The sequence below is a fragment of the Streptomyces sp. NPDC034085 genome (assembly GCF_055575555.1).
Genome location: NZ_JBVISL010000016.1, coordinates 1 through 113,754, shown reverse-complemented (window position 1 = coordinate 113,754; position 113,754 = coordinate 1). Strand labels below are relative to the sequence as shown.

Annotated in this window: 88 protein-coding genes, 1 tRNA gene and 1 riboswitch; of the genes, 31 read left to right on the top strand and 58 right to left on the bottom strand. The window is 73.3% G+C overall.

What is annotated here, in order from left to right; translation table 11 throughout:
• Positions 1–101, bottom strand: a 101-nt coding sequence (locus ACZ501_RS33675; protein ID WP_468800388.1) for an adenosylhomocysteinase, incomplete at its 3' end; no start/stop codon positions are given.
• Positions 102–443: 342 nt separating this feature from the next.
• Between ACZ501_RS33675 and ACZ501_RS33670 the strand changes: the two genes are divergently transcribed.
• Positions 444–2,435, top strand: coding sequence for a fructose-specific PTS transporter subunit EIIC (locus ACZ501_RS33670; RefSeq protein ID WP_468800378.1), 1,992 nt, complete (start codon positions 444–446; stop codon positions 2,433–2,435).
• Between the two features lie 176 nt (positions 2,436–2,611).
• A complete protein-coding gene (lepB, locus tag ACZ501_RS33665; protein WP_468800376.1) occupies positions 2,612–3,352 on the top strand; it encodes a signal peptidase I in 741 nt (246 codons plus the stop codon).
• A gap of 77 nt (positions 3,353–3,429) precedes the next feature.
• Here the strand turns inward: lepB and ACZ501_RS33660 are convergent, their stop codons facing one another.
• The 6 genes from ACZ501_RS33660 to ACZ501_RS33635 form a co-directional block, all read right to left on the bottom strand.
• Positions 3,430–4,374, bottom strand: a complete 945-nt coding sequence (locus tag ACZ501_RS33660; protein ID WP_468800374.1) for a cation diffusion facilitator family transporter — start codon at positions 4,372–4,374, stop codon at positions 3,430–3,432.
• A 74-nt stretch (positions 4,375–4,448) separates the two neighbouring features.
• Positions 4,449–5,606 (bottom strand): mannose-6-phosphate isomerase, class I, encoded by a 1,158-nt coding sequence (gene manA / locus ACZ501_RS33655; RefSeq protein ID WP_468800372.1) that lies wholly within the window; start codon positions 5,604–5,606, stop codon positions 4,449–4,451.
• Positions 5,607–5,655: 49 nt separating this feature from the next.
• Positions 5,656–6,789, bottom strand: coding sequence for an SIS domain-containing protein (locus tag ACZ501_RS33650; protein ID WP_361598191.1), 1,134 nt, complete (start codon positions 6,787–6,789; stop codon positions 5,656–5,658).
• Positions 6,790–6,847: 58 nt separating this feature from the next.
• The gene (locus ACZ501_RS33645; protein ID WP_351829954.1) at positions 6,848–7,033 is read right to left on the bottom strand and encodes a Trm112 family protein; all 186 of its coding nucleotides are present in this window, start codon (positions 7,031–7,033) and stop codon (positions 6,848–6,850) included.
• A 270-nt stretch (positions 7,034–7,303) separates the two neighbouring features.
• Complete coding sequence (locus ACZ501_RS33640; protein ID WP_468800370.1) at positions 7,304–8,674, bottom strand: phosphomannomutase/phosphoglucomutase; 1,371 nt, start codon at positions 8,672–8,674, stop codon at positions 7,304–7,306.
• Positions 8,675–8,752: 78 nt separating this feature from the next.
• Entirely contained in the window at positions 8,753–9,127 is a 375-nt protein-coding gene (locus ACZ501_RS33635; RefSeq protein ID WP_361598197.1) for a DUF3499 domain-containing protein, read from the bottom strand.
• Between the two features lie 222 nt (positions 9,128–9,349).
• On the opposite strand from ACZ501_RS33635, the gene ACZ501_RS33630 reads away from it, so the two are divergent.
• The gene (locus ACZ501_RS33630) at positions 9,350–9,826 is read left to right on the top strand and encodes a metallopeptidase family protein (RefSeq protein ID WP_468800368.1); all 477 of its coding nucleotides are present in this window, start codon (positions 9,350–9,352) and stop codon (positions 9,824–9,826) included.
• Positions 9,827–9,855: 29 nt separating this feature from the next.
• Here the strand turns inward: ACZ501_RS33630 and ACZ501_RS33625 are convergent, their stop codons facing one another.
• The 3 genes from ACZ501_RS33625 to ACZ501_RS33615 all read right to left on the bottom strand — a co-directional run bounded on the left by ACZ501_RS33625 (position 9,856) and on the right by ACZ501_RS33615 (position 15,445).
• The gene (locus ACZ501_RS33625) at positions 9,856–11,334 is read right to left on the bottom strand and encodes a DUF5719 family protein (protein ID WP_468800366.1); all 1,479 of its coding nucleotides are present in this window, start codon (positions 11,332–11,334) and stop codon (positions 9,856–9,858) included.
• Positions 11,331–14,900 carry a glycosyltransferase family 2 protein gene (locus ACZ501_RS33620; RefSeq protein ID WP_468800364.1) on the bottom strand — a complete coding sequence of 1,190 codons (3,570 nt, stop codon included), beginning with the start codon at positions 14,898–14,900 and terminating at the stop codon, positions 11,331–11,333. The genes ACZ501_RS33625 and ACZ501_RS33620 overlap by 4 nt, the downstream gene beginning before the upstream one ends.
• Before the next feature lie 281 nt (positions 14,901–15,181).
• Positions 15,182–15,445: a WhiB family transcriptional regulator gene (locus ACZ501_RS33615; RefSeq protein WP_003983763.1), complete on the bottom strand. Its 264-nt coding sequence runs from the start codon at positions 15,443–15,445 to the stop codon at positions 15,182–15,184.
• 640 nt (positions 15,446–16,085) lie between these two features.
• Between ACZ501_RS33615 and ACZ501_RS33610 the strand changes: the two genes are divergently transcribed.
• Genes ACZ501_RS33610 through ACZ501_RS33600 form a run of 3 tightly spaced genes read left to right on the top strand, consistent with a single transcriptional unit; the run spans position 16,086 to position 18,920 of the window.
• Entirely contained in the window at positions 16,086–16,655 is a 570-nt protein-coding gene (locus tag ACZ501_RS33610) for a cysteine dioxygenase (protein ID WP_468800362.1), read from the top strand.
• 13 nt (positions 16,656–16,668) lie between these two features.
• Positions 16,669–17,628, top strand: coding sequence for a 2-phospho-L-lactate transferase (gene cofD / locus ACZ501_RS33605; protein WP_468800360.1), 960 nt, complete (start codon positions 16,669–16,671; stop codon positions 17,626–17,628).
• Positions 17,625–18,920 carry a coenzyme F420-0:L-glutamate ligase gene (locus ACZ501_RS33600; RefSeq protein WP_468800358.1) on the top strand — a complete coding sequence of 432 codons (1,296 nt, stop codon included), beginning with the start codon at positions 17,625–17,627 and terminating at the stop codon, positions 18,918–18,920. Before cofD ends, ACZ501_RS33600 begins: the two co-directional genes overlap by 4 nt.
• Before the next feature lie 11 nt (positions 18,921–18,931).
• Here the strand turns inward: ACZ501_RS33600 and ACZ501_RS33595 are convergent, their stop codons facing one another.
• From ACZ501_RS33595 to ACZ501_RS33585, 3 genes are all read right to left on the bottom strand, one after another.
• A complete protein-coding gene (locus tag ACZ501_RS33595; RefSeq protein ID WP_468800356.1) occupies positions 18,932–19,930 on the bottom strand; it encodes a DNA-3-methyladenine glycosylase family protein in 999 nt (332 codons plus the stop codon).
• 451 nt (positions 19,931–20,381) lie between these two features.
• On the bottom strand, positions 20,382–21,005 hold the full coding sequence (locus ACZ501_RS33590; protein WP_468800354.1) for a hypothetical protein: 624 nt from the start codon (positions 21,003–21,005) through the stop codon (positions 20,382–20,384).
• A 526-nt stretch (positions 21,006–21,531) separates the two neighbouring features.
• Positions 21,532–23,004, bottom strand: coding sequence for a peptidoglycan recognition protein family protein (locus ACZ501_RS33585; RefSeq protein WP_468800352.1), 1,473 nt, complete (start codon positions 23,002–23,004; stop codon positions 21,532–21,534).
• Positions 23,005–23,144: 140 nt separating this feature from the next.
• On the opposite strand from ACZ501_RS33585, the gene ACZ501_RS33580 reads away from it, so the two are divergent.
• The 4 genes from ACZ501_RS33580 (at position 23,145) to ACZ501_RS33565 (ending at position 29,159) form a co-directional block, all read left to right on the top strand.
• On the top strand, positions 23,145–23,888 hold the full coding sequence (locus ACZ501_RS33580) for a TIGR03089 family protein (protein WP_361598227.1): 744 nt from the start codon (positions 23,145–23,147) through the stop codon (positions 23,886–23,888).
• 179 nt (positions 23,889–24,067) lie between these two features.
• The gene (locus ACZ501_RS33575) at positions 24,068–25,330 is read left to right on the top strand and encodes an LCP family protein (RefSeq protein WP_361598230.1); all 1,263 of its coding nucleotides are present in this window, start codon (positions 24,068–24,070) and stop codon (positions 25,328–25,330) included.
• Between the two features lie 222 nt (positions 25,331–25,552).
• The gene (locus tag ACZ501_RS33570; RefSeq protein WP_468800350.1) at positions 25,553–27,289 is read left to right on the top strand and encodes an LCP family protein; all 1,737 of its coding nucleotides are present in this window, start codon (positions 25,553–25,555) and stop codon (positions 27,287–27,289) included.
• Positions 27,290–27,596: 307 nt separating this feature from the next.
• Positions 27,597–29,159 (top strand): LCP family protein, encoded by a 1,563-nt coding sequence (locus tag ACZ501_RS33565; RefSeq protein ID WP_468800386.1) that lies wholly within the window; start codon positions 27,597–27,599, stop codon positions 29,157–29,159.
• 85 nt (positions 29,160–29,244) lie between these two features.
• On the opposite strand, the gene ACZ501_RS33560 is transcribed toward ACZ501_RS33565, so the two are convergent.
• The gene (locus ACZ501_RS33560; RefSeq protein ID WP_468800348.1) at positions 29,245–30,288 is read right to left on the bottom strand and encodes a glycosyltransferase family 2 protein; all 1,044 of its coding nucleotides are present in this window, start codon (positions 30,286–30,288) and stop codon (positions 29,245–29,247) included.
• A 195-nt stretch (positions 30,289–30,483) separates the two neighbouring features.
• Here ACZ501_RS33560 and ACZ501_RS33555 point away from each other — a divergent pair, with 195 nt between their 5' ends.
• Positions 30,484–32,028, top strand: coding sequence for an LCP family protein (locus ACZ501_RS33555; protein WP_468800346.1), 1,545 nt, complete (start codon positions 30,484–30,486; stop codon positions 32,026–32,028).
• A gap of 2 nt (positions 32,029–32,030) precedes the next feature.
• On the opposite strand, the gene ACZ501_RS33550 is transcribed toward ACZ501_RS33555, so the two are convergent.
• The 3 genes from ACZ501_RS33550 to ACZ501_RS33540 form a co-directional block, all read right to left on the bottom strand.
• Entirely contained in the window at positions 32,031–33,545 is a 1,515-nt protein-coding gene (locus tag ACZ501_RS33550) for a glycosyltransferase family 39 protein (protein ID WP_468800344.1), read from the bottom strand.
• Positions 33,542–34,753 (bottom strand): acyltransferase family protein, encoded by a 1,212-nt coding sequence (locus ACZ501_RS33545; protein WP_361598245.1) that lies wholly within the window; start codon positions 34,751–34,753, stop codon positions 33,542–33,544. Before ACZ501_RS33545 ends, ACZ501_RS33550 begins: the two co-directional genes overlap by 4 nt.
• Before the next feature lie 112 nt (positions 34,754–34,865).
• Entirely contained in the window at positions 34,866–35,414 is a 549-nt protein-coding gene (locus ACZ501_RS33540) for an acyl-CoA thioesterase (RefSeq protein WP_361598248.1), read from the bottom strand.
• Between the two features lie 106 nt (positions 35,415–35,520).
• Between ACZ501_RS33540 and ACZ501_RS33535 the strand changes: the two genes are divergently transcribed.
• Both ACZ501_RS33535 and ACZ501_RS33530 read left to right on the top strand, forming a co-directional pair.
• Positions 35,521–36,912, top strand: coding sequence for an LCP family protein (locus ACZ501_RS33535; protein WP_468800342.1), 1,392 nt, complete (start codon positions 35,521–35,523; stop codon positions 36,910–36,912).
• Between the two features lie 177 nt (positions 36,913–37,089).
• A complete protein-coding gene (locus ACZ501_RS33530) occupies positions 37,090–38,253 on the top strand; it encodes an acyltransferase family protein (RefSeq protein ID WP_468800340.1) in 1,164 nt (387 codons plus the stop codon).
• Positions 38,254–38,301: 48 nt separating this feature from the next.
• Here the strand turns inward: ACZ501_RS33530 and ACZ501_RS33525 are convergent, their stop codons facing one another.
• The 3 genes from ACZ501_RS33525 to ACZ501_RS33515 form a co-directional block, all read right to left on the bottom strand.
• Complete coding sequence (locus tag ACZ501_RS33525; protein ID WP_361598304.1) at positions 38,302–39,018, bottom strand: polyprenol monophosphomannose synthase; 717 nt, start codon at positions 39,016–39,018, stop codon at positions 38,302–38,304.
• Positions 39,019–39,131: 113 nt separating this feature from the next.
• Positions 39,132–40,214 (bottom strand): mannose-1-phosphate guanylyltransferase, encoded by a 1,083-nt coding sequence (gene manB, locus ACZ501_RS33520; RefSeq protein WP_362459159.1) that lies wholly within the window; start codon positions 40,212–40,214, stop codon positions 39,132–39,134.
• A 460-nt stretch (positions 40,215–40,674) separates the two neighbouring features.
• On the bottom strand, positions 40,675–41,832 hold the full coding sequence (locus tag ACZ501_RS33515) for an acyl-CoA dehydrogenase family protein (protein WP_361598260.1): 1,158 nt from the start codon (positions 41,830–41,832) through the stop codon (positions 40,675–40,677).
• A gap of 242 nt (positions 41,833–42,074) precedes the next feature.
• Between ACZ501_RS33515 and ACZ501_RS33510 the strand changes: the two genes are divergently transcribed.
• Both ACZ501_RS33510 and ACZ501_RS33505 read left to right on the top strand, forming a co-directional pair.
• Positions 42,075–43,418, top strand: a complete 1,344-nt coding sequence (locus tag ACZ501_RS33510; RefSeq protein ID WP_361598263.1) for a UDP-glucose dehydrogenase family protein — start codon at positions 42,075–42,077, stop codon at positions 43,416–43,418.
• Between the two features lie 105 nt (positions 43,419–43,523).
• Entirely contained in the window at positions 43,524–44,819 is a 1,296-nt protein-coding gene (locus ACZ501_RS33505; protein ID WP_468800338.1) for a glycosyltransferase 87 family protein, read from the top strand.
• A gap of 27 nt (positions 44,820–44,846) precedes the next feature.
• Here ACZ501_RS33505 and ACZ501_RS33500 read toward each other — a convergent pair whose 3' ends face one another.
• The 4 genes from ACZ501_RS33500 to ACZ501_RS33485 all read right to left on the bottom strand — a co-directional run bounded on the left by ACZ501_RS33500 (position 44,847) and on the right by ACZ501_RS33485 (position 48,938).
• Complete coding sequence (locus tag ACZ501_RS33500) at positions 44,847–45,923, bottom strand: membrane dipeptidase (RefSeq protein ID WP_468800336.1); 1,077 nt, start codon at positions 45,921–45,923, stop codon at positions 44,847–44,849.
• A gap of 176 nt (positions 45,924–46,099) precedes the next feature.
• The gene (locus tag ACZ501_RS33495) at positions 46,100–47,278 is read right to left on the bottom strand and encodes a dipeptidase (RefSeq protein ID WP_361598272.1); all 1,179 of its coding nucleotides are present in this window, start codon (positions 47,276–47,278) and stop codon (positions 46,100–46,102) included.
• Complete coding sequence (gene purE / locus ACZ501_RS33490; protein WP_361598275.1) at positions 47,275–47,802, bottom strand: 5-(carboxyamino)imidazole ribonucleotide mutase; 528 nt, start codon at positions 47,800–47,802, stop codon at positions 47,275–47,277. The genes ACZ501_RS33495 and purE overlap by 4 nt, the downstream gene beginning before the upstream one ends.
• Positions 47,799–48,938 (bottom strand): 5-(carboxyamino)imidazole ribonucleotide synthase, encoded by a 1,140-nt coding sequence (locus tag ACZ501_RS33485; protein WP_361598278.1) that lies wholly within the window; start codon positions 48,936–48,938, stop codon positions 47,799–47,801. Before ACZ501_RS33485 ends, purE begins: the two co-directional genes overlap by 4 nt.
• Before the next feature lie 212 nt (positions 48,939–49,150).
• On the opposite strand from ACZ501_RS33485, the gene ACZ501_RS33480 reads away from it, so the two are divergent.
• Positions 49,151–49,678, top strand: a complete 528-nt coding sequence (locus tag ACZ501_RS33480) for a GtrA family protein (RefSeq protein ID WP_361598281.1) — start codon at positions 49,151–49,153, stop codon at positions 49,676–49,678.
• 28 nt (positions 49,679–49,706) lie between these two features.
• On the opposite strand, the gene ACZ501_RS33475 is transcribed toward ACZ501_RS33480, so the two are convergent.
• A complete protein-coding gene (locus ACZ501_RS33475) occupies positions 49,707–50,972 on the bottom strand; it encodes an ATP-binding protein (protein ID WP_362459171.1) in 1,266 nt (421 codons plus the stop codon).
• Between the two features lie 30 nt (positions 50,973–51,002).
• A complete protein-coding gene (locus ACZ501_RS33470) occupies positions 51,003–51,680 on the bottom strand; it encodes a response regulator transcription factor (protein ID WP_361598287.1) in 678 nt (225 codons plus the stop codon).
• Positions 51,681–52,151: 471 nt separating this feature from the next.
• On the opposite strand from ACZ501_RS33470, the gene ACZ501_RS33465 reads away from it, so the two are divergent.
• On the top strand, positions 52,152–53,672 hold the full coding sequence (locus ACZ501_RS33465) for a peptide MFS transporter (protein WP_468800334.1): 1,521 nt from the start codon (positions 52,152–52,154) through the stop codon (positions 53,670–53,672).
• 76 nt (positions 53,673–53,748) lie between these two features.
• Here the strand turns inward: ACZ501_RS33465 and ACZ501_RS33460 are convergent, their stop codons facing one another.
• The 8 genes from ACZ501_RS33460 to hutU form a co-directional block, all read right to left on the bottom strand.
• On the bottom strand, positions 53,749–55,116 hold the full coding sequence (locus ACZ501_RS33460; protein WP_468800332.1) for a hypothetical protein: 1,368 nt from the start codon (positions 55,114–55,116) through the stop codon (positions 53,749–53,751).
• On the bottom strand, positions 55,113–56,252 hold the full coding sequence (locus ACZ501_RS33455) for a neocarzinostatin apoprotein domain-containing protein (protein ID WP_468800330.1): 1,140 nt from the start codon (positions 56,250–56,252) through the stop codon (positions 55,113–55,115). Before ACZ501_RS33455 ends, ACZ501_RS33460 begins: the two co-directional genes overlap by 4 nt.
• On the bottom strand, positions 56,249–57,256 hold the full coding sequence (locus ACZ501_RS33450) for a COG1470 family protein (RefSeq protein WP_468800328.1): 1,008 nt from the start codon (positions 57,254–57,256) through the stop codon (positions 56,249–56,251). The genes ACZ501_RS33455 and ACZ501_RS33450 overlap by 4 nt, the downstream gene beginning before the upstream one ends.
• Before the next feature lie 15 nt (positions 57,257–57,271).
• Complete coding sequence (locus ACZ501_RS33445) at positions 57,272–57,976, bottom strand: LPXTG cell wall anchor domain-containing protein (protein WP_361611533.1); 705 nt, start codon at positions 57,974–57,976, stop codon at positions 57,272–57,274.
• A gap of 127 nt (positions 57,977–58,103) precedes the next feature.
• Positions 58,104–59,282 (bottom strand): imidazolonepropionase, encoded by a 1,179-nt coding sequence (gene hutI / locus ACZ501_RS33440; protein WP_468800326.1) that lies wholly within the window; start codon positions 59,280–59,282, stop codon positions 58,104–58,106.
• Positions 59,283–59,442: 160 nt separating this feature from the next.
• The gene (locus tag ACZ501_RS33435; RefSeq protein WP_468800324.1) at positions 59,443–60,783 is read right to left on the bottom strand and encodes a formimidoylglutamate deiminase; all 1,341 of its coding nucleotides are present in this window, start codon (positions 60,781–60,783) and stop codon (positions 59,443–59,445) included.
• The gene (locus ACZ501_RS33430; protein ID WP_468800322.1) at positions 60,774–61,964 is read right to left on the bottom strand and encodes an allantoate amidohydrolase; all 1,191 of its coding nucleotides are present in this window, start codon (positions 61,962–61,964) and stop codon (positions 60,774–60,776) included. The genes ACZ501_RS33435 and ACZ501_RS33430 overlap by 10 nt, the downstream gene beginning before the upstream one ends.
• A gap of 203 nt (positions 61,965–62,167) precedes the next feature.
• Entirely contained in the window at positions 62,168–63,829 is a 1,662-nt protein-coding gene (gene hutU, locus ACZ501_RS33425; protein WP_361608957.1) for a urocanate hydratase, read from the bottom strand.
• A gap of 105 nt (positions 63,830–63,934) precedes the next feature.
• Here hutU and ACZ501_RS33420 point away from each other — a divergent pair, with 105 nt between their 5' ends.
• A complete protein-coding gene (locus ACZ501_RS33420) occupies positions 63,935–65,278 on the top strand; it encodes a type III PLP-dependent enzyme domain-containing protein (protein ID WP_468800319.1) in 1,344 nt (447 codons plus the stop codon).
• An 886-nt stretch (positions 65,279–66,164) separates the two neighbouring features.
• On the opposite strand, the gene ACZ501_RS33415 is transcribed toward ACZ501_RS33420, so the two are convergent.
• Positions 66,165–67,007, bottom strand: a complete 843-nt coding sequence (locus tag ACZ501_RS33415) for a MurR/RpiR family transcriptional regulator (RefSeq protein WP_361608961.1) — start codon at positions 67,005–67,007, stop codon at positions 66,165–66,167.
• Between the two features lie 147 nt (positions 67,008–67,154).
• Here ACZ501_RS33415 and ACZ501_RS33410 point away from each other — a divergent pair, with 147 nt between their 5' ends.
• Complete coding sequence (locus tag ACZ501_RS33410) at positions 67,155–67,517, top strand: hypothetical protein (protein ID WP_361608963.1); 363 nt, start codon at positions 67,155–67,157, stop codon at positions 67,515–67,517.
• A gap of 274 nt (positions 67,518–67,791) precedes the next feature.
• Here ACZ501_RS33410 and ACZ501_RS33405 read toward each other — a convergent pair whose 3' ends face one another.
• Positions 67,792–69,174: a cystathionine beta-synthase gene (locus ACZ501_RS33405; RefSeq protein ID WP_361608967.1), complete on the bottom strand. Its 1,383-nt coding sequence runs from the start codon at positions 69,172–69,174 to the stop codon at positions 67,792–67,794.
• Between the two features lie 125 nt (positions 69,175–69,299).
• On the opposite strand from ACZ501_RS33405, the gene ACZ501_RS33400 reads away from it, so the two are divergent.
• The 3 genes from ACZ501_RS33400 (at position 69,300) to ACZ501_RS33390 (ending at position 73,032) form a co-directional block, all read left to right on the top strand.
• The gene (locus tag ACZ501_RS33400) at positions 69,300–70,310 is read left to right on the top strand and encodes an SGNH/GDSL hydrolase family protein (RefSeq protein ID WP_361608965.1); all 1,011 of its coding nucleotides are present in this window, start codon (positions 69,300–69,302) and stop codon (positions 70,308–70,310) included.
• A gap of 381 nt (positions 70,311–70,691) precedes the next feature.
• The gene (locus tag ACZ501_RS33395; protein WP_361601219.1) at positions 70,692–71,912 is read left to right on the top strand and encodes an acetyl-CoA C-acetyltransferase; all 1,221 of its coding nucleotides are present in this window, start codon (positions 70,692–70,694) and stop codon (positions 71,910–71,912) included.
• 307 nt (positions 71,913–72,219) lie between these two features.
• A complete protein-coding gene (locus ACZ501_RS33390) occupies positions 72,220–73,032 on the top strand; it encodes a hypothetical protein (RefSeq protein WP_468800384.1) in 813 nt (270 codons plus the stop codon).
• On the opposite strand, the gene ACZ501_RS33385 is transcribed toward ACZ501_RS33390, so the two are convergent.
• On the bottom strand, positions 73,016–73,372 hold the full coding sequence (locus ACZ501_RS33385) for a hypothetical protein (protein ID WP_361601225.1): 357 nt from the start codon (positions 73,370–73,372) through the stop codon (positions 73,016–73,018). The genes ACZ501_RS33390 and ACZ501_RS33385 overlap by 17 nt on opposite strands.
• 102 nt (positions 73,373–73,474) lie before the next feature.
• Here ACZ501_RS33385 and ACZ501_RS33380 point away from each other — a divergent pair, with 102 nt between their 5' ends.
• Positions 73,475–73,705, top strand: coding sequence for a DUF4287 domain-containing protein (locus ACZ501_RS33380; RefSeq protein ID WP_361601228.1), 231 nt, complete (start codon positions 73,475–73,477; stop codon positions 73,703–73,705).
• Positions 73,706–73,800: 95 nt separating this feature from the next.
• Here ACZ501_RS33380 and ACZ501_RS33375 read toward each other — a convergent pair whose 3' ends face one another.
• Both ACZ501_RS33375 and ACZ501_RS33370 read right to left on the bottom strand, forming a co-directional pair.
• Positions 73,801–74,655 (bottom strand): Bax inhibitor-1/YccA family protein, encoded by an 855-nt coding sequence (locus ACZ501_RS33375; RefSeq protein ID WP_468800317.1) that lies wholly within the window; start codon positions 74,653–74,655, stop codon positions 73,801–73,803.
• A gap of 136 nt (positions 74,656–74,791) precedes the next feature.
• Positions 74,792–74,873 (bottom strand) — tRNA-Leu (locus ACZ501_RS33370).
• A 430-nt stretch (positions 74,874–75,303) separates the two neighbouring features.
• Here ACZ501_RS33370 and ACZ501_RS33365 point away from each other — a divergent pair.
• Together ACZ501_RS33365 and ACZ501_RS33360 are read left to right on the top strand one after the other, a co-directional pair.
• Entirely contained in the window at positions 75,304–76,071 is a 768-nt protein-coding gene (locus ACZ501_RS33365) for an ABC transporter ATP-binding protein (protein ID WP_468800382.1), read from the top strand.
• A 92-nt stretch (positions 76,072–76,163) separates the two neighbouring features.
• Positions 76,164–78,713 carry an ABC transporter permease gene (locus ACZ501_RS33360; RefSeq protein ID WP_468800315.1) on the top strand — a complete coding sequence of 850 codons (2,550 nt, stop codon included), beginning with the start codon at positions 76,164–76,166 and terminating at the stop codon, positions 78,711–78,713.
• A 77-nt stretch (positions 78,714–78,790) separates the two neighbouring features.
• Here ACZ501_RS33360 and ACZ501_RS33355 read toward each other — a convergent pair whose 3' ends face one another.
• From ACZ501_RS33355 to ACZ501_RS33315, 9 genes are all read right to left on the bottom strand, one after another.
• Positions 78,791–80,155, bottom strand: a complete 1,365-nt coding sequence (locus tag ACZ501_RS33355; RefSeq protein ID WP_361601237.1) for a cyclopropane-fatty-acyl-phospholipid synthase family protein — start codon at positions 80,153–80,155, stop codon at positions 78,791–78,793.
• A gap of 228 nt (positions 80,156–80,383) precedes the next feature.
• Positions 80,384–81,769: an NAD(P)/FAD-dependent oxidoreductase gene (locus tag ACZ501_RS33350; RefSeq protein WP_362459208.1), complete on the bottom strand. Its 1,386-nt coding sequence runs from the start codon at positions 81,767–81,769 to the stop codon at positions 80,384–80,386.
• A 553-nt stretch (positions 81,770–82,322) separates the two neighbouring features.
• Positions 82,323–83,264 carry a Ppx/GppA phosphatase family protein gene (locus tag ACZ501_RS33345; RefSeq protein WP_361601243.1) on the bottom strand — a complete coding sequence of 314 codons (942 nt, stop codon included), beginning with the start codon at positions 83,262–83,264 and terminating at the stop codon, positions 82,323–82,325.
• Positions 83,261–83,803, bottom strand: a complete 543-nt coding sequence (locus ACZ501_RS33340) for a DUF501 domain-containing protein (protein WP_361601246.1) — start codon at positions 83,801–83,803, stop codon at positions 83,261–83,263. The genes ACZ501_RS33345 and ACZ501_RS33340 overlap by 4 nt, the downstream gene beginning before the upstream one ends.
• A 43-nt stretch (positions 83,804–83,846) precedes the next feature.
• Complete coding sequence (locus ACZ501_RS33335) at positions 83,847–84,335, bottom strand: FtsB family cell division protein (protein ID WP_361601248.1); 489 nt, start codon at positions 84,333–84,335, stop codon at positions 83,847–83,849.
• A gap of 109 nt (positions 84,336–84,444) precedes the next feature.
• A complete protein-coding gene (gene eno, locus ACZ501_RS33330) occupies positions 84,445–85,731 on the bottom strand; it encodes a phosphopyruvate hydratase (RefSeq protein WP_361601251.1) in 1,287 nt (428 codons plus the stop codon).
• Between the two features lie 285 nt (positions 85,732–86,016).
• A complete protein-coding gene (locus ACZ501_RS33325) occupies positions 86,017–86,751 on the bottom strand; it encodes a transglycosylase family protein (protein ID WP_361601254.1) in 735 nt (244 codons plus the stop codon).
• A 2-nt stretch (positions 86,752–86,753) separates the two neighbouring features.
• Positions 86,754–86,926: riboswitch (cyclic di-AMP (ydaO/yuaA leader) on the bottom strand.
• A gap of 274 nt (positions 86,927–87,200) precedes the next feature.
• Positions 87,201–88,274 carry a transglycosylase family protein gene (locus ACZ501_RS33320; protein WP_361601257.1) on the bottom strand — a complete coding sequence of 358 codons (1,074 nt, stop codon included), beginning with the start codon at positions 88,272–88,274 and terminating at the stop codon, positions 87,201–87,203.
• A gap of 114 nt (positions 88,275–88,388) precedes the next feature.
• A complete protein-coding gene (locus ACZ501_RS33315) occupies positions 88,389–89,738 on the bottom strand; it encodes a cytochrome P450 family protein (RefSeq protein ID WP_468800313.1) in 1,350 nt (449 codons plus the stop codon).
• A 47-nt stretch (positions 89,739–89,785) separates the two neighbouring features.
• Between ACZ501_RS33315 and ACZ501_RS33310 the strand changes: the two genes are divergently transcribed.
• On the top strand, positions 89,786–90,988 hold the full coding sequence (locus tag ACZ501_RS33310; protein WP_468800311.1) for a globin domain-containing protein: 1,203 nt from the start codon (positions 89,786–89,788) through the stop codon (positions 90,986–90,988).
• A 46-nt stretch (positions 90,989–91,034) separates the two neighbouring features.
• Here ACZ501_RS33310 and ACZ501_RS33305 read toward each other — a convergent pair whose 3' ends face one another.
• Both ACZ501_RS33305 and ACZ501_RS33300 read right to left on the bottom strand, forming a co-directional pair.
• On the bottom strand, positions 91,035–92,072 hold the full coding sequence (locus ACZ501_RS33305) for a nucleoside triphosphate pyrophosphohydrolase (RefSeq protein ID WP_468800309.1): 1,038 nt from the start codon (positions 92,070–92,072) through the stop codon (positions 91,035–91,037).
• 118 nt (positions 92,073–92,190) lie between these two features.
• Positions 92,191–92,817 (bottom strand): SurA N-terminal domain-containing protein, encoded by a 627-nt coding sequence (locus tag ACZ501_RS33300; RefSeq protein ID WP_361601269.1) that lies wholly within the window; start codon positions 92,815–92,817, stop codon positions 92,191–92,193.
• A 177-nt stretch (positions 92,818–92,994) separates the two neighbouring features.
• Between ACZ501_RS33300 and ACZ501_RS33295 the strand changes: the two genes are divergently transcribed.
• The gene (locus tag ACZ501_RS33295; protein ID WP_468800307.1) at positions 92,995–95,415 is read left to right on the top strand and encodes a YfhO family protein; all 2,421 of its coding nucleotides are present in this window, start codon (positions 92,995–92,997) and stop codon (positions 95,413–95,415) included.
• Here the strand turns inward: ACZ501_RS33295 and ACZ501_RS33290 are convergent.
• The 4 genes from ACZ501_RS33290 to ACZ501_RS33275 form a co-directional block, all read right to left on the bottom strand.
• The gene (locus tag ACZ501_RS33290; RefSeq protein WP_361601275.1) at positions 95,388–95,888 is read right to left on the bottom strand and encodes an SUKH-3 domain-containing protein; all 501 of its coding nucleotides are present in this window, start codon (positions 95,886–95,888) and stop codon (positions 95,388–95,390) included. The two genes, ACZ501_RS33295 and ACZ501_RS33290, sit on opposite strands and share 28 nt — an antisense overlap.
• Complete coding sequence (locus ACZ501_RS33285) at positions 95,885–97,393, bottom strand: serine/threonine-protein kinase (RefSeq protein ID WP_361601278.1); 1,509 nt, start codon at positions 97,391–97,393, stop codon at positions 95,885–95,887. The genes ACZ501_RS33290 and ACZ501_RS33285 overlap by 4 nt, the downstream gene beginning before the upstream one ends.
• The gene (locus tag ACZ501_RS33280) at positions 97,390–98,055 is read right to left on the bottom strand and encodes a hypothetical protein (RefSeq protein ID WP_468800305.1); all 666 of its coding nucleotides are present in this window, start codon (positions 98,053–98,055) and stop codon (positions 97,390–97,392) included. Before ACZ501_RS33280 ends, ACZ501_RS33285 begins: the two co-directional genes overlap by 4 nt.
• 106 nt (positions 98,056–98,161) lie before the next feature.
• On the bottom strand, positions 98,162–100,303 hold the full coding sequence (locus ACZ501_RS33275; RefSeq protein WP_468800303.1) for an N-6 DNA methylase: 2,142 nt from the start codon (positions 100,301–100,303) through the stop codon (positions 98,162–98,164).
• A 160-nt stretch (positions 100,304–100,463) separates the two neighbouring features.
• Between ACZ501_RS33275 and ACZ501_RS33270 the strand changes: the two genes are divergently transcribed.
• Positions 100,464–101,192 carry a hypothetical protein gene (locus tag ACZ501_RS33270; protein WP_361601287.1) on the top strand — a complete coding sequence of 243 codons (729 nt, stop codon included), beginning with the start codon at positions 100,464–100,466 and terminating at the stop codon, positions 101,190–101,192.
• Between the two features lie 128 nt (positions 101,193–101,320).
• Here ACZ501_RS33270 and mfd read toward each other — a convergent pair whose 3' ends face one another.
• Positions 101,321–104,854 (bottom strand): transcription-repair coupling factor, encoded by a 3,534-nt coding sequence (gene mfd / locus ACZ501_RS33265; RefSeq protein WP_468800301.1) that lies wholly within the window; start codon positions 104,852–104,854, stop codon positions 101,321–101,323.
• 201 nt (positions 104,855–105,055) lie between these two features.
• Here mfd and ACZ501_RS33260 point away from each other — a divergent pair, with 201 nt between their 5' ends.
• Positions 105,056–106,450: a DUF2079 domain-containing protein gene (locus tag ACZ501_RS33260; RefSeq protein ID WP_468800299.1), complete on the top strand. Its 1,395-nt coding sequence runs from the start codon at positions 105,056–105,058 to the stop codon at positions 106,448–106,450.
• A gap of 111 nt (positions 106,451–106,561) precedes the next feature.
• Here the strand turns inward: ACZ501_RS33260 and ACZ501_RS33255 are convergent, their stop codons facing one another.
• Both ACZ501_RS33255 and ACZ501_RS33250 read right to left on the bottom strand, forming a co-directional pair.
• Positions 106,562–109,135, bottom strand: coding sequence for an ABC transporter permease (locus tag ACZ501_RS33255; RefSeq protein ID WP_468800297.1), 2,574 nt, complete (start codon positions 109,133–109,135; stop codon positions 106,562–106,564).
• Positions 109,132–109,908, bottom strand: a complete 777-nt coding sequence (locus tag ACZ501_RS33250) for an ABC transporter ATP-binding protein (protein ID WP_468800295.1) — start codon at positions 109,906–109,908, stop codon at positions 109,132–109,134. Before ACZ501_RS33250 ends, ACZ501_RS33255 begins: the two co-directional genes overlap by 4 nt.
• 361 nt (positions 109,909–110,269) lie before the next feature.
• Here ACZ501_RS33250 and ACZ501_RS33245 point away from each other — a divergent pair, with 361 nt between their 5' ends.
• Together ACZ501_RS33245 and ACZ501_RS33240 are read left to right on the top strand one after the other, a co-directional pair.
• Entirely contained in the window at positions 110,270–111,910 is a 1,641-nt protein-coding gene (locus ACZ501_RS33245) for an MDR family MFS transporter (protein WP_468800380.1), read from the top strand.
• 70 nt (positions 111,911–111,980) lie between these two features.
• Entirely contained in the window at positions 111,981–112,802 is an 822-nt protein-coding gene (locus ACZ501_RS33240; protein WP_468800293.1) for a hypothetical protein, read from the top strand.
• 51 nt (positions 112,803–112,853) lie between these two features.
• Here ACZ501_RS33240 and ACZ501_RS33235 read toward each other — a convergent pair whose 3' ends face one another.
• Positions 112,854–113,378 carry a hypothetical protein gene (locus ACZ501_RS33235; protein ID WP_468800291.1) on the bottom strand — a complete coding sequence of 175 codons (525 nt, stop codon included), beginning with the start codon at positions 113,376–113,378 and terminating at the stop codon, positions 112,854–112,856.
• Positions 113,379–113,754: the final 376 nt, after the last annotated feature.

The following is a 113,754-nucleotide window of genomic DNA, read 5'->3' as shown; positions in this document are numbered from 1 at the left end:
TCCTTGCGGATCGACATCAGACCCGGCATCTCGTGCTCGGCCAGAGTGATCTCCTTGCGGCCGAAGGCGGCAAGGGAAAGGTCGGCGACCTTGAAGTCCATGGGTGCTGCTCCTCATGGGTCGAGAGGTGGGTACGGCTGAGCCGTGCACGGGCATGCCGGTGCACTGAGCACAGTCCGCCGCGGGGCCCTCTCTCCCCTCGGCCGGTCACGAGGACCGCCCGACCGCCATCAGCAGCGACGCCTGACACTGATGACGAATCTACACCGATCGGCGCGGCGGACCCCAGTGGGGACGGGAAGAAGTCGGCTTCGTCGTGACGGCCGCCCGGCGGAGCGTTCGGGGCCTTTCGGACTTCTGATCCGCCCTCGCGTGGTGGACGATGCCGGTGGACCGGATCGTATCCGCGGTCTCGCGGACCCTGCGGCGTGAAGGAGATTCAAGTGACCAGTCCAGCCGGCCCTGCCGGTGACGGCGGTGCGAGCGGGCGCGGGCGCCCGAAGCTGCTCGCCGTCACCGCGTGCCCCACGGGGATCGCGCACACCTACATGGCCGCCGAGAAGCTCCAGCAGGCCGCGGCCGAGCTCGGCGTGGACCTGAAGGTGGAGACCCAGGGCTCGATCGGGGCGGAGAACGTCCTCTCTGACAACGATGTCAGAGAGGCGGACGGGATCATCATCGCCGCCGACACGGAGGTCGACCGCGGGCGCTTCGCCGGCAAGCGGGTCCTGGCCACCTCAGTCGCCGACGGCATCCACAAGCCGAAGGAGCTGATCGAGCGCGTACGGAGCGCGCCGGTGCAGGCGGGCGCCGTGGCCTCCGGCCGTACGGGCGGGGCGGGTGGGGGCGGGCGCGAGCGCAGTGCCGCGTACAAGGCGCTGATGAACGGCGTCTCCCACATGATCCCGTTCGTGGTCGTGGGCGGGCTGCTGCTCGCCGTGTCGATCGCGCTCGGCGGCCACAGCACGCCCAAGGGCATCGAGTTCGACAAGGACTCGTTCTGGTTCCACGTCAACGCGCTGGGCGGTCTCGGCTTCAAGCTGATGCTGCCGATCTTCTCCGGCTACATCGCGTCCGCGCTGGGAGACCGTCCCGCACTGGTGCCCGGCATGATCGGCGGCTTCCTCGCCGCCGATGCCGTGAACCTCTACGGCGCGGACGCGAACGCGGGCTTCCTGGGCGCGATCGCGACCGGTTTCCTCGCCGGCTACCTGGTCGTCTGGATCAAGAAGGTCAGGGTCCCCCGGTTCGTCCAGCCGATCATGCCGATCATCGTGATCCCGATCGTGTCGACGCTCACGCTCGGGTTGTTCTACATCTACGTCATCGGGCAGCCCATCTCCTGGGTCTTCACGCACCTGACCGACTGGCTGAACGGGATGACCGGCTCCAGTGCGATCGTGCTCGGCGCCCTGATCGGTCTGATGATCGCCTTCGACATGGGCGGCCCCGTCAACAAGACGGCCTTCCTCGTGGCGGTGGGCCTCATCGGCACCAACGACGCCGTCATGGGCATGGCCGCCGCCGCGATCCCGGTCATGCCGCTCGGCCAGGGCCTCGCCACGCTCCTGCGCCGCGGGCTCTACACCGAGCAGGAGCGGGAGACGGGCGTGGCGGCCCTGTTCATGGGCTTCTTCGGGATCTCCGAGGGCGCCATCCCGTTCGCCGCGGCGCGGCCGGCGCAGGTCATCCCCGCGAACATGCTCGGCGGGGCGGTGGCCGGTGCCGTCACCGGGCTGTCCGGGGTCGAGGACTCGGTGCCGCACGGTGGTCCGGTCGTCTCGGTCTTCGGCGCCGTCGGCGGGGTGGCGATGTTCTTCGTCGCGATCGGCGTCGGCACGGTGGTGACCGCGCTGACGACCAACGCCCTGATCGGGATCAAGGCGCGCCGGGGCCGCGCCGCCGCACCGGTGGGGGCCCGGGTGCGCGCGCCCGAGCCCGCCGCGGCCGGGCCCGCCGCCGCCGCGGACGAGGAGCCGGAGGTGCTCTCCGGGTACCTGACCGCCCGGACCGTCAAGACGGAGCTGGCCTCGGGCACCAAGGAGGAGGCGATCCGGGAGATGGCCGGGCTGCTGGCCGCCGCCGGGCACGTCCGGGACGTCGAGGAGCTCGTACGGGTGGCTCTCGCCCGGGAGGCGCAGGGCACGACGGGGCTCGGCGAGTCGATCGCGATCCCGCACGCCAAGACGGACGCGGTGACCCGGCCCACCGTCGGGTTCGCCCGGTCCGGCGGGGGCATCGAGTGGGGCGCGCTGGACGGCACGAAGGCCCGGCTGGTCTTCATGATCGCGGTGCCGGAGGCCGCCGCCGGTGACGAGCACCTGCGGATCCTGGCGCTGCTGTCGCGCAAGCTGATGGACGGCGGCTTCCGCACCCGGCTCCAGTCGGCTCCCGACGGGCCGGCCGTCCTGGAGGTGCTGCGCGAGATCCGCTAGGGGGTGTCCGCAAGTGGCGCCGGCCGCCCGCAGGGCAGGTGGGACGGTGCGGACACCCCCTGGGCCCGCGCAGTGTCCGAATCGGTATGTACGGACTTGGCACACCAGGGCCCCGGCGGCGTCTGCGGCTTCCGCGTCGACCTACGATGCAGGGCAGGTACAGCGGAAGGGACGAAATGGAACACAGGCCAGGACGCGGACGCGGCATCGCGGCGATCGTCCTGCTGGTGCTCGGAGCGGTCATCCTCGTCGGGGTGACGGTGGCGAAGGCCGTGGCCCCGCCGTCGCGCTACACGCAGGGCAAGGCGGTCGGCTGGCACATGGCGCCGACCTACACCGACGGAGAGAGCATCTACCTGGAGCCGGTCGCCAAGGGCGCGCTGCGGCGGGGCGACGTCGTCCTCGCCTCCGTTCCGTGGTCCCTGCACAAGACGCAGATGAACCGGGTCATCGCCGTGGGCGGGGACCGCATCCGCTACAAGCCGAGCAGCAAGATCACCGGCCAGTACCGCCTGGTGCTGAACGGCCTGCCGCTGGACGAGCCGTACCTGGAGCAGTGGAAGAACCCGTCGGCGGTGGGGTTCGACGTGACGGTGCCCAAGGGCTACGTCTTCCTGATGGCCGACAACCGGATGAACTCGGACGGCTCGCAGTACGCGAACAACGGACCGGTCCCGGCGAGCAAGGTCGCCTCCAAGGTCGTGACGTTCCCGATGGCGAAGCTGGCCGTGTGGGGGCAGTTGGCCGGTGTCCTGGTGCTGGCCGTGGGCGCGGCGTTCGGGTTCGCCTCCCGGCGGGCGCGCGGGCGGGCGCCGCGGGCGGCGGTCCCGGCTCCCGCGAGGTCCCCGGTGGCCCTGAAGCCGGCCGCCCCCGCCGAGGCGGCCGCGGCCGGGGAGCGCGCGGACGTGCCGTCGTGACGGCGGACGGACGCAGGGCGTACGAAGGCCCCCGCAGCCGGTGAGCTGCGGGGGCCTTCGCGTGCGTCCGGGGCCGGTCAGTGGCCTTCGGCCTTGCCGAGGCCGACGGCCTCGGGGCGGTAGATGTCCGGCTCCAGGTAGATCACGCGGGCGATCGGGACGGCGGCGCGGATGCGGGCCTCGGCGGCGTTGATGGCGTTGGCCACCTCGGAGGCGGTGTCGTCGTGCTGGACGGCGATCTTGGCGGCGACGAGGAGTTCCTCGGGGCCGAGGTGCAGGGTGCGCATGTGGATCACGCCGGTGACGGTGTCCCCGTCGACGAGCGCGGCCTTGATCTTCTCGACCTCGGCGGTGCCGGCGGCCTCACCGAGCAGCAGGGACTTGGTCTCCAGGGCGAGCACGATAGCGATGACGATCAGCAGGACGCCGATGCACAGGGTGCCGATGCCGTCCCAGACCCCGTTGCCGGTGAGCAGGGCGAGGCCGACGCCGGCGAGGGCGAGGACGAGGCCGACGAGCGCGCCGAGGTCCTCCAGCAGGACCACGGGCAGTTCGGGCGCCTTGGCGCTCTTGATGAACTGGCGCCAGCTCTGGCTGCCGCGGGTCTCGTTGGACTCCTTGATGGCGGTGCGGAAGGAGAAGCTCTCCGCGGCGATCGCGAAGACGAGGACGCCGACGGGCCAGTACCAGGCCTCGATCTCGTGCGGGTCGTGGATCTTCTCGTAGCCCTCGTAGATGGCGAACATGCCGCCGACGGTGAAGAGCACGATGGAGACGAGGAAGGCGTAGATGTAGCGTTCGCGCCCGTACCCGAAGGGGTGTTGGGGGGTCGCCTCGCGCTGGGCCTTCTTCCCGCCGAGGAGCAGCAGGCCCTGGTTTCCGGAGTCGGCCACCGAGTGGACGCTTTCCGCGAGCATCGACGAGGAGCCGCTGAAGAGGAAGGCCACGAACTTGGCTACAGCGATGGCGAGGTTCGCGGCAAGTGCCGCCACGATCGCCCTGGTACCGCCCGACGCACTCATGGGTGCTGGATTCCCTTCCTAGCCACTGACTACGGCCGCACATTGTTGCAGCTGCCCGTGCGACCGACGTTGAATCAGATGACGACGGTGGCGCGGAAGACGGTACCCGTACCGGACAGTTCGGTCTTTTCGCCTGCCGGGACGAAGACCGACTCGCCGGGGGCCAGGGCGAGTTCGCCGACCCGGGGGGTGCCGGCGGTGCACAGCAGGATCTGCGGGGCGCCGTCGGGGAGGGCGCGGGGGGCGCCGCCGGGGGCCAGGACGTGGCGGGAGAGCCGGAACTCGTCGATCGGGGTCTCGTAGACCTCCTCGCCGTCGCCCTCGGGGCGCAGGACGCCGGGGGCGCTCGGCTCGAAGACGACGACCTTGAGCAGCTCGGGGACGTCCACGTGCTTGGGCGTCAGTCCGCAGCGCAGCACGTTGTCGGAGTTGGCCATGAGCTCGACGCCGAGGCCGTCGAGGTAGGCGTGCGGGATGCCGGCGCCGAGGAACATGGCCTCGCCGGGCTGGAGCCGGACGTGGTTGAGGAGCATGGCCGCGATCACGCCCGGGTCGCCCGGGTAGTCGTGGACGAGCCCCGCGTAGGGCGCGTACGGGCCTCCGAGGCGTTCGGCGGCGGCAGCGGCCTCGGCGACCGTGTGGGCCATCTCGGCGCGGTCGGCGGTGAGGACGGCGGTGAGGACCTCGCGCAGGGCCGCTTCTTCGGGGTGGGCGTGCAGCAGGTCGACGTACGGCTTGAGGGAGTCGACGCCGAGCCCGTCGAGGAGGGCCGCGGCCTCCAGCGGCGGGCGGAATCCGCACAGGCCGTCGAAGGGGGTGAGCGCGCAGATCAGTTCGGGCTTGTGGTTGGCGTCCTTGTAGTTGCGGTGGGCCGCGTCGATCGGGACGCCGCGGCGCTCCTCGTCCTCGAAGCCGGCCCTGGCCTGGGCCAGGTCGGGGTGGACCTGGAGCGACAGGGGGGCGCCGGCGGCGAGGAGCTTGAGGAGGAACGGCAGGCGGGGGCCGAACTTGGCGACGGTGGCGGATCCGAGCTCGCCCTCGGGGTCGGCGGCGATGACGGCGGCCAGGGTGGTCTCGCCGGCTCCGCGGTCGAGGCGGGAGGGGGCTCCGGGGTGGGCGCCCATCCACATCTCGGCCTGGGGCTCACCGGTCGGCTCGACTCCGAGGAGGGCCGGGATCGCGGTGGTGGATCCCCACGCGTAGGGGCGGATCGTGTTGGTCAGGCGGTCCATCGTCGTCGTCTTCCTGGATCTGGATGTGGTGCGGGCACGGGTGTGTGCCTCAGCTTTGTCCCCGGGCTGCCAGCGCGAGGTAGGCGGTGGCGAAGTCGGTGACGGCGAGGAGTTCGGCGAGCTGTTCCAGCTCGCCGCCCTCCTCCGGTTCGAGCTCGCTGACGGCCGTGTCGTGGCTGAGGGCGAGCTCGCGCGCGGCCGGGGCGGCGGTGAGGCCGCCGGCGGGCCGGTCGCGCAGCAGGACGATGCGGGCGCGCAGGGCCTGGGGATCCTCGACGCGGTCCCGGAAGAAGTCGTCGGGGTCGGCTCCCGCGGCGAAGGAGCCGGCGAGCAGCACCCCGTGGGCGGGCAGCGCCTCGGGGAGGCTGGCGGCGAGCGCGGGGCGTCCGGCCAGCTCGGCGAGAGTGGCGGCGAAGCGGCGGCCGGCGGGGGCCGCCGTGTCGCCCTCGCTCCAGATGAGGGGCAGCGAGTCGGCCAGCTCGGCGGCGAGGGTCTTGGCGGGGTTGGAGTACGTGACGATGGCCGGACCGCAGCGCTCGGCGGTGCGGTCGAGCCGGTCGGCGGCGCGCTGGAGGGCGTCGGGGGGCGCGCTGACCAGGCCGAGCTTGTCGAGGAGGACCAGCAGCGGGGTCAGCAGCGCCCAGAGGGCGCCGGGGCCGGCCGCGGCGGACTCGTCGTAGTCCTGGTACGGGGCCTTGGCCATCGGTACGAGGACCCCGTGCGCGCCGTCCACGGCCTCGCTCAGCGGTGAGCGTTCGGGGGCCACGGCGACCACGGTGCAGCCGCGCCGGTAGGCCTGCTCGGCGAGGACCGCGAGGCCGGGCTCGGTGCCGTCGGTGGTGGCGAGGAGCAGCAGGTCCACCGGGCCCACCCAGCCGGGCAGCGCCCAGCGCAGCGCCCCGGACGCGTGCGCGACGCCGGTGGGGTGCAGGCGGGTGACCGGGGCGGCGGCTCCGGCGAGGGCGCCCAGCAGGTCGGCGACGCCGGTGGCGGCGGTGCCGGGGCCGGCGATGAGCACGGCGCGGGGGCGCCCGTCGGGGCGCAGGTCCGCGAGGCCGGCCTCGGTGGCGTGCCGGGCCGCGGTGCGGACTCTGGCCCCGGCCTCGGCGGCGCCGCGGAGCAGGCCGCGGCGGTCGGCGCGGGCGAGATCGTCCGGCGCGTCGAGGAGTGACTCGTCGAGCATGGGGGCCTCCGGCGGTGTTGACGGATCCAGGCTGGTCGAGCGGCGGAGCGGGGCCGGGTCAGGCCGGGCGGCGGGCCTCGTCCACGAGGAGCACCGGGATGCCGTCGCGAACCGGGTAGGCGAGGCCGCAGTCCTGGCCGGTGCAGATCAGCTCGGGTGCGGTCTCGTCCGCCGAGTTGTCCTGGAGGGGAGCGTGGCAGGCGGGGCAGGCGAGGATCTCCAGCAGGCCGGCTTCGAGCGGCATGGGGCGGTTCCCTTCGGGGATGCGGATCGCGGGTCGCGGATTGGGCGAGGTCAGCGTACCGCCGAGTCACCTGCGGTGCGGCTCGAAGGGGGGGCGGGCGCCGCCCGTCGGCCTGGGCCGCCCTGCCGGGCGGGGTTACCCCGGTCCGGGTGCGGGTCGGTTGCGGGGCTCTGCCCCCGGACCCCCGCGCCTCAAACGCCGGCGGGGCTGGATCTCGGGGCCCCGGGGCCCCGGGGCGGGCCCCGGAACCCCGTGCCCGCCGGCCGGGCGCTACGCGCGGACGAGGGCGAGGACCTCGTCGCGGATCTTGGCCAGGGTGGCCTCGTCGCGGGCCTCCACGTTGAGGCGCAGGAGCGGCTCGGTGTTGGAGGGGCGCAGGTTGAACCACCAGTCGGCGGCGGAGACCGTGAGGCCGTCCAGCTCGTCGAAGGTGACGCCGTCCTGGCCGGCGTACGCGGCCTTGACCTCGGCGGTGCGGGCGGCCTGGTCGGCGACGGTCGAGTTGATCTCGCCGGAGCCCACGTAGCGGTCGTACTCGGCGACCAGCTCGGACAGGGTGCCCTGCTGCCCGCCGAGGGCGGCGAGGACGTGGAGCGCGGCGAGCATGCCGGTGTCCGCGTTCCAGAAGTCCTTGAAGTAGTAGTGCGCGGAGTGCTCGCCGCCGAAGATGGCGCCGGAGGCGGCCATCTCGGCCTTGATGAAGGAGTGGCCCACGCGGGTGCGGACGGGGGTGCCGCCGTTCTCGCGGACGACCTCGGGCACCGACCACGAGGTGATCAGGTTGTGGATGATCGTGCCGCTGCCGCCGTGGCGGGCCAGCTCGCGGGCCGCGACCAGGGCGGTGATGGCGGACGGGGAGACGCCCTCGCCGCGCTCGTCGACGACGAAGCAGCGGTCGGCGTCGCCGTCGAAGGCGAGGCCGAGGTCGGCGCCCTCGGCGATGACGCGCGCCTGGAGGTCGACGATGTTCTTCGGGTCGAGCGGGTTGGCCTCGTGGTTCGGGAAGGTGCCGTCCAGCTCGAAGTACATGGGGACGAGGTCCAGCGGGAGGCCCTCGAAGACGGTCGGGACGGTGTGGCCGCCCATGCCGTTGCCCGCGTCGACGACGACCTTCAGCGGGCGGATGGCGGTCAGGTCGACCAGGCCCTTGAGGTGCTCGGCGTAGCCGGTGAGGGTGTCCTGCTCGGTGATGGTGCCCGGGACGGTGCCGGCGGGGATCTCCGGGGCGCCCTCGTCGGTCCACCTCTCGGCGAGCTCGCGGATCGTGGCCAGGCCGGTGTCCTGGCCGACCGGGGCGGCGCCGGCGCGGCAGAGCTTGATGCCGTTGTACTGGGCCGGGTTGTGCGACGCGGTGAACATGGCGCCGGGCAGGTCCAGCTTGCCGGAGGCGTAGTACAGCTGGTCGGTGGAACACAGGCCGATGAGGGTGACGTCGACGCCGCGGGCGGCCGCGCCCCGGGCGAAGGCGGCCGACAGGCCGGGCGAGGAGGGCCGCATGTCGTGACCGACCACGATCGCCGTGGCGCCGGTGACCTCGACGAACGCAGCACCGAACAGTTCTGCCAGGGGCTCGTCCCACTCGTCCGGTACGACGCCCCGTACGTCGTACGCCTTGACGATGTTCGAAAGATCTGCGGCCACTGCCTGCCCTCCTGAAGGTCCTGTGCGGTGAAGCAAACCTACCCTGTACGGAGAGCGGCTTTTCAGACGATCCGCGTGTCAGGAATCGGGCGAACGCAGGACCCGCAGGTGTCCGCGGCGGGTCTCGCCGGCCACCGGGGCCCCCGGCCCGCCCCCGCCGGCCTCGGCGGCGCGCTCGGGCGGACGGGCCGCCTCGCGGACCGCGTTGGCCAGGGCTTCGAGGTCGTCGCCGCTGGGGCGCGACGGGCCGGAACCGTCCGACAGGCGCACGACCTCCCAGCCGCGCGGGGCGGTCAGGCGCTCGGAGTGCTCGGCACACAGGTCATAGCAGTGGGGTTCGGCGTAGGTGGCGAGCGGGCCGAGAACTGCGGTCGAGTCGGCGTAGACGTACGTCAGTGTGGCGACGGCAGGGCGGCCGCACGCGGTGCGCGAACAGCGACGTACAAGGCTCACGACGTTGGACGGTACCGCACTCTTGACCGGGCCGCGACGACTCTCCCCCCGGCCGCTCCCCCGTGTCGTACTCCGCCCGTGTGGTGCGGCGGGTGACGAAGAGGGGCATCGAGTCCGTAATGCGGCCCGATCTTGGCCGGATCGTTCGGGCGGTGTCACCGCGGCGACACCGGGTCGTGACCGTATCGGGTCCTGCCACGGGTCCCGGGCTACGCTGCGGGGGTGACGGACAGTGCGCTTCCCCCCCGCCCCGCGGCTCCCGCCGCGGCCCCTTCCGAGCCGCGGCCGCGGCGGCGCGACCGGCACGGCCGGGGGATGCGCGGGCCGCTGGCCCCGCCGCAGGTGCCGCTGGCCGCGAGCCGGGCCGAGCTGTTCGGGGACCTCGTACGGGATTCCGTGGAGCGGCTGGAGCGGCGCTGGCCGCAGCTGGCCGAGGTGGAGTTCGTGATCGCGGACGTGCCGGGGCCGCCGGGTGGTCCCGACGCCGGATGGAACGACGAGGCGGTCCCGCTGGGCGGCCTGGTGGAGGCCCGGGACGGGAAGCCGGCGCGGATCGTGGTGTTCCGGCGGCCGGTGGAGATCCGGGCGAAGACGCGGGACGAGCGGGCGCTGCTGGTGCACGAGATCGTCGTGGAGCAGGTCGCGGACCTGCTCGGGCTGTCGCCGGAGACGGTGGACCCCCGGTACGGGCAGGACTGACCGGGTACCGGGGCGCCCGCCGGGCGGCTTCAGCGGAGCAGGATCGAGGGGTCCTCGACGGCCCGGGGCACCGAGACCGTGGAGCGGTCGTCGGTGAAGGCCTGGACGGTGAACATCGGGATCGCGTCGTGCGGCAGGGTCAGCGTGCGGGCCGCGTGGACGGGGCCGCCGGAGAGGGTCTCGATCGTCAGGGCGTACGGGCCCTTGCCGCCCGAGGGGGCCGGCGCCGGAACCACCGCGCGGGTGGTGCCCGCCTTGACGGTGATCTCCTGGACGGCCGGCTGACCGCCCTCGGTGCCGGCGGAGGCGGTGACGCGGACCGTGGCGTCGGCGCCCGAGGCGGTGAGGGTGAGGGCGGTGGCCTTGTCGTCGGCCCGGTTGTCGGCGACGGTGGCCCGCTCGCCGACGGGGGCGCTCGCCGGGACGAAGCCCAGTTCCTGCTTGGGGGCGGTGCCGCGGACCACGCGCAGGGCCGCGACCACGGGTACGGCCTTCCCCGGGTCGGCCGGGGCCAGCAGCAGGGAGCCGGCCTCGCCGCGGGTGACGTCGCCCAGGTCCAGGCTCGCGGTCATGCCGGCCTTGACGTGGAGGCGCTCCTTGCCGGCCGGGGTGAGGCGCCCGCCGGGGCCGGACAGCCTCACGGTGAGGTCGGCGTCGTCCTCGCCGGGCGCGAAGGCGACCAGCCGTACGGAGGTGGCATCGGCCGGGATGCCGGGCAGGACCAGGGTGTCCGCCGGGCCGGCGGAGGCGGGCAGCCAGTCGGTGCCGACGCCGTCCTCGGCGGCCTGGGCGGAGGCGCCGACCCGGCCCGAGCCCGTGGTCACGTGCGCGGTGACGTCCGTGAGCCGGCTGTCGGGGAACAGGGTGGACAGCGACACCTTGGCGGTGGACCGGGCGTCGACCCGGAACACGGCGGCGACGGCCCCCGGCTTGTCCTTGACCAGCCCGTCGGGGCCGTAGAGCTTGATGTCCACCTCGGCGACGGTGTCGTCCGGGTTGGTGAGGTGGATGTAGTCCTGGCGGCCCTTGGCGGTGCTGACGCCGGGGAACCAGAAGTCGGTGCCGGGCACCGTGCAGGAGAGCCCGAGCAGGCCGCGGGTGTGGCCGACCGCGACCTTGGTGGTCTGCTGGGCGGTCCAGCCGGGGGCCAGCGCGCCCTCGGCGGCGCCCGTCAGCCCCGGTGCCTCCGCGCCGGAGGCGGTGGCGGAGACGGGCTTGCCGGGTTCCCTGGGCTCCAGGACCGCCTTGCCCTCCCTGGTGGCGAGGCGGGCCGTGCCCGCGCCGCCGCCCTTGCTGGGGGTGAGGGAGGTGTACGTGGTCTCGGCGATGTCCGACGAGCTGGGCTCCGGACACACCAGCACGGACCGCTCCACCGGCCTGCGGGCGGCGTCCGCCCGGCCGGCGCCGCCGGCCGGGGTGGCGGCGGGGGCGGTGAGGAAGGCCAGGCCGGTGACGGCCGCCAGCGCCGCCGTCACGGCCGCGAGCGTCAGGGGGGCGCGCTGCTTCACTGCTGGTGGCTCCCGTCCGGACGCGGGGCGTGCTGTCCGTAGGTGTCGTACTGCTGGTCGTACTCGTACGGGTGGGGCTGCTGTTGCTGCGGGAAGGGGGGCTGCTCCCCGGGGTGGTAGGGGGCGGCGTAGGGCCCGTACGCGTCGTACGGCGGCTCCTGGTGCTGCTGCTGTCCGTACGGGTGGGGCTCCTGGTAGGCGTACGACTCCTCCCCGTACACCTGCTGCGCCGGGATCTGCGCGTACGGGTCCACGACCGCCTCGGCGGCGGCCGGCTCGGGCTCCGGCGCGGCGGGCGCGGCCGGCCGGCGGGCGCGGCGGCCCCGGCCCGGCTCGCCGGGGCGCTCCCCGAGGGGGGCTTCGGGGGCGGTCTCCTCGGGGAGGTCGTCGTCGAGGCGGGCACGGCGGCCCGGCAGGGCCATCACCAGCAGCACCAGGGCGAGGAAGCCCTGCGCCCAGTGCCAGGCGTCGCGGGGCAGCGCGTCCTGGTGGACGACGTCGAGGCGGCCGGCCCCGGCGGGCAGCGCGAACCCCTGCGCCCAGCCGTCGACCGTCTCCGGCGCGAGGGCCTTGCCGTCGAGGGTGGCCCGCCAGCCCGGGTCGGCCCGGTCGGCGAGGCGCAGCGTCCGGCCCTGCGGCCCGGCGGGAACGGCAGCGTGGACCTCCACGGGTCCGGCGTCGACGGTGATCGGCGCCTGGCCCTGCCGGCCGGGGACGATCACCACGCGGGAGGGCAGCCGCTCCACCTCCCACAGGGCGGTGCCGTCGTTCTGGTGGCGCTGCTTGAGGCCGGGGGTGGCGTCGAGGATCCGGCGCATGGGGGCGGAGCCGCCGGGCGGGATCATCACGTACCGCACGGCGAAGGCGCTGAGCTGCTCGGACTGGTTGGCGCCGGAGCCGGAGACGAGGCCGGCGACGGCTTGGGCGAGGCGGGGTTCGGGGCCGGCCGCGGCAAGGAGTTCGCCGTCGCCGAGGCGGGCGCCGGAGTCGCGGACCAGGGCGTAGGAGACGGTGGCGGGCGAATCGCCGCCGAGGACCAGGGTGCGGGTGCGGTTGGAGTCGTTGGAGTCCTCCGCGACGATGGCGGGGACCTGGACCGGGTCGCGCCGCCGAAGCGGTCCGTCGGCCCCGGCCGCCGCCCAGGAGGCGGCGAGGAGCAGGGGGCCGACGGCGGCGGCGAGGGCGGTCAGGGCGGCCAGCGGCTGGCGCCAGCCGAAGCTGCGGGCGGCGACGCGTTCCTTGGCGCCGTCCGCGCCGAGCGCGGCGGCGGCGAGCAGCGCGAGCCCGTACAGGAGGCAGCCGGGGCCGGCCCAGCCGGTGCGGTTGAGCAGCACGGCGAGGAGCAGCCCGGCGAGGGCGGCGGCCCAGGCGGTGCGGACGGCGAACCGCCGGTCGGCGCGCAGCAGGGCGGCCAGGGCGGCGAGCAGGGTGCCGGCGAGGAAGACGGTGGCGGCGGTGCCTGGCCCGCCGGGGTTCGCGCCGAGGAGGCCGAGGGGGGTGGCGGAGCCGGTGCCGTAGGGCAGTCCGGCCTCGCGCAGGAAGCGGCCGGGGTGGGTGAGCAGGCCGAGCGACCAGGGCGCGAGGACGGTCAGCGGTACGGCGAGGGCGGCGAGCAGGCGGGGGGCGTACGTCTTCCAGCGCGCGCGGCGCGCGAGGAGCGCGGCGGTGCCGAGGACGGCGGCGAGGGGCCACACGACGGGGGTGAAGGCGGTGGCCAGGGTCAGCAGGAGGATGTACGTCCACACCGCGCGCCGGCCGCCGCCGGCTTCGGCGTCGGTGAAGCCGCAGGCGGTGACGGCGGAGCGGGCGAGGAGCGGCAGCAGCACGGCGAGGACGGCGGTGCCGAGCCGGCCGCCGGCGAGCGCTCCGGTGACGGCGGGGAGGAAGGCGTACGCGACGGCGGCCCAGGCGCGCAGCAGCCGGGAGGTGACGAGCGGGCGGGAGGCGAAGTAGGCGGTGAGCCCGGCGAGCGGGACCGAGCAGACGAGCAGCAGCGTCAGGGCGGCCTGGGTGGAGCCGAGGAAGAGGGCGGACAGGCCGGCCAGCACGGCGAGGTAGGGGGGCGCGCCGGCGGTGGTGCCGGTGCCGACGGGCTGCCAGTCGACGGTGTAGGCGTGCCAGAGGGCGAGGCCGCCGGCGGGGGCCGGGAGGAGGGCGCCGCCCATCAGGCTGCCGCCGCCGATGAGGGCGCGGCAGGCGACGAGGGAGACCAGGAGCAGGCCGGCGAAGAGGACGGGTGCGGGGTTGCGGGCGATCCGCCGGAGCCGGCCGGGCCGGCCGGGGTCCAGGTAGTCGGCGTCGTCGCCGCCCGGTCCGGATTCGAGGGCTCCGCCGTGCCGGCCGGCGGAGGCGGGGTCGCTGTCGTGGCCGGAGCCGAGGTACGCGGCGAGTTGTTCGGCGCTCGCGCGCAGGGTGGCGCCGGGCGGCGGGAAGAGGGGGCGCAGTTCGGCGGCGGGGACAGCGGGGCGGCGGCGGGCCTTGCGGGCGGCGCGCAGGCGTCCGGGGCGCAGGAGGGTGGCGAGCAGGCCGGTGATCTCGTCGACGGCCTGGCCGGGGGCCTTGCCGACGAGGTAGCCGAGGGTGCGCAGCAGGGTGCCGAGGACCAGGCGCAGCAGGACGTAGGGCAGGGCGCGGCCGGGGGTGTTGGCCAGCATGGTGTGGACGGCGCCGGCCTTGTCGACGCGGTGGGGGCTGACGGCGGAGCGGCCTGCGCAGTCGACGGTGCGGCGTTCGCGGGCGGCGGCTTCGGCGTGGCGCAGGACGGCGTCGGGGGCGACGAGGACGGTGTGGCCCGCGCTGTGGGCGCGCCAGCAGAAGTCGACGTCGTCGCGCATCAGGGGCAGGCGGCGGTCGAAGCCGCCGAGGGCGTCGTGGACGTCGCGGCGCACGAGCATGCCGGCGGTGGAGACGGAGAGGACGGGGCGGACCTGGTCGTGCTGGCCCTGGTCCTGTTCGCGGCGGTCGAGGCCGGTCCAGCGGCGGCCGCTGCGGGCGATGGTGACGCCGGCTTCGAGGAGCTGCTTGCGGTCGTACCAGCCGCGCAGTTTGGGGCCGACGACCGCGGCGTCGGGGTTCTCGTCGGCGACGCGCAGCAGCTCGGCGAGGGCGTCGGGTTCGGGGGCGCTGTCGTCGTGGAGCAGCCACAGCCACTGGACGGGTTCGCCGTGGGGCAGTTCGGGGAGGTCGTAGGTGTCGTCGCGCCAGGTGCGGCTGACGGGGTCCCAGCCGCTGGGGCGCTTGAGGTACGGGAGTTCCTCGGGGGTGAGGGTCCCTGCGCTGCGGGCGGCTTCGCCGACGGCGGCGCCGAAGCCGGTGCGGCGGGCGAGGTGCAGGACGCGGTCGTCGCCGAAGGCCTCGGCGAGCAGCCGGGCGGAGTCGTCGGCGCTGCCGGTGTCGGCGGCGACGTGGTTCTGCGCGGGGCGTTCCTGGGCGAGCAGGCCGGCGAGGGTCTCGGGCAGCCAGCGGGCTCCGTCGTGGGCGACGAGGACCGCGGTGACGACGTGCCGGGGGAACTCGGGGGTGCCGGCCGCCTGGTGGGACGCCGTCGAGTTGCTGTGCAGGGACATCGCGGTACTAGCCCTCCGGCCTGGGGGTCCCCCCGGAGGTCCGGGGGAGGATCCGGGGGTGGTGTGCCCTCGGAGGCTGCTGGACAGCGCCCCACACTAACGGCTGGGAAGGGGCGGATCCGCCGCGTCGGGGGAAGGCCTGGAACGCGACGGTCCGCCTCCTGCGGGGAAGGTGCGGGAGGCGGACCGTTTGCTCGGTCTGTTGTGATGTCCGTTGCTGTTCTTGCTGCTCTGCGACCGTTTCCGACCGGCGTTTCAGACCGCCGGGCGGGGCCGCCCGATCAGACCGCCGCCTTTTTCAGCCGGCGCCGCTCGCGCTCGGACAGACCGCCCCAGATGCCGAATCGCTCGTCGTTGGCGAGGGCGTACTCGAGGCACTCGGAGCGGACCTCGCAGGCGAGGCAGACCTTCTTGGCTTCGCGGGTGGAGCCGCCCTTCTCGGGAAAGAAGGATTCGGGGTCGGTCTGCGCGCACAGTGCGCGCTCCTGCCAACCGAGCTCCTCGTCCGCCTCTTCGACCAGCAGTTCCTGAAACAGCTCGGTCATGTGCGCCCCTCGCTCTGTCTGTGCGTCCCCGTGATGTTGCCGTTACTGATCACCGAGTAACGACACGAGTGAAATTACAAGTGTGTGGCTCCTGTGCAGTCAAGCCGAGATCTGCTATTGGGGCCCTTATTCACTCTGCGGAACCAAGCCTATACAGAAAGTGTTCATATCGCCAAAAATCGTGACACAAGCCACACACTCTCCGTGGTCGCCGCCTTCGTCCGTGGTCGACGCGTCACCCGGTGGAGGGGTTGCGATTCGGCCGAAGATGCAGCGGAGATCACATTCCGATCACGAGTGACGCCAACGGGTTTGAGGGTGGAATCCCGCGTGGCTCGCAGCGGCACATGCCCTGAAGGTCGATGCACAAACCTTTCTCCGGACGGGGTAACCGGATGAGGTGAAACTTGTCTCGCAAACCGGACATTGAGTTGACAGTCCGGCCCCCCTCCCGGTCTCCTTGTCATCATGTCAGCGCCCGCAGCCGCCACCCGGACCCCCATTCGTGGGTTCCTGCGTGCTGCCCAGGTTCGCTGTTGCTGTTGCAGCTGTTGATGCCCTCGGAGCCCCGGCTCCCCTGAGCACCGGCCCTCCCCCCAGCAACCGCCCCGCACGACTGACATCCGTCGAGGACTCCCCGATGAACAGCGCCCGCGCCACCGCCGTCCCCGCCACCTCCGCCCCGGCCGCTCCCGCCCCGGCCGCCCCGGCCGCCGCCGTCGAGAGCGACCTCCAGATCGCCGGCGACATCCTCGCCGTCCAGCACCTCCTCCAGCCCGCCCGCGAACACCCCGTCACCGTCGCCGAGTTCGCCGGCCTCGCCCGGTCCATCGCCGAGGACCGCGCCAGCTGGGAACACCTCGTCCGCTACGACGCCACCACCCGCTGGTACCACCGCCTGCGCACCGGCCCCGGCTACGAGGTCTGGCTGCTCAGCTGGGTCCCCGGCCAGGGCAGCGGCCTGCACGACCACGGCGGCTCCTCCGGCATCCTCACCGTCCTCGAAGGCGAACTCGTCGAACACACGGCCCACGGCGGACGGCTCAGCCACCGCGCCGGCTCCCAGCGCGTCTTCGCCCCCGGCCACGCCCACGAGGTCGTCAACGACACCCTCGACGGAGCGGTCAGCCTGCACGTCTACTTCCCCGGCCTCACCGAAATGCCGATGCACAGCTGCTCCCCGGCCCGCGGGGAGCGCGTACCGGCCTGACAGACTGCGGTGCATGCGCATTGTTGTTCTGGCCGGCGGCATCGGCGGCGCCCGTTTCCTCCGCGGACTGAAGTCGGCGGTCCCCGACGCGGACATCACGGTCATCGGCAACACCGGTGACGACATCCACCTGTTCGGGCTGAAGGTGTGCCCCGACCTGGACACCGTGATGTACACCCTCGGCGGTGGCATCAACGAGGACCAGGGCTGGGGCCGCACCGACGAGTCCTTCACCGTCAAGGAAGAACTCGCGGCGTACGGGGTCGGACCCTCCTGGTTCGGCCTCGGCGACCGCGACTTCGCCACCCACATCGTCCGTACGCAGATGATCGGCGCGGGCTACCCGCTCAGCGCCGTCACCGAAGCCCTCTGCGACCGCTGGCAGCCCGGCGTCCGGCTGCTGCCCATGTCCGACGACCGGGTCGAGACCCACGTCGCCGTCACCGACCCCGCGACCGGCGAACGCCGGGTCGTCCACTTCCAGGAGTACTGGGTCAAGCTGCGCGCGTCCCTCGACGCCGAAGCCGTCGTACCCGTCGGCGCCGAGCAGGCCAAGCCCGCCCCCGGCGTGCTCGAGGCCATCGCCGCCGCCGACGTCATCCTCTTCCCGCCGTCCAACCCCGTCGTCTCCATCGGCACCATCCTCGCGGTGCCCGGCATCCGCGAGGCGCTGGCCGCCGCCCCGGCGCCCGTCGTCGGCCTCTCCCCCATCGTCGGCGGAGCGCCCGTGCGCGGCATGGCCGACAAGGTGCTCGCGGCGGTCGGCGTCGAGTCGACGGCCGCCGCCGTCGCCGCCCACTACGGCTCCGGCCTCCTCGACGGCTGGCTCGTGGACACCTCCGACGCCGCGGCCGTCGCCGAGGTCGAAGCCGCCGGCATCCCCTGCCGGGCCGTGCCGCTGATGATGACCGACACCGCCGCGACCGCCGCCATGGCCCGCGCGGCCCTGGAACTCGCGGAGGCCGCCGGGTGAACGTCCCCTCCTACGAGGTGCGGGCCGTCCCCGGCATCCCGGAGGTGCGGCCCGGCGACGACCTGGCCCGCCTCATCGCGGACGCCGAGCCCGGCCTGCGCGACGGGGACGTCCTGCTGGTCACCTCGAAGATCGTCTCGAAGGCCGAGGGGCGGATCGTACGGGCCGAATCCCGCGAGGAGGCCATCGACGCCGAGACCGTACGCGTCGTCGCCCGCCGGGGGCCGCTGCGGATCGTCGAGAACCGGCAGGGCCTGGTCATGGCCGCGGCCGGCGTCGACGCCTCCAACACCGAACCCGGCACCGTGCTGCTGCTGCCCGAGGACCCCGACGCCTCGGCGGCCGCCCTCCGGTCCGGGCTGCGGGCCGCGCTCTCGGCCGACGTCGGCGTCATCGTCACCGACACCTCCGGCCGGCCCTGGCGCACCGGGCTCACCGACATCGCCATCGGCTCGGCCGGCGTACGCGTCCTGGACGACCTGCGCGGCGGCACGGACACCCACGGCAACCCGCTGAGCGCGACGATAGTGGCGACCGCCGACGAGCTGGCCGCGGCCGGCGACCTCGTCAAGGGCAAGGCCGCCGGGCTGCCGGTGGCCCTCGTACGGGGCCTGCCCCACGTACTCGGAGAAGGCTCCTCGGCAGCCGACCTCGTCCGCTCCCCCGCCGACGACATGTTCCGCCTGGGCACCTCCGAAGCCGTACGGGAAGCCGTCACGCAGCGCCGCACCGTACGCGCCTTCACCGACGAGCCCGTCGACCCGGGCGCGGTACGCCGCGCCGTGGCGGCCGCGGTGACCGCCCCCGCCCCGCACCACACGACGCCCTGGCGGTTCGTCCTGCTGGAGTCGGCCGCCGCACGGCTGGAACTGCTCGACGCGATGCGGGACGCGTGGATCGCCGACCTGCGGCGCGACGGCAAGTCCGAGGAGTCCATCGCCCGGCGGATCAGGCGCGGGGACGTGCTGCGCAACGCGCCGTACCTGGTCGTGCCCTGCCTGGTCACCGACGGGGCCCACGACTACGGCCACGCCCGGCGGGACGCGGCCGAACGGGAGATGTTCGTCGTCGCCATGGGCGCCGGCGTGCAGAACCTCCTGGTCGCACTGGCCGGGGAACGGCTCGGGTCGGCATGGGTGTCCTCGACGATGTTCTGCCGGGACGTCGTGCGCAAGGTGCTCGCACTGCCGGACGACTGGGACCCGATGGGGGCGGTCGCGGTGGGCCACCCGGCGGCGCCCGCCGCCGAACGGGCGGCCCGGCCGGCGGAGGACTTCATCGAGGTCCGCTGACCCCGGCCCGGCTAGAGGCGACCGATGTCGGTGCGCGGCATCCGGGGCACCCGGCGGGGCGGAGTGCGGCCCGCCAGCAGCACGAGGCGGGCCGCGCGGTGGCGCTGGCCCTCGTACGGGGCCAGCAGCTCCAGCATCCGGGCGTCGTCGGCGTCGCGCTCGTCCGCCAGGGCGAAGCCGATGATGCCGGGGAGGTGCAGGTCGCCGGTGGTGACGGCGTCGGGCGCGCCGTTGCTGCGCTGGAGGGTCTCGGCGGAGGTCCACGGGCCGATGCCGGGAACGGCCTCAAGCCGGGCGGCGGCCGGCCCGAGCTCCATGGCGGCAGCCTCCTCCAGGCGGTGGGCCACCCGGGCGGCCCGGACGATGGTGGCCGAGCGCTTCATGTCCACCCCGGCGCGGTGCCAGTCCCAGGAGGGGATCAGCGCCCAGTCCCGGGCGGCGGGCATCACGTACAGCTCCCGCCCCATCGGCCCGGGTGCGGGCTCCCCGTGCCGGCGGAGCAGGCGCCGCCAGGCGCGGTAGGCCTCGTCGGCGGTGACCTTCTGCTCCAGGACGGTCGGGATCAGCGACTCCAGGACCAGCCCGGTGCGGGTCAGGCGCAGGCCGGGGCGGCGGCGGTGGCTGGCGTGCACGAGGCGGTGCCGGGGGACGAAGGAGCTGGGGTCGTCGTCGGCGCCGAGCAGCGCGGGGAGCCCGTCGAGCACCCAGTCCCGGCCGGGGCCCCACGCCTCGGCGTCCGCCCCCTCGGGGGTGGCGGTGACCCGGAGCGTGGCCGGTCCCTCGGGGGTGCGGGTGGCGCGCCAGACGGAGCCGTCGGGAGTGGTGCGGAACGCGGGGTCGCCCGGGCCGCGGCGGAGCGGGCCGAGGACGAGCCCGAGGTCCACCGGCCCCCCGGCCCGCCAGCCCCGCACGGCGGCGCCCGCCCCTGCGGGACGGGACCGGCCCGCAGGCACAGCGGTGTGGCCGCCGCGGACGGTGGTACGGGTGAGGGGGGTGAAGCGGCCGGCCATGCCTTGAGCGTATCCCGGCCGGGGGGCGGGGGGCGGTATGCCCCTGGGCGGCCTCAGGGAGGGTTCGGGGGTTTCGCGTCAGTCCCATCGTCGTTCCGTGTCGGGCCGGTCCCTCAAGGGCGCTCCTTCGTCGGGTCGCTTCGCGATCGCCTTCGGCGACCCTTGACCGACCAGCCCGCCCCGGAAAGCCGAAAGACTGCCGGGAACCCCCCAAAAGAACGGTCACCAGGGACACGTCCGAGGAGCGGGTCCCTCAGGGACGAGGCGAGGGGTTGGGGGCCACAACCCCCACCGAACAGCGACCAGAGCAGCGCGGCAAGCGCCCAGGCGCGACAGATCGCTAAGCGCTTCTCACGTCTTGGCGCCCGGCGGCCGTCTGGTGCTGATACCTGCACCAGACGTTGATCAGAGGACCGTCCGGCCACGTGATCACTACCCGTACGGCTCGGGGTCAGGACTTGAGGCAGTTGTCGCGGAAGGCCTCGTCATAGGCGGTCTGGTAGCCGAGACGGTAGCCGTTCTGGTAGGCGAGGATCAGGGTGTCGGGCTTGCTGGGCGGTACGAGGTCCGAGTGCTCGCGCGTCGGAGGCGTGCACTGCTTGGCATCCGTCCTGCCCCATTGCTCGCCGGCCGTCTTGCCTGCGGCGAACATGCTGTCGGGGGTCTGCTGCTGTGGGGGCGGCGCGTCCGGCTTCTTGGGCTGCTCCGGCGGCTTGTTGCATTTGGCCGCGAAGGCCTTGTCGAACCCCGCGTCGTAACCGTTGCGGTAACCCTGGGCCTTGCCGCGCTCGAAGTCGTTCGGGTTCACCGGCGACAGGGGCGGCGGCAGCTTCTGGCAGATCGGAGGACTGCCGTTCTTCACGCCCGCGTTGTAGCCCTGGAAGTAGCCCTGCCGACAACCCCGGTGATAGGCGTCGCCAGGACCGAGTCCCAGGAGGTGGCACGGCTCGGGCGCTGCCGAGACCGCGCGGTGGGGCGTGCTCGGCGGTGACGCGGCGAAGCTCGGCGAAACCGCGAGGAACGACAGAACAGGCGCCGCGAACGCGGCGATGGAGCGGATGGTGTTCCGGGGCATGAGCGCGTTCCCCTTCAGGAGGCAGTCGGCCCCCGAGGCCTCTCATTTTACGCCTGTCACCGCGCCCGCCACTGGCGGGAGGAAACCGAAGCGCATGCCTGTGCGTTGCCGCGCCTACCGCTGCCCGATGGTCCCCTGATCAACGTCTGGTGCAGGTATCGGCCCCAGACGGCCGTCGGTCGCCGAACCAAGAGGAGCACGTAGCGATCTGTCGCGCCTGGGCGCTTCCCGCGCTGCCCTGCTCGCTGTTCGGTGGGGGTCATGGGCCCCCAACCCCTCGCCTCGTCCCTGAGAGACCCGCTCCTGCCTCTCCTGCCCCGTGACCGTTCTTTTGGGGGGTTCCCGGCAGTCTTTCGGCTTTCCGGGGCGGGACGGGCTGTCAAGGGTCGCCGAAGGCGATCACGCAGTGACGCGACGAAGGAGCGCCCTTGACAGGCCGGCCCGACACGGAACGACGATGGGACTGCCGGGAAACCCCCGAACCCTCCCTGAGGCCGCCCAGGGGCATACCGCTCCCCCCACCCCCCTACCGCCCCTGCAACTTCGCCGAGGTTGTGCGGGCCGGCGGGAGCTGGTTGTAGAGGCGGCGGCCCGGGCATTCCGTGGCGAAGCCGTCGCGGTGGCCCGAGATGACGTTCAGCCTCACGTTGCGGCCCTTCGGGAAGCGGTTGCCCCCGGCCGACTTGAGCGTCGTCTTCCCCCGCGGGTTCGCCCCGAACAGTCCGAGCTTCCAGGCCGTCAGGCGGGCCACCGCGTTCACCGCCGCGGCCGGCGGGTTGGCGGAGGTGTAGGTGCCGATCACCGCGATGCCCATGCTGTCCGTGTTGAACCCCATGGTGTGCGCGCCCAGCACCGGCTTGGCGACCCCGCCGGCCCGGCCCTCGTACACCGTCCCGCACTTGTCGACGGCGAAGTTGTAGCCGATGTCCCGCCAGCCGCTGCTCACCACGTGGTACCGGTACAGGCTGCGCAGCACCGCCGGGGCGTCCTTGCAGGCGTACTTGTTGCCGGAGGCGGTGTGGTGGACGAAGGCCGCCTTGACCGTGCTCGTGTAGACGAAGCCGGGTTCGCGCAGGGACTCGTCCGCGCCCCAGCCGCGCCGGGTGACGATCTTCGGGCGCGGCCCGATGTACGGCCGGGCGGCCGCTTCGATGGCGCTCTCGGCGGCGAAGGCCGCGTCGGCGGTGGAGTCCGCCCTGTTCAGCGCGGGGATTTCCAGAGCGCCGAGGGGGGCGTGCGGGAGGTTGGCGGAGGACGACTCCGAGGTCTCCATGGTCATCGCGGGCAGCGCCACCGCGTCACCCTTGTCGTCGTCCTCGTGCCCGGCCACGGGTTCCGCCCCCGGCTCACCCCCCGGCTCACCCCCGGGTTCCGCTCCCTGCCCCGCCCGGCGGGGCACCGCGCGGTCGCCGGCCGCGCCGTTCTTGCCGTCGAGCACCGCAACCGGCTGCTCGGCCCCCGGGTCGACGAGTTCGATCCGCATGCCCGACGGCAGCCGCGACGCGGCCCTGGTGCCGGTGCTCTCGGCCTGGACCCGGACCTCGACCGCGTCGGAGGCCCCGACCCACAGCGGGGCGGTGCTGCCGCGCACGCGTCCCGTGCGCTCCGCCGCGCCGGGGTCGGCGGCGTGTTCGCCGTTGTGGGTCTCGACGTCCTGCCAGCCGGACCAGTCCCGCGTGCCGAGCGCCCGGGTACGGACCTGGACCCGCCCGACGAGCGGCGTACTCACGTCGTCCCAGACGACGCCGACCAGCGAGAACGTCTTGACCTCGCGCGCCGCCAGGCCCCGGGCCTCGGCCAGGTCCGGCGAGGCGCTCATACCGGGCACGCCCGGGATCCGCGCACCGGAGGGCGCCAGCGGCACGAGCGGCAGCGACTGGGTGGAGCCGGCGGGGACCGCCGGGATCGACTCGGCCAGGGCAGGAGTGGGAAGCGCGAGCGGCAGGGCCAGTGCGGCCGCCGTCGCGACGCCGATGGAGGAAGCAATGAATCCGCGCATGGAAGCGATGCTGAACACAGCCACCACGAAGCGCCATCGGAGAACTGACGACCCGTCCGACGACGCGCCGCGCGGCACTCCCCTGGACGGGCGAGCCGCCGCCCCCCGTACGGGGGACGGGCCCGCGTACGCTGGGCCGGGTGAACGCCACTGACCGCACCCCTGCCGACCTGCTGCGATCCGCGCTCGCCGCCGATCCGGGCCGCCCCCTCGTCACCTTCTACGACGACGCCACGGGCGAGCGCGTCGAATTGTCCGTCGCCACCTTCGCCAATTGGGTGGCCAAGACCGCGAACCTGCTCCAGGGCGACCTGGGCGCCGAACCGGGTGACCGGCTCGCGCTGCTGCTCCCCGCGCACTGGCAGAGCGCCGTGTGGCTGCTCGCCTGCGCCTCCGTCGGGGTGGTGGCCGAGGTGGGCGGGGATCCCGCCGGTGCCGACCTGGTGGTGAGCGGGCCCGACACGCTGGAGGAGGCCCGTGCCTGCTCCGGTGAGCGCATCGCCCTCGCGCTGCGGCCCCTGGGCGGGCGGTTCCCGCAGCCGCCGGCCGGGTTCGCGGACTACGCGGTGGAGGTGCCGGGGCAGGGGGACCGGTTCGCCCCCTTCGCCCCCGTCGACCCCGACGGTCCGGGCCTGGTGGTCGGCGGCGAGGAGCTGTCGTACGCGGCCGTGGTCGAGCGGGCGCGCGAGGACGCGGCGGGGCGCGGCGAAGGCGCCCGGGTGCTGTCGGGCCTCGGCTACGACACCTGGGAGGGGCTGTCGGCCGGTCTGTACGGGGCGCTGGCCTCGGGCGGCTCCGTGGTGCTGTGCCGCCACCTGGACCGGCTGTCGCCGGAGGGGCTGGAGCAGCGCGTGGAGAGCGAGCGCGTCACCCACCGGGCCTGACGGCGCGGCTCCCGCCCCCCGGGGTCCGCTCCGACCCCGTCTCCGTCCGAAATGTCACCCGCATGGCCCTTGCCGGGCCCCCGCCCCCGGGCCCGGGACGTCACCCGGGGGCAGGATCGGCTCCAGGCCGTGCTCACCCGTACGGCTGGTGGCCGGCAGGGCGAGGGGACTGAACGCCAGTGACGGACAGCGTGGACACGCAGGGCGCCGGGGCGGCCGGAGGCAGTGGGAAGCCTCCGCGCAGCCGCCGGCGACGGCTGCTGCGCTGGATCGGACTGGGGGCCGTACTGCTGGTCCTGGCGGGGACGGCGGCGGGCTGGTGGCTGTACGCCAAGCTCGACGGGAACATCACGGAGGACACCTCCGCCGAGGCCGAGCTGCGGCGTTACGAGCGCGAGCGGCCGGCGAACCTGGCGACCGGTGCGCAGAACATCCTCGTCATCGGTTCGGACACCCGGTCGGGCTCGGCGAACTCGCGCTACGGGAAGGACGCGGGCACCCAGCACTCGGACACCGCGATCCTGCTGCACCTGCCGGCGGACCGCAGGAGCGCCACGGCCGTGTCGATACCGCGGGACCTGATGACGCAGGTCCCTAGCTGCCTGAAGCCGGACGGCTCCCGTACCGGCGAGCAGAAGGCGCAGTTCAACTGGGCCTTCCAGTGGGGCGGGGCCGCCTGCACGATCCGTACGGTCGAGCGGCTCACGGGGATCCGGATCGACCACCACATGGTGCTGGACTTCGGCGGCTTCAAGAAGATGGTCGACGCGGTCGGCGGGGTGGAGGTCTGCCTCAGGCGGCCGGTGGTGGACGGGGAGGCGAAGGTCAGGCTCCCGGCGGGCCGCCAGCTGCTGCGGGGCGAGCAGGCGCTCGGTTTCGTCCGCGCCCGCTACGGCCTGGGCAACGGCAGTGACACCGAACGGATGGAGCGCCAGCAGCAGTTCCTCGGCTCGCTCTGGGAGAAGGTGAGCAGCAACGGGGTGCTGCTGAACCCCCGACGGCTGTACCCGCTGCTGGACGCGGCCACGTCCTCGGTGACCACCGACCCGGGGCTGGCTTCGCTGCGCGGGTTGTACGAACTCGTACGGGGCGTACGGGACATACCGACCGCGCAGGTCAACTTCCTGACCGTGCCGCGCCGCCCGTACGCCGCCGACCCGAACCGGGACGAGCTCGTGGAGCCCGACGCGGCCCGGCTGTTCCTGCAGCTGCGGATGGACCGGCCGCTGACGATCACCCCGCCGGAGCCCGATCCGCTGCCCGATCCGGAGCCGCGTCCGCGGTCCGCGGGGGCTGGTCGGGAGGGCGCCGGATCCGGGACGGGCACGGGGGCCGGGACGGGTTCGGGTGGGCCGTGGGCGAGGGAAAGCGGAAGCCCCGTGACGCCCACGCCGGTCCCCACGTTCACCGGAACGACGGCGGCTACGGCGGACTGCCGGTAAAGCAATCCAAAAGCCGGAGGCACAACCGAGCCGGATGGGCGCTTTGGCCCGTTATGTAGGGAGTGGATTTTGTCACCGGCATGGTTTGGTGCTGACCTGGGCGGATAAGGTGAGCGATCCGGTGCACCGGCCATGAAGAGGCCCTGCACCAGCAGCCGGATCGTTGACCGCGTGCCTGGGGGGAGGCGCGTCGCGAAGCACCGACGGAGGATTCGAGCAACCGTGGATGCGCAAAGCCGTGGGCGGGCGGACGAGATCGACCCCGCAGACCAGTGGGTCCTCAATCCCCGCACTGGCAACTACGAACTGCGACTGGGGCATTCCGCTGCGCAGCAGCACACCGTCGCCTCGCCCCGCAGATCCCGCAGAGCCGCCGCCGACCCCTCCGCGCCGACCGCTCCGTCCCCCGCCGTCCCCAAGCCCCGCCGGGGCGACGGCCCGCCCGGCGGGCGGCGCTCCGGCCGCCCGCGCAAGGGCGGGGGCCCGACCCGGCGCCGCCGGGTCGTGGTGGCGACGGGCGCGACCCTGGCACTGCTGCTGGTCGGAGGCGGGCTCGGCTCGTACCTCTACTACGAGCACCTGAACGGCAACCTCAAGGTCATCGACACCGGCGGCGCGGGCGGCAGCTTCAAGAAGGACCAGCCGATCAACATCCTGGTCATCGGCACCGACAAGCGCAGCGGCAAGGGCAACGAGGGGTACGGCGACGCGGAGAGCGTCGGCCACGCCGACACCACGATCCTCTTCCACGTCTCCAGGGACCGCACCAACGCGACCGCGCTGTCCATCCCGCGCGACCTGATCACCGACATCCCCGCCTGCCCGACGAAGCAGCCGGACGGTTCGGTGAAGGAGATCGCCGCCACCAAGGGCACCCGCTTCAACAACAGCCTGGGCCAGGAAGGGCGCGACCCGGGCTGCACGATGCGCACGGTCAGGCAGCTCACCGGCATCGAGGTCGACAACTTCATGATGGTCGACTTCAACGCGGTGAAGAACCTGAGCACGGCGGTGGGCGGGGTGCCCGTCTGCGTGGCGAAGGACGTCAGCGACCGCGACTCGAAACTGGACCTGAAGGCGGGCGAGCACCGGCTGCAGGGCGAGCAGGCGCTGGCCTTCGTGCGCACGCGGCACGCCTTCGGCAACGAGAGCGACCTGGACCGGATCAAGACCCAGCAGCAGTTCCTGAGTTCGATGATGCGGGAGATGAAGTCCAAGGAGACGCTGACCAGTCCGAAGAAGTTCTTCTCGCTGGCGGAGGCGGCCACCAAGTCGCTGACGGTGGACCAGGGGCTGGGGTCCATCGGCAAGCTCACCGATCTCGCCGGTGAGCTGAAGGAGATGAACCTCAAGAACATCACCTTCACGACGCTCCCGGTGGTCGACAACCCGAACGAGCCGTCGAACCGGAAGGCGACCGTCGTCCTCAACTCCGGGCAGGCCGAGCCGCTCCTGCAGATGATCCGCGGGGACGTCTCGCTCACCGAGGTCGAGAAGAAGGAGGCGGCCGCCAAGGAAGCGGCCGACGCCGACGCCAAGAGCAGGCAGGACGCGCTGCTCCAGGGCAACCGGGCCCCCGCCGGGGACGTCCGGGTGGACGTGTACAACGGCGGCGGGCCCCCCGGGGCGGCCTCCACCACCCTGACCTGGCTGCAGAACAGCAAGGGCGTGTACAAGGCCAGCAACCACGGCAACGCCTCCGCGCGCCTGGGCAGCACCCAGCTGGAGTTCGCCCCCAACCAGGCCGACCAGGCGCGGGCGCTGGCGGACATGATGGGGTTGTCCGGCGCCGCCCTGAAGATGGGGTCCGTGGACGCGGGCCCGCGCACGCCGATGAAGCTGACGCTGGGCTCCGACTTCAAGGAACCCGGGGCACCGCTCGGCACGCCGGAGACGGCGCAGCAGGCGCCCGAGGGGCTCCAGCGGGTCGAGGCGGACAAGGCGGTCTGCGCGAAGTGAGCGGTCCGCTCCCGGGGCGCGGACGGCTGTTACGGCACCGGCACCGGCACCAACACCACGCATCGGCCGACCGCTTTCCGGCGGGCGGCAGCCGGCGGGCCCGGCACCACACCGACCAGTAGTGATCTTGAGGGGGGAACGCGTGAAGCACAGCAGCGTGCGGGGGGAGGGGGCGCCCGACCAGGCCGCCGACGGCATATCCGGCGGCGGCGGGAAGGCCGCCGTCGCGGTTCCCCCGCCACGGGAGGGCTCGGGCACGACCCGGCCCCCCGGCGGTGGGCTTCCGGTCCGGCGGCGCCGCCGCCGGGTGCTGTTCTGGGTGGCGTCCGTGATGGCGTTCCTGATCCTGGGGACGTCCGCGGCCGGGTACCTCTACTACCGTCACCTCGACGGCAACATCCGCAGCGGGCAGCGCCTGAGCGGGGAGAGCGGCGTGGAGAAGACCCACGCCAACGCCAAGGGCCAACGCCCGCTGAACATCCTGCTGATCGGCTCCGACAGCCGCAACAAGCCGGAGAACGTCGAGCTCGGCGGCAGCCGCGACACCGTGGGGAACCCCCCGCTCGCGGACGTGCAGATGCTGCTGCACGTGTCGGCCGACCGGGAGAACGCCTCCGTGGTGAGCGTCCCGCGCGACACCCGGGTCGAGATACCCGAGTGCACGGACCCGAAGACCGGCGAGAAGTTCAAGAAGACCAGGGCGATGATCAACGAGTCGCTCGGCCGCGGCGGCCCCGGTTGCACGCTGGCGACGTGGGAGAAGCTGACCAACGTCTACATCGACCACTGGATGATGATCGACTTCTCCGGTGTGGTGCAGATGGCCGACGCCGTCGGCGGCGTCCCGGTCTGCGTCAAGGACAACGTCTGGGACCGGCCCCTGGCCACCTCCGGCGGCGGCTCCGGGCTCAAGCTCCAGAAGGGCACGACCCGCGTCAAGGGCGAGCAGGCCCTCCAGTGGCTGCGCACCCGGCACGCGTTCAGCAGCGACCTGGGCCGGGCGCAGGCCCAGCACATGTACATGAACTCGATGATGCGCGAGCTCAAGAGCCAGAACGCGTTCACCGACGTCGGCCGGCTCACGGCGCTGGCCGAGGCGGGCACCAAGGCCCTGGAGGTCTCCGAGGAGATCGGCTCGGTCAAGAAGCTCTACAACCTGGCCATGCAGCTCAAGGACGTCCCCACCAACCGCATCACGATGACGACGATGCCGACCTTCCAGGACCCCGCGGACCGGGACCGGCTCATCGTGAACCCGGCGGACGCCGACAAGCTGTGGGCGATGCTCCGCAAGGATGTGGCCTTCGACAAGAACGGCACCCCGACGGCCCCCGGGAGCCCCTCGGCCTCGGCCCCGGCGCCCGCCCCGGGTGCCTCGCAGCCGGCCGCCGGGGCCTCGCAGCCCGCGCAGCCGGACCAGTCCGCGCAGCCGACGCCGTCGCAGGCGCCCGTGACCACCCCCGACAAGGTCCAGGTCAACGTGGTCAACGGCACCGCCGTCGAGAAGATGCCGCTGGCGCCCCGGCGGGCGAACGCGGTGGCGGAGGCGCTGGCGGCCAAGGGCTTCACGCAGGCCAGGGCGGACAGCGCGCTGACCCCGGAGAAGACCACCGTCGTGCGCTACCCCTCCCCCGACCTCGCGGACGAGGCGCAGAGCGTGGCGGCGGCCATGGGCGTCCCCGCCACCGCGGTGCAGCAGTCGGCGGACGTCTCCCGGATCACCCTGGTCGTCGGCGCCGACTGGCGCGACGGCGCGGTCTACCCGCAGCAGGCGCCGCCGGAGGCCGGTTCCGTACCGGACACGGCCGACGCCCTCAACGGCTCGGACACCGGGGCGTGCATGGAGGTCTACAAGCCGTACCGGTGGTGAGCCGGCCGGGATGAACGCGAAGGGGTGACCCGGTCCGTGGAGGACGGGGTCACCCCTTTCGCCGTACCCGGGGGTCCGGGCGGCGTCAGACCTGAGAGCGGTCCCGGCCGGGGACCGGCGGGCGGCGGCTGGCGATGACCTTGCGGGCCAGCGAGCGCGGGCTGGTGAGGAAGCCGAAGCCCCAGGACATGTGCATGGTGGCCAGGGCGAGGGGGATCTGCGCCCGCGCCTTCAACGAGAGCCCCTTGCCCGCCGGGACGGAGCCGGCGGTGATCGCCGCGAGGTAGCCCGCCGGGACGGCGAAGGCCCACGGGGTGACGGCCACGCCCGCCACGACACCGGCCGCGATCGCGCAGACGGCGGTCGGCGGGGCCAGGTAGCGCAGGTTGATGGAGCCGGCGTGGTAGCGGGCCACCACGTGGCGCCAGCGGCCGTAGTCCTTGTACTGCTTGGCCAGGGCCCGGACGGAGGGCCGCGGGCGGTACTGGACCTTCAGCTCGGGCGAGAACCAGATGAGCCCGCCCGCCTCGCGGATGCGGAAGTTCAGCTCCCAGTCCTGGGCGCGGATGAACTCTTCGTTGTACCCGCCCTGCTGTTCGAGGGCCTCGCGGCGGAAAACGCCGAGGTAGACGGTCTCGGCCGGGCCGGCCTGGCCGCCGGTGTGGAAGGCCGCGTTGCCGACGCCGATCTTCGAAGTCATCGCGGCGGCGACGGCGTCCTCCCAGGCGTTCTCACCCTCGGCGTGCATGATGCCGCCGACGTTCTGCGCGCCGGTCTCCTCCAGGAGGCGGACGGCGGTGGCGATGTAGTTCGGGGAGAGCATCCCGTGGCCGTCGACGCGGACGACGATCGGGTGGCTTGAGGCCCTGATCGCGGCGTTGAGGGCGGCGGGGGTCCGTCCGGTGGGGTTCGGGACGGTGCGTACGCGGGCTCGTCCGCCGGAAGCGGTCTCCCGGACGAGTTCGGCGGCGATCTCGTCGGTGCGGTCCGTGGACGGCCCGAGCGCGATCACCACCTCCATCTCGCCTGCGTACTCCTGTCCGAGGATGTGCCGGACGGAGTCACGCAGGTGGCGCTCCTCGTTGAGCACCGGCATGATCACCGAGACTGCGGGCTGCTGGGCGGGCATGTCGTCCTTCACGGTCGGGTATCGGTGTCACGTTACCGCGTACGGGGGAAACGGGTGCGCGGCGGACGAGCGGTACGGACAGCCGCTGATCGTATGGGCCTACTGTTCTGACGAATCTGCCCGATGGGCCGGCCGGTCCGCGCCGTGAGCGGACCGCCTGCTCCGTCCCCGTGCTGTCCCGCGGAGGTGTCCACCGTGCCCCACCCGCACCGCCCCACCCGACCCGCCAGGCCTTCCCAGCCGCAGCGCGCACGGACCGGCGGTCGCGAGGCCCGGCACCGGGACGGCCGGCCCCGGTGGGGCGTGCGGATCGCGGCCGGGCTGTCGCTCGTGGTGCTGGGTGCCGGGGCGGTGGGGCACGCCGTGATGACCGGGCTGGACACCGGGATCGAACGGGTGGACCCCTTCAAGGACATGAAGAACCGCCCGCAGGCCGGGCACGGGCTGAACCTCCTGCTGGTCGGCACCGACGGGCGGGCGAAGATCAGCCCGGAGGAGAAGCGGGACTACCGGCTCGGCGGGGCGCCCTGCCACTGCACCGACACGATCATGCTGGTGCACCTGTCCGCCGACCGGGAACGCGCCAGCGTGGTCAGCCTCCCCCGCGACAGCTACGCCGAACTCCCCGCGCACCGGGACCCGGTCACCGGCAGGCCGCACCGGCCCCACCCCGTGAAGCTCAACGCGGCGTACGCCGAGGGCGGCCCGAACCTGACCGTGCGCACCGTGGAGCACATGACCCGCGTCAAGATCGACCACTACCTGGAAGTCGACTTCACGAGCTTCATGCGGACCGTCGACGCGATGGGCGGCGTGGAGATCTGCACCGCCAAGGCCCTGCACGACCAGAACACCGGCCTGCACCTGGTGCCCGGCAGCCACCGGCTGAGCGGCGGCCAGGCCCTGCAGTACGTGCGCTCGCGCCATGTCGACGGAGCCTCCGACCTGGGCCGCATGCAGCGCCAGCAGCGGTTCGTCGCCGCCCTGATCAAGCAGGCCACCGGGGGCGGGGTGCTGCTCAACCCGGTGAAGTTCAAGGAGGTCAGCTCCACCCTGCTCGGGTCGGTACGGGCCGACCGGGACTTCGGCTCGGAGCAGATGCTGGCGCTGGGCCGGGCCATGCGCGGCTTCACGCCCTCCTCGTCGGAGTTCGCCTCCGTCCCGGTCGGGGACCCCTCGTACCCCGTCAAGGGGATCGGCTCGACGGTGAAGTGGGACGAGCCGAAGGCCGCCCTGCTCTTCGACGCGCTGCGCCAGGACCGCCCGCTCGCGCCGGCCCGGCCCGGGCAGGGCGGGGCCGGGCAGGGCGGGGCCGGGCAGGACGGCGCCGGGCGGGACGGGGCCGGGCAGGAGCGGGCCGCCGCCGTGCCGGTGGACGTGCCCCCGCAGCAGATCAGGATCCAGGTGGAGAACGGCAGCCGGATCGACGGGCTCGGCGGCCGGGTGGACGCCGCCCTGCGCGCCACCGGCTTCGACACCACCGGCGCCCCGGGCAACGCCGCCAGCCGCGACGTCCGGCGCACGGTCATCGCGTACGACCCGCGCTGGGACCGCTCCGCCCGCACGGTGGCGGCGGCGCTGCCCGGCAGCGAGCTGCGCGCGGTCGCCGGGCAGGGCCGCACGGTGCTGGTGACGGCCGGCTCGGAGTACCGCAAGGTGGTGCCGGTGCGGCCCGAGGACCCGTACGAGGGCGGGGAGGGCCGGGCCGTCACCGGCGACCAGGTAGTGTGCGGGCCGTAGACCTACTTGACGCGCTCCAGCAGGGAGACGCTCAGGCCGCGCACCGACCGGCTCTCGGCCACCCGGTAGTGGCTCGCCAGCGCCTCGGCCTGGTCCTTCGGGAGCTTGTGGTACGGGTTCTTCGTCCCGCTCCAGGTCACCACCCACACCCGCTGGGTGGAGCCGAGGCACCGCACGGGCTGCTCGCACTCCTTCGGGAACAGGTCGTCGCCGTCGACCGCCGAGCGCTCGGCGAAGACGTCCCTCAGCCGGACGCGGTGCGGCAGGAAGTACTCCACCTGGAAGTCGACCATGTACACCCGGTCCGCGCCGCGCACGGGCACGAACCCGTCGCCGGGCCGGTAGCCCTCGGCGATGACCCGGGCCGCGGCCTCGCCGTCGAGGCCCACCCGGGCCCATTCGGTGCGCATCTGGCGCTGGTCGGGCAGGCCCAGGAGGATCAGCGCGGCCAGGGCGAGCGCCCCGGCCCGGTACGGCCGCAGCGCGGCCAGCCCGGCGGCCGCCAGCACCACCCAGGCGGGGAGGGTGAAGAGCAGGTAGCGGTCCATGAAGTACGAGGTGCTGCCCTGCGAGACCACCCAGGCGGCCGCGATCGGGGCCGCCCCGGCCAGGACGAGCTCCACCGCGGGCCGCCGGCCGCGGCTCCAGGCGAGCGGGAGCAGCACGACCGCGGCGAGGGCGAGCCCGATGGTCGGGGAGCCGAAGAGGTTGCCCCACAGGTCGGCGACGCTCCGCAGGTGCGGGGTCTTGATCCAGCCGATCTGGCGGCCCACCTGCCGCTGCCCGAGCAGCACCAGCGGGATGACGGGGAGCAGGGCGGCCGTCACCGTCACCGCGAAGGCGACGACGGTGCGCCCGCGCCGGTCGTGCCACCAGCGCAGGAGCACGATCAGGGCGTGCGGCAGCAGGAAGAGCAGCGACACGACGTGGAACAGCCCGGCCGCCGCCACGGCGAGGGCGTACGGAGCCCAGCGCCGCGGGGCCGGCCGCTCCAGCGCCCGCAGCAGCAGCCAGGTCGCCGCGCTGACCGCCAGCACGACGAAGGCGTAGGAGCGCGCCTCCTGGCCGTATCGGGAGACGGCGGGGACGAAGGCGAAGAGCAGACCGGTGAAAACGGCCGTGCGGCGGTCGAAGAGCGTGCGGGCGGTGAGCACGGCGAAGGCGGCGGCGCCGGCCATGGCGAGCGCCGACGGCAGCCGGAGCATGGCGGTGGAGTCCCCGAAGACGGAGATCCAGCCGTGCAGCAGCAGGTAGTAGAGGCCGGAGACGGCGTCGACGTGGCCCAGCATGTCGACCAGCTCGCCGGTACCGCGCGTGGCGGCGTTCCAGCTCGCCAGCTCGTCCCGCCAGGGCTGGGCACCACCGATCCCGAAGCCACTGACGGCCAACGCCAACAGCGCGGCCCACAGCCAGTCGGGCACCGGCAGCCGGCGGGAGGTTCCGCCCCCCTCGTCCGTCCCGGCGCGGCGGCCGGACGGATCGGCCGGGGAGACGGGCAGCGTGCGTGCGGAGGTCATCGGGTGGCGGCGCCTTCTGCGGGGACGGCAGACCGCTCGGTGATCACGGCACGGCTGCGTACGGGTGGGTCGGACTTCGGCAGGGCCAGGCCGGGAGCGTCCAGCATCCGCCGCATGAGGGCGGACAGGGGCCGCTCGGCATACCGGTGGACGAGCCAGGAGAGCAGGAGGATGGCGGCGAGCGCGGCCAGGAGGGCCGGCCAGACGCCCATCCCCTGGTCGCGGGCCCAGCGGATCAGGGCGAAGCCGATCTCTTGGTGGAGCAGGTACACGGGGTAGGTGAGCGCGCCGGCGGTGGTGAGCCACTTCCACTGGACGCGGTCGAACGCGCCCATCGCCGCCGCCAGCACGACGCCGTAGGCGAGCAGGCAGAAGACCACCATGAGCGGCCAGCTGAGCGAGTGCATCACGCCGTACTTGAAGCTGTTGGCCGTTCCCAGCAGCTGGTGCTGGGCCACCAGGAAGGAGAACCCGACCGACGCCAGCAGCAGCCAGTTCGCACCGAACCGGTAGATCAGATACATGATCACACCGGCGATGAAGTAGGGCGCGTACTCGGGCATGACGAACAGTTCCACCATCTTCATGTCCGTGCCCCGGACCACGACCGACAGGATCATCCAGATCCCGCAGAAGGTCAGCACGCGACGGTAGGTCAGCCCGAAGGCCACCACGAAGGCGAAGAGCAGGTAGAAGCGCAGCTCGACCCAGAGGGTCCAGTAGACCGGGTCCACCTCGGCCACGCCGAGCGGCTGCTGGAGCATCGTCATGTTGGACAGGAAGTCCGTCAGCGTCAGGTGCGCGCGCGACGGCCTGGCCGTCGCGGCGTAGTTGACCACCAGACCGGTCAGCAGGATCGCGACCCAGTACGCGGGGAAGAGGCGCACCACGCGCGAGGTGAAGTACTGACGGGGCGTCCGGCCCCAGCAGGACATGCAGATGACGAAGCCGCTGATCAGGAAGAACAGCTGGACGCCCAGGAACCCGTAGGCACTGACCCCGTGCAGCGCCGGCATCAGCTTCTGGGGGGTCCCGCCCCACACCCCGGGGTAGCGGTTGACGCCGACCCAGTGGAAGGCGACCACCATCAGCGCGGCCACCAGCCGCATGCCGTCCAGTGCTCTGAGCCGCGGCCGGCGGGCCGCGGTCGTGTCCGGGCGCGGCGGCACCGTTACTGATCTCGGCTGGGACGGTATGACCTTCGGCATCGTGAGCGCATCTCCGCAGCAGGAAATGGTGAGGGGCACGCCAACGCCCGGGTACGGGCGGTCGGACGTCAGCGGAGGAGTCTACGGGTGGCCGCTGCTGCGGCCGAATGGATCACTCCTCGTCGAGGCCCTCGGCCTGGCGGCGTTCGCGCAGTTCCGTGATCGCCTGGCGCCTGGCGAGGCGGTGGGTGCGGCGGATCTGGGCCTCCTGGTAGCGGCGCTCGTCCTGCTCCGTCTCCGGGATCACCGGCGGGACCTGGCGGGGCTTGCCGTCGGAGTCCACCGCCGTGAAGACGAGGTAGGCGCTGCCGACCTGGGTGGCGGGGGTGGACTCGTTCCAGCGCTCCGCGAGGACCCGTACGCCGATCTCCATCGAGGAGCGGCCCGTCCAGTTGACCTGCGCCCGGACGTGGACCAGGTCGCCGACGCGGACCGGGGCGAGGAAGGCCATCTCGTCCATGGAGGCGGTGACGGCCGGACCGCCGGAGTGGCGCCCGGCGACGGCGCCGGCGGCGTCGTCCACCAGCTTCATGATCACGCCGCCGTGCACGGTGCCGAGGAGGTTGGTGTCGTTGGCGGTCATGATGTGGCTGAGGGTGGTCCGGGACGCCGAGATCGGCTTGCCCTCCGGCGCGTCCGCTGCCTCCGGTATCTGTGTCATACAGCCACCTTAAGTGGGCCGGGGAGGCATCAGCTCTGCAACAGCCACGGTACGAAGACCCGACCGGGGTGTCGTGTGACACTCCCGGCCAGGCATCCTTGTCCGCATGAGCGACTGGGACGGGTGGAACGGCGAGCGCGACGCACGCGGCCGCCGCGATGACGGGTACGGGCGCGGCAGCGGGCAGCCGCAGCCGGACGGGGCGCAGCGGATGCGCCACGTCCAGCGGCAGCCCCAGCAGCGGCAGCCCCAGCGGCCGGCCCGGCCGCCGGTCCCGCCGCAGTCCCCGCCGCCGGGCGCCCGCCCGGGGTACGGGGTGCCGCCGCAGCAGGCACAGGGCCCCGACGCCGCGTACGACAGCGGCTACAACACCGGCCAGGTCTACGGCCGGCCCGCCGGACCGGGCGGCCCCAGCGGCCCCGGCGGCCCCGGCGGCCCCGGCGGCCCCGGCGGCCCCGGCGGCCCCGGCGGCCCCGGGCAGCGTCCGCCGGCCGGGCCCGGCCGGCCGCAGGGCCCCGCGCCCGACTGGCGCAGGCGGATCAAGGTCGGCTCGATCGCGGTGGTCTCCGTCCTGCTCGTCACCGGTATCGGCACTTACTTCTGGGCCGACTCCCAGGTCCGCCGCGAGGTCGACCTGTCGAAGGTCGTCGAGCGCCCGAAGGAAGGCGACTGCACGACCTACCTGATCGTGGGCTCCGACAGCCGCGAGGGGATGTCCGACGAGGAGAAGAAGAAGCTCCACACGGGCTCCGCCGACGGCAAGCGCACCGACTCGATGATGATCCTGGCGAAGTGCTCCAGCGGGAACACCATGATCTCCCTGCCCCGCGACTCGGACGTGGAGATCCCCTCCTTCGTCGGCTCCCAGTCGGGCAAGAAGTTCCCCGCCCAGGGGCGCCGGGTCAAGCTCAACGCCGCGTACGCCGAGGACGGGCCGGAGCTGCTGGTGCGCACGGTGGAGTTCAACACCGGCCTGCGCATCGACCACTACGCCGAGATCGGCTTCGCCGGCTTCGCGAACATCGTGGACGCCCTCGGCGGGGTCGAGCTCGACATCGAACAGGCCTTCAAGGACGAGAAGTCGGGCGCCGACTTCAAGGCGGGCCGCCAGACCCTCAACGGCGAACAGTCGCTGGCCTTCGTACGGACCCGGTACGCGTTCGCGGAGTCGGACCTGCAACGGACGAAGAACCAGCAGAAGTTCCTCGGCGCGCTCGCGAGCCAGGCCGCCACCCCGGGCACCGTCCTGAACCCCTTCTCCCTGTACCCGGTGATGGGCGCCGGCCTGGACACGCTGATCGTGGACAAGGACATGGGGCTGTGGGACATGGGGGAGATGTTCTTCGCGATGAAGGGCATCAACGGCGGCGACGGCGTCTCGATGAACATGCCCATCTCCGGGCAGAGGGGCGGCAATCTCGTCTGGGACAAGGCCAAGGTGCAGCAGTTGGTCAAGCAGATCCAGAAGGACGAGAAGGTCACCGTCAAGGGACAGTGATCCGGCCGCTGAACGGGTGAGGACCCGGCGTCCGCTCCGTCGGAGCCTGTGGACAGTGCGATGGTTTTCTCGTAAGACTGTTGCGGCCCAGACGCCGGGAGGAGAACGCGGATGGGCCCGTGTTCCGGCGCGGCCGTAAAGAATTCGGGCACGCGTCCGTCTGCCCGTGGAGCGTCCATGTCCCTGCATCCGTCCCCGCGCGTCCTCGAAGAGCGGCGGGAGGACGGCGACCGTTCCCTTGCCCTGCGCCCCCTGCCCGGACGGCCGCCGGTCCCGCCGGGTGCCGCGCGGCCCCGGCTGCGCGTCCTGGACGGGCTGCGGATCCTCGCGGCGGTGCTGGTCCTGGTGCACCACTACACCCGTCAGGAACTGTGGGGGCGCGACGCCTTCGGGTGGCTGACCGTGGTGGGCCGGTACAGCTGGACGGGCGTGGAGCTGTTCTTCATGATCAGCGGCTTCGTCATCTGCATGTCGGCCTGGGGGCGGCCGCTCGGCAGCTACCTGCGCAGCCGGATCATCCGGCTGGGGCCCGCGTACTGGTTCTGCGTCCTGGCCACCATGGGGGTGCTGCTGGCCGTCGGGAAGCCCTTCGGCGGCGCCGGGCCCGGGCTGAGCCAGATCCTGACGAACCTGACGATGGTGCAGACACCGCTGGGCAGCGCCCCGCTGGACATGTCGTACTGGACGCTGTGGTCCGAGGTCCGCTTCTACCTGATCTTCGCCGTGGTGGCGTGGACGGGTCTGACGTACCGCAAGGTGATGAACTTCTGCTGGGTGTGGACGGTCGCCTCGCTGCTCGCCCCCGGTTCCGGGCTGCCGGTGCTGGACGTGCTGGCGAACCCCACCTATTCCCCGCTGTTCGTCTCCGGCATCTGCTTCTACCTGATCCGCCGCGAGGGGGCGCGCGCGGGCGAGCCGTGGGCGCTGCTGGTGTTCTCGTGGCTGCTGATGCAGCGGTGGCTGAACGACATCGTCCATTGGAACACCGTCAAGGGCGACCGGCTGTCCTGGGAGATGTGCCTGCTGGTGATCACCCTTTGCTACGTGGTGATGGCCGCCGTGGCCCTGGGGTGGCTGGACCGGATCGACTGGCGCTGGCTGTCGGTCGCCGGGGCCATGTCGTACCCGCTGTACCTGCTGCACCAGCAGATCGGGGTGACCCTGCTGAAGCAGTGGAGCCGGGACGTCGAGCCGTGGACGCTGCTGCTGTCGGCGATGGCGGTGATGCTGCTGGCGTCGTGGCTGGTCCAGCGGTTCGTGGAGCGGCCGGCGGCGGGCCGGCTGAAGCGCTTCCTGGAGGCCCGTCCGGCGCCGCGGTCCGTGCGGAACACCGCCGCGTAGCGGAAGGGGCACCCCCGAGGGGGTGCCCCTTCCGCCGTTCCGTGACGACTACTTGCCGGCGCGGGCGCGCAGCTTCCACGGCATCGCGATGGACTCCAGCTGGACGGCCAGGTTCATCTTCGACTCGCCGACGGTGCGGTCCTCGAAGTGGATCGGGACCTCCATCACCGGGAAGCCGCGGCGCAGGGCCTTGTACTTCATCTCCACCTGGAAGCTGTAGCCGGCGCTGCCGATCGAGGCGAGGTCGATCGCCTTCAGCGCGGCGGCGCTCCACAGGTTGAAGCCGCCGGTGATGTCGCGGACGCGGGTGCCCAGGATGGTGCTGGCGTACGCGTTGGCCCAGCGGGAGAGCAGCTTGCGGTGCGCGCCCCAGGCGTCGGAGAGGGTGCCGCCGGGCACGTAGCGGGAGCCGACGACGAGGCCGGCGCCGGTGGAGCGGGCGACGCCCAGCATCTCGGCGATCTTGCCGGCGGGGTGGGAGCCGTCGGCGTCCATCTGGAGCACGTACTCGGCGCCGTCCTCGACGGCCTGGGCCATGCCGGCCGCGTAGGCGCGGCCGAGGCCGTCCTTGGCGGTGCGGTGCAGGACGGACATGCGGGGCTTGCCGTCCTCGGTGACGAAGCCCTCGGCGAGCTCGTCGGCGATCTTGCCGGTGCCGTCGGGCGAGGAGTCGTCGACGACCAGCAGGCGCAGGCCCGGCTGGTCGAGACCCATGAGCAGCTCCACCATGCCCGGCAGGTTGCCCGCCTCGTTGTAGGTGGGCATGACCACGGTGAGCGGCGTGTCCGCCCAGGTGTCGGGGAGCTTGGTGGTCGCGACGTCGGTCGCACGGGGAGTCTGCTGCTCGCCTATCACAGGTTGTGCCTCACTGAAGTTGGTCACCGGTCGGAGGAGAAACGGACGGCGGCGTCCGGCAGTTCAGCCTCGCACCACACCCGCACCCCTGCGCGAAGTTCGTTGTCAGCCCCCACGACGGCACCGTCACCGATGACCGCGCCCGTCACCACGGTGCGCGTCCCCACCGAGGCGCCGGCGCCGATGAGGCTGGAGCTCACCACCGTGTCCGCGCCGAGGATCGCACCGTCCAGCACGATGGAGCCCTGGACGACAGCGCCCGATTCGATCCGGGCGCCGGCACCGACAACGGTACCGCCCGAGAGCTTGGCGCCGTCCGCCACCTGGGCACCGGGGAGGACGAGGGCCTCACCGCGCGGGCCGGGGACGGCCGGGGAGGCGACGATGCCGCGTACGAGGTCGGCGGAGGCCTGTACGAAGGACTCGGGCTTGCCGAGGTCCAGCCAGTAGGTGTCCTCGGTGACGCCGTGCAGCTTGGCGCCGGAGGCGAGCAGGCCGGGGAAGGTCTCGCGCTCGACGGATACCGGCCGGCCGGCCGGGATGGAGTCGATCACGCTGCGGCGGAAGACGTAGCAGCCGGCGTTGATCTGGTCGGTGATGATCTCCTCGGGGGTCTGGGGCTTCTCGGTGAAGGCCAGCACCCGCCCCTCGGAGTCGGTGGGGACCAGGCCGAAGGCGCGCGGGTCCTCGACCCGCACGAGGTGCAGGGAGACGTCGGCGTCGGCCGCCTGGTGGGACTCGACCAGGCCGGCGATGTCCAGGCCGGTGAGGATGTCGCCGTTGAACACGAGGACCGGGGAGTCCGGACCGCCCGTCAGGCGCTCGGCGGCGTTGCGGATGGCGCCGCCCGTGCCCAGCGGTTCGTCCTCGACGACGTACTCGAGGGTGATGCCGAAGTCGGATCCGTCGCCGAAGTAGGGCTCGAAGACCTCGGCGAGGTAGCAGGTGGCCATCACGATGTGCGTGACACCGGCGGCGGCGGCCCTGGCTATCTGGTGGGCGAGGAACGGGACGCCCGCTGCCGGAACCATCGGCTTGGGGGTGTTCACCGTCACGGGGCGCAGTCGCGTCCCCTGCCCGCCGACCAGCAGGATCGCTTCCGTCATTTTGTTCTCTCCCCAACCGGTTCAGGCGTACGAAGCTTCAAAGTTAGCCCATGCCGCGCAGTGCAAAGCCCGGAGGCGGCCCGCCCGGCTCCCCTGCGGCAACGTTCCGGTTACGGCGCCCGCCCCGCCCCGCGGGCGCGCGGGGCCGCGCCCGTCCCCTTTATATGCAGGGCGTCCGCGGCGCGCCGCCGAAACCCCCTGCTCAGCAACGGACCTTCCCGCACCGCCTCCACCGCCGCGCCCGTCGCCGCGCGGCACGGCGGCGCCCGTCCCCCGCCCCGGGAGCACCGGCCCCGCCGGGCGGCCGCCCGGCGGCAGGACCCGCCCGCTGGATCGGAATCGTTACAAAGGAACGCTCCGTAATCCCCGGTGGCGGGCGGCGGGCGGCCGGCGACGGGTACGCGGCAGGCCCCCGGCGCGTGCCGGGGGCCTGCCGGGGAACGGCGTGTCAGGCCGGGGGTTACGGCAGGTTGCGGGCCATGACGATCCGCTGGACCTGGTTCGTGCCTTCGTAGATCTGGGTGATCTTGGCGTCGCGCATCATGCGCTCGACCGGGTAGTCGCGGGTGTAGCCGTAGCCGCCGAGGAGCTGGACGGCGTCCGTGGTGACCTCCATCGCGACGTCGGAGGCGAAGCACTTGGCGGCGGCGCCGAAGAAGGTGAGGTCGGCGTCGACGCGTTCCGACTTGGCGGCGGCCGCGTAGGTCAGCTGGCGGGCGGCCTCGATCTTCATGGCCATGTCCGCGAGCATGAACTGGACGCCCTGGAAGTCGCCGATCGGCTTGCCGAACTGCTTGCGCTCCTGGACGTAGCCCTTGGCGTAGTCCAGGGCGCCCTGGGCGATGCCGAGGGCCTGGGCGGCGATGGTGATGCGGGTGTGGTCGAGGGTCTTCATCGCGGTGGCGAATCCGGTGCCCTCGGCGCCGATCATGCGGTCGGCCGGGATGCGGACGTTGTCGAGGTAGACCTCGCGCGTCGGGGAGCCCTTGATGCCGAGCTTCTTCTCGGGGGCGCCGAAGGAGACGCCCTCGTCGGTCTTCTCGACCACGAACGCGGAGATGCCCTTGGAGCGCTTCTCCGGGTCGGTGACGGCCATGACCGTGTAGTAGTCGGAGACGCCCGCGTTGGTGATCCAGCGCTTGACGCCGTTGAGCACCCAGAAGTCGCCGTCGCGCACCGCGCGGGTCTTCATGCCGGCCGCGTCGGAGCCGGCGTCCGGCTCGGAGAGGCAGTACGAGAACATCGCGTCGCCCTTGGCCAGCGGGCCGAGGTACTTCGCCTTGAGCTCCTCCGAGCCGGAAAGGATCACCGGGAGGGAGCCGAGCTTGTTGACCGCCGGGATGAGGGAGGAGGAGGCGCAGACGCGGGCCACCTCCTCGATCACGATGACGGTGGCGAGGGCGTCGGCGCCGGCGCCGCCGTAGGTCTCGGGCACGTGGACGGCGTGCAGGTCGTTGGCGACCAGGGCGTCGAGGGCCTCCTGCGGGAAGCGGGCCTCCTCGTCGACCGCGGCCGCGAACGGGAGGATCTTCGCCTCGCAGAGCGCGCGGACCGACTCGCGGAGCATGTCGTGCTCCTCGGCCGGGCGGTACAGGTCGAAGTCGGCAGAACCCGCCAAGATCTCTCACTCCCCAGGGTGCGGCGCCGGGTGGGGCGCCGACAGCTGTGTGTCGCCGCCGTGCACTCGGCGCCGGATGCTAACTACCGTTAAGTAACCCAAAGTCTAGTTCCCGGCGTCCGCGCAGCGATATGCGGCGCGTACGTGAGCTGCGTGACAGCCGGACCCTCGGTGGAACGTCCCCGCGGACCGGCGCGACTATGCTCGGGGACCGCAAACGGCCCCGCACCTCTGGAGCATCGATGGCCCTCCTGAAGATCACCGTGATCGGTACCGGCTACCTGGGCGCCACCCACGCCGCTGCCATGGCGGAGCTCGGCTTCGAGGTGCTGGGGCTGGACGTGGTGCCGGAGAAGATCGAGATGCTGGCGGCCGGCCGGGTCCCCATGTACGAGCCGGGGCTGGAGGAACTGCTCGCCAAGCACGTGGCGGGGCTGCCCGGGTCCACCGGGCGGCTGCGGTTCACGCAGTCGTGGGAGGAGGTCGGGGAGTTCGGCGACGTGCACTTCGTGTGCGTGAACACCCCGCAGCGGCACGGTGAGTACGCCTGCGACATGTCGTACGTGGACTCCGCCGTGGAGTCGCTGGCCCCGCACCTGACCCGGCCCGCCCTGGTGGTCGGCAAGTCGACGGTGCCGGTGGGCTCGGCCGAGCGGCTCGCGGCGAAGCTGGCGGCGCTGGCTCCGGCGGGCGCGGACGTGGAGCTGGCGTGGAACCCGGAGTTCCTGCGCGAGGGCTTCGCCGTGCAGGACACCCTGCACCCGGACCGGATCGTCATCGGCGTCCGGGGCGAGCGCGCCGAGAAGCTGCTGCGGGAGGTGTACGAGACCCCGATGTCGGAGGGCACCCCGCTGGTGGTGACCGACTTCCCGACGGCCGAGCTGGTCAAGACGGCCGCCAACTCCTTCCTGGCGACGAAGATCTCGTTCATCAACGCCATGGCGGAGGTCTGCGAGGCCGCCGGCGGTGACGTGGTCAAGCTGGCAGAGGCCATCGGCTACGACGAGCGGATCGGCGCCAAGTTCCTGCGCGCCGGGATCGGCTTCGGCGGCGGCTGCCTGCCCAAGGACATCCGCGCCTTCATGGCGCGCGCCGGCGAGCTCGGCGCCGACCAGGCGCTGACCTTCCTGCGGGAGGTCGACTCCATCAACATGCGCCGGCGCGGCCACATGGTCGAGCTGGCCCGGGAGGCGGTCGGCGGCTCCTTCCTCGGCAAGCGGGTCGCCGTCCTCGGCGCCACCTTCAAGCCGGACTCGGACGACGTGCGCGACTCCCCCGCGCTGAACGTGGCCGGGCAGATCCACCTCCAGGGCGGCCAGGTCACCGTCTACGACCCCAAGGGCATGGACAACGCCCGCCGTATCTTCCCGACGCTCGGCTACGCCGACTCGGCGCTGGCGGCGGCGCGTGGCGCCGAGGTCGTCCTGCACCTCACCGAATGGCGCGAGTTCCGCGACCTCGACCCGGCCGAGCTCGGCGAGGTCGTCACCGACCGCCTCGTCCTCGACGGCCGCAACGCCCTCGACCCGCTGCGCTGGCGCGCGGCCGGCTGGACGTACCGGGCCATGGGGCGGCCGCAGGCGTAGGGGAAATCGCGGGCCCGGCCGGGCCGCGGCGGCGTACACCCCTACCCCTTTTTGATGGGTCTCAGTCAAAGAAGGGGAAAAAACGAATAGGTAGACTTCGCGCCGATGACCACGACCAGCAGCCCTCCGACCAACCCCACCGCATCTGCGACGGCGGCGCCCGCCACGCGTGACCGGCGGGGATCCTTCGAAGCAGCCATGCGAGGACGCGGAGCCCTGCTGGGTATCGCGGGCTTCTGGCTGGCCAGTCGGGCCGCGATGCTCTGGATGCTCGTCAACGACTTCTACAGCTCGAACGTCGTCCGAGTAGAGATCACCGCGACCTACCACAACTGGTACGACGTCCTCGTCACGTGGACGATGCCGCACAACGACATCATGTGGCAGTACCCCCCGGCAGCCGCGGCGATCTTCCTCTCGCCCGACCTGCTCCCCTTCCTCACCTACTTCCAGGCCTTCGTCGCGCTGACCGTCCTCTGCGACGGCGTGCTCCTCGTCGGCCTGATACGGGCCGCCCGCCGCAACGACGGCAGCATGGGCGGCGCCGTGCTGTGGCTCGTCACGCTGCCGATGCTGATGGCGACCCCCTTCGCGCGCTACGACATCCAGGTCACCCTGCTCGCCGTCGCCTCGCTGCTGTGCCTGCGCTACCGCCCCCGCCTCGGCGGCGTGATCGCCGGCGTCGGCGCCATGGTCAAGGTGTGGCCGCTGCTCACCCTGCTCGGCACCCCGCGCGGCAAGTCCACGCGGGACGCCTTCGTCGCGGCGGCGCTGTCCTGCGCCGCGCTGCTCGCCGTCTTCGCGGCGCTGTTCCGCGACACGCTCGGCTTCCTCGGGAACCAGGGCGACCGCGGCGTCCAGGTCGAGTCCCTCGGCGGGTCGGCCCTGATGGCGGCCCGCCTCGTCGGCCTGTGGCCCGGCAAGATCAACTTCCAGTACGGCGCCTTCGAGTACGTCGGCCCGTACGTGTCGAGCATCGCGCGGGCCTCGCTCGGCCTGACCGTCATCGGTTTCCTGCTGCTCCTGCTGTGGCGGGTCAAGGCCAACCGCTGGTCGAACGCGACGCCCTTCGACGCCGCGCTCTGCGCCATCATGGTCTTCACCGTCACCAGCCGGGTCATCAGCCCGCAGTACATGATCTGGCTGCTCGGCCTCGCGGCCGTCTGCCTCACCTCGCGGCACACCACCCAGCGTCCCGTCGCCTGGCTGCTGGTGGCCGCCACCGTCCTGACCACGCTGGTCTTCCCGGTCTGGTACGGCTCCGACATCCTCACCAACACCACGCTCGGCACGGTCCTGCTGTGCGCGCGCAACGGCCTCCTGCTGTACGCCACGGTGTGGTCCGGGATCCGGCTGTGGAAGGCGACCGTCCTGCCGAAGCGGGCCCTGGCCGCCCGCTGACGCGTACGCCGCTGTGGCGCCTCGGCGCTACGGCGTCCTGCGGTGCTGTGCGGCGCGTGCGGTGAACTCCGCGTCGCGCAGCACCCGCAGGGCGTTGCCCCAGGTCAGCAGGGCGAGGTCGGTCTGCGACCAGCCCCGCTCCAACAGCTCCGCGATCAGGAGCGGATAGCCCGAGGCGTCCGCCAGGCCCGCCGGCCGGGGCGCTCCCCGTTCGGTGCCGAAGCCGGCGCCGATGCCGACGCCCTCCGGGCCGGCGATGGCCCGGACGTGCTCCAGGTGGTCGGCCACCGCGTGCAGGGAGTCCCCCGTCCGCGCGGCGTCGAAGGTGACCATCGCCAGTCCGTTCGCCGCCCGCAGCGCGAGCAGCACCTCGTCGGTGACGTTCCCCGGGTGCGGGTTGAGCGCGGCGGCCCCCGTGTTCGAGACGATCACCGGTGCCTTGGAGGCCGCCGCGAGCTGGCAGGCCGCGGCCGGCGGGCAGCCCGTCAGGTCCAGCAGCATCGCCAGCCGGTTCACCTCCTTGACCACCTCGTGGCCGAAGGCCGTCAGCCCCTCCTCGGCCCAGGGCGCGCCCGCGGGCGCGATGATGCGGACGCCCAGTGCGTGGAAGGCCCGCAGCGCGCCGAGGGAATCGGTGAGGGCGCTGCCCGGCACGGGGCCCAGGAACGAGGCGATCTGGCCCCGGTTGCGGGCGTCGACCATGTCGTCGGCGCTCAGCGCGAGGTGCAGGCTGTCGGAGTAGCGCCGCATCAGTGCCTGGGCGACGTCGATCTGTTCGAGGGTGTCGGAGACCACCTGGCCGGGGGCGACGCCGGACGCGGCCCCGCCCGGCCGCCCCGAGGGCACAAGCAGCGTCCAGAACTGAGCGCCCACTCCCCCGGCGCGCAGCCGGGGGATGTCGGTGTCGACGCACCCGTCCGGGGTGTCGATGTCGTGGTACGGGCTCTGGCGCAGGGTCCAGACGAGGGTGTTGCACCCGTCCGCGACGGGATGCTCGGCGAGCAGCTCGGCCGCCCGGTCCAGGGCGCCGCCCACGGAGGCGGGGGCTGGGACGTCTTCGGCTCCGACGCCCGGGGAGTGCGGTTCATCCTGCAGGTCGGCCATGGCGTTGGCTCCGGTCTCGGCGGCAGCAGGGAGAGATGGAGCCACCGTGACACGCCGGGCGCCGGGGCCGCCCGGCAGGTGTGGCGTTCGGGTGGCGCCCCGGCCGCCAGGCGCCCGCCGGGCGATCCCGGCCGGGCCGCGGAGGCGGAACCGCCGCCGGGGCCCGGGGGGCGTCGTCAGAGGTGGGCGTTGGACGGGCCCCGGGTCGCCGAGAGGTCCCGGGCCGCCGCCTCCGCGTCCCGCAGTACCCGTACCGCGTTCGACCAGGTGAGCTTCGCCAGGTCCGCCCGCGACCAGCCGCGCCCGATGAGCTCCGCGATCAGGTTCGGGTAGCCCGAGACGTCGTCCAGTCCGGCCGGGGTGAAGGCGGTGCCGTCGAAGTCGCCGCCGATGCCGACGTGGTCCACGCCGGCCACCTCGCGCATGTGGTCCAGGTGGTCGGCGACGGTGGCGGCGGTCGCCACCGGGCGCGGGTGCGCCGCTTCGAACGCCCGGTGCAGGGCCATCGCCTCGGGGGTGGTGTCGAGGTGGTGGAAGCCGTGCGCGCGCAGGTTCTCGTCCGCGGCGAGGGTCCACTCGACGGCCGCGGGCAGGATGAACTTGGGCACGAAGGTGGCCATCGCCACGCCGCCGTTGCCGGACAGCCGCTCCAGCACGTCGTCGGGGACGTTGCGCGGGTGGTCGCAGACCGCACGCGCCGAGGAGTGCGAGAAGATCACCGGCGCCCGCGACACGTCGAGGGCGTCGCGCATCGTCGTCGGGGCGACGTGCGAGAGGTCCACCAGCATGCCGATGCGGTTCATCTCGCGGACGACCTCGCGGCCGAAGTCCGTGAGGCCGCCGTGCCGGGGTTCGTCGGTCGCCGAGTCCGCCCAGTCGATGGTGTCGTTGTGGGTGAGCGTCATGTACCGCACGCCCAGGCGGTGCAGGGCGCGCAGGGTGGCGAGCGAGTTGTTGATGGAGTGCCCGCCCTCGGCGCCCATCAGGGAGGCGATCCGGCCGTCGGCGCGGGCCGCCTCCATGTCGTCCGCCGTCAGCGCCCGCACCAGGTCCCCCGGGTAACGGGCGATCAGCTGGCCGACGGCGTCCATCTGCTCCAGGGTGGCGCTGACCGCCTCGTCGCCGCTGTAGTCGGAGCGCACGTAGACCGACCAGAACTGCGCGCCGACCCCGCCGGCGCGCAGCCGGGGCAGGTCGGTGTGCAGGTGGTCCGACTGGTCGGCGGCGAGGTCGCGCCGGTCGAGGTCGTAGCGGACCTGCTGGCGCAGCGCCCAGGGAAGGTCGTTGTGGCCGTCGACGACCGGGTACTCGGCGAGCAGCTCCCTGGCCCGCGCCAGCAGGTCCGCCGCGCTCACTTGCCGAACCCGAAGGAGTCCGCGCCCGCGACCTTCGTACGCAGCCGCTTGCCCTTCTCGGTGGCCTGGTCGTTCAGCTCCTGCTGGAACTCGCGCATCCGGCCGAGCAGCTCCGGGTCGTGCGCGGCCAGCATCCGTACGGCCAGCAGGCCCGCGTTGCGCGCTCCGGCGACGGAGACGGTGGCGACGGGCACCCCGGCGGGCATCTGGACGATCGACAGCAGCGAGTCCATGCCGTCGAGGTACTTCAGCGGCACGGGGACGCCGATGACGGGCAGCGGGGTGACGGAGGCGAGCATCCCGGGCAGGTGGGCGGCTCCGCCCGCGCCCGCGATGATCGCCTTCAGGCCCCGCCCGGCCGCCTGCTCGCCGTACGCGACCATCTCGCGCGGCATCCGGTGCGCGGAGACGACGTCGACCTCGTAGGGGATCTCGAACTCGTCCAGCGCCTTGGCGGCGGCCTCCATGACGGGCCAGTCGGAGTCCGAGCCCATGACGATGCCTACGACGGGGGAGGTGCTCATTCGGTGATCGTTCCTCTGAGGTAGCCGGCTGCGTGACGTGCGCGCTCCAGCACATCGTCCAGGTCGTCGCCGTAGGTGTTGACGTGGCCGACCTTGCGGCCGTGTTTCACGTCCTTGCCGTACATGTGGATCTTCACCTGCGGGTCGTGGGCCATGCAGTGCAGGTACCCCGCGTACATGTCGGGGTAGTCCCCGCCGAGTACGTTCGCCATGACCGTCCAGCGGGCCCGGGGGCGCGGGTCGCCCAAGGGGAGGTCCAGGACCGCGCGGAGGTGGTTGGCGAACTGGGAGGTGACCGCACCGTCCTGGGTCCAGTGGCCGCTGTTGTGCGGGCGCATGGCCAGTTCGTTGACGAGGATGCGGCCGTCGGTGGTCTCGAACAGCTCCACGGCCAGGTGGCCGGTCACGCCGAGTTCCCCGGCGATGCGCAGGGCCAGGGCCTGGGCCTCGCCGGCGAGGGCTTCGGAGAGGTCGGGCGCGGGGGCGATCACCGTGTCGCAGACCCCGTCCACCTGGATGGACTCGACGACGGGGTAGGCCACCGCCTGGCCGTGCGGGGAGCGGACGATGTTGGCCGCGAGCTCGCGGACGTAGTCCACCTTCTCCTCGGCGAGGACGGGGACGCCCGCCTTGAAGGGGGCCGCCGCGTCCTCGGGGGTGCGGACGAACCACACCCCCTTGCCGTCGTACCCGCCGCGCACCGTCTTGAGGATGACGGGGAAACCGCCGACCTCGTCCGCGAAGGCCGCCACGTCCGCCGGATCGCTCACGATCCGGTGGCGGGGGCTGGGCGCGCCGATCTCGTCGAGCTTGGCGCGCATCACCCCCTTGTCCTGGGCGTGCACCAACGCGTCGGGCCCCGGCCGGACGGGGATGCCGTCCGACTCCAGGGCCCGGAGGTGCTCGGTGGGTACGTGCTCGTGGTCGAAGGTGACCACGTCGCAGCCGCGCGCGAAGGCGCGCAGCGTCTCCAGGTCGCGATAGTCGCCGATGACGACGTCGCTCACGACCTGGGCCGCCGAGTCCTGTGGGGTGTCACTGAGGATCTTGAATCTGATGCCGAGGGGGATACCCGCCTCGTGGGTCATGCGGGCGAGCTGTCCGCCGCCGACCATGCCGACTACCGGGAACGTCACGCCTCCAGGGTATCCGCCGGTATTCCGCCATTCGGACGGGACCCTGGCGCGGACCCGCCGGAGGGTGCCGGCGGCCTCGTGTGCCGTGCGTCGCAGGGGGTGCCGGGGCGCGGACTCCCGCCGCGGGGGACACTTAGCATGGTGGGGTTGACGAGATCGGGTGACGGCCCCGCCGCGGGGACGACGACGACGGACAGGGACTGAGCCATCACATGAGCACGCCGAACGCAATGCCGCTGTCCGAGCGCCTCCGCGGTCTGGCCCGGGAGGTCGTCAAGTTCGGAGCGGTCGGCGGGGCGGGCGTCCTCGTCAACTTCGGCGTCTTCAACCTGCTGCGGAGCACGACCGACCTGCAGACGGTGCGTGCGAACGTCATAGCCATCGTGGTGGCCATCGTCACGAACTACGTGGGCTTCCGCTACTTCACCTACCGGGACCGCGACCTCGGCAGCCGCCGCCGCGAGATGATCCTCTTCGTGCTGTTCAGCCTGATCGGCATGGTCATCGAGAGCGGTGTGCTCTACGTGGCCACGTACGGCTTCGGCCTGGACAGCTCGCTGCAGAACAACGTCTTCAAGTTCCTCGGCATGGCGGTGGCCACCGTCTTCCGGTTCTGGTCGTACCGGAGCTGGGTCTTCAAGGCGCTGCCCACGCCGGCGGCGCCCTCGCTGGTGGTCGAGCAGCGTGACGGGCACGACCTGCCCGTCACCCCCCGCACCCCGGAGCCCGCGGGCAACTGAGCGGCCTGCGGGTCAAGCGGCCTGCGGGTTATCGGACCGTCCGCTCCGGCTCCGCCGGCTCGGGGGCGGTACGGCTGAGGAACAGTGCGAACACCGGCGGCTGGCCCTGGAGGAGCTCCAGGCGGCCGCCGTCGGCTTCCGCGAGGTCCCGGGCCACGGCCAGGCCGATCCCGGTGGAGTTGCGGCCGCTGATGGTCCGCTCGAAGATCCGGTTGCCGAGATCGGGCGGGACACCGGGGCCCTCGTCGGTGACCTCCAGCACGGCCTGGTTCCCGGTGACGCGGGTGCGCAGGGCGACCGTGCCGCCGCCGTGCATCAGCGCGTTCTCCACGAGGGTCGCCAGGACCTGCGAGACCGCCCCCGGCGTGCCGACGGCCCGCATGCCGGTCTTCCCGGAGCGGACGATGGCCCGTCCGGCGCTGCGGTAGGCCGGCCGCCACTCCTCCACCTGCTGTTTGACGACCTCGTCCAGGTCGAAGGGGACCGCCGAGCCGGTCCGCGGGTCCCGCGAGTTCGTCAGCAGCCGCTGGACCACGTCCGTGAGCCGCTCCACCTGGGTGAGGGCGATGCTCGCCTCCTCGCGCACGGTCTCCAGGTCCTCGGTGACCGTGATCTCCTCCAGCCGCATCGACAGGGCGGTGAGGGGGGTGCGCAGCTGGTGCGAGGCGTCGGCGGCCAGCCGCCGCTCGGCGGTCAGCATGCGGGCGATCCGCTCCGCGCTGGAGTCCAGTACGTCGGCGACCCGGTCCAGCTCGGGGACCCCGTACCGCTTGTGCCGGGGCCGCGGGTCGCCCGACCCCAGCCGCTCGGCGGTCTCGGCGAGGTCGGTGAGCGGGGACGCCAGCCGGTTGGCCTGGCGTACGGCGAGCAGGACGGCCGCCACGACGGCCAGCAGCGCCACCGCGCCGACCACCGCCAGGGTGCGCCCGACCTCCTTGGTGACGGTGGCCCGGGACGCCTCGACGACCACGAACATGCCCTGCTCCCCGCGTGCGGTGCCGCGCAGGACGCTGTCGTCGATCCGGTCGCCGACCTCGACGGCCGGCCGGCCGGGGAGGGTGACGCGGGCGTACGTGCCGAGGTCGAGCTGCTCGGCGAGCGCGCCCGCGTCGACGGGCTTGTGCTCCAGGGCGTCCGCCTCGACGGTGCCGAGCAGCCGCAGCGCCTCGGAGCCGATCCGGTCCTGGGCGCTGCTGGTGATGGTCCGGGTCTCCACGATGACGAGGGAGACCCCGAACACGGCGATCACGACGAGCACCACGGCGAGCGTGGAGTTGATGAGGCGGCGGCGCATGCCTTAGAGGATGCCTCAGTCGCGCGGGGGTCAGCTCTTCTCGAAGCGGAAGCCGACGCCGCGGACGGTGGCGATGTAGCGGGGGTTGGCCGCGTCGTCGCCCAGCTTCTTGCGCAGCCAGGAGATGTGCATGTCGAGGGTCTTGGTGGAGGACCACCAGGTGGTGTCCCAGACCTCGCGCATCAGCTGGTCGCGGGTGACGACCCGGCCGGCGTCGCGGACCAGGACGCGCAGCAGGTCGAACTCCTTGGCGGTGAGCTGGAGCTCCTCCTCCCCCATCCACGCGCGGTGCGATTCGACGTCGATGCGCACGCCGTGGGTGGCGGGGGCCTGGCCCGCCTCGGTGGCGCCGCGCCGCAGCAGGGCCCGTACGCGGGCCAGCAGCTCGGCGAGGCGGAAGGGCTTCGTCACGTAGTCGTCGGCGCCCGCGTCGAGGCCGACCACGGTGTCGACCTCGTCGGCCCGGGCGGTGAGTACCAGGATCGGGAAGCCGTGGCCCTCGGCGCGCAGGCGCCGGGCCACCTCCAGGCCGTCCATGCCGGGCAGGCCGAGATCCAGGACGACGAGGTCGACGCCGCCCTGCAGTCCGGCGTCCAGGGCGGTGGGGCCGTCCTCCCGGACCTCGACCTCGTAACCCTCCCGGCGCAGGGCGCGGGCGAGGGGTTCCGAGATGGATGCGTCGTCCTCGGCGAGCAGTACACGCGTCATGTGGGTGATGGTAGTCCGCGGCGGCTGAAAGCAGGCCCTTGCCCGCAGACCCCTCTCGAACTGGGGTTATGAACTACTACCGGCCTTCGAACATGACAGATCGGTTCCCGTTCGACCTGTGATCCATCTCTCAAGGGCTTCCATATGCGGCGGTGTCCTGTCGTATGGTGGCGAGACGCCTGATGCACTACCCAGGGGATCTTTGTGCCGAAATCCGCGCCGAAGACCTCAAATTCTGCTCTGGTCGGTTCATCCGGCCCAGATGACAGTGAATGACCTATGGGCCGGGCCCGGCGCGCGAGGAGGCGCGCAGGGCGTGGATCCCGGTCACGGCTGCCCCTTCACCCCCCGGCATACCGGGGAAATGACCCCTGGGCGTGGGGTGGGACGTCCGTGGCCGGTGCCGGCCGCCCCCCACCGGGCGCTGTAGAGCTCACGAAGCCGAGCGTCCCGAGCAAGCAAGGATCGACCATGGCTTCCAGCCTGACGAAGGACTCGCCGAGCGCAGCTCACGAGAAAACCGTCCTCGGCCACCCCGTTGGCCTGGCCACGCTGTTCATGACCGAGATGTGGGAGCGTTTCTCCTACTACGGCATGCGTGCGCTTCTCGTTCTGTACTTGGTCTCCGGCGGTGTCGACGCCGCGACCGGCAGCCAGGGCGGCGGCCTCGGCTTCACCGCGGCGACGGCCACGGCGATCTACTCCGTGTACGTCGCGATGGTCTACCTCATGGCGATGCCCGGCGGCTGGTTCGGCGACCGCGTCTGGGGCGCCCGCAAGACGGTCGCGATCGCCGGCGGCGTGATCATGGCGGGCCACCTGTCGCTCGCCCTGCCCGGTCAGATCGCGTTCTTCGTCGGTCTGCTGCTGGTCGCGGTCGGCTCCGGTCTGCTGAAGGCCAACATCTCCACGATGGTCGGCCACCTCTACAAGAGTGTGGACGACCCGCGCCGTGACAGCGGTTTCACGATCTTCTACATCGGCATCAACGTCGGTGCCCTTCTCGCCCCGGTCGGCATCGGCATGGTCGGCGAGCTCGTGAACTGGCACCTCGGCTTCGCGCTCGCCGCCGTCGGCATGGGCATCGGCCTCGTGATCTACCTGCTCGCCGGCCGCACCCTGAGCCCGCAGAGCAGCCTGGTCCCCAACCCGCTGTCCGCGGCCGAGCGCAAGGCCGTGATCGTCAAGGCCCTCGCCGTCCTGGCCGTCGTCGCCGTCTTCTACGGCGCCGTGGTCGCGGCGGACATGTTCACCATCAAGTGGGCGCTGTACCCGATCACCGTCGCCGGTCTGATCATTCCGGTCGCCGTCCTCGTCCGCATCAAGCGGGACAAGGACCTGTCCGTCGTCGAGCAGACCCGGATGAGCGCCTACATCTGGTTCTTCGTGGCCGCCGCCGTCTTCTGGATGATCTACGACCAGGGCGGTTCGACCCTTTCGCTCTTCGGTGACAAGAACTCCGAGCGCGCCCTGCTCGGCTGGGAAGTCCCGACCACCATCTTCCAGTCGCTGAACCCGCTCTTCGTGGTGATCCTGGCCCCGGTCTTCGCCGCCGCGTGGGTGGCCCTGGCCCGCCGCAACCGCGAGCCCAGCACCATCGTGAAGTTCTCGGCGGCCCTGATCATCGTCGGCGCCTCGTTCTTCGTCTTCGCCCTGCCGCTGAGCCAGACCGCCGGCAACGACACCAAGGTCACCATGTGGTGGCTGGTGCTCATCTTCCTGATGCACACGCTCGCCGAGCTGTGCCTCTCCCCGGTCGGCCTGTCGGTCACCACGAAGATGGCGCCGCAGAAGTACGGCTCCCAGATGATGGGCGTCTGGTTCCTGGCCGTCACCGCCGGTGACTGCATCACCGGTCTGCTCGGTCTGGCCGAGGTCCAGCTGAACGGCGTGGGGATCATCCTCTTCCAGGCGGCCGCCGCCGTCCTCGCCGGTGTCGCGATCTACATGTACCGCCAGAAGGTCAACGCGCTGATGGGCGACATGAACTGACCCACCCCGCGCGAGCGGTGAACGGCCCGGCACACCGGAAGGTGTGCCGGGCCGTTCGCGTGTCCGGCGGAGCCGGTCAGCGGGTGCCGCGCAGGCGGCGCCAGGGCGTGAAGGCGAAGACCGCGCCGCCGAGCAGGATCACGGTGCCGGCGACCAGCGCGAGGGCCTGGAGGCCGCCCTCGTCGTCGGCGCCGGTCTCGGCGAGGCCGCCCGCGGCGCCGGAGGTGCCCGAGGCCGCGGAGCCGGCGGACGTGGAGCCCGAGCCGCCCGGCTGGGCGGCGGTGTCGAGCTCCAGGGAGACGCCGCTGCTGGCCGCCTTGCAGGGCACGTTGATCGGGGTCGAGCCCGGGGCCATCGTGACGTCGATCGTCAGCTGGTCCGGGCTCAGCGTCACCTTGCCCGACTTGCCGGGCTTGTAGGTACCGGTCATGTCGCTGAGGCTGACCGGGGCCTTGTCGGGGATCGGCTCCGCGTTGGCGGGGCCGGTGACCTTGACCGAGCCGCTGTCGGCGCCGCCGAGCTTGATGTCCATGGAGGGCTTGAGGGCCCCGGCGGGCAGGGCCATGGGCGCGGCCATGGCTCCCTTGGCGGTCTTGACCGTGAGGTCGTAGCCGCCGCCGGCGTTCTTCTTGGCGTTGACGGTGACCGGGGTCTTGATGCCGCCGGGGACCACCGCGCCGCAGTCGTAGGCCACCTCGACCGCCTTGCCGGGGAAGTCGGTCTGGCCGCCGCTGCCGCCGGTGGTGGAACCGGTCGTGGAACCGGTCGTGGAACCGGTGGTCGCGCCGCCGGTCGTGGAACCGGTCGTGGAACCGGTGGTCGCGCCGCCGGTCGTGGCGCCGCCGGTGGTCGCGCCGCCCGTCGTCGCGCCGCCGGTCGTGGCGCCGCCCGTCGTGCCGCCGCCGTCCGACACGTCGATGGTCGCCCCGCCCTTCACCTCGCCCACCGGGGCGCACTTGGTGACGAAGGTGCCGAAGGGGAAGGTCACCGCGACCTCGTACCTGCCGGGGGTCAGGGTGATCTTCCCGGCCTTGGTCAGCTTCACCTTGCCCTTCATGGTGGACATGACCATGGGGGCCTTCTTGGGGATCTCCGGGTTCTTCTTCTCCCCGACGACCTTGGCCTCCCCTCCCCCGCCCCCGACGGTGAGCCAGCCGGTGGGCTGGACCGAGTCCTTGGGGATCACCATCAGGTCGGTGTTGTTCGAGGCCGGCTTCACCGTCTCCCACGACACGTCGACCTCGTCCCCGACCTTGGCCGTGGCCGGCGCGGTGATCCTGGCGGTGGTCTCGCCCTCCACCGGATCACCGCCGCCGGCCGGCGGTACGCACTTGACCTTGAACGTGGCTTCGGCCGCCTGGGCGGGGGAAGCCGCCACGGCGATACCCGCGCCGCTGAGCAGCAGCGCGACCACGGCCGCGCTCGCCCTCCGTTGGGTCTTCACGATGGTCCCTTCGTCGTCGGACTGTGATCGGACGGTGCGGATGTCTGGGGGGGCCGCGGTGCGGGTTCCGGTTCCGGATCCGGATCCGGAACCGGAACCGGCGGTGCGAACCAGGGCAGGACCTGTGTCGGGGCGTCGGGGGCCCGTACCGCGCGGACCCGCGGCAGGCGGGCCGTCACCGCCGACGCCGCGGAGGCCGCCGAGCCGTCGGCCGGGGCCGCCCCGGCGCTGCGGTGGCGGCCGGACACCGCACCGGCGCGGGGGCGGACCCGGTCGACGACGGCCATGCCGGCCCGGAAGAGCGCCGTCGGGACCACCACCAGCAGCAGCCCCCAGAACAGCAGCACCCCGTACGGGCGGTCCACGCCCCAGGGCTGGGCGGCCAGGACCGTGTCCCCGTACTTGAGGGAGACCGTGTAGTCGCCGTGGGCGCCCGCCGCCAGGGCCACGTCCAGCGCGACCTCCGCCGTGCCGCCGGGCGGGATGGTGCCCTTCCAGCGGGCCTCCTCCCACACCGGGGCGAAGACCCCGTGCGCGGTGCCGAGCTGGAAGACGGGGTCCTTGACCGGGGCCGAGCCGAGGTTGCCGAGGGTGGCGGTGAACTTGCGGCCGGGCGGGGCGCCGAACCAGGTCAGCACCCCGTCCTCGCCCCTGAGGCGGACCCCGCTCAGCATCGCGAGCCGGGCGGTGCCGGATTCGGCGGGCAGCTCCGCCACCGGATGGCCGGTGATCTTCAGCGGGAGGGCCACGGTGGACTGGTCCCCGTTGACGGAGGTCACGGTGACCACGCAGGGGCAGGGTTTGGGCGGTTCCGCGACCGGCAGCCTCGCGGTGAACCCGCCGTCGCCGGCGACCGCGACGGCGACCCCGTCGGCGTTGGCACAGCTGTTGGTGCCGCCGATCATGTTCTGGCCGCAGACCAGCAGCATGACGAGCGTCTTCGCCCGCCAGCCGGTGCCGGTGACCGTGATCTCGGTGCCCTTGGCCGCCTCCTGGAGGGAGAGCGCCGCGGCGGGCTTCCCCTCGTCGGCGGTCGCGGGGGCGGCCGCCGGCAGCAGCGCGAGCAGAGTGAGGGCGAGCGCCGTCAGGGCCGCGCCGAGGAGGGGTGCGGGCTTCGCGCCGGCCGTGCGGCTCACCTGGTCGCTCCCGTCAGCTCGTGCCGGTCGTCCTTCTCGTGCGCCCGCTCGTCGTCCGGGGTCCGGGCCGGCGGGCGCGCGTACGGCTCCGCGCGCCGGGAGCGCCGGGAGCGCCGGGCCCGTACGAGGAGCAGCGCGGCGACCGCCGTCCCGCCGAGGGCGGTCAGGGCGCCGCCGGCCAGGGCCGCTCCCCCGCCGGGCACCGGCCACGCCGAGGCGGTGGCGGTGGCCGGGGCCGCGCCGGGAGCCGTGGCGGTGAGGGTGACGGTGACCCGGCCGAAGGCGGGCGCGCCGGGCCACGGCTCGCTCAGCCGGGCCCGCCGGCCGGGCAGCAGTTCGAGGGGCAGGGCGCGGGCGGGCAGGGTGCGGGGCCCGCCGAAGGTGCCCCCGGCGCGCAGGGCGAGTTCGGGGGTGAGGGTGACGTTGCCCCGGTTGACCAGGGTGTAGTCGACGGTGGTGGCCGTGCCGTGGCCGCGTACGGAGACCTCCTCGACGGTGAGGGCGGCCAGGGCCGGGCCGCCGACCCGCAGGTGGACCCGTACGCCCGCCTCACGGCCGGCCTCGGTGGCGACGACGGCGGCCGGGTGGTCGCCGGGCGGCGAGGCGGGCGGCACGGTGACGGTGAACGGGACCACCGCGCGGGTGCGGGGCGGGAGTTTCACCGTGGCGGCGCCGCCGAAGCTGATCCAGGAGCCCGCGCCGCCGGACCCGGCGGCGGGGCGCACGGCGAAGGCTCCGTCCGGGGTGGTGTGGGCGTCGGCCCCGCGCAGGGTGACGGTGTGCTCCCGGTCGTCGGGGTTGGCCAGCGCGAGCCGGTCCTCCAGGACGGTCCCGGCGGGGCCCGCGAGGTAGAAGTACGGGCGCGCGGGGCCGGGGCGACCGGTGGCCGGCTCGGCGGTCCAGCCCGGTCCGGCGGGTTCGTCGGCCGCCGCGGCCGGGGCGGCGTACAGGCCGGCGGCGGCGAGGAGAGCGGCGCCGAGCCGCTTGAGGGGGGTGCGGAGCACGGGCGGCGGCTCCGTTCAGGACCGGGTCCGCTGGGGCTGCCGGCCGCGCCGGGTCAGCCACAGCACTCCGGCGGCGCCGGAGAGCAGCACGGTGGCGCCGAGGGTGCCGAGGGCGAGGGCGGAGTCGGCGGGGCCGGTCTGCGGGAGCGCCTCCCCCGAGCCCCCCGAACCCCCGGAGCCTCCGGAGTCCCCCGGGCCCGCGCCGCCGCCGGCCGCCGTGACCTCCATCTCCAGGGACGGCCCGGGGCTGTTGCCGGGGGTGCAGGTGGTGGTGGTACCCATTGCCTTGATGGTGAGGACGCCCGCGGTGAAGGTGACCTTGCCGCTCTTCTTCGGGGTGTAGGTGCCCGACAGATCGGTGATCCTGATGGGGGTGTTGGCGGGCGCGGCTTCGGGGTTGGGCGGCCCGGAGACCGGTACGGAGGCCTTCTCGGCGCCGTCGGCCATGATGACGGCGCTGGGGTTCATGGCGCCCTTGCCCAGCTCGATGGGGCTGGAGGAGACGCCCTTCTGGAAGGACATCGTCAGCTTGTAGCCGTCGCCCTCCTTGACGGCCTTGATGTCGATGGGCGAGACCGCGGACTTGTCCCCGATGGGGGTCTTGCACTGGTACTCGACGTCGACCACGTCGGCGTGGGCCGCGGGGGCGGCGAGCAGGACCGCGGATCCGGCGAGCGCGCAGGCCAGCGCGAGTGCGGTGGAACGTTTCCGGTCGGACACCTTCGTCTTCCCCTCGGGCCACACGTTACTGACGGAACATCAGATCGGTGGCACAAGGTACGCCCGGGACCTTACGGAGGGAAGACAAAGGACACCCGGCGCTTCGGGTGGGCGTCCCGGCCGCCGGTCAGGCGGCGCGGACCCCCCGCTGCCAGACGGCCGAGACGAGCGGGACGCCCGGACGGTAGGCGAGGTGGACGTGGCTGGGGGCTTCGAGCAGGGCCAGGTCCGCGCGGGCGCCGGGCCCCAGGCGCCCGAGGTCGTCGCGGCGCAGCGCGCGGGCCCCGCCGGCCGTGGCGGACCAGAGCGCCTCGTCGGGGGTCATGCCCATGTCCCGGACGGCGAGGGCGATGCAGAACGGCATGGAACTCGTGTACGAGGAACCGGGGTTGCAGTCGGTGGACAGCGCGACGGTGGCGCCGGCGTCGAGCAGCCGGCGGGCGTCGGGCCACTGGGCGCGGGTGGAGAACTCGGCGCCGGGCAGCAGGGTGGCGACGGTCGTGCCGGCGGCCTGGGCGAGGGCGTCGACGTCGGCGTCGGTGAGGTGGGTGCAGTGGTCCGCGGAGGCCGCCTCCAGCTCCACGGCCAGCTGCACGCCGGGCCCGTGGGACAGCTGGTTGGCGTGGACGCGCGGGACCAGCCCGGCGGCGGCGCCGGCGGTGAGGATCGCGCGGGCCTGGTCGCCGTCGAAGGCGCCCTTCTCGCAGAAGACGTCCACCCAGCGCGCGTACGGGGCGCAGGCCGCCAGCATCTCGCCGGTGACGAGCGCGACGTAGCCGGCCGGGTCGTCGGCGTAGTCGGGGGAGACGATGTGCGCGCCGAGGTAGGTGACCTCCTCGGTGTGCGCCGAGGCGATGCGCAGGGCGCGGGCCTCGTCGGCGACGGTGAGGCCGTAGCCGGACTTGGTCTCGAAGGTGGTGGTGCCCTGGCGGCGGGCCTCGTCGAGGTGGCGCAGCAGGTTGGCCTCCAGCTCGGCGTCGGAGGCGGCGCGGGTGGCGGCGACGGTGGTGCGGATGCCGCCGGCGGTGTAGCCGCGGCCGGACATCCGGGCGTTGAACTCGGCGGTGCGGTCGCCGGCGAAGACGAGGTGGCTGTGGGAGTCGACGAAGCCGGGGATGACGGCGCGGCCGTTCGCGTTGAACGCGGTGTCGGCGGCCGGGGCCTTGTCGGCGGAGCCGACCCAGGCGATCGTGTCGTTCTCGATGACGACGGCGGCGTCCTGGATCAGGCCGAGGGGGGTGCCGTCGCCGAGGGCGGGGTCGTTGGTGACGAGGCTGCCGATGTTGGTGATGACGGTGGTGGTCATGGTTCCTCGGGGTGGTCGAGTTGTTTGTCCCCCCACCCCGCCCCTTCCCGATATTCCGGCCCCGCCGGCGTTTGAGGCGCGGGGGTCCGGGGCGGAGCCCCCGGTTTCGGGAAGGGGCGGGGTGGGGGCAGGCTCCGCGCAGCGGCGGGCTCCGGCTCGGTCAGGCGCGGAGGGCGGCGATGGCGGACGCCAGGGCTGACGGGACGTCCGGGACCAGGGTGTGGGCGCCGTCACGGACCACGTGGCGGCCGCCGACCACCGTGTGGCGGACGTCGGCGGCCGAGGCGGCGAAGACGGCCGTCTCCGCGCCGAGGCGCGCCGCCGGGCCGGCCGTGCGTACGGAGTCCAGCGCGACGGTGGTGAAGTCGGCGAGGGCGCCGGCCTCCAGGCGTCCCGCGTCCGGCAGGCCGAGCGCGGCGTGGCCGTCCTCGGTGGCGGCCCGCAGCAGGGCGTTCGCCGTCCAGTGGCCCCGGGTGCGGCTGGCGAGGCGCTCGTTCAGCTCCATCGCCCGCGCCTCCTCCAGCAGGTCGATCACGGCGTGGCTGTCGCTGCCCAGCGACAGCGGGCTGCCCGCCCGCTGGAGGCGTCCGGCCGGGCCGATGCCGTCCGCGAGGTCGCGTTCGGTGGTGGGGCACATGCAGGTGCCGGTGGCGGTGGCGCCGAGCAGGGCGATGTCCGCGTCCGTCAGGTGCGTGTTGTGGACGCCGGTGGTGCCCGGGCCGAGCACGCCGTGGTCGGCGAGCAGCTGCGTGGGCGTACAGCCGTGCGCGGCCTGGCAGGCGTCGTTCTCGGCGGTCTGCTCGGACAGGTGGACGTGCAGCGGGGCCTGCCGCTCCTGCGCCCAGCGGGCGACCGTGGCGAGCTGGTCGGCGGGCACGGCGCGCACGGAGTGGACCGCCGCGCCGATCAGCGCGTGCTCCCGCGGCTTGAGGGCGGAGACCCGTTCGGCCCAGGCGTCGGCGCTGCCGTCGGAGAACCGCCGCTGGTGCTCGTTCGGCGCTTCGCCGAAGCCCGAGGACAGGTACGCGGTGTCGAGGAGGGTGACGCGGATGCCCGCCGCCGCCGCGGCCTCGATGAGGGCCTCGCCCATGGCGTTGGGGTCGGCGTACGGGGTGCCGCCGGGGGCGTGGTGGACGTAGTGGAACTCGCCGACGTTGGTGATGCCGGCCAGGGCCATCTCCGCGTACACGGCGCGCGCGAGGTCGAAGTAGCTCTCGGGGGTGAGTCTCTGCGCGACCCCGTACATGACCTCGCGCCAGGTCCAGAAGGTCCCCGAGCCGACCTGGACGGCCGAGCGCAGCGCCCGGTGGAAGGCGTGGGAGTGGGCGTTGGCCAGGCCCGGCAGGGTCAGGCCGCGCAGCACCTCCGCCCCGGGGGGCGGGCCGGGCGTCCCGGTGCGCAGGGCGGCGATCCGCCCGTCGCCGGACACGTCCAGGACGACGCCCGGCTCGACGGCGCTGCCGAGCCAGGCGTGCTCCAGCCAGTACGTCTTCAACGGCATGCCAGGCCTTCCAGTACGTCGGCGAGGGCGAGGACTCCGGCCACGCAGTCGTCCTCGGCCGCGAACTCCCGCGGCGAGTGGGAGACGCCGGTGGGGTTGCGTACGAACAGCATGGCGGTCGGGACCGATCCGGAGAGGATCCCGGCGTCGTGTCCCGCGCCGGTGCCGAGGACCGGGACGGCTCCGCCCAGGAGCCGGTTGAGCTCGTCGCGCAGGGCGTGCTCGAACTCGACGACCGGGGTGAAGGACTCCCGTACGACGTTCAGGTCGATGCCGTCGCGCTCGGCGTGTTCGCGGGCGGCCTTCTCGACGGCGGTGACGACCGTGTCGAGGGTGGCCTGGTCGGCGGCGCGGGAGTCGAGCCAGCCCCGTACCAGCGAGGGGATGGCGTTGACGCCGTTCGGCTCGACGGAGATCTTGCCGAAGGTGGCGACGGCGCCGGCGAGGGCCGCCTCCTGGCGGGCGGCCAGCACGGTCTGCGCGTACGTGAGCATCGGGTCGCGGCGGTCGACCAGGCGGGTGGTGCCCGCGTGGTTGGCCTCGCCGTGGAAGTCGAACCGCCAGCGGCCGTGCGGCCAGATGGCGGAGGCGATGCCGACGCGGTCGCCGGACAGGTCGAGGGCGCGGCCCTGTTCGACGTGGAGCTCGACGAAGGCCCCGATACGGGCGAGGCGTTCCGGGTCGGCTCCGATGGTATCGGGGTCGTACCCGGCGGCCTCCATGGCCTGCGGGAGGCTGACGCCGTCGGCGTCGCGCAGCTCGTACGCCTTGTCCTTGCTCAGCTGTCCGGCGGCGAGCCGGGAGCCGACGCAGGCCAGCCCGAAGCGGGCGCCCTCCTCGTCACCGAAGTTGGTGATGGCCAGGGGGCGGGTGGGGGCGGCGCCGCGGGCGCGGAGCTCGTCCAGGGCGGCGAAGGAGGACACCACTCCGAGGGGGCCGTCGAAGGCCCCGCCGTCGGGGACGGAGTCCAGGTGGGAGCCGGTGACCACGGCGTCGCCCGCGAGGGGGTCGCCGAGCCAGGCCCACTGGTTGCCGTTGCGGTCCACCTCGTACGCGAGCCCGCGCGCCTCGGCCTGCCCGCGGAACCAGGCCCGGCAGTCGGCGTCGGCACCGGTCCAGGCGTAGCGGCGGTACCCGCCGGAGCCGGCGTGGCGGCCGATGGGCTGGAGCTCTGCCCACATGCTGTGGAAGCTGGTCTCTCCCCGCCCCGCCCTTCCACCGTTCCCCGGGGCTCCGCCCCGGACCCCGGAGGGGGCCCCGGGGGCTGCGCCCCCGGGTGCCCCGGCCCCGCCGGCGTTTGAGGCGCGGGGGTCCGGGGGCAGAGCCCCCGGCAGCGGTGCCGCACCGGGCCGGGAGTCCCCCCGGCCCGGGAATCGTGCCTCGCTCACGCGGAGTGCTCCCGCATCGGGACGCGGACGCCGCGCTCGTCGGCGACCGTCTCGGCGATGTCGTAGCCGGCGTCGACGTGGCGGATGACGCCCATGCCGGGGTCGTTGGTGAGGACGCGGCGGATCTTCTCGCCGGCCAGCGGGGTGCCGTCGGCGACGGTGACCTGGCCGGCGTGGATGGAGCGGCCCATGCCGACGCCGCCGCCGTGGTGGATGGACACCCAGGAGGCGCCGGAGGCCACGTTCACCATGGCGTTGAGCAGCGGCCAGTCGGCGATGGCGTCGGAGCCGTCGAGCATGGCCTCGGTCTCGCGGTACGGGGAGGCGACGGAACCGCAGTCGAGGTGGTCGCGCCCGATGGCCAGCGGGGCGGCCAGCTCGCCGCTCGCCACCATGTCGTTGAAGCGCTCGCCGGCGCGGTCGCGCTCGCCGTAGCCGAGCCAGCAGATACGGGCGGGCAGGCCCTGGAAGTGGACGCGCTCGCCGGCCATCTTGAGCCAGCGGTGCAGGGACTCGTTCTCCGGGAACAGCTCCAGCATCGCCTTGTCGGTCTTGGCGATGTCCGAGGCCTCGCCGGACAGGGCGGCCCAGCGGAAGGGGCCCTTGCCCTCGCAGAACAGCGGCCGGATGTAGGCGGGGACGAAGCCGGGGAAGGCGAAGGCGCGGTCGTAGCCGGCCAGCTGGGCCTCGCCGCGGATGGAGTTGCCGTAGTCGAAGACCTCGGCGCCGGCGTCCATGAAGCCGACCATCGCCTCGACGTGCCGGGCCATCGACTCGCGGGCGCGGGTGGTGAAGCCGGCCGGGTCCTTGGCGGCGTACGCGGCCATGTCGTCGAAGTCGACGCCGACGGGGAGGTAGGAGAGCGGGTCGTGGGCGCTCGTCTGGTCGGTGACGATGTCGATCGGGGCGCCTTCGGCCAGCATCTGCGGGAGCAGCTCGGCGGCGTTGCCGAGGAGGCCGATGGACAGCGGCCTGCGGGCGTCGCGGGCCTCGGTGGCCAGCTGGAGGGCGTGGGCGAGGCTGTCGGCCTTCACGTCCAGGTAGCGGTGCTCGATGCGGCGCTCGATGGCGCGCGGGTCGACGTCGATGCAGATCGCGACGCCGTCGTTCATCGTCACGGCCAGCGGCTGGGCGCCGCCCATGCCGCCGAGGCCGGCGGTCAGGGTGATGGTGCCCGCCAGGGTGCCGCCGAACTTCTTCGCGGCGACGGCCGCGAAGGTCTCGTAGGTGCCCTGGAGGATGCCCTGGGTGCCGATGTAGATCCAGGAGCCGGCGGTCATCTGGCCGTACATGGTCAGGCCGAGGTGCTCCAGGCGGCGGAACTCCTCCCAGTTGGCCCAGTCGCCGACCAGGTTGGAGTTGGCGAGCAGCACGCGCGGCGCCCACTCGTGGGTCTGCATCACGCCGACCGGGCGGCCGGACTGGACCAGCATGGTCTCGTCCTGCTTGAGGGTCCGAAGGGTGCGCACCATCGCGTCGAAGGAGCGCCAGTCGCGGGCGGCCTTGCCGGTGCCGCCGTAGACGACGAGCTTGTCGGGGTGCTCCGCGACCTCGGGGTCGAGGTTGTTCTGCAGCATGCGGAGGGCGGCCTCCTGCTGCCATCCCAGGGTGCTGAGCTCGGTGCCTCGCGCGGCCCGTACGGGGCGGGGTCCTGACATGGCTGGTGCCTCCTCCGATGTTGGTCAATCCATTCACATCCTGGCGGTATGAATAGTTCCAGTCAACAGCTGCGGCGCAGACGTCCTGATGATGGGATGGCCGACATGGCCGCCGAGACGCACACGCAGGGCGCCGCCGAGCGCCGTGACCGGGCCGTACGGGCCGCCGTGGAGCAGGGGCTGCTGGACTCCGAGCCGGTGGTCTGCCTGCTGGACGTGGCCGGTATCCGCGCCTCCGCCGCCGCCCTGGCCGGCGCGTTCGCGGCCGCGGTGGCGCCCGGCACGCCCGTCCTGCACACCTTCGCGGTGAAGGCCGCCCCGCTGGTCCCCGTCCTGCGGCTGCTCGCGGACGCCGGGATCGGCTGCGAGGTGGCCAGTCCCGGGGAGCTGGCCCTGGCCCGGGCGGCGGGGGTCCCGGCGGAGCGGACGGTACTGGACTCCCCCGCGAAGACGGCCGCCGAGCTGCGCGGGGCGCTGGCCCTGGGGATCGCCGTCAACGCCGACAACGGGCAGGAGCTGGAGCGCCTGGACGCCCTGGTGGCGGCGGGCCCCACCCGCTCCCCGCTCGGGGTGCGGATCAACCCGCAGACGGGCGCCGGGACCATCGACGCCCTGTCCACGGCCACCGCCGTCTCCAAGTTCGGCTTCCCGCTGCGGGACCCGGGGGCGCGCGAACGGCTCGTACGGGCCTTCGTGGAGCGGCCGTGGCTGACCCGGCTGCACGTCCACTCGGGCTCGCAGGGCGTGCCGCTGTCGCTGATCGCCGAGGGGGTGCGGGAGCTGCACGCGCTGGCCGAGGAGATCAACGCGGCGGCCGGGGAGCGGCGGGTCGACACCCTCGACATCGGCGGCGGACTGCCGGTGAACTTCGCCTCGGACGAGCACGCCCCGGGCTGGGACGCGTACGCGGCCGCCCTGCGCGAGGGCGTGCCGGCCCTCTTCGACGGCTCGTACGGGCTGGTCACCGAGTTCGGGCGGTCCCTGCTGGCCAAGCACGGGCTGGTGCTGGCCCGGGTCGAGTACACGAAGGTGACCGGCGGACGGCCCATCGCGCTGACCCACGCCGGGGTCCAGGTGGCCACCCGTACCGTGTACGCCCCGGCGGCCTGGCCGCTGCGGATCCTGGCGTACGACGGCGAGGGCGCCCCGAGGACCGGTGTGCCGGTGGCGCAGGACATCGCGGGGCCCGCCTGCTTCGCCGGGGACCTGCTGGCCGCCGCCCGGGAGCTGCCGGAGCTCTCGCCGGGCGACGTGATCGCCGTCCCGGACACGGGCGCGTACTTCTTCACGGCCCACTACGGCTACAACAGCCTCCCCCGCCCGGCGGTCCACGGCTTCACGGACGACGGCCCGCCCGGCGGGATCCGCTTCGCCCTGGCCCGCCCGGCGCAGTCCCTGCCGGAGATCGTCACGGAGGCGGGCGGCGACTTCCGCGACGCCCTGCGGTAGGCCTGGCCGGCCGGGGTACGGCTTGCCTCCGGCCGCGGGCCGGGGCGGGGCCGCCAGGTCCGGGCTGCGGACCGCCGCACGGTGCCCTTGCCCCTCCCCGCCCTTCGCCCGTTCCCCGGAGCTGCGCCCCGGCCCCCGTCGGGGCTATGCCCCGAAACCCTGGGGCTCCGCCCCATCCCCAGGGGGCTCCGCCCCTGCCCCCGCTACGGTGCGCTCCGCGCCCGGAGCGCTCGAACACCGCGCCGGCCGGAAGTGCGCTGCGCGCACTCAAGACCCGCCGGCGGCGGCCGCCGCCCTCCAGGCCCGCCGGCCCCTCCGGCGCCGCCCGGCGAAATCCAGCCCCGCCGGCGTTTGAGGCGCGGGGGTCTGGGGGCGGAGCCCCCAGGGGGTCCGGGCGCAGCCCGGGGAACGGGCGAAGGGCGGGTAGGGGACCCACCCCCCGCGCAGCGGCACCCGCACCCCGGCCCCGGCAACGCACCGCACGACGCCCACCCCGCACCCGCAGCGGCGCCCCCACACCCGCCCGGCACGGCCCGGCCCGCCACGGCCCGGCCCCTGCCCCCGGCCCGGCACAGCCCGTCCCCGCCCGGCACGGCCCGGCCCCTGCCCCCGGCCCGGCACAGCCCGTCCCCGCCCGGCACGGCCCCGCCCGGCACGGCTCGCCACGCCACGGCCCGGCAAGGCCCCGCAAGGCCCGGCACGGCTCCGCCCGGCACGGCACGGCAAGGCCCCGCACGGCCCCGCAAGGCCCGGCACGGCTCCGCCCGGCACGGCACGGCAAGGCCCCGCACGGCTCCGCCCGGCACGGGACGGCAAGGCCCGGCACGGCTCCGCCCGGCCCGGCCCGGCACGGCCCCCTGGCCCGGCCCGGCAGGGCGTGGGTGGCCTACTCCACGAACAGCCCCCGCGCAGCGGCCCGCGCGTCGAAGTCCTCCAGGCGCGCCTGCGCGTCCGGCAGCGCGTCCGCCATCGCCTCCAGCAGCACCCGCCCCAGCAGCATCGGCGCGCACGCCGTGTCGAAGGCCAGCCCGGTGCCCACCGGCGCCGGGATCAGCAGGTCCGAGTGCCGGGCGACGGGCGCGAACGCCGAGTCGGCGACCGTCACCGCCGTCAGCCCGGCCGCCCGCGCGTGGTCCAGCGCCTCCACCACCTCGCGCGGGTGCCGGGGCAGGGCGAAGCACAGCAGCGCCGACGCCCCCGCGGCGGCCGCCGCGTCGATCCGGTCGGCCAGCATGGAGCCGCCCTCGTCGAGGAGCCGCACGTCCGGATGCACCTTCGCGGCGAAGTACGCGAACCCGCGCGCCTGCGAGGACGCCGCCCGCAGCCCCAGCACCGGCAGCGGGGCCGAAGCCGCCAGCAGCCGCCCCGCCTCCTCGACCGGCGCCGGGTCCGCGAGCATCACCGCCAGCCGCTGGAGGTTCTCGATCTCGCCCTGGACGGCCTGCTGGTACTCGTTGTACGCATCCCCCCGCGCCGGCTCCGGCCGCCCCGCCGGAGCCACCTCGCGCAGGTGCCGGCGCAGCGCCGGGTACCCGTCGAAGCCGAGCGCCACGGCGAAGCGGGTCACCGACGGCTGGCTCACCCCGGCCAGCTCGGCCAGTTCCACACTGGACAGGAACGGCACCTCCGCCGCGCCGCGCACCATGCAGTGCGCGATCCGCCGCTGGGTCGGCGTCAGCCGGTGTCCCTCGAACAGCTGCTGCAGCCGTGCGGCCGGGCTGTCGTTCATCGCCGTCCCCTCCGTCCCGTCCCCGGTCAGATATTCAGTCACCGTGCACTCTGCATGTGTCTATGCAGCGGGGCAAGCCGTGCCCGCGATCCGGATACGGGGGCTACCCCCAGTGCGGGCCGTCCGGCCGGTTCCTACGGTGGCCGCATGACAGAGCTCAAGAAGGAACTCGCCGCCACGCTGGAGGCCCGGCGGGAGCTCGGGCCCGAGTACGAGGCCGCGCTCGTGGACTCCTTCGTGGACAAGGTCGACACCCAGGTGCGGCGCAGGCTCGCCGAGGAGCGGCTGCGCACGGCGCGCGACGGGGACGGGGGCACGGCCGCCGTGGCCGCCTTCGGGGAGCGCTTCGGCTTCGCCGTGGTGACCCTGGTCCTCGCGATCCCCCTGTCGGCGATCGGCGCCGCCCAGGCGGGCATCGGCGGCCTGCTGGTGGCCTGGGCGGGCGTCCTGGGCGTGAACCTCGCCCACACGGCCCGCCTGCGCCGTCCCGCGCACGACCCCCTGGGCTGAGGCGGACGCCCGTCGCCCGAACGGTACGGGGGCGACACGCGGGCGCAGCACGGGCTTAACACGGCCGCGGCACAGTAGGGGACGTCGGCGCGGGAAGCCCGGAGACCCGGACCCCCGGCCGACGCCGTACGGCGCCTGCGCACCCCGGAGCGGCTCCCGGAGCGCGCCGGCGCACGGACGCGGACGGCCCGTCGGCCCGTGTCCCGGGCGGGGACCGCCGTCGTCCCGCCCCCCGGCCCGCCGGGGGTGCGGCGGCCCCCGCCTCCCGCGGTGACTAGGCCGTCTTGGCCAGGAACGCCAGCAGGTCCTGGCGGCTCACCACACCGGTCGGCTTGCCCTCGACCAGCACGATCGCCGCGTCGGCCTCGCCCAGCACCGCCATCAGCTCGGACACCGGCTCACCGGAGCCGACCTGCGGCAGCGGCGCGCTCATGTGCTTCTCCAGCGGATCGCCGAGCGAGGCCCGCTGCGCGAACAGCGCCGCGAGGAGCTCCTTCTCCACGACCGAGCCGATGACCTCCGCCGCCATCACGTCCGGGTGGCCGGCGCCCGGCTTGACGATCGGCATCTGCGACACGCCGTACTCGCGCAGCACCTCGATGGCCTGGCCGACGGTCTCCTCCGGGTGCATGTGGACGAGCGACGGGATGCCGCCCTCCTTGTCCGCGAGGACGTCACCGATGCGGGCGGCCGGGCCGGCCTCCTCCAGGAAGCCGTGGCCGGCCATCCACTCATCACTGAAGATCTTGCTCATGTAGCCGCGGCCGCTGTCCGGCAGCAGGACGACGACCACGTCGTCCGGGCCCAGCCCCTCGGCGGCGCGCAGCGCGGCGACGACCGCCATGCCGCAGGAACCGCCGACCAGCAGGCCCTCCTCCTTCGCCAGGCGGCGGGTCATCTGGAAGGAGTCCTTGTCGGACACCGCGATGATCTCGTCGGTGACGTCCGGGTCGTAGGCGGTCGGCCAGAAGTCCTCGCCGACGCCCTCGACCAGGTACGGCCGGCCGCTGCCGCCGGAGTAGACCGAACCCTCCGGGTCCGCGCCGATGACCTTGACCTTCCCGCCGCTGACCTCCTTCAGGTAGTTGCCGGTGCCGGAGATCGTGCCGCCGGTGCCGACGCCCGCCACGAAGTGCGTGATCTTCCCGTCCGTCTGCTCCCACAGCTCGGGACCGGTGGTCTCGTAGTGCGAACGGGGGTTGTTCGGGTTGCTGTACTGGTCCGGCTTCCAGGCGCCCGGGGTCTCGCGCACGAGGCGGTCGGAGACGTTGTAGTACGAGTCCGGGTGCTCGGGGTCGACGGCGGTCGGGCAGACCACGACCTCGGCGCCGTACGCGCGCAGCACGTTGATCTTGTCGAGGGACACCTTGTCAGGGCACACGAAGATGCACTTGTAGCCCTTCTGCTGGGCCACGATGGCGAGTCCGACGCCGGTGTTGCCGCTGGTGGGCTCCACGATGGTGCCACCGGGCTTGAGGGCACCGCTCTGCTCGGCGGCCTCGATCATCCGTACGGCGATCCGGTCCTTCACGGAACCGCCGGGATTGAAGTACTCGACCTTGGCAAGCACGGTGGCCTGCAGGCCTTCGGTCACGCGGTTGAGCTTCACCAGCGGGGTGTTGCCGACGAGGCTGATCATCGAGTCGTGGAATTGCACCATGTTCTCCAGGAAGGGGACTCCACGGGTTCTCCGGGAGGTGCGGCCAGAGTATGCGGAAAGGGATTGGCCGACCGGCACTACGGGGCAGGTAGGTCAACACGACGGAGGAGGTGGCTCGAAGGGTGTCCAGGGCGAGGACGGCCCGCCGGATCGCGGCGGGGGCGGCGTACGGCGGTGGCGGACTCGGGCTGGTCGGGGTCGCCGCCTTCGGGCTGGTGCTGGCGGAGGTGCAGTTCGCGAAGCGCACGGTGGGCACCGGACTGGGTGATCCGCCGCGCGCCGACGGCCTCTACGGGAGCGAGTTCAGCGGGCCGGAGCTGAGCCCGGGGCCGCTGCGCATGGGCATGCTGGGCGACTCCACGGCGGCCGGACTGGGCGTACGGCGGGCCCGCCAGACGCCGGCCGCGCTGCTGGCGTCCGGGCTGGCGGCGGTGGCCGAGCGGCCGGTGGAGCTGCGCAACGTGGCGCTGTCGGGGGCCATGTCGGACGACCTCGACCGTCAGGTGAGCCTGCTGCTGGAGGGGAACGCGCCGCCGCCGGACGTCTGCGTGATCATCATCGGCGCGAACGACGTGACCCGGCGGATGCCGCTCACGCAGTCGGTGCGCCTGCTGACGGCGGCCGTACGCCGGCTGCGGCTCGCGGGCTCCGAGGTGGTCGTCGGCACCTGCCCCGACCTGGGCACGATCGAGCCGGTGTACCAGCCGCTGCGGTGGATGGCCCGCCGGGTGTCACGGCAGCTGGCGGCGGCGCAGACCATCGGCGTGGTCGCCCTGGGGGCCCGCACGATCTCGATGGGGGACCTGCTGGGCCCGGAGTTCGCGGCGAACCCGCGCGAGATGTTCGGCCCGGACTCCTACCACCCCTCGGCGGAGGGGTACGCGACGGCCGCGATGGCCGTGCTCCCGACGCTGTGCGCGGCGCTGGGGCTGTGGCCGGGGTCGGACCGGCTGGACGTCTCGCGGGACGAGGACATGCTGCTGGTGGCGAAGGCGGCGTCGGCGGCCGCGGGGGAACCGGGTACGGAGGTCACGCCGGCCCGCGGCCCGTGGGCCCTGCTCAAGCACCGCCGCCGCCGGCGCCTCCCGGAGGCCGAAACCCCGTCCCCGGCCCCGGCCGAGGAATCCGCGTAACCCTGCGTGTACCGCGCGGCGGGACAACCCACCCTCGGGGCCACCCCGCAGGGGTCCGGGGCGCAGCCCCGGGGGGTCCGGGGCGCAGCCCCGGGGGGTCCGGGGCGCAGCCCCGGGGGGTCCGGGGCGCAGCCCCGGGGGGTCCGGGGCGCAGCCCCGGGGAACGGGCGAAGGGCGGGGAGGGGCAAGGGCACCGCGCAGCGGTCCGCCACCCGCACCCGACGGCCCCGCCCCAGCAGCGGCACGCTCCCGCGGCACCGCGCCGGGCGAGCGGTGCGTTAAAAAGGAGTGCGGCATCACACACCGACCCCGGTGACCTCGACCGTACGGGGCGGTAACTTCGCATGCGGTCCCGCAACGACGCACCCCCTTGGAGTCCCGATGCCCGAAGCCGTCATCGTTTCCACCGCCCGCTCCCCCATCGGGCGCGCCGGCAAGGGTTCGCTCAAGGACGTCCGCCCGGACGACCTGACCGCCACCATCATCCAGGCCGCCCTCGCCAAGATCCCCTCCCTGGACCCGCGCGACATCGACGACCTGATGCTCGGCTGCGGCCTCCCCGGCGGGGAGCAGGGCCACAACCTGGCCCGCATCGTCGCGGTGCAGATGGGCATGGACTACCTGCCCGGCACCACGATCACCCGTTACTGCTCCTCCTCCCTCCAGACCTCCCGCATGGCGCTGCACGCCATCAAGGCGGGCGAGGGCGACGTCTTCATCTCCGCGGGCGTCGAGACGGTGTCCCGGTTCGCCAAGGGCTCCTCGGACGGCCTGCCGGACACCCACAACCCGCTCTTCGCGGACGCCGAGGCCCGGACCGCCGCCGTCGCCGCGAGCGAGGGCAGCGACTGGCACGACCCGCGCGAGGACGGCCTGATCCCCGACGCCTACATCTCCATGGGGCAGACCGCCGAGAACCTGGCCCGCCTCAAGGGCGTGACCCGCCGGGACATGGACGAGTTCGGCGTCCGCTCGCAGAACCTCGCCGAGGCCGCCATCAAGAACGGCTTCTGGGAGCGCGAGATCACCCCGGTCACCACCCCGGACGGCACGGTGGTCAGCCAGGACGACGGCCCGCGCGCCGGGGTCACCCTGGAGGGCGTGGAGGGCCTCAAGCCCGTCTTCCGCCCCGACGGCCTGGTCACGGCCGGCAACTGCTGCCCGCTGAACGACGGCGCGGCCGCGCTCGTCATCATGAGCGACACCAAGGCGCGCGAGCTGGGCCTGACCCCGCTCGCCCGGATCGTGTCCACCGGCGTCACCGCCCTGTCCCCGGAGATCATGGGCCTCGGCCCGGTCGAGGCCTCCAAGCAGGCGCTGAAGCGGGCCGGCCTGACCGTCGGCGACATCGACCTGTTCGAGATCAACGAGGCCTTCGCCGCCCAGGTCATCCCGTCCTACCGCGACCTGGAGATCCCGCTCGACAAGCTGAACGTCAACGGCGGGGCCATCGCCGTCGGTCACCCGTTCGGGATGACCGGTGCCCGTATCACCGGCACCCTGATCAACAGCCTCCAGTTCCACGACAAGCAGTTCGGCCTGGAGACGATGTGCGTCGGAGGCGGCCAGGGCATGGCCATGGTGATCGAGCGCCTGTCGTAGCGGCGAACGGCCCGGCGAATCGAGCGGGGCCCCCAGTCCCCGCAAGGGATCCTCGAGATCCGTACGCTCTACTGACGGCGGTTTCCAATCCCGTCGCGGCCGACCTGTGACCGAATCTCCCCCAGGATGTGACCTTTGTCCTGGGGGAGCGGCATTTGCCCAGGTCAGAAGCTTTCCCCCTTGGTCCGCAAGGACGAAAGACCTGTCCAATTCATGACGTAATGCACTGCACGCCATTCACAGCACGGGACAAGCTGATGTAGGAAGTCGGGGGATCGAATCAACCAGGAGTTAGTCAGTGAGCGCCATGTCTCTTGCCCTGCTGCTGACCACGGCCGCTGCCACGGCCGTGGGCGCTGCTGCGCTGCACGCCGTCCACGGACTGCGCAAGCAGGTCACCGCCCTGCGCGGTGAGCTGGCGGTGTCGGCCCACCCGCGCGCCGCGACCGTTCCGCACGCCCGCAGCGCGGCGGCGTCCCCCGCCGCCGAGATACGAGCCGCCGTGGCCGAGGCCCTCGCCGAGGAGCGCGAGCGCGAGCTGGCCGAAGCGCGGGCCTTCTGGGCCGCGCAGGAGGCCCGCGACGCCGCCGACGCTCCTTCGCTGCTGGGCGGCCTGCCCGGCCTCGGTGAGGACAGCCCGGTCTTCCTGCCCCGACAGGCGGACCTGGTCGGCCTGGAGCCGGTCCTGGGCGACGACCTCGCCGACGAGTACCAGGAGTACGCCGAGGATTCCGCCGAGCTCGCCGCGGCCCGCCGCCGCCACCCCTCGCACCCCGACTTCGTCCCGGTCCAGCCGAACCCCGGCGCCGACCACGAGCGCACCGTCAGCCGCCTGGAGGAGCTCGCGGAGGCCCGTACGGCCCTCGCGGACGTCCGGCCCGGCCCCCTGGGCACCCTCGACGTGTACGTCTTCACCGACGGCACCACGCTGTGCATGACCCCGGGCCACCGGGAGACGGCGGAGCGCCTCGCGGAGGCCCTGCGCTCGGGCACCGCCCCGGTCCTGCTGGGCGGCTCGGGCATCTCCGGCGCCTACGCGCTGACGTTCTCCTGCGGCGACGCCGAGGACCCCGACAGCAACGTCTACATCCTCGCGGACCGCGTCATCGCATCGCTCTGATCTCGGCCTGCTCCACCAGCGCCACGGCCTCGTCCAGCATCTCGGACGGGGCCTTCGCGCCGTCCGCGTCCCGGTCCGCCGCCGCGGCGCGCAGCGCTTCGGCGAGGTCCAGGCCGGCCACCGCCACCTGGTCCCCGACGACGAAGAGGCCCGCGTCCGGCATCACGCGCGCCGGAGCCGCCCCGTGCGGGTCCTCCAGCCGCTGTGCCCGCAGCGCGAGCTCCCGGGCCAGCTGGAGGGCCTCCGCGGCGGCGCCCCGCTGGAGCCGGCTCTGCGGGGCGGCCCGCAGCCGGTCGGCGAAGCGCTCCACGGCGGCGTTCAGGGGTGAGGTATCGAGCACCCGGCCGACCTTACGCGCCGCCCCGGCGCCATTGCCAACGGGCTGACTCTGCGGCACGGTGACGTGAAGGGAACAGCACGGCGACACCCCCCGGAGGCGCCCATGTCCGTAGAGTTCTCCGAGCAGACCCACCGCAACATGATCGACAGAATCCCCCAGACCACCGGTCGTGAGATCTCCGACTGGCTCCGGACCGTCGACGAGGGCCCCTCCCTCGTCCGCTTCGAGGAGAAGGTCAGCTGGCTGCTCGGCGCGCACGACCTGTCGTACGGCCAGGCCAAGGCGATCATCCACGAGCACGGCCTGCGCAGAGCCGCCCGCAGGTTCGGCTGAGAGTTCCCCGGTCCCCCTCCCCGGACGGGCCCAGGACGCGGGAAGGCCCCGCGAGCGGTCCGCTCGCGGGGCCTTCCCTTGCTCTGCCGGTACGGCTAGTCGTCGCCGGAGAGGATCTGGAACAGGCGCAGCAGCTCCAGGTAGATCCACACCAGGGTCAGCGTGAGGCCGAAGGCCGCCAGCCAGGCCTCCTCGCGCGGGGCGCCGTACGCCACGCCGTCCTCGACCTGCTTGAAGTCCATGGCGAGGAAGCAGGCGCCGAGGATGACGCCGACGATGCCGAAGACGATGCCGAGCGGGCCGCTGCGGAAGCCGAGGCCGTCACCGCCGCCGAACAGCATGAACAGCGAGTTCGCCAGCATGAGCAGGACGAAGCCGAGGGCCGCGGCCATCACGAAGCCGGTGAAGCGGCGGGTGACGCGGATCCAGCGCATCTTGTATGCCACGAGCACCGCGGCGAAGACGCACATCGTGCCGAGCACGGCCTGGACGACCACGCCGGGGCTGATGTAGGTGCTGGTCACCATGCTGATGACGCCGAGGAAGACGCCCTCGAACGCCGCGTAGCCGAGGATCAGCGCCGGCGTCGGCTTGCGCTTGAAGCTCTGGACCATGGCGAGCACGAACGCGACGAGCGCCGAGCCGACGGCGACGCCGTACGACTTGCCGACGTTCGCCGGGTCGACGGGCAGGGCGAGCCAGGCGATGGTCGCGGTGACGATCAGGGTGCCGAGCGTCATGGCCGTACGGGTCACGACGTCGTCGATGGTCATCGCGTTGCCGCGGACCGGGGCCGCCGGCATGCCGGTGACCGGGTCGGTGGCGTAAGGATTCGTCGCGTACGGGTTGGTCGCGGTCCCGGCCTGCGCGTGCTGCGCCTCGAAGCCCGCGTAGCCGCCGTTGTCGCGGCTGAACCCCCGTCGCGAGAAGACCGGGTTACTGCTCCTCATCTCACTCCTCCATGGCCACCGTGCGCAGCCTTGCTTCAAGAGTAATGCGCTCGCAAAGAAAGCACCCTACTGCTGGAGGAGGATCTTAGGAGAAGGCGCGGCGAACCGCTGAGGATAAACCGAAGAGCCGCTGAAGTGCCCGGAGCCGGACTTGAACCGGCACGACCCGAGGGCCAGCGAGGTTTAAGCTCGCCGTGTCTGCATTCCACCATCCGGGCAAGGCGCGGCGGGCCCCGTGGAAAAGCCTTGAACGCAGTGATGAGCCTATCCGGAACACCTCGGCCGACCGAGGGCCCTCTATCCGATGTTGTCTGATTTTATTGGCGATTGAGGGGGCGTCAGACCCGATAAGTCACGGTCGGCACTGTTCCGGAGGATGCTCCGCCCCGCCCCGGGATTGACCTGATTCCGCTGCCCCCCGCCACCCCGTCCGCCACCCCGGGCCACCCCACGGACGGCCCCCCGCGCAAGCCCCGTCGCCGCCCCCTCTGTCATACCAAAGGAGGAGGCCCGGCCGCCTCCGGTCAGACTCCAGTGGGCCGTCGAACGGGCACCTCGGCTGATCCCCGGCGGGGGTGCCGCCGGTGAGGATGGAAAGGTCCCGCCCCACCGCAGCACCCGTTCGACAGGAGTCCCCCCGTGACCGCCATGAACTACGCCCAGCAGCGCACCGCACAGGCCGTGGCCGCCCGCGCCACGCAGCTCTCCAAGGTGTACGGCCAGGGCGAGACCCAGGTGGTCGCGCTGGACAACGTCTCCGTCGACTTCACCCAGGGCCAGTTCACCGCGATCATGGGCCCCTCCGGCTCCGGCAAGTCCACGCTGATGCACTGCGTGGCCGGACTCGACACCTTCTCCTCCGGCTCCGTCCGCATCGGCGACACCGAGCTGGGCTCCCTGAAGGACAAGCAGCTGACGCAGCTGCGCCGGGACAAGATCGGCTTCATCTTCCAGGCCTTCAACCTGCTGCCGACCCTGACCGCCCTGGAGAACATCACCCTCCCCATGGACATCGCCGGCCGCAAGGCCGACAAGCAGTGGCTGGACACCGTCGTGGACATGGTCGGCCTCTCCGGCCGCCTCTCCCACCGCCCCACGCAGCTCTCCGGCGGCCAGCAGCAGCGCGTGGCCGTGGCCCGCGCCCTGGCCGCCCGCCCCGAGATCATCTTCGGTGACGAGCCCACCGGAAACCTCGACTCCCGTTCCGGCGCCGAGGTCCTCGGCTTCCTGCGCAACTCGGTGCGCGAGCTCGGCCAGACCGTCGTGATGGTCACCCACGACGCGGTCGCCGCCTCGTACGCGGACCGCGTCATCTTCCTCGCCGACGGCCGCATCGTCGACGAGATGTACGGGCCCACCGCCGACGGCGTGCTCGACCGGATGAAGGCCTTCGACGCCAAGGGCCGCACCAGCTGACCCGGAGCCGGACCGCCCCGAGCCGGACCGCCCGCTCCGCGGAGCTCCCGCAGCCCTCCTCACCGACCTCCAGCCCCAGGACCGATATCCCCATGTTCCGTACCGCCCTGCGCAACGTCCTCGCGCACAAGGCCCGGCTGCTGATGACGGTGCTCGCCGTCACCCTCGGCGTCGCCTTCGTCTCCGGCACCCTCGTCTTCACCGACACCCTCAGCAAGGCCCTCTCCGGCCAGTCCGCCAAGAGCTACAGCGGCGTCGCCGTCTCCGTCACCTCCTACGGCCAGGCCCGCGCCGAGGACGGCCGGAAGGAGGGCGACCCCGGCATCAGCCAGCAGACCCTGGACAAGGTGAAGGCCGTCAAGGGCGTCGGCTCGGTCTCCGGCCGCGTCTCCGGCTTCGCCGGCGTCGGCGACGAGAACGGCAAGCTGATCGGTTCCGGCTGGGCCAACAAGGGCTCCAACCACGCCCCCGGCAAGGACGGCAAGGACCCCCGCTACGCCTACACCGACGGCACCGGCCCGGTCAGGGACGACCAGATCGCCCTCGACCGGGAGACCGCCGTCAAGGGCGGCTACCACGTGGGCGACAAGGTCCGCGTCGCCACCAACGGCCCGGTCCGCGAGTTCACCCTCGCCGGCGTCTTCACCACCGAGGACGGCGCCGTCAACGCCGGCGGCAGCCTCGTCCTGTTCGACACCAAGGTCGCCCAGGAGCTCTACCTCCAGCCCGGCTTCTACGACGAGCTGTCGGTCGCCGCCGCCCCCGGCGCCTCCGCCGACCAGCTGCTCTCCGACATCAAGCCGCTGGTCGACGGCAAGACCACCAAGGCCCAGACCGGCGCCGCGCTCGCCGCCGAGCAGGCCAAGGACATCGAGAAGGGGATGAGCAGCATGAGCACCATGCTGCTCGCCTTCGCCGGCATCTCCCTCTTCGTCGGTGTCTTCCTGATCTACAACACCTTCACCATGCTGGTCGCCCAGCGCACCAAGGAGCTGGCCCTGCTGCGCGCCGTCGGCGCCAACCGCGGCCAGGTCATCCGCTCGGTGCTCGCCGAGGCCCTGGTCGTCGGCGCCCTCTCGGCCGTCATCGGCCTGGCCGGCGGCGTCGGCCTCGCGGTCGGCATGCGCTCGGTGATGGACTCCATCGGCGCCAAGATCCCCGCCGGGGACCTGGTCGTCGCCCCGGCCACGATCGTCGCGGCCCTGGTCATCGGCGTCCTCGTCACCACCCTCGCCGCCCTGCTGCCCGCCTGGCGCACCGGCCGCATCGCCCCGGTCGCCGCCATGGGCAGCGCCCACCTGCCGGCCTCCGCCAAGTCCCTCCTGGTGCGCAACGTCCTCGGCTCCCTGATCAGCCTCGCAGGCATCGGCGTCGTCTTCCTCGGCGTCTCCATGGGCGGGGACGGCCGCATGGTCATCGGCGCCGGCGCCGCCCTGATGCTCATCGGCATGATCGTGCTGCTGCCGCTGCTCTCCCAGCCGGTCATCGCCGCCGTCCGCCCGCTGCTCCAGAAGGTCTTCGGCGTCCCCGGCAAGCTCGCCGCGCAGAACGCCGTGCGCAACCCGCGCCGCACCGCCGTCACCGCCGCCTCCCTGGCGATCGGCCTGACCCTCGTCACCACCATGTCCGTGCTCGGCGTCACCATGGGCCGGGCCGTGGACCGGATGAGCACCGACAAGCTGAAGGCCGACTACAAGGTCACCATGTCCGGCGGCAACGGCAGCCTGGACAAGTCGGTGGCCGAGACCCTGGCCAAGGCCCCCGGCGTCAAGGCGGTCTCCCCGCAGGCCGACGGCTACTTCAAGACCGGCGACACCTTCCGCGCCGCCTCCGGCGTCAACCCGGCCGCCATCGGCGAGCTGCTGAACATCCAGGTCGTCAGCGGCTCCCTGGACAGCCTCGGCCGGGGCGAGGTCGCCGTCGCCGAGAGCACCGCGAAGAAGCAGAAGCTCACCGTCGGCGCCGCCCTCCCCGCCCAGTTCGAGGACGGCCAGAAGGCCACCCTGAAGGTCGGCGCCGTCTACAAGGACCTGGAGGGCCTGCTCTCCCCGTACGTCCTCGACAACAAGGTCCTCGGCGCGCACACCGACCAGCAGTACATCCGCGAGGTCTACGTCAACACCACCGGCGGCCAGTCCAAGGCGAGCCAGCAGGCCGTCATCGACGCCCTCGGCAAGAACCCGGCGATGACCGTCGCCACCCAGCAGGACATGCGCAACGAGATGGGCGGCATGATCAACACGATGCTGAACATCATGTACGGGCTGCTCGGCATGGCGCTGATCATCTCGGTGCTCGGCGTGGTCAACACCCTGGCGATGTCGGTCTTCGAACGGACCCAGGAGATCGGCATGCTGCGGGCGATCGGCCTCGACCGGGCCCGGGTCAAGAACATGATCCGCCTGGAGTCCGTGGTCATCTCGCTCTTCGGCGCGGTCCTCGGCATCGGCATCGGCGTCTTCCTCGCCTGGGCCGTCGGCTCCACCGTCGAGAAGGCGGTGCCGAACTACGAACTGGTCCTGCCCTACGACCGGATCGGCGTCTTCCTCCTGCTCGCCGCCGTCGTCGGCGTCCTGGCCGCCATGTGGCCGGCCCGCAGCGCCGCCCGGCTGAACATGCTGACCGCCATCAAGACGGAGTAGCGGACCGCGCAGCGCACACACGGAAGGGCCCCGGGGCACAAGCCCCGGGGCCCTTCCCGCTCTCGATGCGTACGGGGCTACCCGCCCCAGACCCGAGCCCGCAGCGGCATCCCCGAGACCCCTCCGTCCCCGGGCCGTACCGCCAGCACCTGGTTGACCCCCAGGCGGTTCCGCTCGAAGCCGAGCGCGGAGGCCGCCATGTACAGCAGCCACACCCGGGCCCGTCCCGGCGAGGTGAGCCGGACGGCCTCGTCCCAGTGCTCCTCCAGGCGCGCCACCCAGGCCCGCAGGGTCAGCGCGTAGTGCTCGCGCAGCGCCTCCACGTCGCGCACCTCGAAGCCGGCCCGCTCCAGCTCTCCGACGGTGGTGCCGATCGGGGACAGCTCCCCGTCGGGGAAGACGTACGCGTCGATGAACTCGTCGACCCGGTACGCCTCCTCGTGGGGCTCCGGGGGCCGCGCGATCTGGTGGTTGAGCAGCCGGCCGCCGGGGGCCAGCAGGGCGTGCAGGATCCGGGCGTACTCGCGGTAGCGCGCGGCGCCCACGTGCTCGGCCATGCCGATCGAGGAAATGGCGTCGTACGGGCCGTCCTTGACGTCCCGGTAGTCCTGCACCCGGATGTCGACCCGGTCGGTCAGCCCCTCCTCGGCGATCCGCTTGCGGGCGTAGGCGGCCTGCTCGCGCGAGAGGGTGATGCCGGTGACCCGGACGCCGTACTCGCGGGCCGCGTGCAGGGCCATCGAGCCCCAGCCGCAGCCGACGTCCAGGAGCCGCTCCCCCGGCTTCAGGCCGAGCTTGCGGCAGACCAGGTCGAGCTTGTCCCGCTGGGCGTCCTCGAGGGTGCCGTCCGGGGTCCAGTAGGCGCAGGAGTACACCATCGAGGGGCCGAGGACCCGCTCGTAGAACTCGTTGCCCACGTCGTAGTGGTGGCTGATCGCCTCGCTGTCGCGCCTCTTCGAGTGCCGCGGGCCGCCGCGGCGGACGGCCTCCTCCGGCGGCGGCGCGGGCGCGGGCCACGGCCGCGCCAGGCCCACGAGCTCGCGTACGGCGGCCCGTGCCGCCGGGTCGCGCAGGAGCGCGGCCGTCCCGGCGGAGACCGGACCGCGGGCGGGCAGGTGCGGGCGCAACGAGGCGAGCCCGCCCGGCCCGGTACGGACCGGGGCGGGGGCGTGCTCCCGCTCCCAGAGCAGGCCGGCCACCCGGTCCAGCAGCTCGAAGAGGTCGCCCTCGACGGTCAGCTCCCCGGCCACCCAGGCGCGTGCCAGCCCCAGCTCGCCGGGCTTCCACAGGACCCGGCGCAGGGCGCGCCGGTGGTTGATCACCAGCACGGGGCCGGTCGCGGGGCCGGCCTCGCTGCCGTCCCAGGCCCGTATCCGTACGGGCACGGGGGCGCCCAGCAGGGTTTCGGCAATCGCTGCCAGCCGCGGCGCGGCGTCGGTCATCTCAGGCACCTCCAGAGTTCCGTGGAACGCTTCCCACTTCCCTTCCGGGGCAATCACGGTGCTCCCCCCGCTGTACCGCTCCTCGACCGGGCCTCGAGCCGGCCGTGCAGCTCGGTCCCGGGGCCGGGGCCGGGCATGTGTCCGGGTACGCCGAAGGGGCCGCCCGCACCACGGATGGCGGGCGGCCCCTTCGGGGTCGTACGGGGTGACCTTACGGACCGGTCGGGGTCAGGAGGCCTTGGCCTTCTCGGCCGGGGCGGCAGCGGCGGCCGGAGCCGGCGCCGGCTTGGCGGCCTCGTAGAACTCCTCGCGCGGGGTCTCCAGCGCTCCGAGGGAGACGACCTCGCGCTTGAGGAACATGCCGAGGGTCCAGTCGGCGAAGACGCGGATCTTGCGGTTCCAGGTCGGCATGGCCATGCCGTGGTAGCCACGGTGCATGTACCAGGCGAGCCGGCCCTTGAGCTTGATCTTCATCTTGCCCATGACGATCATCGCGACGCCCTTGTGGAGGCCGAGGCCCGCCACCGCACCCTTGTTGGAGTGGGCGTACTCCTTCTGCGGGAAGCCCCGCATGCCGGAGACCACGTTGTCGCCGAGGACCTTGGCCTGGCGCAGCGCGTGCTGGGCGTTCGGCGGGCACCAGGCGTTCTCGACGCCGGCCTTGCGGGCGGCGACGTCCGGGACCTGGGCGTTGTCGCCGGCGGCCCAGATGTAGTCGCTGCCCTGGACCTGGAGGGTCGGGGCGGTGTCCACGTGGCCGCGCGGGCCCAGCGGCAGGCCGTAGCGGGCCAGCGCCGGGTTCGGCTTGACGCCCGCGGTCCACACGATGGTGTTGGAGTCGACCTCGAGGCCGTTCTTCAGCACCACGTGGCCGTCCACGCAGGAGTCCATGGAGGTGTTGAGGTAGATCTCGATGCCGCGCGACTCGAGGTGCTCCTTGCCCCAGGTGCCGAGCTTGGGCCCGACCTCGGGAAGGATCTTGTCGGCCGCGTCCACCAGGATGAAGCGCATGTCCTCGCGCTTGATCGTGGTGTAGTACTTCGCGGCGTCGCGGGCCATGTCCTCGACCTCGCCGATCGTCTCGGCACCGGCGAAGCCGCCGCCGACGAAGACGAAGGTGAGGGCCTTGCGGCGGACGTTCTCGTCCGTCGTGGACTCCGCCTTGTCGAGCTGCTCGAGGACGTGGTTGCGCAGGCCGATGCCCTCCTCGACGCCCTTCATGCCGATGCCCTGTTCGGCCAGGCCGGGGATCGGGAAGGTGCGGGAGACGGCGCCGAGCGCGATCACCAGGTAGTCGAAGGGCAGCTCGTACGCCTCGCCGACCAGCGGCGTGACGACGGCGACCTTGCGGTCCTGGTCGATGGTGGTGACCCGGCCGGTGAGAACCTCCGCCTTGGGCAGCACGCGTCGCAGCGGGACGACGACGTGCCGAGGCGAGATGCTGCCTGCGGCCACTTCGGGGAGGAAGGGCTGGTAGGTCATGTACGACCGCGGGTCGACGACCGTGACGGTCGCCTCGCCGTAACGCATCTTCTTCATGATGCGCTTGGCTGCGTACAGGCCTACGTACCCACCTCCTACTACGAGGATCCTGGGACGCTCCGTGGTGCTCATGGAACGAGTATCCAGCACCCCAAGGGGTGACGCTCGTGAGCCCCTTCACAAGGTGCCGCAGGGCCTCTGTTACACTGCGCGGCCCGCGTGACCCAGGTCATGGCGCGCAACGGGAACCAACAGGTAACGGGAGTCGTTGTTCACCCGTCCTGAACTGGCCTCCAGGGCCCCAACCGGACTGGACCACTGGGTTTCGTCCATACCTCTGATACGAAACCCGTTGCGGCCGCGCATCGCACAAACAGGTGCTGAAACGGCCCTGCGACCCCCGAAAAGGCCCTGCAGGACCCCCGTGTTGACCTGCCTGAGCCTTTTTCCTTGTGAAGAACTTCACGAACCTCGTTCCGAGAGGGGCACTTCCGGCCTCCCGGAGGCCCCCGCACTGCCCCCGCACTGCCGCCGCACCGGGCCCCCTCCCCCTCCCCACCAGCCGCCCATCGGGCGGAACCCGATGTTCAGCCACACCCCGCACGACACCCGCTGCACGCCCGCCCTCGAACGGCTCGAGGGGGCGCCCCACCGGGGCGCCCCCTCACACGTGCCGCGCCGCGGGTCAGGCCGCGGACCAGGCGATGCCGTCCAGGATGTCGTGCTCCGAGACGACGACCTCGGCGGCTCCGACGCGCTCCATGATCGCGAGCAGGACCAGGGCGCCCGCGCCGATCACGTCGACCCGGCCCGGGTGCATCACCGGGATGGCGGCGCGCTCGGCGTGGGTGGAGGTGAGCATGCGCTCGCTGATCTCGCGGACCTGCTCGTAGGAGATCCGGGAGTGGTGGATCGCCGACCAGTCGTACTCGGCCAGGCCCAGGGCGATCGCCGCGACCGTGGTCACCGAGCCCGCGAGGCCCACCAGGGTGCGGGCCTCGCCCAGCGGGACCGTCTCCGCGGCCAGGTCCAGGGCCGCCTCGATGTCGGCGCGCATGGCGGCGACCTGCGCCGCGGTCGGCGGGTCGGTGACCTCCCCGTCCACCACCAGGTGGCGCTCGGTCATCCGGACGCAGCCCACGTCGACCGAGCGGGCGGCCCGTACGCGGTCCTCGCCGACGACGAACTCGGTCGAGCCGCCGCCGATGTCCACCACCAGGAACGGGCGTTCAAGGTGCTCGTGCGCGACGAGCTCCTTGGTGGCGCCGGTGAAGGAGAACTCCGCCTCCTGGTCGCCGGAGATCACCTCGGGCTCGACGCCGAGGACGTCGAGGACCCCCTGCACGAACTCGTCCCGGTTCTCGGCGTCGCGCGAGGCCGACGTGGCCACGAAGCGGACCCGCTCGGCCCCGAACTCCTTGATCACCCCGGCGTACTCGCGGCAGGCCGCGAAGGTGCGCTCCAGCGCCTCGGGAGCCAGCCGTCCCGTCTTGTCCACGCCCTGCCCGAGCCTGACGATCGTCATCCGGCGGTCGAGCTCGACCAGCTCCCCGGTGGCCGGGTCGCAGTCGGCGACGAGGAGGCGGATGGAGTTCGTACCGCAGTCGATGCCCGCGACCCGGGTCATGCGGACTCCTCCGCCTTCTTCTCCCCGCACGGGGTGACGCAGGGACCCTTGGCCCACCACTCGGGCAGCATGGCCAGCGCCTCGTCGCCGAACGGGTTCACCCCGGGCCCGGCGGCCAGCGAGTGGCCCACCAGGACGTGCAGGCACTTGACCCGGTCCGGCATGCCGCCGGCGCTCGGGAAGCCCTGGAGCACCTCGATGGCGTCGCGGCGCCGGATGTAGTCCTCGTGCGCCTTCCGGTACGCGGCGGCGAGCTCCGGGTCCTCGGCGAGCCGGGCCTGCATCTCCTTCATCACGCCGTTGGCCTCCAGCGTGCCGATAGCGGAGGCCGCGCGCGGGCACGTCAGGTAGTACAGCGTCGGGAACGGGGTGCCGTCGGGCAGTCGGGGTGCGGTCTCCACGACGTCCGGACGGCCGCAGGGGCAGCGGTGCGCGATGGCGCGCAGCCCGCGCGGCGGGCGGCCGAGCTGCTGCTCGAACGCCTCGATGTCCGCGTCGGTCGGCTCGGTCCGGTCGGTCTGGGGCGGGGGAGTCTGCATGCCTGGAGGAAGTCTCTTCGTTCGGTCGTACGTGATGGGTGGGTCATTCACCGGGGCGGTCGGCCTTGTCGACGCCGTCCCAGACGTTGGAGTACCAGGGGCGGTCGGAACCGTCCTGCCCGCCGCGGCGGTGCTCCGGGGCCGCGGCCCCGGGGTCGGTCATGATGTAGCCGATCTCCCCCGGGCGCAGGAAGTGCAGGTGCTTGCGCGCCTGCTGCTCCGCGTAGGCGGGGTCCTGCCAGCGGGCCTTCTCGTCGCGGAGCTGTTCGAGGCGCTTGCGCGCGGTGTCCGCGGCCCGCTGCTGGTCCGCGATCTCCGAGCGCTGGGAGACGTACTGGCGCATCGGGTACGCGAGGGCGACGACCAGCGTACAGAGGACGAGCACCAGCAGCGCCGCCCGGCCGGTGAGCCGGCTGCGCCGGATGTGCCGGCGGGACTGCGAGCGGTAGACGTGCGCCGCGGTCCGCTCGCCGAGCTGCTTGAGCCGGGTCGCGGTCGAGAAGGTGGAGAACCGATCCCGGTTCCCGGCCATGGCCCCGCCTCCCCTGTGCGCGCACTACGCAATACGTCCCCGCACACGGTACGGGACCGAGTGCGGGGACGTACGGACGCCAAGCCAGGGGTGTCCCCCTAAGAGGGTGTCAGCCCTTGAAGCGCGGGAAGGCGGAGCGGCCCGCGTACACGGCGGCGTCGTCGAGGATCTCCTCGATGCGCAGCAGCTGGTTGTACTTGGCGACGCGGTCCGAGCGGGCCGGGGCGCCGGTCTTGATCTGACCGCAGTTCACGGCGACGGCGAGGTCGGCGATGGTGACGTCCTCGGTCTCGCCGGAGCGGTGCGACATCATGCACTTGAAGCCGTTGCGCTGGGCCATCTCGACGGCGTCGAGGGTCTCGGTCAGCGAACCGATCTGGTTCACCTTCACGAGCAGGGCGTTCGCGGAGCCCTCCTCGATGCCGCGGGCCAGGCGCTCGGGGTTGGTGACGAAGAGGTCGTCGCCGACGATCTGGACCTTGGAGCCCAGGCGGTCGGTGATGGTCTTCCAGCCGGCCCAGTCGTCCTCGAACAGCGGGTCCTCGATGGAGACCAGCGGGTACGCCTCGACGAGCTCGGCGTAGTAGTCGGTCATCTCGGCGGCCGAGCGGGACTGGCCCTCGAACTCGTACTTGCCGTCCTTGTAGAACTCGGACGCGGCGACGTCGAGCGCGAGCGCGATGTCCTTGCCCGGGGTGTAACCGGCCTGCTTGATGGCCTCGATGATGAGGTCGAGCGCGGCGCGGTTGGACTCCAGGTTCGGGGCGAAGCCGCCCTCGTCGCCCAGACCGGTGGACAGGCCCTTGGTGTGCAGGACCTTCTTGAGGGTGTGGTAGACCTCGGCGCCCCAGCGCAGCGCCTCGGAGAAGGACTCCGCGCCGATCGGGGCGATCATGAACTCCTGGATGTCGACGTTGGAGTCGGCGTGCGACCCACCGTTGAGGATGTTCATCATCGGAACGGGCAGCAGGTGCGCGTTCGGGCCGCCGAGGTAGCGGAACAGCGGCAGGTCCGAGGCCTCCGACGCGGCGTGCGCGACGGCCAGGGACACGCCGAGGATGGCGTTGGCGCCGAGGGAGCCCTTGTTGTCGGTGGCGTCCAGGTCGAACATGGCCTGGTCGATCAGGCGCTGCTCGGTGGCGTCGTAGCCGACGAGCTCCGGGCCGATCTGCTCGATGACGGCGAGGACGGCCTTCTCGACACCCTTGCCGAAGTAACGGCTGGGGTCGCCGTCACGGAGCTCGATGGCCTCGAAGGCACCGGTGGAGGCGCCGGACGGAACGGCAGCACGGCCGGTGCTGCCGTCGTCGAGGCCCACCTCGACCTCGACCGTGGGGTTGCCTCGGGAGTCCAGGATTTCCCGGGCTACGACGACGTCGATGGACGGCACGAGCATCTCCTTCTGGGATGTGACGCTGGGTGTGCGGTGGCGGTGGACCGTGGGACGGCCCTTGCCGACTAGAGCCTAACCGGCTCGGGGCAGTGGGCTGCCCGACCGCCCGGGTCCTGGGACGAAAAAGGTGCCGAATACCCGCCTTCCGGGACATACGGCCCTTGGTTCCTGACGCTCCGGGGGCCGTGACGGCCCGGCAGGAGGCGGGGCGCGCACGACATGCCGCCGCCCGGCGCGCGGGGTACGCGCGCCGGGCGGCGGGGGTGGTGCGAGGTGTTACGCCGGGATTCAGGCGAGCTTCAGCTTCTGGCCCGGGAAGATCAGGTCGGCGTCGGGGACGGTGTCCTTGTTCAGCTCGAAGAGCTTCTCCCAGCCGCCCTTGACGCCGTTGGCCTGGGCGATGGTGCCCAGGGTGTCGCCCTCCTGGACCACGTACGAACCGTTGCCGGTCTGCGGGGTCTGGGACTTCGGGGCGGACGGCTTGGTCACCGGGGAGGTGCCCTTGGTGCCCTTGGTCTCGAGGTCCGGGGTGGCCGGCTTCGCGGGCTTGGCCGGGGCCGGCTTGGCCGGAGCGGGCTTGGCGGGGGCCGGCTTGGCCGGGGCGGGCTTGGCCGGGGCCGGCTTGGAGGCCGAGCCGCCGCCGCTGTACGAGGAGTTGGACAGGCCGACGCCGCAGTGCGGCCAGGCGCCCTTGCCCTGGCCCTTGAGGACCTTCTCGGCGATCGCTATCTGCTGGGACTTGCTGGCCTGGTTGGCCTGCGCGGCGTACGCCTTGCCGCCGTACGCGGCCCACGTCGAGGACGAGAACTGCAGGCCGCCGTAGTAGCCGTTGCCGGTGTTGATGGACCAGTTGCCGCCGGACTCGCAGGCGGCGACCTTGTCCCACTCGGACGCGGTGGCGGCGCTGGCGGTGCCCGCGGCCATCAGCGGGGCCGCGACGGCGACACCGGCGACACCGGCGAGCGTGACGATGCGGACGGCCTTGGAGCCGCGGCGGTGCTTGCCCTTGCCGGAAAGCAGCATGGATTTCTCCTCACCGACGCCTTCGAGGTGAGCTGTCGGGTTCGGGCGGATGAGTTGCCCGGTCACGCGGCGCGGCGCGTGTCTTCACCCCTAGCCGGTACGCGGGCCGTCTCTCGACGGCCGTTCCCGGCGCCTACCTTGGTTCCCCCGCTCCTGCCTTCGGCGCTTGCGCGACGACTGTTCCCTCCGTCCGCCGGCAGGATTCGGCGATGCGGTCGAAGGAGCCCGCGGTGGCGAGCGGTTCAGAAGGTAGACAGGTCTCTCCCCGATGTTCAACGTGTGATTTTGGGGAGAAACCGGCCTACTTGCCTTCCACTGGAGCGCGTTTGCGCAGGTGAGAGCCGGGTTTGCGGAAGTTCCGGAACGAGACACGCCAGTTGACCGGAAGAGATGCATGTCTCATTTGCCGATAGTGGACATTCAACCCTTAAAGGGTGTCCGAACTGCCCCTATTTCTTGGTTAGATCCAGGTTCTGGCCGGGCTTGATGAGGTCCGCGTCCTGCCCGATGACCTGCTCGTTGGCCTGGTAGAGGGCATTCCAGCCGCCCTTGAGCCCGTTGGCGTCCGCGATGGCCGCGAGGCTGTCGCCCGGCTTCACCGTGTACGTGGGCTCCGCGGCGGCGGCTGACGCCGTGCCAGGGGCCGCCGGCAGCTCCAGTGCCGCCGGGCCGCGGTGCTTGCCCGAGCCGTCGCCCGCCTCGGCGCCCGGGGCGCCGGCCGGCGAGGCGCCCGGAGTGGCCGGGGCGGTGGGCGTGACGCCCGGGGTGGCGGGGGCCGTCGGGTCCGCCGGGGCGGTCGGCGTGCCCGGGGTGGCCGGGGTGCCGGGGGCGGTGGGCGTGCCGGGGGCGGTCGGGGTGCCCGGGGCGGTGGGCGTGCCCGGGGTGGCCGGCGGCGTCATGGGCGCGGAGGGCGGCGCCGTCAGGTCCGGCTCGGGCATGACGGGAAGTCCGCTGGAGGGTCCCAGCGGGTAGTCCGGCAGTCCGCTCGGGCCGGTGGACGGCGTGCCGGGCGGCGGGGTCGGGGCACCGAAGTCCGTGGAGGGCTTGCCCTTGCCGGTGACGGGCACCGAGTCGTCCGGCCGGGTCGGGGTGGGCGCGACCGGCCCGGGGTTCTTGTTGTCGCCCGGGTCCACCTCGGCCTTGGGCCCCTGCTGGGTCAGCCCGGCCGAGGCGGAGCACAGCGGCCATGCCTGGGGTCCCTGGGAGGCCAGCACCCGCTCGGCCACCGCTATCTGCTGCGAGCGGCTGGCGAGGTCCGGCCGCTCGGCGTACGCGAGTCCGCCCGCGTTCTTCCACTGCTCCAGCGTGAACTGGAGCCCTCCGTAGGCACCGCTGCCCGAGTTCGCGCTCCAGGTGCCGCCGCTCTCGCAGTCGGCGACCTTGTCCCACGTGGCGGTGTCGGCCGCGTTCGCGCCGGTGGCGGCGAGCAGCGGCAGGGCCAGCGCGGAGCCGGTGACTCCTGCGGTGACGACGATCGCGGGTACCTGGCGGGGGCGTCTGTGGCGGCCGTTCCCGGGAAGCATGAGGCTGCACCTTTCGCATAACGGCGGGGTAACGGCAGAACCTAGCCGCCTTCGAACGGATGTCACAAGTTCGGCAGTGGACTGACTCGCAGTCAGCTCGGCTTCGCTCGGCCCTCAGCCGTTTCGGGGTGTGAAGCGGACGGGGAGGGTGCGCAGGCCCCGCATGATGAGACCGCCGCGCCAGCGCAGGTCCGTGGGGGGAACGGCGAGTTCCAGATCCGGCAGACGCTTCAGCAAAGTCCCGAGCGCCGTCTGTCCTTCGAGCCGGGCGAGCGGAGCGCCGAGGCAGTAGTGGATCCCGTGGCCGTATCCGAGGTGCTGATTGTCACTCCGGGAGAGGTCCAGGGTGTCCGGTTCGGCGAACCGCTCCGGGTCGCGGTCGGCCGCCGCGAGGACCACGAGCACGGGGTCCCCGACGGCGATCGCCTGACCGCCGAGGGTCAGCGGCCGGGTGGCGTACCGCCAGGTGGCGAGCTCCACGGGGCCGTCGTAGCGCAGCAGTTCCTCGACGCCGGTCTCCAGCAGGCCGCTCTCCCCGGCCGCGAGGGAGGCCTGGAGGCGTTCGCGCTGGTCCGGGTTCACGAAGAGGGAGTGGACGCCGTTGCCGATGAGGTTCACGGTCGTCTCGAAGCCGGCGAAGAGCAGGATGAAGGCCATCGCCGTGGCTTCGGCCTCGGTCAGGTGGTCGCCGTGGTCGCTGGCCCGGATCAGGTCGGAGATGAGGTCATTGCCCAGATCGTCCCGCTTGCGGTGGATGAGTTCCCCGAGGTAGGCGCGCATCTGCTTCACGGAGCGGGCGACGCCGCCGCGCGGACCGCCGCCGTGCCGGATCATCATCCCGGCCCAGTCGCGGAAGTCGTCCTGGTCCTCGCGCGGTACGCCGAGCATCTCGCAGATGGCGTAGATGGGGAGCGGAAAGGCGAACTCGTGGATGAGGTCCGCCTCCCCCCTCCCTTCGAACCGGCCGATGAGGTGGTCGGTCAGCTCCTGCACGCGCGGGGCGAACTCGGCGACGCGGCGCGGGGTGAAGGCCTTCGACACCAGCCGCCGCAGCCGGGTGTGGTCCGGCGGGTCGATGTTCAGCAGGTGCGTCATCAGCTCCGCCTTGCGCTCCCCCGGGATCCCGGTCTTGCCCTTGGCGTGCGCCGGCCCCGCGTGGTGCGCCGGGTTCTTGCTGAGGCGCTGGTCGGCGAGGGCCTGGCGGGCGTCGGCGTACCGGGTCACCAGCCAGGCCTCGACCCCGCTGGGGAGCCGGGTGCGGTGTACCGGCGCGTGCTCGCGCAGCCAGGCGTAGGCGGGGTAGGGGTCGGTCGCGAACTCCCAGTCGAAGAGCGTCGGCCCCGGGGGGCGGGACGGGTCGGCCGGGTCGGCGGGGCTCTGATCGTGCACCCGTCGACGGTATCCCGGCTCGCCACCGGCCATCCCATTTGGCCGGTTCGTCGCGGCTGTCCGTAGATCGGACATCACTTGACGCCAGGTTCTGTGACATTCCTACTTTCGGTCCTGTGGACGTGAGGATCTTGAAGAGCAGTTTCGCGGTGGTGGAGAGACGGGCCGAACACGCCGTCAAGTACTTCTACTCCCACCTGTTCTGGCACAACCCCGGGCTCCGCGACCTCTTCCCGGCCTCCGCCGAGGACATGGAACGCCAGCGCGACCGGCTCTTCGCCGCGCTCACCCATGTCGTCACCCACCTGGAGAGCGAGACCCTCCTCCCCTACCTGCGCGACCTCGGGCGCGACCACCGCAAGTTCCTCGTCGGCCCCGAGCACTACGCGGCCGTCGGCGCCAGCCTGCTCGCGGCCCTCGCCCAGGCCTGCGGCGAGGCCTGGACGCCGGCCACGGAGAAGGCCTGGTGCGAGGCCTACCAGGTCATCGCCGACGCGATGACGGCCGGCGCCGCCGCGAGCGGAGAACCCCCCTGGTGGGACGCCGAGGTGGTGCGCCACCTCCAGTACGGCGAGGACATCGGCGTCCTGACCCTCGCGCCGCGCATCCCGCTCCCCTACCGGCCCGGCCAGTACGTGAGCGTGAGCTGCGACCGCGTCCCGGCCACGTGGCGCACGTACTCCCTCGGCAACGCACCCCGCCCCGACGGCACCGTCGACCTGCACGTCAGCCGGATCGAGGGCGGGCGGCTCAGCACCGCCCTGGTGCGCGACGTCCTGCCCGGCGAGGTGCTGCGGCTCGGCGCGCCAGGCGGGCGGCTGACCCTGCGCCGCGAGGACCGGCCCCTCACCCTCATCGCCGCCGGCACCGGCTGGGCGCCCGTGCGGGCCCTGGTGGAGGAACTCGTACAGCACCCTCCCGATCAGGACGTACGGCTCTTCGTCGTCGCGCGGGACGCCGCGCACCTCTACGACCGGCCCCTGATCGACGCGCACGCCGCAGCCTGCGGATGGCTCGGCGTCACCTACATCACCCCGGCCCCCGGGCAGCACCGCGACGAGGCCACCGCCCGGCTGACGACCGCGCTCGGCAACCGGGCCCTGTGGCGGGAGCAGGACGTCCACCTCAGCGGGCCGGCGCCGTTCATCGAGGAGACCGTCCGCCTCCTGGAGGAGCTCGGAGCCCGTCCCGACCGGCTCTTCCACGACGCGGTCCCCGTCTCCGGCTCCCTGCGCCCCCGGCCGCTGGGCTTCGGCGAGTGGTTCCTCGACCGCCCGTCCCCGCACTGGCACAACCCGTCGGGGCGTGCGCCGGGCGCGTACTGAGCCCCGGACGCGCCCCGAACGCCCGCCCGTACGGCCCGCCGAGCGGCTACGCGCCGACGCCCTCGGCCGCCCGGATCGCGTCCCGGTAGACGCGGGCCGCCGCGCGCAGCGCCGTCTCGGGGTCGGTCCCCGCCGCCTCGGCGCGCGCCGCCAGCTCCAGCAGCTCGTACCCGATGCCCTCGCCCCGGGGCAGCTCCACCGCCACCGCGCCCGTGCGGGCCCGGCCGGCGAGCTTGGCCGCGAGCGCCAGTGCGGGCTGGCCCAGCGGGATCCCGTCGGTGACCGACTCCCGCTGCTTCTCGACCGCCTTGGTGGCCAGCCAGTGGGCCTTGACGTCCTCCGGGGAGTCGGCCGTGGCGTCCCCGAACACGTGCGGGTGGCGGCGGACCAGCTTGTCCACCAGGTCGCCGGCGACGTCGTCGATGGAGAACGGCCGCGTCTGCTCCTCCTCGCCGCCGCCCTCCGCCGCGCCGCCCTCCACCGCGCCGCCCTCCTCGGCGATGCGCGCGTGGAAGACCACCTGGAGCAGGACGTCGCCGAGCTCCTCGCGCAGGGCGTCGCGGTCTCCGTCCTCGATCGCCTCGACCAGCTCGTACGCCTCCTCGAGGGCGTACTTCACCAGCCCCTCGTGGGTCTGGCGGGAGGTCCAGGGGCAGTCGCGGCGCACCCGGTCCATGACCTGCACCAGGTCCAGCAGCCGCGCGCCCGGCAGGTCGTACGAGCCGGGCAGCAGCTCCAGGTCGGGCATGGCGACCCGGCCCGAGCCGGCCAGCCGGGCCAGCCCGTCCGTGAGCCGCTGGTCGCCCTCGCCGCCGGGCAGCACCACGATCGTGCGGCCGCCGGCGCAGGCCTCGACGAGCCCCTGGGCGTCGAGGGCCGCGTGCGTCACCGCGACCCCCGCCTCGCGCAGGTACGGCAGCTGCGGGTGCCCCGGGTCGGCGCACAGCACCCGGTCCGCGGCGCGCAGGGTCTCCCAGGCCTGCCAGGACAGCAGGCCGGGGGCGACCCGGTGGCTGGCGGTCAGCAGGACGATCCGGCCGGCGGGCTCGGCGGGGGCGGGGGCGGGAGCGGCGGTGTCGGTCACCCTCCGAACCTACCTCCGCCCGCGGCCGTGCCGCGTCGGCGGGTGCCGCCGCGGCTACGCGCCCTCGGGCTCCGCGAGACGCCGCCGGATCCGCCGGGTGACCGCGCGCCGCGCGCCCTCAGGCTCCGGCCGGGGCCGCCTGCTCGGGACGGGTCCGCTGGGTGATCCACGGCGTCTCCTGGTCGCCGAGCAGGATCTGCTCCGCGTCCCACCGCCCGTAGCGCGGGTTGACCTCGATGTGCAGGGCCTTGGCCGCCTCCCCCAGCTTGGCGAGGGCCTTGTCCTGGCTGCCGTAGTGCGCGAACACCTTGTCGCGCAGCAGCTTGAAGCGGGTGTCCGCCTCGATCTGGCCCGGGGCCAGCTGCGCCTGCTGGAGCGCCGCGTCCGCGAGTTCCCTCTCGCCGCCCAGCTGCTGGAGCTGCGCCTTGCGGACGTCCTGGACCTCCTTGGGGCTCACGCTCAGTCCGGCGTCCTCCGCGGCCCGCTCCAGGACGGCGCTCTGGATCATCTTGTTCAGTTTCAGCCGCTCCAGTCCGGCGGTCGCGCCGATCAGCTGCGCTCCCTGCCCGGACCGGTTCTGGGCGGTGCGCACGTCGCCCACCTGGGCCTGGAGCGCCGCAGTGGTGATGCGCTCACCACCGACGACGGCCGCGGTACCGGGCCGGGTCCCGCCGGAACACGCGGTCAGCAGGGGGGCCGCCGCGAGCAGGGCGGCGGATACGGAGAGCGCTGTGCGACGGTGCAAAGGAGCCTCCAGGGCCGGGAGATTGTGCTTCGGTGCACAAGGGCCTTGCGGTGATCGATGGTATGCAGTCAGGGTGGCCCGAGCCACCGGTTCGACCAACGATTCCGGTGGTGTCGGGGTGCGAGTCCGCTCCCCGGTTACCGCGGCTCCCCCGGCTCCTGAGATCGTCGGACCACCATGCCGACGACATCCCAGCTCGCCCCGCGCCGCACCGCCCGCCGTCCCGCCGCCCCGGCCACCCGGCACGAGGGGCGCGGGGCCGGGGTACTCGGGGCGGTGACCGCGGCGTTCCTCACCGCGGCGGCCGTCTGCGGCGGGGACGCCGTCGCGCGGGTGTTCCCGTACGGGCCGCGCCACCGCAGTGTCAACGACCTCGGCAACCAGTTCGTGCCGTTCCACGCGCACCTGTGGGACCTGCTGCACGGGCGGGCGCAGGGCGGACTCCTCCTCAACTGGCAGTCCGGATACGGCACCAGCTTCCTGCCCGACTTCGGGACGTACCTGACGAGCCCGTTCGCCCTGCTGGTGGCGCTGTTCCCGCGCGAGGACATCGACCTCGCGGTGTACGCGGTGACCGTGCTGAAGATGACGGCCGCGGCGGCGGCCATGGCCTGGCTGCTGCGCACCCAGCGGCGCGGGCCCTGGTGGGCGGCGGGGCTGCTGGGGGCCTCGTACGCGCTGTGCGGCTGGTCGGTGATCGAGGCCGCGTACAACCCGATGTGGCTCGACGGGCTCGTCGCCTTCCCGCTGCTGTGCCTGACCGGCGAGTGGGCGCTGCACGCCCGGCGTCCGGTGCTGGGCGTGCTGGTGGTGGCGGTGAGCTGGACGGCCAACTTCTACACCGCGTACATGGCCACGCTGGGGGCGGCGCTGGTGCTGGTGGTACGGGTGGTGCTGACCCGGGAGGGAGCGCGGGAGCGGGCCCGGGCGGTCGGGCGGGCGGCGCTGACGGCGCTGCTGGGGATCGGGCTGGCGGCGCCGGTGCTGGTGCCCCTGTTCCTCAGCTCGAAGCAGGCCTACCCGGGCTGGTCCAGGGAGTTCGGCCCGGTGCCGTGGTCAGACCTGTTCGCGCGGCTGCTGCCGGCGACGTACTCCTTCAACTCCCCCGCCGTGTTCGTGGGCACCGGGACCCTGCTGCTGGTGGCGGCCCTGCCGTTCCACCGGGCGCTGCCGGCCCGTACCCGCTGCTGGTGGGCGGGGCTGGTGGCGGCGGTGCTGCTGTCCTTGCAGTGGGCGCCGACCCATCTGGCCTGGCACCTCTTCGCGACCCCGAACGGCAGCGCGTACCGGCAGACCTTCGTGCTGGCCGGCATCGCGGTGATCGCCGCGTGGACGGGGCTCGCCGCGGGCGTGCCCGGGGTCCGCGCGCTGGCGGCGGGCGCCGGCCTGCTGGCGGCGGCCGTGCTGTGGGCGGCCGGCAGCGCCCTGCCGACGGGGTGGGGGTACGCGCTTTTCACGGGCGGGCTGGCGCTGAGCGCGGTGGCCTGGTGGGCGCTCGGCCGGCGGGGGCTGCCGCCCGCGGCGGCCGGGGTGCTCGCGGCGGTGCTGGCCACGGTGCTGGTGGCGCAGGCCGCGGCGACCACGGCCTACGGCCACCGGGGAAAGCTGGCCGGGCTGGACGACTACCCCTCCTGGAACCGGTCCCACACCGCGCGCGCCGCCGCCCTCGCCGGGGCCGAGGGCTGGCCCGCGTACCGGACCGACGCGGGCCGGCCGGCGCTGTCGGGCAACGACCCGATGCTGCTGGGCGGGGAGGGCGGCGCGTACTACAGCAGCCACACCCCGGACGTGTTCACGCGCACCATGACGGCGCTCGGCGCCGGCTGGACCTCGCGCGGCCGCAGCGTGCAGAGCCTGGACAACCCGGTGACGGACGCGTTGTTCGCGGTGGGCGCGCGGCTGAAGCCGGACGGCACCGTCGCCCGCGCCGCGGCCCTGCCGCTGGTCACCGTCCACCCGGCCGGCCCGGTCCCGGCGTACGGCGACTCGCCCTTCGCGAACCAGGAGCTGCTGCTGGGCGCCGAGGTGTACGAGGACCCAGTCGCGCCCGGGGTCTGCCGGGCGGGAACGGAGGCCTTCCTGTGGGCCCCGGAGTACAACGCCACGGCCCGCCTCGCCGGCGGCCGCCCCGCCAAGCTGAACGGCAATCCCCCCAAGAACCGGGCGGCGCTCCAGTCGCTGGGGCTCTCGCGCGGGCCCGCCTCGAAACTCGTCTTCGACCGGCCCGCCCCCGACCGGTGGGCGCTGTCCTGCCTGGACGGGACCCGGCTCGCCGCGGCGGTCGCCGGGCTGAGGGCCAAGGCCGCCACCGGCGTGCGGGTGACCTCCTCGGGGCTGAGCGCCACCCTGCCCCCGGGCAGCACCGGCACGGCGGTGGTCTCGGTGCCGGCCATCGCGGGCTGGAGCTGCGACGGCCGCCCGGCGGGGGGCCGCCTCGGCCTGCTCGCCGTCCCGCTGGACGGCCGCACCACCACCGTGAGCTGCCGGTTCAGCCCGCCGGGCCTGCCGGCCGGGGCGGCGGCCGCCGGGGTGTCGGCCCTGGCCCTGCTCACGGCGGCGCTGCGGCGGCGTCAGCGGGGCGCGGGCGCGGCGGTGTAGAAGTCCTCGGCGTCCGGGCCGCCGAAGACGGGTCCGCCGAAGGCCTCGTACTTGTCGCCGCCCACGAAGTGGAGTTCCTCCCAGAACTCGTAGAAGAAGCGGCCGTCCTCGTCGATGTAGAAGACGGCGCCCTCGTCGGCGTCGTAGCCGATGGTGAACACCCGCCTGCCCAGGCCCCGGGCGAGTTCGGCGGCGGCCGCGGCGGCCGAGCGGTGGACGAGGTGCGGGGAGAAGACGAGCCGGTCGCTCGGGCGGGCGCCCAGGCGCAGGGCGACCTCCGCGTGCTCGCGCAGGAAGGCGGCGGCCGCCGGGAAGAGCTCCATCCCGTAGCGGCCGTCCTCCCGGTACGCGGCGGTCATCGGCCCGGCCAGGCGGGCGAGGGCGGCCTCCCCGATGTCCCGGCCCGGGTACCAGCCGCCCTCCGTGAAGCGGGCGTCGACCCATTCCCGGGAGCGCCGCCAGGGCCCCGTCACCGCACCTGGCCCAGCCATTGCAGGGTGCGGCGGATCTCCACCGGGAGCGGGTGGGCGGGGCCGTGCACGCGGTCCGCGTCGAACAGCAGCCGCACCAGGGTGTCGTGGGCGGCCGCCCGGTCGCCGAGGGAGAGCAGCAGGTGCGCTATCCGGCGGCGGACCTCCAGCGGCAGGCCCGGGTCCGGGTTGGCGTAGTGGTTCTCGAACAGGGGCAGCAGCGAGCGGTACTCCGCCAGCGCCGCCGCGGGCTCGCCGAGCTGCTCCAGGCACTGCGCGGCGTCGTAGCGGAAGCGCAGCGACTGCGGGTCCCCGGCCGGGGACTGGTCGGCGAGGCGGCGCAGTTCGGGCAGGGCGCGGCGGTACTGGCCGTCGTCCATCAGCGTGGCCGCGTACTGCTTGCGCAGGCTGCGCACCACCGGGGAGTGCTCCCCGTGCTCGGCGGCGGCCGCCGGGAGGATGTTGCCGAGGATGTCCACGGCCTGGGTGAGCCGGCCCTGGTCCAGCAGCTTGCGGGCCTCGTCCACCGCGCCCGGGATGTCGGGGCGGGGCGGCGCGGGCGGCTGGGCCGGCCGCGGCGGGACGGCGGCGGCCCGGTCCGGCCAGGGGGCCTGGGGGCGCAGGAAGGGCCGGGTCGGGTCGAGCGGGCCGGCCGGGTGGCGGCTGCCGGGGGCCGGGAGCAGCGGCGCGAGGGCCTCGTACACCTCCTGGGCGGAGGCCGGGCGGTCCTGGGGGTCCTTGGCGAGCAGGCGCAGCAGGACCGCCTCCAGCTCCGGCGGGATCTCGGGGCGCAGCGGGCGCACCGGGGCCGGGGGCTCGTAGAGGTGGCGGTGCAGGACGCCGAGGGCGGTGGTCCCGGCGAACGGGACTCCTCCGCTGAGCAGTTCGTACAGCAGGACGCCGAGGGCGTACAGGTCGGTGTACGGGCCGACCGCGCCGCCCATGGCCTGCTCGGGGGCCATGTAGGCGGGGCTGCCGATCGGGGATCCGGTGCTGGTGAGGCGGGTGGTGTCGGTGTCCATCACGGAGGCGACGCCGAGGTCGAGGACGAGGACGGTCCCGTCGGGGCGGACCATCACGTTGCGCGGCTTCAGGTCGCGGTGGACGATCGGCACCGCGTGCACGGCGGAGAGCACGGCGCACAGCTGCGCGACCACCGCGACCGCCCACGGCCAGGGGTAGGGGTCGTGCTCTGCGAGGTGGTCGGCGAGGTCCGAGCCCTCCACGTAGCCCATGACGAGGTACAGCTCGTCGCCGTCGCTGCCCGCGTCGTGGACGGTCACCAGGCCGGGGTGGTCCACCTGCGCGGTGACCCGGCACTCGCGCACGAAGCGGCGGCGCAGCTCCTCGGCGACGGTGCCGGGGCCGGCCACCTTGTCGGGGCGCAGCAGCTTGACGGCGACGCGGCGGTCCAGGCGGCGGTCGTAGGCCGTCCACACCTGGCCCATGCCGCCCTGGCCGAGGACGGTGGCGAGCTGGTAGCGCTCGCCGATGAGGCGCTCGGTCACTGCTGCGGGTCCTGGATCGCCGTGGTGTTCGGGTCCTGGTACGGGCCGCCGGGCTGCGGGGGCCGGGCCGGGTTCTGCTTGCGCAGCAGCTCGCTGAGCTCGTCGAGTTCGGCGCGGACCTGCCCGAGCCGCGGGGGCTGGGCCGGCTGCCCGGCCGGCTGCTGCGTCTGCGGGTAGCCGTAGCCGGGCGTGGTCTGGTGCGGCGGCTGCGGCTGGTGCTGGGGCTGGTGGGGCGGCTGGGGCTGGTGGTGGCCGCCGTACGGGGCCGGCGGCGCGGCCGGGTACCAGGGCGCGGGCGCCGGCGCCAGGGCCCTGGCCTCGTGGTGCTTGATGTCGGCGACGAGGTAGTACACGCAGACCGCGAACCCGGTGAAGATCGAGCCACCGGCGCCCACGTTGCCCTGCCAGCCGTTCGTCTCGGCCGTCGGATCGAGCTCGATGAAGACGATCCACACGACCGACAGCACCAGGCTCAGCACCAGCAGGGCCCAGTCCCGGGGCTTGCGGGTGAGTATCGCGAGCCGCAGCAGCGCGCCCCAGGCGAAGAAACCGCAGCTGAGGACGGGGAGCGCCGTGAACAGCACGCGCAGCGACATCGTGGCCCCGGAGACGGGCCGGTGGCCGTGGGGGCCTTGCTGCGGCGGGATGCCGGGGCCGTGCATCGGTGCTCCTGACGGGCCGTGCGGAAAGGTGACGGCTCGAAGCGTATACAGCGTTTCCGGCCGTCGGTGAGGGGATGGACGCAACCGTTGCAGGGTCGCAGCACGGTCAGTCGGGCGTGACGCTGCCGTCCGACAGGCCGTCGTACAGGCCCTGTACGAGCTGCTCCCCCAGGCGACCCGCCAGCCTCAGCGCGTCCTCGAACTCGGCGAGCGCCCGGAACCGGGCCCCGTAGCGCCGCTGTTCGGCCAGCGGCAGCCGGGGCAGCTGGAGCCGGCGCACGTCGAGCCGGGTGGCGGTGGAGGCGTGGCTGCTGGCGCGGCGGGTGTTGGCGGTGCCGCGCAGGAACCCGGCCAGGAACCAGGGGTCCAGGGCGGCCGGGTCGGGGCGCAGCAGCTGGAGGTTGCGGCCGATGACGGCGCCGGCGCCGCTGGCCGGGTCCTCGGTGACGACGCGGGCGGTGCCGACGGCGCCGACGACGGGGACGACCACGTCGCCCGGCTCGGCGACGAGCGCCTCGCCGGCGTCGGGCCCGGCGCCGGGACCCGAACCGGAACCGGGACCGCCCGCGGCGGCCGGCGCCGTGGTGCCGGAGGGGGCGGTTCCGGCGTAGACGTCGTACTCGGTGAGCACGGGCAGCCCCCCGTTGCCGCTGCCGGTGCCGGCGCGCAGCAGCAGGGCCCCGGCGCGGGCGAGTTCGCCGACGGTGGTCTGGGACAGCGGGGCGGCGGCCGTGGCGGCGGGGGTGGCGGGCGGCGGGGTGAGCCGGGCCGCGCGGGTCAGGGTGGCGTCGAGCCGCTTGCGTACGGCGGCCAGCTCGGCCAGGCCGCCGCCGGCGGCGGGCGGGGGCAGGTGGCGGGCGGGGGTGAGGTCGACGTCGTCGTCGAGCAGGTCGACGACGGGTACGACGCGGCTGACGCCGGGGACTTCGGGGGTGGCGCCGCTGCGGTCGTACGCGGCCCAGGTGGCGAGCACCGCGTCGCGTACGTCGGGCCAGGCGGCCCTCGCCTGCGCGGGCCCGTCGGGGTCCAGGCCGGCGGTGTCCACCAGCAGCAGTCCGGTCGGGGCGGGGACGGTCGGGGCGGGGCGGCGCAGGACCCACAGCTGGAGCGGGATCCCGTACGGGGGCGCGGCGCCGGCCGGGAGGGAGACGACGGCGCGCAGGGCGCCCCGGCGCAGCAGGTCGGCGCGGATGCGGCGGCCGGAGCGGCGGGTGGCGGCGGCGGGCGGCATGAGCAGCACGGCGGTGCCGCCCTCGCGCAGGTGGGCCAGGGCGTGCTGGATCCAGGCGAGCTCGGATTCGGTGCGGGCGGGGAAGCCGTACTCCCAGCGGGGGTCGTAGGCCAGCTCGTCGTGGCCCCAGTTGCGTTCGTTGAACGGCGGGTGGCAGAGCACGGCGTCGACGGCGGCCCCGGCGAAGGCGTCGGCGCGCAGGCTGTCGGCGGCGGCCGCCCGGACCTGGGCGGAGCCGTGCAGGGCGAGGCGCAGCGCGGCGAGGGCGGCCAGTTCGGGGGAGGCGTCCTGGGCGTGCAGGACGGTGGCGCCGGTGAGGGCGCGCAGCGGGCTGCCGGTGCCGCAGGCGGGGTCGAGGGCGGTGCGGATCCCGGGGCCGGCGAGGCCCGCCATCAGCTCGGCGCAGCCGTCGGGGGTCAGCGTGTACTGGCGGGGGCTGGCTTCCAGGTGGCGGCCGAGGAGGAACTCGAAGGCCTGGCGGGCGCCGAGGCCGGCGGCGAGTTCGGCGACGCCCCGCAGCACGGGTACGGCGGCGGCCCCGGGCTGCCGGACGGCCACCGGGTGTTCCGCGCCGAGCCGGGCGGTGAGCGCCGCGTCCCGTACGGCGGGCAGCCGCTCGGCGAGCCGCTCGTCGGGGAGGGCGGCGAGCTCCAGCCACTGGGCGGGGCGGTCCCGTACGACGAGCAGCGCGGCGCCGGCCTCGACGAGCGCGGCGGCGGCCCCGCGGGGGTGGGCGGTGATCTGCTGCCAGACGCGCTCGCGCAGCGGTACCTCGGCGAGCTTGCCCTGGGCGCGCAGCCAGTCCTCGACCTCGGCCAGCGCGAAGGAGGGGCTGGTCTCGGTGCCGCCGACGGGCTTGGGGAAGTCGGGGTGGCGGCGCCGCCAGTTGCTCACGGCGGCCCGGCCGACCCCGGCCAGGCGGGCGATCTCGGCGGCGGTGACCTCGGCGGCGGCGTGGGGGCCGGTGTCGGGGGCGGCGTCGGGGGCGGCGACTTCGGGGGCGTTCTCCTCCAGCATGCCGGGAGCATACCGGTACACAGCTGGGAATCCGCTTCACAGCGTGAATCCCGGCAATCCTGTGAATCGTGTTGACTCGGTTCACACGCTCTGTTGTGATGATCCCGTCAACAGCGGAGCACGCCGGCCGCACCGAGAGATCCGAGACAGGAGCACACCCATGTCCCAGTCCTCCACCCCGCGCCACAGCTGGATCGCCCGCCACAAGGTCATCACGGGCACCGGCGCGCTGCTCGCCCTCGTCGCCGTCGGCGCCTGCACCGGGGGCGGCGGCACGGACGGCGCGAAGGACACCAAGGCCAAGCCGGCCGCCTCGGCCACCAAGGGGACGGGCGGCAAGCAGAGTCAGAAGCCGGCCGAGCCGAAGAAGGACGGCGGCAAGAAGGCGGCGGTACGCGGCAGCGGCACCTTCCAGGTCGGCTCCGACCTCCAGCCCGGCACCTACCGCACCACCGGCAACAAGGGCCTCGGCTGCTACTGGGAGCGGGCCAAGGACGCTTCGGGCGACACCGACTCGATCATCGCCAACGACAACGTCGTGGGCACCAGCTACGTGACCGTCGAGGCGGGCGACAAGCTCTTCAAGTCCACCGGCTGCAACGACTGGGAGACCGTCGACCCGAAGGCCGTCTCCGACGCCCCGAAGACCGAGGCCCCGGGCGACGGCGGCATGTTCAAGGTGGGCCTCGACCTCGCCCCCGGCACGTACAAGTCCGCCGGCCCCGCGGAGGGCTCCCCCGGCTGCTACTGGGAGCGCGCCAAGGACGCCGCCCACGGCATCGACTCGATCGCCGCCAACGACAACCCCACCGGCCCCGCCGTCGTGACGATCTCCGCACAGGACGGCTACTTCAAGACCACGGGCTGCGCGACCTGGAAGAAGTCCTGACGCCTGGGCCTGCCTCACCGGCCGCCACCGCGGCGCCCGGCCCGCCCGCGGGGCGATGCCGGCGGCCCGCCCCCGGCGGCCGTTCGGGCCCACCCGCGCCGGACGGCCGGGCGGGCCCGCACCCCCGGCTACGAGCCGAGGATCGTGGTGAGGAACTCACCCGTCCAGGCGAGCAGTTCGCGGCCGACCAGCGGCTTGCCGCCGACGCGGGCCGTCTTCGGGCGCGGCACCAGCACCTGCGAGGTGGCCGGCTTGAGGACCGTCCCCGGGTAGAGGCGCTTGAGGCGCAGCTCCTGCGACTCGCGCAGCTCCACCGGCCCGAAGCGGATGTTGGGTCCCTGGAGGGTGATGTCCCCGACCCCGCAGGCCCGCGCCAGCATCCGCAGGCCCGCCACCAGCAGCAGGTTCTCCACCGGCTCCGGCAGCTTGCCGTAGCGGTCGGTCAGCTCCTCCCGCACGGCCTTGATGTCGGCCTCGGAGTTCGCCGCCGCGATGGACCGGTACGCCTGGAGGCGCAGCCGCTCGCCCGGCGCGTAGTCGTGCGGGACGTGCGCGTCGACCGGCAGTTCGATCTTGACCTCCAGCGGCGGCTCCTCCTCCACCCCGCCCTCGACGGCGGCCCGGTAGTCGGCCACCGCCTCGCCGACCATCCGGATGTACAGGTCGAAGCCGACGCCCGCGATGTGCCCGGACTGCTCGCCGCCGAGCAGGTTGCCCGCGCCGCGGATCTCCAGGTCCTTCATCGCCACGTACATGCCGGCACCCATCTCGGTGTGCTGGGCGATGGTGGCCAGGCGCTCGTGGGCCGTTTCCGTCAGCGGCTTCTCCGGCGGGTACAGGAAGTAGGCGTAACCGCGCTCCCGGCCCCGGCCGACCCGGCCGCGCAGCTGGTGCAGCTGCGAGAGGCCGAAGTTGTCGCCGCGCTCGACGATCAGGGTGTTGGCGTTGGAGATGTCGATGCCCGACTCGACGATCGTCGTCGACACCAGCACGTCGAACTTCTTCTCCCAGAAGTCCACCACGACCTGCTCCAGCGCCTGTTCCGACATCTGCCCGTGCGCCGTCGCGATCCGCGCCTCGGGCACGATCTCCCGCAGCTTGGCGGCCGCCCGGTCGATGGACTCGACCCGGTTGTGGATGTAGAAGCACTGGCCCTCGCGCAGCAGCTCGCGCCGGATGGCCGCACCGATCTGCTTCTCCTCGTACGGTCCGACGAACGTCAGCACCGGGTGGCGCTCCTCCGGCGGGGTGGTGATGGTCGACATCTCGCGGATGCCGGTCACCGCCATCTCCAGGGTGCGCGGGATCGGCGTCGCGGACATCGTCAGCACGTCCACGTTGGCCCGCAGCTTCTTCAGCTGCTCCTTGTGCTCGACGCCGAACCGCTGCTCCTCGTCGACGATGACCAGGCCCAGGTCCTTGAACTTCGTCTCCTGGGAGAACAGCCGGTGCGTGCCGATGACGATGTCGACCGAGCCCTCCTTGAGGCCTTCCAGGGTCGCCTTGGACTCGGTGTCGGACTGGAAGCGGGACAGCGCCCTCACGTTGACCGGGAACTGGCTGTAGCGCTCGGAGAAGGTGCCGAAGTGCTGCTGCACGAGCAGGGTGGTGGGGACCAGCACGGCGACCTGCTTGCCGTCCTGCACCGCCTTGAAGGCCGCGCGCACCGCGATCTCGGTCTTGCCGTAGCCCACGTCGCCGCAGATGAGCCGGTCCATGGGAACCGACTTCTCCATGTCCTCCTTCACCTCGGCGATGGTGGTGAGCTGGTCGGGCGTCTCCGCGTACGGGAAGGCGTCCTCCAGTTCGCGCTGCCAGGGGGTGTCCGGGCCGAAGGTGTGGCCCGGGGCGGCCATGCGCGCGCTGTACAGCTTGATCAGGTCGGCGGCGATCTCCTTGACCGCCTTCTTCGCCCGCGCCTTGGTCTTCGTCCAGTCGGCGCCGCCGAGCCGGTGCAGCGTCGGGGCCTCGCCGCCGACGTACTTGGTGACCTGCTCCAGCTGGTCGGTGGGGATGTACAGCCGGTCGCCGGGCTGGCCGCGCTTGGCCGGCGCGTACTCCACGAGGAGGTACTCGCGGGTGGCGCCCTGCACGGTGCGCTGCACCATCTCCAGGTACCGGCCGACGCCGTGCTGCTCGTGCACGATGTAGTCGCCGACCTCCAGGGTGAGGGGGTCGATGGACTTCCGGCGCCGGGTCGGCATCCGGCCCAGGTCCTTGGTGGCGGTGCGCTGCCCGGTCAGGTCGGTCTCGGTGAGGACGGCCAGCTTCAGCGCCGGGTCGACGAAGCCGTTGTCGATCGAGCCGCAGGCGACGTGGACGATCGAGGGCTCCAGCGTCCGCAGCTCGGCCTCCAGACGGGCGGCGATGCCCTCGCCGCCGAGCACCTCGACGGTACGGGCGGCCGGGCCGTGGCCCTCGGTGAGGTAGACGGTGTGCCACCCGTCGGCGATCCAGCCCTTGGTGTCGGCCAGCGCGCGGGCGGTGTCGCCCCGGTAGGCCTCGGGAGCGTGCATGCCCAGCTTGAGGACGTCGCCGCCCGCCACGTCCTCGCCGGCCGCGAAGGGGGAGACCGTCCACCACATCATGCCCAGCTCGCGCGCGTGTTCGCGTACGTCCGCGATCCCGCGCAGCGAGGCCGCGCCCACGTCGATGGGCGCCTCGCCGCCGCCGGCGGTGGCCGCCCACGAGGCCATCAGGAACTCCTGCGAGGTCGCCACCAGGTCGGCGGCGCGGGTGCGCACCCGCTCCGGGTCGCAGACCACGGCCATCGCCCCGGCCGGCAGCACGTCGATCAGCAGCTCCATGTCGTCGACGAGGACCGGGGCGAGGGACTCCATGCCCTCGACCGCGATCCCCTCGGCGATCTTGTTCAGCAGCTCGCCCAGCTCGGGGTGCTCCTCGGCCAGCGCCGCGGCCCGCCCGCGCACCTCCTCGGTGAGCAGCAGCTCGCGGCAGGGCGGCGCCCACAGCCCGTGCTCGGCGATCTCCAGGGAGCGCTGGTCGGCGACCTTGAAGTACCGGATCTCCTCGACCTCGTCGCCCCAGAACTCCACGCGCAGCGGGTGCTCCTCGGTGGGCGGGAACACATCGAGGATGCCGCCGCGCACGGCGAACTCCCCGCGCTTCTCGACCAGCTCCACCCGGGCGTACGCGGCCGCGGCCAGAGCCTCGGTGACCGCCCCCAGGTCGGTGCTCTCGCCCTGCCGCAGGCTCACCGGCACCAGGTCCCCGAGCCCCTTGACCTGCGGCTGGAGCACGGAGCGGATGGGGGCCACGACCACCGAGACGGGGCCGGCGGCCGGGTCGTCCTTGCTCGGGTGCGCGAGCCGGCGCAGCACCGCGATCCGGCGTCCGACGGTGTCGCTGCGCGGGCTGAGCCGTTCGTGCGGCAGCGTCTCCCAGGCCGGGTAGTCCACCACCTCGTCCGGCGGCAGCAGGGAGCGCAGCGCGGCAGCGAGGTCCTCGGCCTCGCGCCCGGTGGCGGTGACCGCAAGCACGGTCCGCTCGGTACGGGCGGCCAGCGCGGCGATCGCGAAGGGCCGGGCGGCCGGCGGGCCGACGAGGTCCACGTGCATGCGGTTGCCGTCCCCGGCCGCGCTGACCGCCTCGGCGAGGGCGGGGTCCCTGGTGACGGCGTCGAGCAGTCCGTGCAGGCTCATGAGACAGGCTTTCCATCCGGTGAGGGGCGTCAAGGGGCAACGCGAAGGGCCCGACACGTGAACGGGCCGGGGGTTCCACCCTATGACGCGGGCCCCCCGCCCGCGCGGGCCATTCCGGCCCCGCACGGGTGAGGTGCGCCGCGGACCCCGGCCCCGGGGGGCGGAGGAAGGCGTTCCGGGCCGGGATGACAATCTGTCCGGATGTCCCTGTCCGCCAGCCTCCCGCGCACCGGCGACCGGGCCGCGCGGGCCGCGCACCGGGCGCCGTACGCACTCGCCGCCGCCCTGTTCCCCGCGTACGCGGTGCTCTCGGTGACCCGCTTCCGGCGGATGGAGGAGGCCTCCTGGGACCTCGGGATATTCGAACAGGCGGTCAGGGGCTACGCCTGGCTCCAGGCGCCCGTGGTGGACCTGAAGGGCCCGGGCTTCAACATCCTCGGCGACCACTTCAGCCCCGTCATCGCCCTGATCGCCCCCCTCTACCGGCTCTTTCCGACCCCCCTCACCCTCCTGGTGGTGCAGGCCGCCCTCTTCGCCCTGTCCGCACTGCCCGTCACCCGGGCCTCGGTACGGCTCCTCGGCCGGGCCCGCGGGCTCGCGCTCGGCGCCGCGTACGGGCTGTCCTGGGGGATCCAGCGGGCCGTCGAGTTCGACTTCCACGAGATCTGCTTCGCCGTACCGCTGCTGGCCTTCGCCCTGGAGGCGCTGCTCGCGCACCGCTGGCGGGCCGCCCTCGGCTGGGGGCTGCCGCTGCTGCTGGTCAAGGAGGACCTCGGGGTCACGCTCACGGCCCTGGCGCTCCTGGCCGCCTGGCGGGCCCGGCGCACCGACCCGCGCGCCGCGCGGCTCGCGGCGGCCGTCGCCGTGGCGGGGACGGCCGCCGCCGCACTGGTGTTCACCGTGGTGATCCCCGCCTTCGCACCCGACGGCTACGCCTACTGGGACAAGCTCGGCGAAGGCCCGGGCCCCCTGCACGGGCTCGGCACGAAGGCGGCCACCCTCGCCTGGATCCTCCTCCCCACCACCGGCCTCCTCGCGCTGCGCTCCCCGCTGCTGCTGGTGGCCGCGCCCACCCTCGGCTGGCGGTTCCTGTCAGGGGACCCGCACTACTGGTCCACCGACTACCACTACAGCGCCGTCCTGATGCCGGTCGCCGCGCTGGCCCTGGCCGACGCCCTCGACCGCGCCCGGCGCAGCGGCCGGCCGCGGGTGCGCGCGTACGCGGCCCAGCTGCCCGGCGCGGTGCTCGCCGCCGCCCTCGCCCTGAGCGCGAGCAGCATGCCGCTGGCCCGGCTCGGGGAGCGGTCCGCGTACGAGAAGCCCGAGCGGGCCGCCGCCGTCGAGCGGCTGCTGGAGCGCATCCCGGACGGGGTGCGCGTGGAGGCGGACATCGGGGCGCTGACCCGGCTGACCTCGCGCTGCCAGGTGTTCTGGATCGGCAACACCAAGGGGGTGCTGCCGGCCTTCCTGGTCTTCGACAACTCCTCCGGCTGGGCCGGCGACCCCCTCGCGTACGCCGGACAGCTCCACCCCGGGTCGCGCTTCGCGCCGGTGGGCGAGGCGGGCGGGTTCGTGCTGCTCCAGCGGGTGCTCTGAGCTGCCCGGTCCGCCGGCCGCGGGAAGCACGGCGCCGGCCCCGGGCCGTCCTCGCGGACGGTCCGGGGCCGGCGCGCTCCCCCGTACTGCTCCCCCGTGGGACCGCCCCGGCTACTCGCCGGCGATCGCGTTCAGGACGTTCATCCGCCCCGCCCGGAAGGCCGGGACCAGTGCGGCGAACAGGCCCACCAGGGCCGAGCCGGCGAAGACGCCGATGATGGTCGGCCACGGGATCTCCAGCACCTTCAGCCCCTGGAGGGCGAGGAGCTGCTGGGCGGTGGCGCCCCAGCCCATGCCCAGGCCGAGGCCCAGCAGGGCGCCGAAGAGGGCGATGACCACCGACTCCAGCCGGATCATGCGGCGCAGCTGGCGGCGGGAGAGGCCGATGGCGCGCATCAGGCCGATCTCGCGGGTCCGCTCGACCACCGAGAGGGCCAGGGTGTTCACGACGCCCAGCACCGCGACGATGATCGCGAGGGCGAGGAGGCCGTAGACCATGTTGAGCAGCTGCCCGACCTGGTCCTTGAGGTCCTGCTTGTAGTCGGTCTGGTTGAGCACCTTGTACTGCGGGTACTCGGCCATGGCCGCCTTGAGCGCCGTGTACGCGCTGTCGGCCTGCCCCTTCTCGGCCTTGGCGAGCAGCATGAACGGCCGCGCCAGCTGGTCGGCGGGGAGGTTGGCCTCGGCGGTCGCGGTGCTGATGTACTTCGCGCCCTTGTCGAGGTTGCCCTCGTCCAGGGTGATGGCGGCGACCTTCAGCTTCACGGTCTTCCCGCCGGTGAAGGCCACCGTCAGCTCGTCGCCGACCTTGACGTGGTGCTCGTCGGCGTAGCCGGATCCCACCGCCATGGAGCCCGGGGCGTACGCGTCCCGGTGCGCGCCCGCCCTCATCTTGCGGCGCACGTCCTGGGCGTACGTCGGGTCGGTGACGCTCAGGCCTTCCCGGGCGGAGCTGCCGTCCGGGGCGGTGATCTTCGCCTCCACCTCGCGGTAGGCGGTCACGTGGTCCAGGCCCTTGCTCGCCCGCATGGCCTGCTCGGCCTGCGGCATCAGGGGCTGGTCGCCCTGCGAGGCCACGATGTAGTCGGCGCCGACCGTGCGGTCGAGTTCGTCGGTGGCGGAGGCCACCATGGAGGAGCCGACCACCGACAGGCAGGCGACCAGCGCCAGTCCGATCATCAGCGCGGCGGCCGTGGCACCGGTGCGGCGCGGGTTGCGCAGCGCGTTGCGCTCGGCGAGCCGGCCGACGGAGCCGAAGGGCCGCAGCACGGGGGCGGCGAGCGCCCGGACCACGACACCGGCCAGCAGCGGGCCGATCACGATGAAGCCGATGAGGCTGAACAGCACGCCGGCGGCCAGCCACAGCGAGCCCTGCCCGGCCTTCTCGGCGGCCGCGGCGAGGAAGAGGGCCGCGCCGCCGGTGCCGGTGAGGACCAGGCCGACGACCGCGCGGACCGTGCCGGCCTTCTTGTCGCCGGGGGTGCCGGCGTCGCGCAGCGCGGCCATCGGGGAGACCTTGCCGGCCCGGCGGGCCGGGACGTAGGCGGCGATCACGGTGACGACGGTGCCGAGGACCAGGCCGACGACCGGGGTCGTCCACTTCACGGTCAGGTCGGCGGTGGACAGCTGCATGCCCATCTGGCCCATGAGCTTCATCAGGCCGACGGCCAGGCCCACGCCCGCCGCGACCCCGGCGAGGGAGCCGATGAGGCCGAGCAGGAAGGCCTCGATGAGGACGGAGCGGTTGATCTGGCCCCGGTCGGAGCCGATGGCGCGCATCAGGCCGATCTCGCGGGTGCGCTGGGCGACCAGCATCGAGAAGGTGTTGAAGATCAGGAAGATGCCGACGAGGAAGGCGATGCCGGCGAAGCCGAGCATCACGTACTTCATGACGTCGAGGAAGCCCATGTCCTTCTTGTTGGCGGCCGTGGCCTCCTTGGCGGTCTGCAGCTTGTACGTGTCCGCGCCCAGCGCGCTCGCGACGTTCTTCTTCAGCTGCTCGTCGCTCACGCCGTCCTTGGCGGTGACGCTGATGTGGGTGAAGGTGCCGGCGGCGCCGAGCAGCTTCTCCTGCGCGGTGGGGGTGTCGAAGTAGACGACGGCCGCACCCGGGTTGGTCACCGTGAAGGAGGCGATGCCGCTGATCCTCGCCCGGACGTCGCCGGTGACGGCGATGGTGCGCAGCTCGTCCCCGAGCTTCAGGTGGTGCTTGTCGGCCGTGTCGGCGTCGACCATCACCTCGGTGGGCCCGCGCGGGGCGTGGCCGGAGGTGATCTTCATGGACCTGAGCTCGTTGTCGGTCCAGTTGCCCGCGATGGTCGGGGCTCCGGTGGTCGACCCCACGTTCTCGTTCTTGGAGTTGACGACGGTGACGGACATCGAGACGACGCCGCCCTCGGCGGACTTCACGCCCTCGGCGCCGCGCGCCTTCTCCACCGCCGAGGCCGGCAGCGCCTGCGGCTTGCCGCGGCTGGAGAACCCCTCCCCCTCCTCGGCCTCCTTGGGGCTGACGGTGACGTCGGAGCTGGTGACCGCGAACAGCTTGTCGAAGGTGGTGTTCATGGTGTCCGTGAACACCAGGGTTCCGCAGACGAAGGCGACCGACAGCAGCACGGCGATGGCGGAGAGCGCCATCCTGCCCTTGTGCGCGAAGAAGTTGCGCCGCGCGGTCTTCATGACGGTCACGAGGTCCGCCCGCGCGCGTCGAAGTCCTTCATCCGGTCCAGCACCTGGTCGGCGCTGGGTCCGTGCATCTCGTCGACGATGCGGCCGTCGGCGAGGAAGACGACGCGGTCCGCGTAGGAGGCGGCGACCGGGTCGTGGGTGACCATCACGATGGTCTGGCCCAGCTCGTCGACCGACTGGCGCAGGAAACCGAGGACCTCGGCGCCGGCCCGGGAGTCCAGGTTTCCGGTCGGCTCGTCCCCGAAGATGATCGCGGGGCGGGCGGCGAGGGCGCGGGCGACCGCCACGCGCTGCTGCTGGCCGCCGGAGAGCTCGGTCGGCCGGTGCTTGAGGCGGCCGGCGAGGCCGACGGTCTCGACGACCCGCTCCAGCCACTGCGGGTCGGGCTTGCGGCCGGCGATGTCCATGGGGAGGGTGATGTTCTCCAGGGCGTTGAGCGTCGGCAGCAGGTTGAACGCCTGGAAGATGAAGCCGATCCTGTCCCGGCGCAGCTGCGTGAGCTTCTTGTCCTTCAGGCCGGTGATCTCGGTGTCCTCCAGGTGGATCTGCCCGCTGGTCACCGTGTCCAGGCCGGCCAGGCAGTGCATCAGGGTGGACTTGCCGGAGCCGGAGGGGCCCATGATCGCGGTGAACTGCCCGCGGAGGATGTCCACGTCCACGCGGTCGAGGGCGACAACGCGGGTCTCGCCGGAGCCGTAGGCCTTGACGACCTGGCGCGCCCGGGCCGCGACGGGGGCGTTCCCCCCGCTGCTTCCGTGCCTTGTCTCGGTCATCGCGGTTGTCACGGTGTCTCCCCCTGTTGGTGGTGCGTTGCGTGCTGCTGGTGCGGGCTCCCGCACGGGTGTGCGTGCGTCGCCGCGTCGAAGTGTGCGGTGCGGGGGGTGTCCGGCGCCCTGGTGCCCGGCGCCGTATCCACCGGGGGGTTAACCCCACCCCGCCCCCGCGGCCCCGCTCGTATGAACCAGTTAAGGACGTCGCGGGCCCTTCGGCCTCCTCCGCCGGGACGAACGTCCCCTGGGTCCAAATGCTGAGCGACCCCTAGGGGTTGTCCGCCCTTCGGCGGATGCGGAGTAGGGGTCGGCGGCGGAGGGGGCGCCCGTGAGACGGGGATTCCGTCCGGTGCGGCCCGGTGAGATGGTGTTCCCCGCAGACGAGGGGAACACGGTGGAAACAGGAGAGAACGGCGCGGAAGCGGATCAGGCAGGCATTCCCGGAGGAAAGGTTTCCGCGGACCGCCCGGCCCCCGGACCGGCAACGGGGCAGGACCCCCCGGCAGAAAGCGCCGGCCGCCGGCGGCCGCCCACGCCGGTGGTCGCGTCGCTGATGCTGAGCATGGCCCTGGTCGCCCTCGACAGCACCATCGTCTCCACCGCCGTCCCCCAGATCGTCGGCGACCTCGGCGGCTTCTCCGTCTTCTCCTGGCTGTTCTCCGGCTACCTCCTCGCCGTCACCGTCACCCTCCCCGTCTACGGCAGGCTCAGCGACACCTTCGGCCGCAAGCCCGTCCTGCTCTTCGGCACCGCCCTGTTCCTCGCCGGCTCGCTGCTGTGCGCCTCCGCCTGGAACATGGCCGCGCTCATCGCCTTCCGGATCGTCCAGGGGCTGGGCGGCGGCGCCCTCCAGAGCACCGTGCAGACCCTGGCCGCCGACCTCTACCCGCTGCGCGACCGCCCCCGCATACAGGCCCGGATGACCACCGTGTGGGCGAGCTCCGCCCTGCTCGGCCCCGCGCTCGGCGGAGTGCTGGCGGGGTACGCGGGCTGGCGCTGGACCTTCCTGATCAACGTGCCGCCGGCCGGACTGGCCCTCTGGCTGACCGCCCGCCACCTCGTGGAACCCGTACGCTCCCCCGGGCGCCGGGGCCCCGTCGACTGGGCCGGGGCGCTCGCCGTGTTCGCCTGCGGCGGCCTGCTGCTCTTCGCGCTGGTGCAGGGCGGGGTGGCCTGGCCCTGGCTGTCGGCGCCCTCCCTCGCCCTGTTCGGCGCGAGCGCGGCCTCGGCCGCGGTGGTCGTCCGGGTGGAGCGCCGTGCCGAGGAGCCGATCCTGCCCGGCTGGGTGTGGCGCCGGCGCACCATCGCCGCCGTGAACCTGGCGATGGGGGCGCTCGGGCTGCTGATGGTCGCCCCGATGGTGTTCATGCCGACGTACGCCCAGTCCGTGCTCGGGCTCGGGCCGGTCGGGGCCGGGCTCCTGACCGCCCTGATGACCCTGAGCTGGCCCCTGTCGGCCGCCTTGTGCCAGCACGTGTACCGGCGCATCGGCTTCCGCGACACCGCCGCCCTGGGGATGGGGCTGGCCTCGGTCGTCCTGTTCGCCTTCACCCTGCTGCCGTACCCCGCGCGGCCGTGGCAGCCCGCGCTGGTCATGCTGCTGCTGGGCGCCGCCCTCGGGCTCTTCCAGCTGCCGCTGATGGTCGGGGTGCAGTCCACGGTGGGCTGGGCCGAGCGGGGGACCACGACCGCCTCGGTGCTGTTCTGCCGCACCGTCGGCCAGAGCGTGGGGGCCGCGCTGCTGGGGGCGGTGGCCAACGCGACCGTCGCCGCCCGGCTGGCGCACACCCCGCTGCCGGGGCTGCCGGAGCGCCTCGACGACGTGTCGCGGGCCCTGGCGGAGCCGGGCGGGCTCCCGGCGGCCGCCTCGGAGCACCTGCGGGCGGCGGTGGCGGCCGCGGTGGAGCACATCTTCCTGGGTGCGACGGCCGCCGGGGTGGCGGCGCTGCTGGTGCTGCTGCTGGTGGCACCACGCCGGTTCCCGGTCCTGCCCGAGCACCGGTGACGCCGACCGGGTTGTCATGCCCGGGCCCGCTGGGTGACCCTCGTGCCAGGACCGTTTCCGGGGGGACGACATGGCATCCACACTCTTCGCGCTCGCCTTACTGGCCGCCCTGGCCGGGCCGGTGGCCCTGCGCCTGCGCCGCGGGCCGGGCCTGGTCACCGGCCGCGACGGCCGGCTCTCCACCTCCACCACCCTCGCGCTGGCCTGGACGGTGATCCTCGTCTGGCTGCTGCTCGCGGTCCTCGCGTACGGGCTGACGGCCGGCGGCGGCATCGCCTACTTCCGCGGCGCCGACGGCCCGCTGTCCCCGCTGACCTCCGTGTACCTGCCGCTGCTCGGAGGCCCGTACGTGGCCCTGATCGGGGCGAAGGCGGTCGTCGGCCACCGGATCGAGAACGGCAGCCTGGCCAAGCCGGCCCCCAAGCCCACCCCCGGCGGCCGCCGCCCGCTGCGCGAACTGATCGCGAACGACAGCGGCCGGACCGACCTCGTGGACCTCCAGTACGTCGCGCTGAGCGCGGTCACGATGCTCTACGTCGTCCTGTTCTTCCTCTCCGACGTGGGCGGCGGCCTCCCGCGGCTCCCCTCCGAGATCTGGGCCCTGACCGGCGCCCCGGCGGGCGCCTACCTGCTGAACAAGATGGCCACCCGCGCCAACCCGGTGATCACCGGTGCCACCGTCGCCGACGGCCTGCTCAAGGTCGAGGGCGGCGGCTTCACCGAACCCCGCCTCACGGCGGCCGACACCCCGCTCCCGGTGACGCAGGACCCCGCGACCGGCACCCTGACGGCCCCGCTCCCGGCCGCGGCGAAACCCCCCTTCACGGTGGTGGTCACCTCGCGCGGCCTGCGCAGCGACCCGTACTGCTACGAGCCCGCCGACCGGGCATGACGGGGGCCCGGCACCGAGGGTGCCGGGCCCCGCGTTCGTCAGAGCCGAGGATCAGCCCAGCATGCGGAAGGCGGACTTGTAGGGCTCCTCGTCCTCGTAGCTCTCGTCCGACGCGCTGTCGGCCGGCGCCTGCCCCGGAGTCGCCTGCTCGCGCTGCTCGCCCTCCTCGCGCTGCTCGCCCTCCTCGCGCTGCTCGCCCTCCTCGCGCTGCTTGCCCTCCTCGCGCTGCTCGCCGGTCTCGGCGGCCTCGAAGACGACGGCAACGGCCTCGAAGTCACCCGCCTTCTCCCCCGGACCCGCGACGAGGACCGGCTCGCCCTCGCAGCGCTTGTTGTCGAAGAGCAGGGCCACCTTGTCGGTCTCGTTGACGGCCTCCTCGATCGAGGCGTCGTCGGTCACGGCCAGCGCGTGGCACTTGTCCTCGGTCAGGTCGCTGACCTGCCCGCTCCGGCTCACGCCGTCCTGGAGGAAGCTGTAGTTGAAGGCCCGGCCGTCGTCCGCGAGCGCCTGGGCGGCGGTGGGCAGGACGAGGGTGAGTGCTCCGGCGAGGGCCACGGCGGTGGTGCGAAGACGCATGGGGGGGTTTCCGTTCTTCTCTTCCACGGGCGGATGCGGGTCCGGTGGCATCCGGGAGCGAGCGTAGGAGCGCGACGCCCTGAGGAAACCTTTCCTCTAAAGAGCGCGCCACGAGGTTCACCCACCCGCCCCCTCCCCCGCCCCTCAAACGCCGGCGAGGCTGAAGGAGACGGAGGTCGGCTGCGACCGGAAGGTGCACGCGTACGGAGGGGGCGGGGGCGGGGTGGGGTGTCGTCCGGGACTAAAACGAGATGAATTCGGCGCGCGACACCGCCCGACAAAGCAAACACAGAACAGGCGCCGAACATCGAAGCCCGTCCCGGACGACACCCCAAGGGGTGGGTGGGAGAGGGGGGGGGGGGTGGTGGGCTGGGGA

Coding starts and splice junctions, on each gene's coding strand:
- ACZ501_RS33435 (WP_468800324.1), bottom strand. CDS start 60,783: ATGCCGTTGAAGACGTACTGGCTGGAGCACGCCTGGCTCGGCAGCGCC.
- ACZ501_RS33360 (WP_468800315.1), top strand. CDS start 76,164: ATGTTCCGTACCGCCCTGCGCAACGTCCTCGCGCACAAGGCCCGGCTG.
- manA (WP_468800372.1), bottom strand. CDS start 5,606: ATGGACCGCCTGACCAACACGATCCGCCCCTACGCGTGGGGATCCACC.
- ACZ501_RS33415 (WP_361608961.1), bottom strand. CDS start 67,007: ATGAACGACAGCCCGGCCGCACGGCTGCAGCAGCTGTTCGAGGGACAC.
- ACZ501_RS33270 (WP_361601287.1), top strand. CDS start 100,464: ATGTCCCAGTCCTCCACCCCGCGCCACAGCTGGATCGCCCGCCACAAG.
- cofD (WP_468800360.1), top strand. CDS start 16,669: ATGCGCATTGTTGTTCTGGCCGGCGGCATCGGCGGCGCCCGTTTCCTC.
- ACZ501_RS33480 (WP_361598281.1), top strand. CDS start 49,151: ATGAGCACGCCGAACGCAATGCCGCTGTCCGAGCGCCTCCGCGGTCTG.
- ACZ501_RS33585 (WP_468800352.1), bottom strand. CDS start 23,004: ATGCGCGGATTCATTGCTTCCTCCATCGGCGTCGCGACGGCGGCCGCA.
- ACZ501_RS33430 (WP_468800322.1), bottom strand. CDS start 61,964: ATGTGGGCAGAGCTCCAGCCCATCGGCCGCCACGCCGGCTCCGGCGGG.
- ACZ501_RS33250 (WP_468800295.1), bottom strand. CDS start 109,908: ATGACCGAGACAAGGCACGGAAGCAGCGGGGGGAACGCCCCCGTCGCG.
- ACZ501_RS33325 (WP_361601254.1), bottom strand. CDS start 86,751: ATGCTGCTTTCCGGCAAGGGCAAGCACCGCCGCGGCTCCAAGGCCGTC.
- ACZ501_RS33240 (WP_468800293.1), top strand. CDS start 111,981: ATGGCATCCACACTCTTCGCGCTCGCCTTACTGGCCGCCCTGGCCGGG.
- ACZ501_RS33610 (WP_468800362.1), top strand. CDS start 16,086: ATGAACAGCGCCCGCGCCACCGCCGTCCCCGCCACCTCCGCCCCGGCC.
- ACZ501_RS33545 (WP_361598245.1), bottom strand. CDS start 34,753: ATGCCGAAGGTCATACCGTCCCAGCCGAGATCAGTAACGGTGCCGCCG.
- ACZ501_RS33475 (WP_362459171.1), bottom strand. CDS start 50,972: ATGCGCCGCCGCCTCATCAACTCCACGCTCGCCGTGGTGCTCGTCGTG.
- ACZ501_RS33525 (WP_361598304.1), bottom strand. CDS start 39,018: ATGCCCACCTACAACGAGGCGGGCAACCTGCCGGGCATGGTGGAGCTG.
- ACZ501_RS33365 (WP_468800382.1), top strand. CDS start 75,304: ATGAACTACGCCCAGCAGCGCACCGCACAGGCCGTGGCCGCCCGCGCC.
- ACZ501_RS33260 (WP_468800299.1), top strand. CDS start 105,056: ATGTCCCTGTCCGCCAGCCTCCCGCGCACCGGCGACCGGGCCGCGCGG.
- ACZ501_RS33470 (WP_361598287.1), bottom strand. CDS start 51,680: ATGACGCGTGTACTGCTCGCCGAGGACGACGCATCCATCTCGGAACCC.
- ACZ501_RS33590 (WP_468800354.1), bottom strand. CDS start 21,005: ATGCCCCGGAACACCATCCGCTCCATCGCCGCGTTCGCGGCGCCTGTT.
- ACZ501_RS33505 (WP_468800338.1), top strand. CDS start 43,524: ATGACCACGACCAGCAGCCCTCCGACCAACCCCACCGCATCTGCGACG.
- ACZ501_RS33500 (WP_468800336.1), bottom strand. CDS start 45,923: ATGGCCGACCTGCAGGATGAACCGCACTCCCCGGGCGTCGGAGCCGAA.
- ACZ501_RS33350 (WP_362459208.1), bottom strand. CDS start 81,769: ATGAGCACCACGGAGCGTCCCAGGATCCTCGTAGTAGGAGGTGGGTAC.
- eno (WP_361601251.1), bottom strand. CDS start 85,731: ATGCTCGTGCCGTCCATCGACGTCGTCGTAGCCCGGGAAATCCTGGAC.
- ACZ501_RS33295 (WP_468800307.1), top strand. CDS start 92,995: ATGCCGACGACATCCCAGCTCGCCCCGCGCCGCACCGCCCGCCGTCCC.
- ACZ501_RS33650 (WP_361598191.1), bottom strand. CDS start 6,789: ATGCTCGACGAGTCACTCCTCGACGCGCCGGACGATCTCGCCCGCGCC.
- ACZ501_RS33560 (WP_468800348.1), bottom strand. CDS start 30,288: ATGCCCGCCCAGCAGCCCGCAGTCTCGGTGATCATGCCGGTGCTCAAC.
- ACZ501_RS33320 (WP_361601257.1), bottom strand. CDS start 88,274: ATGCTTCCCGGGAACGGCCGCCACAGACGCCCCCGCCAGGTACCCGCG.
- ACZ501_RS33315 (WP_468800313.1), bottom strand. CDS start 89,738: ATGTCCGATCTACGGACAGCCGCGACGAACCGGCCAAATGGGATGGCC.
- ACZ501_RS33390 (WP_468800384.1), top strand. CDS start 72,220: ATGTCTCTTGCCCTGCTGCTGACCACGGCCGCTGCCACGGCCGTGGGC.
- ACZ501_RS33535 (WP_468800342.1), top strand. CDS start 35,521: ATGAGCGACTGGGACGGGTGGAACGGCGAGCGCGACGCACGCGGCCGC.
- ACZ501_RS33645 (WP_351829954.1), bottom strand. CDS start 7,033: ATGCCGCTCGAAGCCGGCCTGCTGGAGATCCTCGCCTGCCCCGCCTGC.
- ACZ501_RS33595 (WP_468800356.1), bottom strand. CDS start 19,930: ATGGCCGGCCGCTTCACCCCCCTCACCCGTACCACCGTCCGCGGCGGC.
- ACZ501_RS33340 (WP_361601246.1), bottom strand. CDS start 83,803: ATGCAGACTCCCCCGCCCCAGACCGACCGGACCGAGCCGACCGACGCG.
- mfd (WP_468800301.1), bottom strand. CDS start 104,854: ATGAGCCTGCACGGACTGCTCGACGCCGTCACCAGGGACCCCGCCCTC.
- manB (WP_362459159.1), bottom strand. CDS start 40,214: ATGACGGAAGCGATCCTGCTGGTCGGCGGGCAGGGGACGCGACTGCGC.
- lepB (WP_468800376.1), top strand. CDS start 2,612: ATGGAACACAGGCCAGGACGCGGACGCGGCATCGCGGCGATCGTCCTG.
- purE (WP_361598275.1), bottom strand. CDS start 47,802: ATGAGCACCTCCCCCGTCGTAGGCATCGTCATGGGCTCGGACTCCGAC.
- ACZ501_RS33375 (WP_468800317.1), bottom strand. CDS start 74,655: ATGAGGAGCAGTAACCCGGTCTTCTCGCGACGGGGGTTCAGCCGCGAC.
- ACZ501_RS33280 (WP_468800305.1), bottom strand. CDS start 98,055: ATGCACGGCCCCGGCATCCCGCCGCAGCAAGGCCCCCACGGCCACCGG.
- ACZ501_RS33530 (WP_468800340.1), top strand. CDS start 37,090: ATGTCCCTGCATCCGTCCCCGCGCGTCCTCGAAGAGCGGCGGGAGGAC.
- ACZ501_RS33540 (WP_361598248.1), bottom strand. CDS start 35,414: ATGACACAGATACCGGAGGCAGCGGACGCGCCGGAGGGCAAGCCGATC.
- ACZ501_RS33355 (WP_361601237.1), bottom strand. CDS start 80,155: ATGACCGACGCCGCGCCGCGGCTGGCAGCGATTGCCGAAACCCTGCTG.
- ACZ501_RS33235 (WP_468800291.1), bottom strand. CDS start 113,378: ATGCGTCTTCGCACCACCGCCGTGGCCCTCGCCGGAGCACTCACCCTC.
- ACZ501_RS33395 (WP_361601219.1), top strand. CDS start 70,692: ATGCCCGAAGCCGTCATCGTTTCCACCGCCCGCTCCCCCATCGGGCGC.
- ACZ501_RS33335 (WP_361601248.1), bottom strand. CDS start 84,335: ATGGCCGGGAACCGGGATCGGTTCTCCACCTTCTCGACCGCGACCCGG.
- ACZ501_RS33510 (WP_361598263.1), top strand. CDS start 42,075: ATGGCCCTCCTGAAGATCACCGTGATCGGTACCGGCTACCTGGGCGCC.
- ACZ501_RS33615 (WP_003983763.1), bottom strand. CDS start 15,445: ATGACCGAGCTGTTTCAGGAACTGCTGGTCGAAGAGGCGGACGAGGAG.
- ACZ501_RS33620 (WP_468800364.1), bottom strand. CDS start 14,900: ATGTCCCTGCACAGCAACTCGACGGCGTCCCACCAGGCGGCCGGCACC.
- ACZ501_RS33275 (WP_468800303.1), bottom strand. CDS start 100,303: ATGCTGGAGGAGAACGCCCCCGAAGTCGCCGCCCCCGACGCCGCCCCC.
- ACZ501_RS33550 (WP_468800344.1), bottom strand. CDS start 33,545: ATGACCTCCGCACGCACGCTGCCCGTCTCCCCGGCCGATCCGTCCGGC.
- ACZ501_RS33245 (WP_468800380.1), top strand. CDS start 110,270: ATGGTGTTCCCCGCAGACGAGGGGAACACGGTGGAAACAGGAGAGAAC.
- hutU (WP_361608957.1), bottom strand. CDS start 63,829: ATGTCAGGACCCCGCCCCGTACGGGCCGCGCGAGGCACCGAGCTCAGC.
- ACZ501_RS33420 (WP_468800319.1), top strand. CDS start 63,935: ATGGCCGCCGAGACGCACACGCAGGGCGCCGCCGAGCGCCGTGACCGG.
- ACZ501_RS33345 (WP_361601243.1), bottom strand. CDS start 83,264: ATGACCCGGGTCGCGGGCATCGACTGCGGTACGAACTCCATCCGCCTC.
- ACZ501_RS33410 (WP_361608963.1), top strand. CDS start 67,155: ATGACAGAGCTCAAGAAGGAACTCGCCGCCACGCTGGAGGCCCGGCGG.
- ACZ501_RS33380 (WP_361601228.1), top strand. CDS start 73,475: ATGTCCGTAGAGTTCTCCGAGCAGACCCACCGCAACATGATCGACAGA.
- ACZ501_RS33465 (WP_468800334.1), top strand. CDS start 52,152: ATGGCTTCCAGCCTGACGAAGGACTCGCCGAGCGCAGCTCACGAGAAA.
- ACZ501_RS33660 (WP_468800374.1), bottom strand. CDS start 4,374: ATGAGTGCGTCGGGCGGTACCAGGGCGATCGTGGCGGCACTTGCCGCG.
- hutI (WP_468800326.1), bottom strand. CDS start 59,282: ATGACCACCACCGTCATCACCAACATCGGCAGCCTCGTCACCAACGAC.